The 115343-nt window shown below is 73.3% G+C and carries 96 protein-coding genes, 3 tRNA genes, 3 rRNA genes, 2 pseudogenes and 1 riboswitch (2 of these 105 running past the window's edge); of the genes and pseudogenes, 45 read left to right on the forward strand and 59 right to left on the reverse strand.

Features of this window, described 5'->3' with window-relative positions:
• The 5 genes from ACW14Y_RS19710 to ACW14Y_RS19730 all read left to right on the forward strand — a co-directional run.
• A protein-coding gene (locus ACW14Y_RS19710) for a response regulator transcription factor (protein WP_380305950.1) crosses the window boundary here: on the forward strand, positions 1-606 show its 3' portion. 129 nt of this gene lie to the left of the window's left edge; the window shows 606 of its 735 coding nt (coding positions 130-735); its start codon lies beyond the left edge, outside the window; the stop codon is at positions 604-606.
• Between the two features lie 147 nt (positions 607-753).
• On the forward strand, positions 754-1800 hold the full coding sequence (locus ACW14Y_RS19715) for a LacI family DNA-binding transcriptional regulator (RefSeq protein ID WP_266311815.1): 1047 nt from the start codon (positions 754-756) through the stop codon (positions 1798-1800).
• Positions 1801-1906: 106 nt separating this feature from the next.
• On the forward strand, positions 1907-3106 hold the full coding sequence (locus ACW14Y_RS19720; protein ID WP_456987889.1) for a S1C family serine protease: 1200 nt from the start codon (positions 1907-1909) through the stop codon (positions 3104-3106).
• A 57-nt stretch (positions 3107-3163) separates the two neighbouring features.
• Positions 3164-3940 (forward strand): response regulator transcription factor, encoded by a 777-nt coding sequence (locus tag ACW14Y_RS19725; protein WP_380305946.1) that lies wholly within the window; start codon positions 3164-3166, stop codon positions 3938-3940.
• Positions 3937-5436 (forward strand): sensor histidine kinase, encoded by a 1500-nt coding sequence (locus ACW14Y_RS19730; protein WP_456987891.1) that lies wholly within the window; start codon positions 3937-3939, stop codon positions 5434-5436. The genes ACW14Y_RS19725 and ACW14Y_RS19730 overlap by 4 nt, the downstream gene beginning before the upstream one ends.
• A gap of 96 nt (positions 5437-5532) precedes the next feature.
• Here the strand turns inward: ACW14Y_RS19730 and ACW14Y_RS19735 are convergent, their stop codons facing one another.
• The 6 genes from ACW14Y_RS19735 to ACW14Y_RS19760 form a co-directional block, all read right to left on the reverse strand.
• Positions 5533-7326, reverse strand: a complete 1794-nt coding sequence (locus tag ACW14Y_RS19735) for a bifunctional metallophosphatase/5'-nucleotidase (protein ID WP_456987893.1) — start codon at positions 7324-7326, stop codon at positions 5533-5535.
• A gap of 257 nt (positions 7327-7583) precedes the next feature.
• Complete coding sequence (locus ACW14Y_RS19740; protein WP_266270272.1) at positions 7584-8933, reverse strand: ATP-binding protein; 1350 nt, start codon at positions 8931-8933, stop codon at positions 7584-7586.
• A gap of 37 nt (positions 8934-8970) precedes the next feature.
• Positions 8971-10545: an SCO6880 family protein gene (locus ACW14Y_RS19745; RefSeq protein ID WP_266270273.1), complete on the reverse strand. Its 1575-nt coding sequence runs from the start codon at positions 10543-10545 to the stop codon at positions 8971-8973.
• Positions 10546-10552: 7 nt separating this feature from the next.
• The gene (locus ACW14Y_RS19750; RefSeq protein WP_380389569.1) at positions 10553-11914 is read right to left on the reverse strand and encodes a hypothetical protein; all 1362 of its coding nucleotides are present in this window, start codon (positions 11912-11914) and stop codon (positions 10553-10555) included.
• Positions 11904-12728 (reverse strand): hypothetical protein, encoded by an 825-nt coding sequence (locus tag ACW14Y_RS19755; protein WP_456987896.1) that lies wholly within the window; start codon positions 12726-12728, stop codon positions 11904-11906. Before ACW14Y_RS19755 ends, ACW14Y_RS19750 begins: the two co-directional genes overlap by 11 nt.
• A gap of 280 nt (positions 12729-13008) precedes the next feature.
• The gene (locus tag ACW14Y_RS19760; RefSeq protein WP_045941228.1) at positions 13009-13359 is read right to left on the reverse strand and encodes a hypothetical protein; all 351 of its coding nucleotides are present in this window, start codon (positions 13357-13359) and stop codon (positions 13009-13011) included.
• 248 nt (positions 13360-13607) lie between these two features.
• Between ACW14Y_RS19760 and ACW14Y_RS19765 the strand changes: the two genes are divergently transcribed.
• A complete protein-coding gene (locus ACW14Y_RS19765) occupies positions 13608-14792 on the forward strand; it encodes a C40 family peptidase (RefSeq protein ID WP_380389609.1) in 1185 nt (394 codons plus the stop codon).
• A 196-nt stretch (positions 14793-14988) separates the two neighbouring features.
• Positions 14989-15729 (forward strand): phosphatase PAP2 family protein, encoded by a 741-nt coding sequence (locus tag ACW14Y_RS19770; protein ID WP_456987898.1) that lies wholly within the window; start codon positions 14989-14991, stop codon positions 15727-15729.
• A 17-nt stretch (positions 15730-15746) separates the two neighbouring features.
• On the opposite strand, the gene ACW14Y_RS19775 is transcribed toward ACW14Y_RS19770, so the two are convergent.
• Positions 15747-15938, reverse strand: a complete 192-nt coding sequence (locus tag ACW14Y_RS19775) for a hypothetical protein (RefSeq protein ID WP_380305933.1) — start codon at positions 15936-15938, stop codon at positions 15747-15749.
• A 164-nt stretch (positions 15939-16102) separates the two neighbouring features.
• On the opposite strand from ACW14Y_RS19775, the gene ACW14Y_RS19780 reads away from it, so the two are divergent.
• Together ACW14Y_RS19780 and ACW14Y_RS19785 are read left to right on the forward strand one after the other, a co-directional pair.
• Positions 16103-17014, forward strand: a complete 912-nt coding sequence (locus ACW14Y_RS19780; protein WP_380389565.1) for a LolA-like protein — start codon at positions 16103-16105, stop codon at positions 17012-17014.
• Positions 17015-17183: 169 nt separating this feature from the next.
• On the forward strand, positions 17184-17429 hold the full coding sequence (locus tag ACW14Y_RS19785; RefSeq protein WP_380389563.1) for a hypothetical protein: 246 nt from the start codon (positions 17184-17186) through the stop codon (positions 17427-17429).
• 44 nt (positions 17430-17473) lie between these two features.
• Here the strand turns inward: ACW14Y_RS19785 and ACW14Y_RS19790 are convergent, their stop codons facing one another.
• Positions 17474-17866: a metal-sensitive transcriptional regulator gene (locus ACW14Y_RS19790; protein ID WP_266270285.1), complete on the reverse strand. Its 393-nt coding sequence runs from the start codon at positions 17864-17866 to the stop codon at positions 17474-17476.
• A gap of 442 nt (positions 17867-18308) precedes the next feature.
• On the opposite strand from ACW14Y_RS19790, the gene ACW14Y_RS19795 reads away from it, so the two are divergent.
• Both ACW14Y_RS19795 and ACW14Y_RS19800 read left to right on the forward strand, forming a co-directional pair.
• On the forward strand, positions 18309-18929 hold the full coding sequence (locus ACW14Y_RS19795) for a DUF47 domain-containing protein (RefSeq protein WP_030312623.1): 621 nt from the start codon (positions 18309-18311) through the stop codon (positions 18927-18929).
• Between the two features lie 5 nt (positions 18930-18934).
• The gene (locus ACW14Y_RS19800; protein WP_030397521.1) at positions 18935-19933 is read left to right on the forward strand and encodes an inorganic phosphate transporter; all 999 of its coding nucleotides are present in this window, start codon (positions 18935-18937) and stop codon (positions 19931-19933) included.
• Between the two features lie 176 nt (positions 19934-20109).
• Here the strand turns inward: ACW14Y_RS19800 and pstB are convergent, their stop codons facing one another.
• From pstB to ACW14Y_RS19865, 13 genes and pseudogenes are all read right to left on the reverse strand, one after another.
• Entirely contained in the window at positions 20110-20886 is a 777-nt protein-coding gene (gene pstB, locus ACW14Y_RS19805) for a phosphate ABC transporter ATP-binding protein PstB (protein WP_030397520.1), read from the reverse strand.
• A 48-nt stretch (positions 20887-20934) separates the two neighbouring features.
• A complete protein-coding gene (gene pstA / locus ACW14Y_RS19810; RefSeq protein WP_380389561.1) occupies positions 20935-22011 on the reverse strand; it encodes a phosphate ABC transporter permease PstA in 1077 nt (358 codons plus the stop codon).
• Positions 22008-22985, reverse strand: coding sequence for a phosphate ABC transporter permease subunit PstC (pstC, locus tag ACW14Y_RS19815; protein WP_030397518.1), 978 nt, complete (start codon positions 22983-22985; stop codon positions 22008-22010). Before pstC ends, pstA begins: the two co-directional genes overlap by 4 nt.
• Before the next feature lie 149 nt (positions 22986-23134).
• The gene (gene pstS / locus ACW14Y_RS19820) at positions 23135-24268 is read right to left on the reverse strand and encodes a phosphate ABC transporter substrate-binding protein PstS (protein WP_380305923.1); all 1134 of its coding nucleotides are present in this window, start codon (positions 24266-24268) and stop codon (positions 23135-23137) included.
• 246 nt (positions 24269-24514) lie between these two features.
• Positions 24515-24991 carry an NUDIX hydrolase gene (locus ACW14Y_RS19825; RefSeq protein WP_456987905.1) on the reverse strand — a complete coding sequence of 159 codons (477 nt, stop codon included), beginning with the start codon at positions 24989-24991 and terminating at the stop codon, positions 24515-24517.
• Between the two features lie 16 nt (positions 24992-25007).
• Positions 25008-26093, reverse strand: a complete 1086-nt coding sequence (locus ACW14Y_RS19830; protein WP_380305919.1) for a CHAD domain-containing protein — start codon at positions 26091-26093, stop codon at positions 25008-25010.
• A 240-nt stretch (positions 26094-26333) separates the two neighbouring features.
• Positions 26334-28487, reverse strand: a pseudogene (locus ACW14Y_RS19835) (RNA degradosome polyphosphate kinase); the annotation flags it as partial.
• Positions 28488-28830: 343 nt separating this feature from the next.
• A complete protein-coding gene (mshD, locus tag ACW14Y_RS19840) occupies positions 28831-29883 on the reverse strand; it encodes a mycothiol synthase (RefSeq protein ID WP_380389559.1) in 1053 nt (350 codons plus the stop codon).
• A gap of 73 nt (positions 29884-29956) precedes the next feature.
• A 5S ribosomal RNA gene (gene rrf, locus ACW14Y_RS19845) occupies positions 29957-30073 on the reverse strand.
• Positions 30074-30158: 85 nt separating this feature from the next.
• Positions 30159-33279: ribosomal RNA gene (locus ACW14Y_RS19850) — 23S ribosomal RNA — on the reverse strand.
• A gap of 278 nt (positions 33280-33557) precedes the next feature.
• Positions 33558-35081, reverse strand: a 16S ribosomal RNA gene (locus tag ACW14Y_RS19855).
• Together the 16S, 23S and 5S rRNA genes form the textbook arrangement of a ribosomal RNA operon.
• Before the next feature lie 614 nt (positions 35082-35695).
• Positions 35696-37057, reverse strand: a pseudogene (locus tag ACW14Y_RS19860) (PP2C family protein-serine/threonine phosphatase); the annotation flags it as partial.
• 203 nt (positions 37058-37260) lie between these two features.
• Positions 37261-38655, reverse strand: coding sequence for an NAD(P)/FAD-dependent oxidoreductase (locus ACW14Y_RS19865; RefSeq protein ID WP_380312439.1), 1395 nt, complete (start codon positions 38653-38655; stop codon positions 37261-37263).
• Between the two features lie 532 nt (positions 38656-39187).
• Between ACW14Y_RS19865 and ACW14Y_RS19870 the strand changes: the two genes are divergently transcribed.
• Together ACW14Y_RS19870 and ACW14Y_RS19875 are read left to right on the forward strand one after the other, a co-directional pair.
• Positions 39188-40240: a TetR/AcrR family transcriptional regulator gene (locus ACW14Y_RS19870; protein ID WP_456987908.1), complete on the forward strand. Its 1053-nt coding sequence runs from the start codon at positions 39188-39190 to the stop codon at positions 40238-40240.
• Between the two features lie 336 nt (positions 40241-40576).
• Complete coding sequence (locus tag ACW14Y_RS19875) at positions 40577-42910, forward strand: sigma-70 family RNA polymerase sigma factor (RefSeq protein ID WP_456987910.1); 2334 nt, start codon at positions 40577-40579, stop codon at positions 42908-42910.
• A gap of 49 nt (positions 42911-42959) precedes the next feature.
• Here the strand turns inward: ACW14Y_RS19875 and ACW14Y_RS19880 are convergent, their stop codons facing one another.
• From ACW14Y_RS19880 to ACW14Y_RS19890, 3 genes are all read right to left on the reverse strand, one after another.
• A complete protein-coding gene (locus ACW14Y_RS19880) occupies positions 42960-43664 on the reverse strand; it encodes a DsbA family oxidoreductase (RefSeq protein WP_380393701.1) in 705 nt (234 codons plus the stop codon).
• Between the two features lie 88 nt (positions 43665-43752).
• Positions 43753-44274 carry a universal stress protein gene (locus ACW14Y_RS19885; protein ID WP_380312953.1) on the reverse strand — a complete coding sequence of 174 codons (522 nt, stop codon included), beginning with the start codon at positions 44272-44274 and terminating at the stop codon, positions 43753-43755.
• A 166-nt stretch (positions 44275-44440) separates the two neighbouring features.
• Positions 44441-46756 carry an asparagine synthase-related protein gene (locus ACW14Y_RS19890; protein ID WP_456987913.1) on the reverse strand — a complete coding sequence of 772 codons (2316 nt, stop codon included), beginning with the start codon at positions 46754-46756 and terminating at the stop codon, positions 44441-44443.
• A gap of 726 nt (positions 46757-47482) precedes the next feature.
• Here ACW14Y_RS19890 and ACW14Y_RS19895 point away from each other — a divergent pair.
• The 7 genes from ACW14Y_RS19895 to ACW14Y_RS19925 all read left to right on the forward strand — a co-directional run bounded on the left by ACW14Y_RS19895 (position 47483) and on the right by ACW14Y_RS19925 (position 55569).
• On the forward strand, positions 47483-48910 hold the full coding sequence (locus tag ACW14Y_RS19895) for an MFS transporter (RefSeq protein ID WP_380312737.1): 1428 nt from the start codon (positions 47483-47485) through the stop codon (positions 48908-48910).
• A gap of 150 nt (positions 48911-49060) precedes the next feature.
• Positions 49061-50299 carry an L-2-hydroxyglutarate oxidase gene (gene lhgO / locus ACW14Y_RS19900; RefSeq protein ID WP_380393697.1) on the forward strand — a complete coding sequence of 413 codons (1239 nt, stop codon included), beginning with the start codon at positions 49061-49063 and terminating at the stop codon, positions 50297-50299.
• A gap of 139 nt (positions 50300-50438) precedes the next feature.
• A complete protein-coding gene (gene trmB, locus ACW14Y_RS19905) occupies positions 50439-51269 on the forward strand; it encodes a tRNA (guanosine(46)-N7)-methyltransferase TrmB (RefSeq protein ID WP_380312732.1) in 831 nt (276 codons plus the stop codon).
• A gap of 126 nt (positions 51270-51395) precedes the next feature.
• On the forward strand, positions 51396-52841 hold the full coding sequence (locus ACW14Y_RS19910; RefSeq protein WP_456987916.1) for a PrsW family intramembrane metalloprotease: 1446 nt from the start codon (positions 51396-51398) through the stop codon (positions 52839-52841).
• Positions 52842-52891: 50 nt separating this feature from the next.
• Positions 52892-52965, forward strand: a tRNA-Met gene (locus ACW14Y_RS19915).
• Between the two features lie 239 nt (positions 52966-53204).
• Entirely contained in the window at positions 53205-53999 is a 795-nt protein-coding gene (locus ACW14Y_RS19920; RefSeq protein ID WP_456987918.1) for a hypothetical protein, read from the forward strand.
• 430 nt (positions 54000-54429) lie between these two features.
• Positions 54430-55569: a hypothetical protein gene (locus ACW14Y_RS19925; RefSeq protein ID WP_456987920.1), complete on the forward strand. Its 1140-nt coding sequence runs from the start codon at positions 54430-54432 to the stop codon at positions 55567-55569.
• 28 nt (positions 55570-55597) lie between these two features.
• Here the strand turns inward: ACW14Y_RS19925 and ACW14Y_RS19930 are convergent, their stop codons facing one another.
• The 4 genes from ACW14Y_RS19930 to ACW14Y_RS19945 form a co-directional block, all read right to left on the reverse strand.
• Positions 55598-56047 (reverse strand): GNAT family N-acetyltransferase, encoded by a 450-nt coding sequence (locus ACW14Y_RS19930; RefSeq protein WP_380309555.1) that lies wholly within the window; start codon positions 56045-56047, stop codon positions 55598-55600.
• Between the two features lie 30 nt (positions 56048-56077).
• Positions 56078-56818: a hypothetical protein gene (locus ACW14Y_RS19935; RefSeq protein WP_456987922.1), complete on the reverse strand. Its 741-nt coding sequence runs from the start codon at positions 56816-56818 to the stop codon at positions 56078-56080.
• 145 nt (positions 56819-56963) lie between these two features.
• Positions 56964-57716, reverse strand: a complete 753-nt coding sequence (locus ACW14Y_RS19940; RefSeq protein WP_456987924.1) for a sensor domain-containing protein — start codon at positions 57714-57716, stop codon at positions 56964-56966.
• A 125-nt stretch (positions 57717-57841) separates the two neighbouring features.
• On the reverse strand, positions 57842-58441 hold the full coding sequence (locus ACW14Y_RS19945; protein WP_380309561.1) for a GNAT family N-acetyltransferase: 600 nt from the start codon (positions 58439-58441) through the stop codon (positions 57842-57844).
• A gap of 43 nt (positions 58442-58484) precedes the next feature.
• On the opposite strand from ACW14Y_RS19945, the gene ACW14Y_RS19950 reads away from it, so the two are divergent.
• Positions 58485-59477 (forward strand): hypothetical protein, encoded by a 993-nt coding sequence (locus ACW14Y_RS19950; RefSeq protein WP_456987927.1) that lies wholly within the window; start codon positions 58485-58487, stop codon positions 59475-59477.
• 70 nt (positions 59478-59547) lie between these two features.
• Here the strand turns inward: ACW14Y_RS19950 and ACW14Y_RS19955 are convergent, their stop codons facing one another.
• Positions 59548-60417, reverse strand: a complete 870-nt coding sequence (locus tag ACW14Y_RS19955) for a M23 family metallopeptidase (RefSeq protein ID WP_380392211.1) — start codon at positions 60415-60417, stop codon at positions 59548-59550.
• 12 nt (positions 60418-60429) lie between these two features.
• Positions 60430-60600, reverse strand: a riboswitch (cyclic di-AMP (ydaO/yuaA leader).
• 245 nt (positions 60601-60845) lie between these two features.
• Between ACW14Y_RS19955 and ACW14Y_RS19960 the strand changes: the two genes are divergently transcribed.
• From ACW14Y_RS19960 to ACW14Y_RS19970, 3 genes are all read left to right on the forward strand, one after another.
• Complete coding sequence (locus ACW14Y_RS19960) at positions 60846-61136, forward strand: YiaA/YiaB family inner membrane protein (protein ID WP_030397838.1); 291 nt, start codon at positions 60846-60848, stop codon at positions 61134-61136.
• Between the two features lie 107 nt (positions 61137-61243).
• A complete protein-coding gene (locus ACW14Y_RS19965; RefSeq protein ID WP_380437510.1) occupies positions 61244-62071 on the forward strand; it encodes an alpha/beta fold hydrolase in 828 nt (275 codons plus the stop codon).
• A gap of 88 nt (positions 62072-62159) precedes the next feature.
• Entirely contained in the window at positions 62160-62726 is a 567-nt protein-coding gene (locus tag ACW14Y_RS19970; protein ID WP_380309568.1) for a TetR/AcrR family transcriptional regulator, read from the forward strand.
• 84 nt (positions 62727-62810) lie between these two features.
• On the opposite strand, the gene ACW14Y_RS19975 is transcribed toward ACW14Y_RS19970, so the two are convergent.
• Positions 62811-62884: transfer RNA gene (locus ACW14Y_RS19975), tRNA-Ile, on the reverse strand.
• Between the two features lie 191 nt (positions 62885-63075).
• Between ACW14Y_RS19975 and ACW14Y_RS19980 the strand changes: the two genes are divergently transcribed.
• From ACW14Y_RS19980 to ACW14Y_RS20020, 9 genes are all read left to right on the forward strand, one after another.
• On the forward strand, positions 63076-65529 hold the full coding sequence (locus ACW14Y_RS19980; protein ID WP_380392216.1) for a SpoIIE family protein phosphatase: 2454 nt from the start codon (positions 63076-63078) through the stop codon (positions 65527-65529).
• Between the two features lie 153 nt (positions 65530-65682).
• Positions 65683-67278: an ATP-binding protein gene (locus ACW14Y_RS19985; RefSeq protein ID WP_456988212.1), complete on the forward strand. Its 1596-nt coding sequence runs from the start codon at positions 65683-65685 to the stop codon at positions 67276-67278.
• Positions 67262-67675 (forward strand): roadblock/LC7 domain-containing protein, encoded by a 414-nt coding sequence (locus tag ACW14Y_RS19990; RefSeq protein ID WP_030397833.1) that lies wholly within the window; start codon positions 67262-67264, stop codon positions 67673-67675. The genes ACW14Y_RS19985 and ACW14Y_RS19990 overlap by 17 nt, the downstream gene beginning before the upstream one ends.
• On the forward strand, positions 67672-68022 hold the full coding sequence (locus ACW14Y_RS19995; RefSeq protein WP_380309572.1) for a DUF742 domain-containing protein: 351 nt from the start codon (positions 67672-67674) through the stop codon (positions 68020-68022). The genes ACW14Y_RS19990 and ACW14Y_RS19995 overlap by 4 nt, the downstream gene beginning before the upstream one ends.
• On the forward strand, positions 68000-68626 hold the full coding sequence (locus ACW14Y_RS20000) for a GTP-binding protein (RefSeq protein ID WP_456987931.1): 627 nt from the start codon (positions 68000-68002) through the stop codon (positions 68624-68626). The genes ACW14Y_RS19995 and ACW14Y_RS20000 overlap by 23 nt, the downstream gene beginning before the upstream one ends.
• A complete protein-coding gene (locus tag ACW14Y_RS20005; protein WP_456987934.1) occupies positions 68623-70230 on the forward strand; it encodes a cytochrome P450 in 1608 nt (535 codons plus the stop codon). The genes ACW14Y_RS20000 and ACW14Y_RS20005 overlap by 4 nt, the downstream gene beginning before the upstream one ends.
• On the forward strand, positions 70194-71300 hold the full coding sequence (locus ACW14Y_RS20010; protein ID WP_402723035.1) for a cytochrome P450 family protein: 1107 nt from the start codon (positions 70194-70196) through the stop codon (positions 71298-71300). Before ACW14Y_RS20005 ends, ACW14Y_RS20010 begins: the two co-directional genes overlap by 37 nt.
• Positions 71301-71359: 59 nt before the next feature.
• Entirely contained in the window at positions 71360-71626 is a 267-nt protein-coding gene (locus tag ACW14Y_RS20015; protein WP_266270324.1) for a hypothetical protein, read from the forward strand.
• The gene (locus tag ACW14Y_RS20020) at positions 71623-71943 is read left to right on the forward strand and encodes a hypothetical protein (RefSeq protein WP_456987937.1); all 321 of its coding nucleotides are present in this window, start codon (positions 71623-71625) and stop codon (positions 71941-71943) included. Before ACW14Y_RS20015 ends, ACW14Y_RS20020 begins: the two co-directional genes overlap by 4 nt.
• On the opposite strand, the gene ACW14Y_RS20025 is transcribed toward ACW14Y_RS20020, so the two are convergent.
• Positions 71933-72757, reverse strand: coding sequence for an isocitrate lyase/PEP mutase family protein (locus ACW14Y_RS20025; RefSeq protein ID WP_456987939.1), 825 nt, complete (start codon positions 72755-72757; stop codon positions 71933-71935). The genes ACW14Y_RS20020 and ACW14Y_RS20025 overlap by 11 nt on opposite strands.
• Positions 72758-72771: 14 nt before the next feature.
• The gene (locus tag ACW14Y_RS20030; protein WP_380437498.1) at positions 72772-73266 is read right to left on the reverse strand and encodes a carboxymuconolactone decarboxylase family protein; all 495 of its coding nucleotides are present in this window, start codon (positions 73264-73266) and stop codon (positions 72772-72774) included.
• 528 nt (positions 73267-73794) lie between these two features.
• On the opposite strand from ACW14Y_RS20030, the gene ACW14Y_RS20035 reads away from it, so the two are divergent.
• The gene (locus ACW14Y_RS20035) at positions 73795-74592 is read left to right on the forward strand and encodes an NRDE family protein (RefSeq protein WP_456987941.1); all 798 of its coding nucleotides are present in this window, start codon (positions 73795-73797) and stop codon (positions 74590-74592) included.
• A gap of 72 nt (positions 74593-74664) precedes the next feature.
• Here the strand turns inward: ACW14Y_RS20035 and ACW14Y_RS20040 are convergent, their stop codons facing one another.
• Together ACW14Y_RS20040 and ACW14Y_RS20045 are read right to left on the reverse strand one after the other, a co-directional pair.
• Positions 74665-75165, reverse strand: a complete 501-nt coding sequence (locus ACW14Y_RS20040) for a hypothetical protein (protein ID WP_456987943.1) — start codon at positions 75163-75165, stop codon at positions 74665-74667.
• 113 nt (positions 75166-75278) lie between these two features.
• A complete protein-coding gene (locus tag ACW14Y_RS20045) occupies positions 75279-77132 on the reverse strand; it encodes a protein kinase domain-containing protein (RefSeq protein ID WP_456987945.1) in 1854 nt (617 codons plus the stop codon).
• A gap of 143 nt (positions 77133-77275) precedes the next feature.
• On the opposite strand from ACW14Y_RS20045, the gene ACW14Y_RS20050 reads away from it, so the two are divergent.
• On the forward strand, positions 77276-77857 hold the full coding sequence (locus ACW14Y_RS20050; RefSeq protein ID WP_456987947.1) for a GNAT family N-acetyltransferase: 582 nt from the start codon (positions 77276-77278) through the stop codon (positions 77855-77857).
• A gap of 812 nt (positions 77858-78669) precedes the next feature.
• On the opposite strand, the gene ACW14Y_RS20055 is transcribed toward ACW14Y_RS20050, so the two are convergent.
• The 4 genes from ACW14Y_RS20055 to ACW14Y_RS20070 form a co-directional block, all read right to left on the reverse strand.
• The gene (locus ACW14Y_RS20055) at positions 78670-79473 is read right to left on the reverse strand and encodes an alpha/beta fold hydrolase (RefSeq protein WP_456987949.1); all 804 of its coding nucleotides are present in this window, start codon (positions 79471-79473) and stop codon (positions 78670-78672) included.
• Entirely contained in the window at positions 79470-80732 is a 1263-nt protein-coding gene (locus ACW14Y_RS20060) for an RNA polymerase sigma factor (protein WP_456988214.1), read from the reverse strand. The genes ACW14Y_RS20055 and ACW14Y_RS20060 overlap by 4 nt, the downstream gene beginning before the upstream one ends.
• A gap of 38 nt (positions 80733-80770) precedes the next feature.
• Positions 80771-81145 (reverse strand): YciI family protein, encoded by a 375-nt coding sequence (locus ACW14Y_RS20065; RefSeq protein WP_266270335.1) that lies wholly within the window; start codon positions 81143-81145, stop codon positions 80771-80773.
• A 194-nt stretch (positions 81146-81339) separates the two neighbouring features.
• On the reverse strand, positions 81340-82233 hold the full coding sequence (locus tag ACW14Y_RS20070) for a sigma-70 family RNA polymerase sigma factor (RefSeq protein ID WP_380437486.1): 894 nt from the start codon (positions 82231-82233) through the stop codon (positions 81340-81342).
• 104 nt (positions 82234-82337) lie between these two features.
• On the opposite strand from ACW14Y_RS20070, the gene ACW14Y_RS20075 reads away from it, so the two are divergent.
• On the forward strand, positions 82338-82808 hold the full coding sequence (locus ACW14Y_RS20075; protein ID WP_234325997.1) for a carboxymuconolactone decarboxylase family protein: 471 nt from the start codon (positions 82338-82340) through the stop codon (positions 82806-82808).
• 50 nt (positions 82809-82858) lie between these two features.
• Here ACW14Y_RS20075 and ACW14Y_RS20080 read toward each other — a convergent pair whose 3' ends face one another.
• On the reverse strand, positions 82859-83848 hold the full coding sequence (locus tag ACW14Y_RS20080; RefSeq protein WP_456987952.1) for a hypothetical protein: 990 nt from the start codon (positions 83846-83848) through the stop codon (positions 82859-82861).
• 84 nt (positions 83849-83932) lie between these two features.
• Here ACW14Y_RS20080 and pdxR point away from each other — a divergent pair, with 84 nt between their 5' ends.
• Positions 83933-85654, forward strand: a complete 1722-nt coding sequence (gene pdxR / locus ACW14Y_RS20085) for a MocR-like pyridoxine biosynthesis transcription factor PdxR (RefSeq protein ID WP_456987954.1) — start codon at positions 83933-83935, stop codon at positions 85652-85654.
• Positions 85655-85672: 18 nt separating this feature from the next.
• Here pdxR and ACW14Y_RS20090 read toward each other — a convergent pair whose 3' ends face one another.
• From ACW14Y_RS20090 to ACW14Y_RS20125, 8 genes are all read right to left on the reverse strand, one after another.
• Entirely contained in the window at positions 85673-85906 is a 234-nt protein-coding gene (locus ACW14Y_RS20090; RefSeq protein ID WP_380310260.1) for a DUF6126 family protein, read from the reverse strand.
• A 31-nt stretch (positions 85907-85937) separates the two neighbouring features.
• Positions 85938-86645 carry a helix-turn-helix domain-containing protein gene (locus ACW14Y_RS20095; protein WP_380310258.1) on the reverse strand — a complete coding sequence of 236 codons (708 nt, stop codon included), beginning with the start codon at positions 86643-86645 and terminating at the stop codon, positions 85938-85940.
• Between the two features lie 97 nt (positions 86646-86742).
• Positions 86743-88482: a pyruvate dehydrogenase gene (locus ACW14Y_RS20100; protein WP_380310272.1), complete on the reverse strand. Its 1740-nt coding sequence runs from the start codon at positions 88480-88482 to the stop codon at positions 86743-86745.
• A gap of 117 nt (positions 88483-88599) precedes the next feature.
• Entirely contained in the window at positions 88600-91011 is a 2412-nt protein-coding gene (locus tag ACW14Y_RS20105; RefSeq protein ID WP_380310256.1) for a glycoside hydrolase family 65 protein, read from the reverse strand.
• Complete coding sequence (locus ACW14Y_RS20110; protein WP_380310254.1) at positions 91008-91790, reverse strand: HAD family hydrolase; 783 nt, start codon at positions 91788-91790, stop codon at positions 91008-91010. Before ACW14Y_RS20110 ends, ACW14Y_RS20105 begins: the two co-directional genes overlap by 4 nt.
• A gap of 126 nt (positions 91791-91916) precedes the next feature.
• Positions 91917-92702: a VOC family protein gene (locus ACW14Y_RS20115; RefSeq protein WP_266311889.1), complete on the reverse strand. Its 786-nt coding sequence runs from the start codon at positions 92700-92702 to the stop codon at positions 91917-91919.
• Positions 92703-92877: 175 nt separating this feature from the next.
• Positions 92878-94695, reverse strand: a complete 1818-nt coding sequence (locus tag ACW14Y_RS20120) for an LCP family protein (protein ID WP_456987958.1) — start codon at positions 94693-94695, stop codon at positions 92878-92880.
• A 341-nt stretch (positions 94696-95036) separates the two neighbouring features.
• Positions 95037-95109: transfer RNA gene (locus tag ACW14Y_RS20125), tRNA-Lys, on the reverse strand.
• Positions 95110-95539: 430 nt separating this feature from the next.
• Between ACW14Y_RS20125 and ACW14Y_RS20130 the strand changes: the two genes are divergently transcribed.
• The 7 genes from ACW14Y_RS20130 to ACW14Y_RS20160 all read left to right on the forward strand — a co-directional run bounded on the left by ACW14Y_RS20130 (position 95540) and on the right by ACW14Y_RS20160 (position 103202).
• Complete coding sequence (locus ACW14Y_RS20130) at positions 95540-96451, forward strand: aromatic prenyltransferase (protein ID WP_266270349.1); 912 nt, start codon at positions 95540-95542, stop codon at positions 96449-96451.
• 160 nt (positions 96452-96611) lie between these two features.
• Positions 96612-97649: a mevalonate kinase gene (mvk, locus tag ACW14Y_RS20135; RefSeq protein WP_266311891.1), complete on the forward strand. Its 1038-nt coding sequence runs from the start codon at positions 96612-96614 to the stop codon at positions 97647-97649.
• Positions 97639-98700 carry a diphosphomevalonate decarboxylase gene (gene mvaD / locus ACW14Y_RS20140; protein ID WP_380310444.1) on the forward strand — a complete coding sequence of 354 codons (1062 nt, stop codon included), beginning with the start codon at positions 97639-97641 and terminating at the stop codon, positions 98698-98700. The genes mvk and mvaD overlap by 11 nt, the downstream gene beginning before the upstream one ends.
• Positions 98697-99890 carry a phosphomevalonate kinase gene (locus ACW14Y_RS20145; protein ID WP_380437476.1) on the forward strand — a complete coding sequence of 398 codons (1194 nt, stop codon included), beginning with the start codon at positions 98697-98699 and terminating at the stop codon, positions 99888-99890. The genes mvaD and ACW14Y_RS20145 overlap by 4 nt, the downstream gene beginning before the upstream one ends.
• Positions 99887-100969 carry a type 2 isopentenyl-diphosphate Delta-isomerase gene (fni, locus tag ACW14Y_RS20150; protein WP_380310440.1) on the forward strand — a complete coding sequence of 361 codons (1083 nt, stop codon included), beginning with the start codon at positions 99887-99889 and terminating at the stop codon, positions 100967-100969. The genes ACW14Y_RS20145 and fni overlap by 4 nt, the downstream gene beginning before the upstream one ends.
• Positions 100966-102024, forward strand: coding sequence for a hydroxymethylglutaryl-CoA reductase (locus ACW14Y_RS20155; protein WP_380310438.1), 1059 nt, complete (start codon positions 100966-100968; stop codon positions 102022-102024). The genes fni and ACW14Y_RS20155 overlap by 4 nt, the downstream gene beginning before the upstream one ends.
• A gap of 2 nt (positions 102025-102026) precedes the next feature.
• A complete protein-coding gene (locus ACW14Y_RS20160; protein ID WP_380310436.1) occupies positions 102027-103202 on the forward strand; it encodes a hydroxymethylglutaryl-CoA synthase in 1176 nt (391 codons plus the stop codon).
• A gap of 207 nt (positions 103203-103409) precedes the next feature.
• Here ACW14Y_RS20160 and ACW14Y_RS20165 read toward each other — a convergent pair whose 3' ends face one another.
• The 12 genes from ACW14Y_RS20165 to ACW14Y_RS20220 all read right to left on the reverse strand — a co-directional run bounded on the left by ACW14Y_RS20165 (position 103410) and on the right by ACW14Y_RS20220 (position 114139).
• Positions 103410-103565, reverse strand: a complete 156-nt coding sequence (locus tag ACW14Y_RS20165; RefSeq protein ID WP_157855447.1) for a hypothetical protein — start codon at positions 103563-103565, stop codon at positions 103410-103412.
• Between the two features lie 23 nt (positions 103566-103588).
• Positions 103589-104125, reverse strand: a complete 537-nt coding sequence (locus ACW14Y_RS20170) for a hypothetical protein (RefSeq protein ID WP_380437472.1) — start codon at positions 104123-104125, stop codon at positions 103589-103591.
• Between the two features lie 137 nt (positions 104126-104262).
• The gene (locus tag ACW14Y_RS20175) at positions 104263-104745 is read right to left on the reverse strand and encodes a PhzA/PhzB family protein (protein WP_030397798.1); all 483 of its coding nucleotides are present in this window, start codon (positions 104743-104745) and stop codon (positions 104263-104265) included.
• A 55-nt stretch (positions 104746-104800) separates the two neighbouring features.
• On the reverse strand, positions 104801-105532 hold the full coding sequence (gene phzG, locus ACW14Y_RS20180) for a phenazine biosynthesis FMN-dependent oxidase PhzG (RefSeq protein ID WP_456987964.1): 732 nt from the start codon (positions 105530-105532) through the stop codon (positions 104801-104803).
• Entirely contained in the window at positions 105525-106361 is an 837-nt protein-coding gene (locus tag ACW14Y_RS20185; protein ID WP_266270362.1) for a PhzF family phenazine biosynthesis protein, read from the reverse strand. The genes phzG and ACW14Y_RS20185 overlap by 8 nt, the downstream gene beginning before the upstream one ends.
• A gap of 300 nt (positions 106362-106661) precedes the next feature.
• Complete coding sequence (locus ACW14Y_RS20190; RefSeq protein WP_456987966.1) at positions 106662-108638, reverse strand: anthranilate synthase family protein; 1977 nt, start codon at positions 108636-108638, stop codon at positions 106662-106664.
• Positions 108635-109258: an isochorismatase family protein gene (locus ACW14Y_RS20195; RefSeq protein ID WP_266270364.1), complete on the reverse strand. Its 624-nt coding sequence runs from the start codon at positions 109256-109258 to the stop codon at positions 108635-108637. The genes ACW14Y_RS20190 and ACW14Y_RS20195 overlap by 4 nt, the downstream gene beginning before the upstream one ends.
• A gap of 84 nt (positions 109259-109342) precedes the next feature.
• Positions 109343-110518: a 3-deoxy-7-phosphoheptulonate synthase gene (locus ACW14Y_RS20200; RefSeq protein ID WP_380305784.1), complete on the reverse strand. Its 1176-nt coding sequence runs from the start codon at positions 110516-110518 to the stop codon at positions 109343-109345.
• Between the two features lie 36 nt (positions 110519-110554).
• The gene (locus ACW14Y_RS20205; protein ID WP_266270366.1) at positions 110555-111043 is read right to left on the reverse strand and encodes a PhzA/PhzB family protein; all 489 of its coding nucleotides are present in this window, start codon (positions 111041-111043) and stop codon (positions 110555-110557) included.
• A 333-nt stretch (positions 111044-111376) separates the two neighbouring features.
• Complete coding sequence (locus ACW14Y_RS20210) at positions 111377-112642, reverse strand: NAD(P)/FAD-dependent oxidoreductase (protein ID WP_380388103.1); 1266 nt, start codon at positions 112640-112642, stop codon at positions 111377-111379.
• Positions 112642-112965 (reverse strand): 2Fe-2S iron-sulfur cluster-binding protein, encoded by a 324-nt coding sequence (locus ACW14Y_RS20215; protein ID WP_266270368.1) that lies wholly within the window; start codon positions 112963-112965, stop codon positions 112642-112644. The genes ACW14Y_RS20210 and ACW14Y_RS20215 overlap by 1 nt, the downstream gene beginning before the upstream one ends.
• Positions 112966-113215: 250 nt before the next feature.
• Entirely contained in the window at positions 113216-114139 is a 924-nt protein-coding gene (locus ACW14Y_RS20220; RefSeq protein WP_380305789.1) for a LysR family transcriptional regulator, read from the reverse strand.
• Positions 114140-114387: 248 nt separating this feature from the next.
• Between ACW14Y_RS20220 and ACW14Y_RS20225 the strand changes: the two genes are divergently transcribed.
• A protein-coding gene (locus ACW14Y_RS20225) for a cytochrome ubiquinol oxidase subunit I (RefSeq protein WP_456987970.1) crosses the window boundary here: on the forward strand, positions 114388-115343 show its 5' portion. 340 nt of this gene lie beyond the right edge of the window; 956 of the gene's 1296 nt are visible here — the first part of the coding sequence; its start codon is at positions 114388-114390; its stop codon lies beyond the right edge, outside the window.

The following is a 115343-nucleotide window of genomic DNA, read 5'->3' on the forward strand; positions in this document are numbered from 1 at the left end:
GCCGACGTCATCCTGGTGGACGGCAGGCGCGACCTGCCGCAGATCCGCAGCCTCTGCCAGCTGCTGCGCTCCACCGGCATCGGCTGCCCGCTGATCCTGGTGGTGACCGAGGGCGGCCTGGCCGCCGTCACCGCGGAGTGGGGCATCGACGACGTCCTGCTCGACACCTCCGGCCCGGCCGAGGTCGAGGCCCGGCTGCGGCTCGCCCTCGGCCGGCTCCAGGTCACCACCGACGACAGCCCGATGGAGATCCGCAACGGCGACCTCTCGGTCGACGAGGCCACCTACTCGGCCAAGCTCAAGGGCCGGGTGCTCGACCTCACCTTCAAGGAGTTCGAGCTGCTCAAGTACCTCGCCCAGCACCCCGGCCGGGTCTTCACCCGGGCGCAGCTGCTGCAGGAGGTCTGGGGCTACGACTACTTCGGCGGCACCCGCACCGTCGACGTGCACGTCCGGCGGCTGCGGGCCAAGCTCGGCGTCGAGAACGAGGGCCTGATCGGCACCGTCCGCAACGTCGGCTACCGCTTCGTCGTCCCGGAGAAGCCCGACAAGGGCGAGCGCCCCGACCAGGCCGCCCGGCGCCCCGCGACGGTCCTGGACGCCTGACCCGGCGGGCCGGGCGGGCCCACCCCGAACCGCCCGGCCCGGCCTGTCCGGATTCGCCCCACCCCGTCCGGGAGCCGCCCCCGGAACGGCCCCGACCGGGTGCGATCCCCACTGCCCCGCCGCACACCACACGCGTAGACTCCCCCCGTGGCCAAAGTGACGCGCGACGATGTAGCCCGACTGGCTGGTACCTCGACCGCGGTCGTCAGCTACGTGATCAACAACGGGCCGCGGCCGGTCGCGCCCGCCACCCGGGAGAAGGTGCTCGCCGCGATCGAGCAGCTCGGCTACCGGCCGAACAGCGTCGCGCAGGCGATGGCCTCCCGCCGCACCAACCTCATCGGCATGGTCGTCCCGGACGCCCGCCAGCCGTTCTTCGCCGAGATGGCGCACGCCGTGGAACGGGCCGCCTCCGAACGCGGCAAGCTGGTGCTGATCGGCAACTCCGACTACGTCGACGACCGCGAGGTCCACTACGTCCGCGCCTTCCTCGGCATGCGGGTCTCCGGCCTGATCCTGGTCAGCCAGGGCCCCTCCCAGCGGGCCGCCGAGGAGTTCGCCGCCATGGAGGGGGCGAAGGTCGTGCTGCTGCACCGCCGCCCCGAGGCGATCGACGACGTCGCGGTGGTCACCGACGACGTGGGCGGCGCCGAGGCCGTCGTCCGCCACCTGCTGGAGGTGCACGGGCACCCGTACGTGGCCTGCTTCGGCGGCCCGGTCGAGTCCCCCGCCCCCGGCGACCCGGTCATCGACCACGTCGAGGGCTGGCAGCGCGCCATGGACGCGCACGGCCTGCCGACCGAACCGCACCTGATCGACGCGCCCTTCCACCGCTACGGCGCCTACGACGTCGCCCTCGGCGTGCTGCGCTCCGAGAACCGCCCCCCGGCGATCTTCTGCTCCACCGACGACCAGGCCATCGGTGTCCTGCGGGCCGCCCGCGAGGTGGGCCTGCGGGTGCCGGAGGACCTCGCCGTGGCCGGCTTCGACGACGTGCCGGAGGCCGCGCTGGCCGACCCGCCGCTGACCACCGTCGCCTCCGACCGCGACGCGATGGCCCGGGCCGCGGTGGACCTCGTCCTGGACGACTCGCTGATGGTGCCCGGCTCGGACACCGAGCGGGTCCGCAAATTCCCGTCCCGCCTGGTCGTGCGGCGTTCCTGCGGCTGCTCCCCGGACGGTGCCGGGTCGTAGCGCGGGCCCCGGCCTGACCAGGCTTTATGAGAAGTCAACGGGCTTCTCGGACCCTTCTGAGCGCACTCTCACCGGATTCTCATCCACCGGGCGGAGCTTGGTCGCCATGAGCGATCACCAGCAGTGGCAGCACCGCACCGACGGCCCGAACGACGGACCGTCCGAGTACCCGGCCGGGTCCCACGAGGACCGGGTCATCCCGGGCACCGTCCTCGGCGGCAGCCGGTACGAGCGCACCGGTCACGAAAGCACCGGTCACGAGAGCACCGGGTACGAGAGCACCGAGCACGGCAGCACCGGGTACGGCAGCGCCGCCCACCCCGCCGCCGGCACCCCGCCCCCTCCCCCGCTGCCGCCGTTCCCGCCCGAGCCGGCCGGCCCGGCACCGTCCGGCGGCCCCGGCCACCGGGCCCGGCGCGGCCTGCTGCGCGGGCGGCTCGCCCTGGTCACCGCCGTCGCCGCGGTCGCGGCCGTGCTCGGCGGGGTCACCGGCGGCGTCGTCGCCGCCCAGGGCCACGGCTCGGTGAGCCGCACCGGCACCGTCGCCAGCCCGGTCGTCGCCCGTTCCGACGGCAGCGCCGACGTCGCCGCCGTCGCGGCCGCCGTCTCGCCCAGCGTCGTCCAGATCACGGTGCAGACCGCGAACGGCACCGCCACCGGCACCGGCGTGGTGCTCACCGCCGGCGGCCAGATCCTCACCAACTACCACGTGGTCTCCGGCGCGGCCGACGGCGGCCGGATGACGGTCACCTTCCACGACGGCTCCACCGCCACCGCCACTCTCACCGGCACCGACAAGAGCCTGGACGCCGCCGTGATCACCGCGAGCGGCGCCAAGCAGCTCACCCCCGCCGTGCTCGGCGACTCCTCCGCCGTCGCGGTCGGCGACCCGGTCGTCGCCATCGGCAACCCCGAGGGCCTCACCGGCACCGTCACCTCCGGCATCATCAGCGCCGAGCACCGCGAGGTCACCGTCCAGCTCGACGAGGGCACCACCAGCGGCAACGGCGGCTTCGGCCTCCCCAACCTGCCCGGACTGCGCGGCAACGCCCCGCAGAGCAGCGGCAGCACCACCACCTACCAGGCCTTCCAGACCGACGCCGCGCTCAACCCGGGCAACTCCGGCGGCCCGCTGATCAACGCCTCGGGGCAGGTCATCGGCATCAACTCGGCGATGTACTCGCCGAGCGGATCGAGCGCCACCGCCGGCGGCAGCGGGGCCGGCAGCGTCGGCCTCGGCTTCGCCATCCCGATCGACGCCATCAAGCAGGTGCTGCCCGAGCTGCAGTCCGGCCAGAACGTCTGAGCACGTCCGACAATTGACCCGAGCAGGGCCTCCCGCCACCAGAAAGGGCCACCGCCGATGACCCCGTCCGCCGACGACCGCACCCCCGCCGAGCACGGGCAGCAGACCACCGCCCGGCTCCTCGTGGTCGACGACGAACCCGCCCTCCGGGACGCCCTGGAGAGCAGCCTCGTCTTCGAGGGCTACGAGGTCGCCACCGCCACCGACGGCTACGAGGCCCTCGAATCCGTCGAGCGCGACCGGCCGGACCTCGTCCTGCTCGACATCATGATGCCCCGGATGGACGGCCTCACCGCCGTCCGCCGGATGCGCTCGCGCGGCGACACCGTCCCGGTGCTGATGCTCACCGCCCGCGACGCCGTCGGCGACCGGGTCACCGGCCTCGACGTCGGCGCCGACGACTACCTCGCCAAGCCCTTCGAACTCGACGAGCTGCTCGCCCGGGTGCGCGCCCTGCTGCGGCGCAACGCGCTCGCCAACGAGGCCGCCGCCCGGGCGGCCGCCGTCGAGGAGGAGACCGACGTCCTGGCCTTCGCGGACCTGCGGATGAACACCGCCACCCGCGAGGTCACCCGGTCCGGCCAGCCGGTCGAACTGACCCGCACCGAGTTCATGCTGCTGGAGATGTTCCTCGCCCACCCCCGCCAGGTGCTCACCCGGGAGCAGATCCTCAAGGCGGTCTGGGGCTTCGACTTCGAGCCCTCCTCCAACTCGCTGGACGTGTACGTGATGTACCTGCGCCGCAAGACCGAGCAGGGCGGCCTGCCCCGGGTCATCCAGACCGTCCGCGGGGTCGGCTACGCGCTCCGCCCGGCAGCCGGCACCGCGGCGTGAGCCCCACCGTCCCGCCGCCGCCGCTCGCCCCGCCGCGCATCCCGCGCCGCCGCGGCCGGCTGAGCACCTGGTACCGCGCGCGCTCCCTGCGCAGCCGACTCACCTTCCTCACTACGGCGGCGGTCGCGGTGGCGATCGCGGCCTCGGCGCTGGCCTGCTGGTTCATCGTCGAGGAGCGGATGTACGACGTGGTTCGCAGCGACTTGGAGGACGTGCGCGGACCGCTGCCCCGCCTCAACCTCAAGGACTGCGCCACCACGCCGCAAGCAGCCCTGAAGAACGTCCAGGCCTCGCCCCAGCTCCCGCCCGCCAACCTCTCCGCGCCCCGCGACACCCAGTTCGTCGTTGTCGGCCAATCGTCCCTGGTCTGCCTGCCCCTGACGGCCGCCAGAGCGATGGTCCTCGACCCCGGCGACGTCCGGGCACTGCACCTCGCCCCGAATCAGGTCCTGATCCGGGACGGGCGCTACACCAACGGCGATCCCGCCATGATCAGGATCACCGGGGCCACGCTCGAAACCGGCCAGCCCACGCTGGTCATGGTCGCCGCCCCGACCAAGTCCGTCGAGGAATCCCTCCGCCAGCTCGCCTTCCTGCTCGGCGGGGTGGCTCTGGGCGGCATCATCCTCGCCGCCGTCGCCGGACGGCTGGTCGCCCGCTCCGCCCTCAAGCCGGTCGACCAGCTCACCGACGCCGTCGAACACATCGCCCGCACCGACGAGGTCGGCACCACCATCGCCGTCCAGGGTGACGACGAGATCGCCCGGCTCTCCACCTCGTTCAACTCCATGAGCACCGCCCTCGCCAACTCCCGCGAACGGCAGACCCGGCTGATCGCCGACGCGGGCCACGAGCTCCGCACCCCGCTCACCTCGCTGCGCACCAACGTCGACCTGCTGATCCGCAGCGACGACACCGGCCGGCCGCTCCCGCCCGCCACCCGCACCAAGCTGCTCGGCAACATGAAGGCCCAGATGCAGGAGCTCACCCTGCTGATCGGCGACCTGCTCCAGCTCTCCCGCCCGGACTCGCCGAAGCCGGTCCGCACGCTCTCCGTGGTGGCCGTGCACGAGATCGCCGAACGGGCGGTCGAACGGGCCAAGCTGCGCGGCCCGGGACTGGTCTTCGAGACCTCCACCGCGCCCTGGTACGTCCACGCGGACGCCGCCGGACTGGAGCGGGCGGTGATCAACCTGTTGGACAACGCGGTCAAGTACAGCCCGCCCGGCGGCACCATCGCGGTCCGGCTGGACGGGGGCGTGCTGACCGTCCGCGACCACGGTCCCGGCATCCCGCAGGACGAGCTGCCGTACGTCTTCGACCGGTTCTGGCGCTCCCCGTCCTCGCGCCAGCTCCCGGGCTCCGGCCTCGGTCTGTCGATCGTCGCGCAGAGCGTCCGGGAGGCCGGCGGCGAGGTGTCGCTCGGCCCGGCCCAGGACGGCGGCCCGGGCGCACTCGCCACCGTCCGGCTCCCCGGCGGCCCCTCCCCGGACTGAGCACCCGGGAGCAGAGCCTGAACGCGGGCACGAAAAAAGGGCGGGGCGCCCCGACAGCGCCCCGCCCCGGCCGGCTCACGGCCGGCGACCCTCGACTCAGTCGAGGACGCTGCCCGGGCCGATGACCTTGATGCGGTCCTGCGCCGGCGCCTTCAGCGGCGCGGCGGCCGAGCTGTTGGCACCGAGGTAGGTGGCGAAGACGTCCAGGTCGGAGGCGCCGACGAGCTTGTCGGTGCCGGCCGCGAAGGCCGGGAAGCCGTCGCCGCCGCCGGCCAGGAACTCATTGGCCGCGACCCGGTACTTGGCGGCCGGGTCGATCGGCGCGCCGTTCAGGCGGATCGAGTCGACGACGACCCGGTCGGCGCCCTTGTTGCGCATGTCCAGGGTGTAGACCAGGCCCTTGGACGGCTGCAGGATCTTCGGCGAGGCCTCGTTGGAGCCGCTCACCTGCTGCTGCAGCAGCTGGATCAGCTGGGCCCCGGTCAGCGTCTTGACCTGCATCATGTTGGTGAACGGCTGGACGGTGAACGCCTCGCCGTAGGTCACCACGCCGTCGCCCTCGGCGCCGCTCTGCTTGTAGACGAGGTCGGAGCGGATGCCGCCGGGGTTCATGAAGGCGAGCTGCGCGCCGCCCTTGTCGGCGGCCGCGAGACCGGCCTGCTGGGCGTCGGCGATGACGTCACCGAGCGGCTTCTCCGGGTCGTTGTTGCCACGGCCGTTGATGTCCGCGGCGATGTAGCCCAGCGGACGGTTGGCGATCGGGGCGGCGAGCTTGGAGTAGTGCGCGATCAGCTCCGTCATGTCCGGAGCCTTCTCGACGGTCCGGCGCACGATGTGGTTCTCGGCCTTGACCGACGGCCGGACGATCGCACCGGTGGTCTTGTCGAGCTTCAGGTCGATCTCGGTGTACAGCCGGCCGAAGGAGGCGGCGCTGGTCACCGAACGCGGCACACCCTGCGGGTCGGGGATGGTGCAGGCGTACGCGTTGTGGGTGTGGCCGGTGACGATGGCGCCGACCGCCGGGTCGATCCGCTTGGCGATGTCGACGATCGGGCCGGAGATGCCCTCGCCGGCCGCGCCGCAGTCGTAGTTGTAGGTGCTGCTGGCCGGCAGGCCGCCCTCGTGGATCAGCGCGACGATCGAGTTGACGCCCTTGGCCTTCAGCTCGGCGGCGTACTTGTTGATCGTGGTGACCTCGTTGGCGAACTTGAGGCCCTTGACACCCTCGGCGGTGACGATGTTCGGCGTGCCCTCCAGGGTGACGCCGATGAAGCCGACCTTCACGCCCTGCGACTTGGTCACCCAGTACGGGGCCAGCAGCGGCTTGCCGGTCTTCTCGTTGGTGACGTTGGCCGAGAGGTAGTTGAAGTTGGCGCCCTTGAACGTGCGCCCCTCCTCGTAGCAGCCGTCGGTCGGGTGGCAGCCGCCGTCCTGGAGCCGGAGCAGCTCGGCGGAGCCCTCGTCGAACTCGTGGTTGCCGACCGAGGTGACGTCCAGGCCGAGCTTGTCCAGCGCCTCGATGGTGGGCTCGTCGTGGAACAGCGCGGAGGTCAGCGGCGAGGCGCCGACCAGGTCGCCGGCGGCGACGGTGATCGAGTCGTCCGCGGGGATCCGGGCCTGGCGCAGCGCGGTGGCCAGGTACTCGATGCCGCCGGCCGGGGTGCTGACCGGCTGGCCGGTGGCCGGGTCGATCTCCCGGATGGTGCCGGAGGATCCGGCCGGGGGCTCCAGGTTGCCGTGCAGGTCGTTGATCGCCAGCAACTGGAGGTTGACGGTCTTGGGCTTCTTGGCGGTCGCGGCCTGGGCCGCGGACGGCATGGCCACCGTGCCGACGAGGCCGGCGGCGGCGACGACGGCCAACGCAGACCGTCGGGTTCTGACGGAGAGCATGTAGGGGGTCCCCTGCACCTGTGAGAGCGCCCAGCTGTGGACAGGCCCGGGCGCGCGAGACGAGTGTCGTTGCGCGAGTGCAGCCTAGGGTCAACGCGCGTAGCTGTCAGGCCCCTGGACGTAACGACAGGGTTACCTACTGACGAATCGTCGTCGGACTCCAGCCCCCGCGACGTCCCCCGCACCGCACCCGAACCGGCGCCCCACGGCGCGGGCCCGGGGCCCGGAACCGCGCCCCGGGCCCGCCGGCTCCGGCCTCAGATCCCCGGCTCGGCCGCCAACTGGTGGTCGGCGCGCACCCGTTCGGCCACCGCGTCCTCGGTCATCGCCCGGTCGGTGTAGACCAGTGGGCGCTCGGCGTCGGTGATGATGTGCTTCACCACCTGGACGTTGCCGTTGACGTCCCAGACCGCGATGCCCGGCGAAAGTGTGGGGATGATCTCCACCGCCCAGCGGGGCAGGCCGAGCACCCGCCCGGTGGCCCGCGCCTCCTCGGCCTTCTGCATGTAGATCGTCCGGGTGGAGGCCATCTTGAGGATCGCCGAGGCCTCCTTGGCCGCCGCCCCGTCCACCACGTCCGACAGGTGGTGCACCACGGCCACGAAGGACAGGCCGAGCCGGCGGCCGAACTTCAGCAGCCGCTGGAACAGCTGCGCCACGAAGGGGCTGTTGATGATGTGCCACGCCTCCTCGACCAGGAAGATCCGCTTCTTGCGGTCCGGCCTGATCCAGGTGTGCTCCAGCCAGACGCCGACGATCGCCATCAGGATCGGCATCGCGATCGAGTTGCGGTCGATGTGCGACAGGTCGAAGACGATCAGCGGCGCGTCCAGGTCGATGCCGTCGGTGGTCGACCCGTCGAACATGCCCCGCAGGTCACCGTCGACCAGCCGGTCCAGCACCAGCGCCACGTCCAGGCCCCAGGACTGCACCTCGTCCACGGCCACCCCCAGCGACTCCACCGAGGACAGGTCGGGGCTGCGCAGGGTGTCGATGATGTCGTCCAGCACCGGCTGGCGGTCCCGGACCGTCGCCACCACGTGCCCGTGCGCGGCCTTCAGCGCGAAGCCGGCCCGCTCCTCCAGACCCCGCCCCATCGCCACCTCGACGATGGTCCGCAGCAGCGACAGCTGCCCGGTCTGGGTGATCGCCGGGTCCAGCGGGTTGAGCTTCACCCCGCCGTCCCTGGCCGCCATCGGGTCCAGCCGGATCGACTTTATGCCCAGCGCGTTCGCGATCAGGTTCCACTCGCCGACCCCGTCCTCGCCCTGCGCGTCCAGGACCACCACCTGCCGGTCCCGGAACCGCAGCTGGCGCAGCACGTAGGTCTTCTCCAGCGCCGACTTGCCGTTGCCGGACTCCCCCAGCACCAGCCAGTGCGGGGCGGGCAGCTGCTGGCCGTACAGCTGGAAGGGGTCGTACACGTACCCCTTGCCGCTGTACACCTCCCGTCCGATGATCACCCCGGAGTCGCCCAGCCCGGGCGCGGCGGTCGGCAGGTACACCGCCTGCGCCTGGCCGGTCGAGGTGCGCACCGGCAGCCGGGTGGTCTCCACCTTGCCGAACGCCAGGCTGGTGAACGCGTCGGTGAGGTTGCCGATCGCCATACGGGGCCTCCAGATCAGTCGCTCGGCCGGGACCCGCTCAGCGGCGGATACCGGTGGCGAACGGCAGGGTGTTGACGAACGCGCGGTGGTGCTCGCGGTCGCACCACTCCAGCTTCAGATAGCTCTTGCCGGCCGAGGCCCGGATCGTCCGCTTGTCCCGGGCCAGCGCGTCCGGGTTGCGCGAGGAGACCGTGATGTACCCGACCAGGTTGACGCCGGCCGCGCCGGACGCCAGGTCGTCGCCCCGCTGGTCCACCCGGCCGGTGTGGGCCAGGTCGCGCGGGTCGACCGTGCGGTTCATCTTGGCGGCGCGGCTGGCCTCCGCCTCGTCGTTGGTCTTCTCGGTCAGCATCCGCTCGATGGCGACATCGGTCGGTTCCAGGTCCATCGTCACCGCCACCGTCCGGATCACGTCCGGGGTGTGCACCAGCAGCGGCGCCAGGAAGTTGACGCCGACCGGGGTCAGCGGCCACTCCTTGATCCACGCGGTGGCGTGGCACCACGGCTCCCGGGTCGCCGACTCCCGGGTCTTCGCCTGGAGCAGCTGCGGGTGCGTGGCGTCCAGCTCGGCCGGCCAGGCGTTGCGCCTCGACATCGCCTGGATGTGGTCGATCGGATGGTCCGGGTCGTACATCGAGTGCAGCAGCGAGGAGAGCCGGGCCTGGCCCAGCGGCTGCCGCACCCGGATGTCCGCCTCCGCCAGCCGGGCGCAGATGTCGGTCAGCTCGCGGGCCATCACCGAGGCGAGGCCCTCGTCGTCCCGGGCCCGCCGGCCGGTGGCCGTCCGCCCCATCGCGTGCGCCTCGGCGGCGAGGTCCCGGGTGTAGTGCATGCACGCCACCAGGTACGCCCGGTGCTGCTCGGACGAGGTCGACACCATCGACTGCAACTGGTCGTACGAGTCCTGCAGCCAGTGCGGCGCGCCCGGGTCTCCGCGCCGCTCCACGTCCTTGGCGTGCGCGTCCGGGTCGGCCGGCAGGGTCCGGGCCAGGATCTGCAGCCGGGTCACGAAGCCGTCCCCGTTGGCGACGTGCTTCAGCAGCGTCCCGAACCGGTCGACCAGCGCCTCCTGGTCCTCCGAGTCGCGCAGCCCGACACCCGGGCCCTCGATCTCGATCGCCGCCGTCACCGTGCGCCGCTCCAGGTGCATCAGCACCGCGACCTCGTCCGGCCCGAACGGCGCCGACAGCCAGCGCAGCCGCCCGACCCCGGGCGGCGGGCCGATCTCCACCTCACGGCCGTCCAGCCGCGTCCCGGCGTCGACCGCGTCCGACTTCCACACCGCCCGCCCGCTGCGGACCGTCCGCCGGTAGGTGCGGTTGATCTCCACCCACTTGTAGAACGTCCGACGCCGGTACGGCACGTACACGGCCGCGATCGCCAGCGCCGGCAGACCCACCAGACCCGCGATGCGCAACGGCAGGACCGGCATCAGCAGACCCCAGAGCATGCCGAGGAACGCGCCGAAGATGATCAGCACGATCTCGCCGGACTCCCGGTTCCGGCCGATCGGCGCGTTCGGGCGGGCCTTGCCGATCAGGTAGGTGCGGCGCTGGTGCACGTACGGCTGGGCGTACTGGGCCCCGTACTGGCCGAGCGGTTCGCTGCTCACTTACCCGTCACCCTCCCTTCGCTGGATTGCTGTCGCGGACCGGACCCGTGGCCTGGGCCGGCGGCCCGGCCTGCGGCGGCGTCGAGGGCGCCCTGGACGCGTGGGCGGCGATGCCCGGCGCGACCGAACCGCCGCCGGCACCCCCACCGCCCCCGCCGCCCGGCGCGCCGCGGTCGCCGTGCGTGCTGATGCCCTGCCGCATGAAGTTCGCGGTCCCGTTGATCATCGCCGACCCGGCGGACACCGCGCTCGCCCGGGCATGGCGCATGTTCATGATCTCGTCGCCGAAGCCCGGCACGAAGCGGTAGACGGCGGCGCTCGCGAAGATCGACAGGAAGAGGATCGCCAGCCCCGACAGCACCCGGGCGAAGTCGTCGCTCGCCCCCGCCCCCGCCGACACCGCACCGGCCAGCCCGAGGATGATCACGATGATCGGCTTCGCCAGGTCCACCGCCAGCATCACCCCCGCCCAGCGGCGCACGTGCTTCCACAACTGCTTGTCCACCAGCCCCGCGTACACCGCCGTCCCCAGCAGCGCGCCCACGTACAGCATCGCCGCCCGGATCAGCAGCTCGATCCAGAGCACCGCCGCGGCCAGCACGGCCACCAGCGAGGTGATGATCAGAATCAGCGGCCCGCCGCCGATGTCACCCTTCTCCAGGGTGTCCGCGAACCCGCCCAGATACGTCCCGGTGTCCGACTTCGTCCCCACCGCGATCGCCTTGGTCAGCCCGTCGGTCGCGCTCACCACCGTGTACAGGATCAACGGCGTGAACGCCGACGCGACCACCGTCAGCCAGAGGAACCCGATCGCCTCCGAGATCGCCGTCGTCAACGGCGCCCCGCGCACCGCCCGCTTGGTCACCGCGAGCAGCCACAGCACCAGCGTGACGACCGTCGACGCGGCGAACACCACCGCGTACTGCTGCAGGAACGACGCGTTGGTGAAGTCCACCTCCGTCGTCCCGTCGATCGCCCCCGACAACTTCCGCACCACCCACACCGCCGCCTGCGCACACCCCTTCGCCAACGCCCCCAGCGGATCCGTCACCGTCCCGACCGTCCCGCTCCCGGGCAGCGACGCCCCGCCGCCCGGCTTGTCGACACACAGAATGCCGTTGCCGGAGATGGGGAGATCGGGACAGCTCGCGTTGGGTGTGGCCGACGGGGAGGGCGTCGCCGTCCCCGTCGGGGACGGCTCGGCGAACACACGCTGCGCCGCGAGCAGCGCCGCGAGCTGCACGGTCGCCAGCGCTCCCGCCAGCGTCCCCGCGCGGCGGACGGCGGGCCGGACGGCACCGCCGGCGGCGGTCCCCCCGCGCCCCGCTCGGCGGCCGGCCGACTGGTCGGCGGTCAGGTCAACGGGCATAGCGGAAACCCCCGAACTGCTGGACGGCGCCGGTGATCTCCTCGGCGGTGGCGGCCTGTTCGTCGCCCGGCATGGGCGCGGGCCCCTGCCGGCTTGCGTAGTCCGTGAGCTTCCAGTCGCCACCCGTCCAGCGCAGATCGAGGGTGAGCGTGAACCAGCTCGCCAGCACCGGCTGCACCGAGCGCTCGCCGGCCAGGCCGGTCAGACCGGCGCACCAGACCTCGACCTTGGTCTCGGTGTCGGTGTATCCGACCGCCTTGGCGCCGACCGGGACGGTGCGGCTGACGAAGGTGAGGCCCTTGGGCGCGCGGCCCTGGGCGTCCAGCCCGTAGCGGGCCACCGTGTCGGCGCCGAACCCCTGGTCCAGCCGGGACTGGAGGGTCTGCGCGGCCGCCGGGTCGGCGATGGTGGTGACGATGGTGTGGCGGCTGTCGGTGCGGAACATGTCGGCGGAGCCGATGGCCACGGCGTAGTTGGCCGCGGCGGACTGGGCACCCTGGTCGGTGTGCGGGAAGCCGGCGGCGATGCCGTTGACGGTGGCGGTCACCGGCTGGTCCCCGCTGGGCGCGGGGCCCGCGCCGGAGGTGGCGGTGGCCGCGGCGGCCCGGTCGGCGGAGCGTCCGGTGGCGGTGGTGCCGGGGTCGGGCTTGCCCCGGTTGGCGATGGAGATCGCCAGGACGAGCAGCGTGACGACCACCAGGACGGTCAGCAGGGTCCGCAGCGGGCGCGCCTGACGGGCGCTCATCTGCGACGAGGGCTGTTCGCCGACCGGCAGCCGCGTTCGGGTGTGCGGCTGGTCGTCGGACAACGGCACGGCGGCCCTCCTGGTGCGGGGAGCCGGGGGCGGCTCCGGGGGCCCCTCCGACCGTGGGCGGGCGGGAGGGAAGGGGTGGTGGATGGATTCCCGGCGTGGCGCCGGGCATGCACGGATGCCCGGTCGGACGGTCCGGCAGTCGGACGGTCAGACGATCGGACAGGTCGACCGGCAAGGATGCCGCGCCGTCCGCCGGCGCGTCATGACGGTCCGCCCCATGGGCGCCGTCGGCTCCGCCCCGACTGTCCGTTCCGTCCGTCCGGCCCGCGCTGCCCGATCGTCAGATCGCCATGCCGTACACAATGGTGAACAGAGTGCCAAGTGATCCAATGATGAACACGCCGGTCAGGCCGGCGATGATCAGTCCCTTGCCCTGTTCGGCACCGAAACTGTCACGCATCGCGGTGGCGCCGATCCGCTGCTTGGCCGCACCCCAGACGGCGAGCCCGAGGCAGGCCAGGATCGCCACGGCCATGACGACCTCGACCATCACCCGGGCCTCCGAGCCGAGGCTCGCGAACGGACCCCAGTCCGGGGCGATCCCGCCGATGATGGTGTCGATATTCGGCTTCTTTGGAGGGTCCTCGGCCAGGTGGCCGATCGCGATGCTGTGCACGCTGCTCTGGTTCATTTCCATCTCACCGCCCGATCAGGCAAATTCAAGGGCCCAGACCCCGCCCGCGCGAAGGGTCGGTACCTATTCTTGGCCAGATCTGATGTCGACTTGGCTGCTTCTCGCGGATTGGTCGTGAGGCATCGGACACGTACGCGAGGATGTCCACCGTACGAAGGATAGCGCTCACTCTTTGTATCTCTGATGATTGCGGTGAGCAACGCCTTCCGGGACACTTCGACTGACGATTCGTCGGGATGGTGCTGATGGTACTCCGGAAGGGCGCTACGGCCGCCGCTGCCGCAGGAGTTGTCGCGGTCGGCTTCATCGGGCTGGTGACGTTCGGGACGTATGCGGCGAGCGGGACTCCGCAGGGCCGCGGCAATGCCGCCGGACTCTCCCCGGGAACCGTTCCGGCCGCGTACCAAGGGCCGATCGAACAGTGGGGGCAACTCTGCCCCGATCTCTCCCCCCCGTTGCTCGCGGCGCAGTTGTACCAGGAAAGCGGCTTCGACCCGCGGGCCCGTTCCGGGGTCGGGGCGGAGGGACTGGCGCAGTTCATGCCGGGCACCTGGGCGGCGTACGGCACGGACGGCAACAACGACGGCCGGAAGGACCCCTGGGAGCCGTTGGACGCGATCGCCTCGGCGGCCACCTTCGACTGCGCGCTCGCCGCCTACGTCGCCAAGGTCCCGGGCGACCGCCAGTCGAACATGCTGGCGGCCTACAACGCCGGGCCGGGCGCGGTGACGAAGTACCAGGGCGTGCCGCCGTACCGCGAGACCCAGGGGTACGTACGGAACATCCTGGCCACCTCCCGCAGCTTCGCCGCGCCGGCCGCACCGGGCGCGCCCGTGGAGGTCTCCGCACAGTCCGCCGGGGCGATCTACTTCGCCCAGGGCAAGCTGGGCACCCCGTACCTGTGGGGCGGTGACGGGCTGGAATCGCAGAACGGGCGGTTCGACTGCTCCGGGCTCACCCGGGCGGCGTTCGAGAGCGTGGGCATCATCCTGCCCCGGGTCGCCAACGACCAGTGGTACGCGGGCCCGCACCCGTCCCGCGACCAGCTGCGTCCGGGCGACCTGGTGTTCTGGGCGACCGATCTGACCGACCCGCGCTCCATCCACCACGTGGGCATCTACGTCGGCGGCGGGTACATGATCAACGCTCCGCACACCGGTGCGGTGATCCGCTACGACAAGATCGACACCAAGGAGTACATCGGCGCCACCCGGGTGACCTCGGACGCCGCCCAGGCCCTGCCGAACCGCAACGCCGACGGCGGGGTGATCGCCCCGAGCCGCCCCGGCGACCCGGCCCCCACCCCCTCGTCCCCGGCGACCCCCTCCGCCCCGGCGGCCCAGGTGGCACAGGCGGCCCCGGCCGCCCGACCCACCGCGGTCGCCACCGGCGCACCGGCCCGTTCCGGTCAAACCCCCGCAAAGAACTGATCCCCGACCGCCCGGCCGGTGTGCGCGCGGCGTGGACGCTGAGTCAAGTTTCCATAACCGCGCGTTTCCGTGGAACGCTGTCCGTCGGTTATGACGTTGTGTCCGTTGGCCTTCCGTCAGCCGCCCTGACCTGGGCGACGGCGGACGGGCCACGGCCGGAACGATCCAGGTGCAGCGGACCAGAAGGAGGTGCGGCGTGTCGACGCCGCTTGCCGACACGACCAACCCCGACCTCGGCCTGCTCTACGCCGTCAACGGCCTGGCCAAACACGCCCCGGCCCGGCTGGACCACCTGGTCTCCTGGGTCGGCGAGTACGGCATCCTGATCGGCCTCGCGCTGCTGGGCCTGGTCGGCTGGCTGCAGGCCCGACGGCGTCCGGACGCCCCGGTGGCGGTCGCCGGGCTGCTCTGGGCCCCGCTGTCGGTCGCCATCGCCGAGCTCGCCAACCTGCCGATCGCGGCGATCGTGGACCGCCCCCGGCCCTTCGTGGACCACCCCGACCTGGAGGTGCTGGTCGAGGGCAAGGCCGGCACCTACTCCTTCGTCAGCGACCACTCCACGATGTCGATGGGCATCGCGGTGGCGCTCTTCCTGGTGAACCGCCGGCTCGGCTGGATCGCCGGCGGCCTGGCCCTGCTGCAGGGCTTCTGCCGGATGTACATGGGCGTCCACTACCCCACCGACGTGATCGGCGGCTTCGCGCTGGCGGTCGCCGTGGTGCTGCTGCTGGCGCCGATCGCGATGGCCGTGCTCGTCCCGCTCTGCCACGCCCTGACCCGCACCCCGCTCGCCCCGCTGATCCGCGCCGGACGGCGCGGCGGGCTCGGCGGCGGCGGACGGGGCCCCGGGCGCGGCGGACGCGGGCGGCGCGGCGGCGGGAGCCGCGGCGCGGTCCGCGCCGAGGAACCCCGGCCCGAGTCCGACCTGGCCGCGTAGGGCCCGAGGGACGGCGGCTACCCCGGGGCGCCGTCGCCGCCGGTCAGATGGTCGTCGGCCTCGCGGCGGGTGAGATCGCGGGAGCGCCGGGCCGGGGAGAACCAGCCGCAGCTGCAGGTCGCGAAGCAGAAGGAACCGCGCTCGCTGATCGCGACGCGGTGCTCGGGCATCCGGACGGTGCCGGGAACGTCCGGCAGCTCACTGTGCACGTGGTTCACGGTAACGCGCCGGACCACCGGCGCGCGAGGTCCGGAACGCGCCGGGTCCCGCGTAACCCCTCGCGCCCCAACTCGTTTGCCCGGAAAGAGCTCTGCCCGCCCCTGGTGGTGGCCGGCGGGGCAGTCGGGCCCGAGGGGGTTTCGCGAGGATGAACATGACCGACCAGCAGCGCACCGGCCGAACGGTCGGCCGGGCCGAGCGGCGGCCGCGGCCGGCGGCGGGGGCCGTGCTGCTCGCCGCCGTCCTCACCGGCGCGGCCGGACTGGCCGGCTGCTCGCCGGACGGCGCCGGGGGCGCCTCGGCCGACCAGCAGGCCAGCAGCACCCCGGACCAGCTCTCCGCCGACCCGCTGACGGCGGTCCGCGGCACCGCGGACATCACCGGCCGGGCCGGCTCGGCGCACGCCGCGACCGAGCTGGTGACCGAGTCCGCCGACAAGAAGGCCGTCTTCACCGGCACCGGCGGCTACGACTACGTGAAGCGGATCGGCCGGCTGGAGGTGCAGGTGCCGCCCGGCGCCGCGACCACCGGCAAGATCGTCGAGGTGCTGCTGCCCGGCACCGTCTACCTCCAGAACAGCGGCGCCAAGGTGCCCGAGGGCAAGTGGGTCAAGCTGGACGTGCGCCAGCTTCCGGACGGCAACCTGGTCAGCGGCGGGGCCACCGACCCGGCCTCCGCCGCGGGCGCGCTGCGCGGGGCGCAGAAGGCCGAGGCGGTGGGCACCGAGACGGTCGACGGGGTGCCCCTGAAGCACTTCCGCGGCACCCTGGACCTCGCCAAGGCGGCCGACGCCACCGGCGGCCGGGGCGGGGACGGCCTGCGGATGGGGGCGCAGACCTTCACCGTGAAGGACGTCCCCTACGACGCCTGGCTGGACGACCAGGGCCGGCTGCACAAGGTGGTCGAGGTCTTCACCTTCGCCGGGGTGGCCGGCTCCAAGGAGCCGAAGGACCAGGTGAAGGTGGTCTCGACCACCACCCTGACCGACTTCGGCAAGCCGGTGGAGGCCGCCGAACCCGCCGCCGCGGACATCTTCACCATGAAGCCCGGTGAGAACCCGAAGTAGCTCGGCGTGGGAGGCCGCCGGTCCGGGTGGGCCCGGGAGTCCCGGAGCCCACCCGTTTCGGCGGCGCCGAGATGGCCCGTCCGTGCCATGTGGACGGGCTCCGAAGTGCCTAGGCTGGACGTCGGGTGGCTGCCGCCCGGGCTGGTGAGGCGCTGAAGGGGTGGTGCAGGTGATGGCGTCCACGGGCGACCGCAGCGGCGGCCACGACGACGCGGCCCTCGACGAGATCGAGCTGGCCGGTGAGCTGATGATCGCCGCCACGGCCAGCAGCGGTGACCGGCTGCCGACCGAGCGGATCGACGAGGTCCTGCTCGACCGGCCCGACGCCGGCCCGGCCGCCGAGGCCGCGCGGGAACTGCCGGACCCGCGCGAGCTGCCGGACCGGCAGGCGTCGCCGGACCCGCGGGACCCGTAGGCCCCGCGGCACCCGGGCCGTCCCCGCCGCCGGCCGCGCCGGGCTCAGCTGCGCAGCAGTCGGGCGATCGCCGCGGTGGCCTCGGCGACCTTGGCGTCCAGCTCGGCCCCGCCCTCCTCGGCGGCGGCGGCGACGCAGTGCCGCAGGTGCTCCTCCAGCAGGGAGAGCGCGAAGGACTGCAGGGCCTTGGTGCCGGCCGAGACCTGGGTGAGCACGTCGATGCAGTAGACGTCCTCGTCGACCATCCGCTGGAGGCCGCGGATCTGGCCCTCGATCCGGCGCAGCCGCTTGAGGTGCGCGTCCTTCTGGGCGCTGTACCCGTGCGGCCCGTGACCGGCGTGGGCACCCCCCGCGGCGTCCGGGGAGACCTCGTGCTCGCCCTGCGGTTCCGCCCCGGGCGTCTGCTCCGGCCCGGTACGCGCTTGCGTGGTGGTCATCGGCCCGCCTTCGTCTGGGTGCCTGGGTGGCTGCGTCGGCCTCCAGTGTCCAACACCCGGGCCCGTCGTGGTGTTCCTCCGCCGCCGTCGGCCCGGGACGGGGCGACGGCGGGCCGACAACAGGTCGACGGCGGGCCGGGAGCGGGCCGACAAGGGGCCGGGAGCGGCACCGGGCCGGGAGAGACCGGGTCGGGTCACGGTCGGCCCGGGGTTCCCCCGTCCGGGGAACACCCCGCCGTTCCGGCCGCACGGCAGGGGCAATCCGGGCGAGGTTCCGTCAGACTGGGGGCGCACGCCCGTACCTGTGGTGCATCGGACCCACCGCTGCGGCAGCCGAACGGAAGGGGAGGTTCCGGCTCCTTTTCGGCCACCCCGTTTGCGTTCCCACGCGCGGTTGCACCTAGCATCGTTCAGTCCCCTACCCCGCACATCGGAGATTTCCGTGCGTTTTAGCCTGACCCCGAAGGAGACGAGTTTCTACGACATGTTCGCCGCCGCCGCGGAGAACCTGGTCGTGGGCTCGAAGCTCCTGCTGGAACTGCTGGGATCAGACGTGTCGGCCCGCGCGGAGATCGTCGAGCGCATGCGCGCCGCCGAGCACGCCGGAGACGACACCACCCATGCGATCTTCCACCAGCTGAACTCGTCCTTCATCACGCCCTTCGACCGCGAGGACATCTACAACCTCGCCTCGTCGCTGGACGACATCATGGACTTCATGGAGGAGGCCGTCGACCTGGTCGTCCTCTATGACATCCAGACCCTGCCGAAGGGCATCGAGCAGCAGATCGAGGTCCTGGCCCGCGCCGCCGAGCTGACCGCCGAGGCGATGCCGAACCTGCGGAGCATGTCCAACCTGACCGAGTACTGGATCGAGGTCAACCGGCTGGAGAACCAGGCCGACCAGATCCACCGCAAGCTGCTCGCCCACCTCTTCTCCGGCCAGTACGAGGCGATCGAGGTGCTCAAGCTCAAGCAGGTCGTGGACGTCCTCGAACAGGCCGCGGACGCCTTCGAGCACGTCGCCAACACGGTGGAGACCATCGCGGTCAAGGAGTCCTGACCCCCGTGGACATGGCAGCACTCATCGCCGTCGTCGGCGTTGCGTTCTTCTTCACCTACACCAACGGCTTCCACGACTCGGCCAACGCGATCGCGACCTCGGTCTCCACCCGGGCCCTGACGCCCAGGGCGGCGCTGGCGATGGCCGCGGTGATGAACCTGGCCGGCGCCTTCCTGGGCAGCGGGGTGGCGCACACCGTCTCCCAGGGCATCATCGAGACCCCGACCGGCAACCAGGGGATGGCGATCCTGTTCGCCGCGCTGGTCGGAGCGATCGCCTGGAACCTGGTCACCTGGTACTTCGGCCTGCCCTCCTCCTCCTCGCACGCGCTGTTCGGCGGCATGGTCGGCGCGGCCCTGGCCGGCGGCACCGAGGTGATCTGGAGCGGCGTCATCGACAAGATCATCATCCCGATGATCGTCTCCCCGGTGGTCGGCCTGGTCGGCGGCTTCCTGGTGATGCTGGCGATCCTCTGGCTGTTCCGCCGGGCCAACCCGCACCGGGCCAAGCGCAACTTCCGGGTCGCGCAGACCGCCTCGGCCGCTGCCATGGCGCTCGCGCACGGTCTGCAGGACGCCCAGAAGACCATGGGCATCGTGGTGATGGCCCTGGTGATCTCGGGCCACGAGAGCCCGGACGACCCGATCCCGGTGTGGGTGAAGATCTCCTGCGCGACCATGCTCTCGCTCGGCACCTACGCCGGCGGCTGGCGGATCATGCGGACCCTCGGCCGGAAGATCATCGAGCTCGACCCGCCGCAGGGCTTCGCCGCCGAGGCCACCGCCTCGACGGTCATGTACATCACCTCGTTCGTCTTCAAGGCGCCGATCTCCACCACCCACGTGATCACCTCGGCGATCATGGGCGCGGGTGCCACCAAGCGGATCCGCGCGGTGCGCTGGGGCGTCGCCAAGAACATCGTGCTCGGCTGGTTCATCACCATGCCGGCCGCCGCCCTGGTCGCGGCGCTGGTGTACTGGTTCGTCCACCTGTTCTGGGGCTGACCCGCCGGCCGTCCGGACCCGGAACCCCGGGCACGCACGCACACGGACACGCGCACGGACGCGACAGGGCCCGCCCCCCAGATCTCGGGGGGCGGGCCCTTTTCATGCTTCGCGGCGGCACCGCCATGCAGCACCGCGAAGCAGCCTGTGACGCGCTGCCCGCGCGGTCCGGCGGTTTAGCCGAAGCGGCCGGAGATGTAGTCCTCGGTCGCCTGCACGGACGGGTTGGAGAAGATCCGCTGGGTGTCGTCGAGCTCGATCAGCTTGCCCGGCTGGCCGACGCCGGCCAGGTTGAAGAAGGCGGTGCGGTCGCTGACGCGGGCCGCCTGCTGCATGTTGTGGGTCACGATGACGATGGTGAACTGGGTCTTCAGCTCGCCGATCAGGTCCTCGATGGCGAGGGTCGAGATCGGGTCGAGGGCCGAGCACGGCTCGTCCATCAGCAGGACCTGCGGCTCGACCGCGATGGCGCGGGCGATGCAGAGGCGCTGCTGCTGACCGCCGGAGAGGCCGGCGCCCGGCTTGTTCAGCCGGTCCTTGACCTCGTTCCAGAGGTTGGCGCCCTGGAGGGACTTCTCGACCTTGTCGTCCAGCACGGACTTCTTGCGGACACCCGAGAGCTTGAGACCGGCGATCACGTTGTCGTAGATCGACATGGTCGGGAACGGGTTCGGGCGCTGGAAGACCATGCCGACCGAACGGCGGACGGCGACCGGGTCGACGCTGGTGCCGTACAGGTTCTCGTCGTCCAGGAGCACCTTGCCCTCGACCCGGGCGCCCGGGATCACCTCGTGCATCCGGTTGAGGGTCCGCAGGAAGGTGGACTTGCCGCAGCCGGAGGGGCCGATGAAGGCCGTCACCGAGCGGGGTTCGATCGCCATCGAGATGTCCTCGATGGCCTTGGTGGAGCCGTAGTAGGCGGACAGTCCGCTGACGTCGATGCGCTTGGCCATGATCGTTCGTCTTCTCTCAGTCTTCGTCGTCGTACGTCAGTCGGTCGCTCAGTGCCCGGCCTTGGGCGAACGCCAGCGGGCGATGCCCCGGGCGATGAGGTTGAGCCCCATCACGAAGGCGATCAGCACGAGCGCGGCTCCCCAGGCACGGGCGTAGCCGTACTGGTTGTTCACCTGGGAGTACTGCATCCAGATGTACATCGGCAGTGACTGCTGCGGCCCGTCGAACGGGTTGTTGTTGATGTAGTCCGCGCCGAAGACCAGCAGCATCACCGGTGCGGTCTCACCCGTGATGCGGGCGACCGCGAGCATCACACCGGTGGTGATGCCGCCGATGGCGGTGGGGATGACGATCCGGAGAATCGTCTTCCACTTCGGCACGCCGAGCGCGTACGACGCCTCGCGCAGCTCGTTCGGGACGAGCTTGAGCATCTCCTCGGTGGAACGGACCACGACCGGCAGCATCAGGATGGCCAGCGCGAGGCTGCCCGAGAAGCCGGAGTAGTTGAAGCCGAGGGCGAGGTTCCAGACGGACAGGATGAACAGACCGGCGACGATCGACGGGACACCCGTCATGACGTCGACGAAGAAGGTGACCGCCTTGGCCAGCTTGCCCCGGCCGTACTCGACCAGGTAGACGGCGGTCAGCAGGCCGATGGGCGCGGCCATCAGGCTGGCGAGGAAGACCTGCTGCAGGGTGCCGATCAGCGCGTGGTAGATACCACCGCCGGGGCCGGAGGCCCGGACGCCGCGCATGGAGTGGGACAGGAAGTTCCCGTCCACCACCTTGGCACCCTGCTGGACGGTGTAGAAGGTCAGGGCCAGCAGCGGGATCACGGCCAGGATGAAGGCGACCCAGACCACCGAGGTGGCGAGCCGGTCCTTGGCCTGGCGGCGGCCCTCGACCTGCGCCGAGAGCACGTAGCTGACGACCACGAAGAGGATCGCGGAGATCAGGCCCCACTGGAGCTTGCTCTCCAGGCCGCCGACCGCGCCGATGCCGCAGCCGAGGGCGATCGAGCCGGCCGCCACGGCGGCCGGGGTCCACTTGGGCAGCCGGTTGGCGGTCAGCGGCCGGCCCAGCGGGCGGGCGTCCGCCGGGACCGAGGTCGTTGCCGTGCTCATGCGTTGGCCCCCGAGTACTCCTTGCGGCGGGCGACGATCAGCCGCGCGGCACCGTTCACCAGCAAGGTGATGACGAACAGGACGAGACCGGAAGCCATCAGCGCGTCCCGGCCGAAGGGCTGGGCCTCGCTGAACTTCAGCGCGATGTTCTGCGCGAAGGTGCCGCCGCCCGGGTCGAGCACGTGCAGCGAGAGGACGCTGCTGGAGGAGAGCACGATGGCGACCGCGATGGTCTCGCCGAGCGCGCGGCCGAGGCCGAGCATCGAGGCCGAGATGATGCCGGGGCGGCCGAACGGCAGCACCGCGGTGCGGATCATCTCCCAGCGGGTCGCGCCGAGCGCGAGCGCGGCCTCCTCGTGCATCCGCGGCACCTGCCGGAAGATCTCACGGCTGACCGCGGTGATGATCGGGAGGACCATGATCGCCAGCAGGATGCCGACGGTGAAGAGGTTGCGCGGGGTGGTCGCCCGGGACTGGTCGAAGATGTACGTCCAGCCGAGGTAGTCGTCCATCCAGCTGGTCAGGCCCTCCAGGTGCGGCACCAGGAAGAGCGCGCCCCACAGGCCGTAGATGATGCTGGGCACGGCCGCCAGCAGGTCCACCAGGTAGGCGAACGGCTGGGCGATCCGGCGCGGCGCGTAGTGGGAGATGAACAGCGCGATCCCGATCGCCACCGGCACCGCGATCACCATCGCGATCGTCGCGCTGACGATGGTGCCGAACACCAGGACGGCGATGCCGAAGACCGGCTTCGGGGCGTCCGGCGTCCACTCGAAGGTGGTGAAGAAGTTGCCCTCGTTCTTGCTCAGGGCGATGCCCGAGCGCCAGGTCAGGAAGCCCGCGATGGCGGCCATGACCACCAGCAGCAGGATGCCCGACCCGCGGGACAGGTTCATGAAGATCTTGTCGCCGACCCGGCTGTCGCGCCGGCGGCGCTCCCCGCCGGGCGGGGCGGCAGGGGTGTTTGAAGTCATTGGTCTACTCCGGTCTGGTGGTGCGGCCCCGAGGGGGCGGCACCATGGCGGCGGTGCCCCGGACGTGGTGCGTCGGTCGGTACGTTCCGCTGGGGACGGCCCCGGCCCCCCTCGTTCACGGGGCCGCCCCAGCGGAGGGTGCTACGGGATCAGGCGAGGGCCTTGACCGCGGCGGTGACCTTGCCGGTCAGCTCCTTCGGCAGCGGGACGTAGCCCGCGTCGCCGATCGCCTTCTGGCCCGCGTCGCTGATGGAGTAGGTCAGGAAGGCCTTGAGGGCGTCCAGCGTGTCGGCCTTGTTGCCCTTGTCGCAGACGATCTCGTAGGTGACCAGGACCAGCGGGTAGGAACCCTCGTCCTTGGTCGCGTAGTCGAGGGTCAGCGCCAGGTCGCTGCCGGTGCCGGCGATCTGCGCCTTGGCGAAGGTGTTGGCGGCGTTGACCGCGGTGGCCTCGACCGGCTTGGCGGCACCGGTGTTGATCGAGGCGCTCTTCAGGTTGTTGGTCTGGGCGAACGACAGCTCGGCGTAGCTGACCGAGTTCTTGACCTGCTTCACCTGGGCCGAGACACCGGCCGAGCCGCTGGCGCCCTGGCCGCCCTTGCCCGCCCACGCCTTGCTGGCCGGGTAGGACCAGGCACCGGCCGAGGTCTTGGCGAAGTACTTGGTCAGGTTCTCGGTGGTGCCCGAGTCGTCGGTGCGGTGGAAGGCCTGGATGTCGGCGTCCGGCAGCTTGGCGCTCGGGTTCAGCGCGACGATGGCCGGGTCGTTCCACTTGGTGATCTGCGAGTCGAAGATCTTCGCGATCGTCGGACCGTCCAGGACGAGGTTGTCGACACCCTCGACGTTGTAGACGATCGAGATCAGGCCCGCGACGACCGGCAGGTTGATGCCCTGGCCACCGGTGCAGACGGCCTTGCTGGCGTCGACCTCGGCCGGCTTCAGCGCCGAGTCCGAGCCGGCGAACTGGATCTTGCCCTGGTTGAACTGCTGAACACCGGCACCCGAGCCGCCGCCACCGTAGTTGATGGTGGTGTCCTTGCAGGCCGCGCCGAAGTTGTTCTTCAGGATGTCGATCGCGTTGCCCTGGGCGGTGGAGCCGGCAGACACCAGGGGGGCCTGCTTCGGGCCGCAGTCGATCGCCGGGGCAGCGGCCGAGGAGCCGCCGGAGCCGGTCGCGGTGGTGTTGTTATCGTCCGAGCCGCAGGCCGCGAGCGACAGCGAGCTGACGAGCGCCATGGCACCGATCGCGAGGGCCTTGGAGCGGCCGTTCCGCTGGAGCTTCACAGGTGTCCCTTTCTGTGGCATTGCCCGACGCGCGGGTCGTGGCAAGCACGACGCAGCACGGGTTTTGCTGAGGTCCGGGGCCCCTTCGGCCCGCCGGTGATACCGAAAGTAAGCCGGGCAGGTGACGCGTCAGCCGGTCGTAAGTGAACGCAGAGTGAACCTCGGACGGATGACAGGAAACTACGTCAGGTAGTAACGGTTGCGTCACGGCAAGAGCGCGGGAAGATCACTTCCACGCTTCCTTCACTACTCCCGGCCCCGCGCCCGCACCGGCTTCGCGCCCAGCAGCGCCAGCAGCGCGTCCACCAACCGCCGGTCCCGCTCATGGGTCAGCCGCGCCCGCGCCTTCCCGGCCGGCAGCCACTCCAGCAGGTCGACCTCCCGGTTCGGCCGGAAGGCCCCTTCCGTCGGCACCGCCGCCCAGTACCGGACCTCCTTCGGCCGGCCCTGCGCCAGATAGTGCTGGGTCGGCAGCTCCGCCCCCAGCACACAGGAGAAGCCGGTCTCCTCCCGCACCTCGCGCAGCGCCGCCTCGACCACGCTCTCCCCGGGGTCCAGCTTCCCCTTCGGCAGGCTCCAGTCGTCGTACTTCGGCCGGTGGATCACCGCCAGCCGCGGCCGGCCCAGCCGACCGCTCCGCTTCGGACGCCCCGGCAGCCAGAGCACCGCCCCCGCCGCCAGCACCACCGGCCCGCGGCCGACCGGCCAGCGGTCCGCCGGCACCGGCCTCCCGCCCACCTCAGGCCGTCCGCGATTCCGGCGCCGACCCCCAGCCCTCGGCCGGCGGCAGCTCCAACCACGCCTCCGCCCCCGGCGGCAGCTCCGGCCAGCGCCGGCCGAAGGCGTACCGCGCCGCCTCCACCTCCAGCCGCTGGTCCGCGTGCACCACGCCCAGCACGTACGCCGTCGCCGGGGTGATCCGCGGCGTGCGCGCCGCGGTCGCCGCCGTCACCGCCGCCTCCGAGGCCTCCTGGTGCCGCAGCAGCACCTGGTCCAGGTCGTCCAGCACCGCCGACGGCCGCCCGCACACCTCCAGCGCGTACCGGGCCCGCTTCACCAGCACCCGGGTCCGGTGCCACGGCGCGTCGTCCGCGGCCAGCGCCGCGTCCGCGTCCAGCGCCCCCCGCGCACTGGGCACCGTCCCCAGCCGACGCAGCCCGTCCCCGCCGTACGGCGTCGCCGCCCGCTGCAACGGCAGCAGCTGGGTGCTCGCCGCCAGCGCCCCGAACGCCGCCGCCGCCTGCGGCATCAGCACCGCCCCGGCCCGGCCCTCGGCCTGCTTCGCCAGCGGCGCGTCCGCCACCAGCAGCGTCATCCGGTCCGCCAGGGCGTGCAGCCGCGCCGACCGCAGCTCCTGCAGCACCGTCGAGTGCGCCCTGGTCCGGGCCAGGGTGAGCTGCCGGTCCAGCAGCGCCCGCGCCTTGGGCGCCCCCGCGTGACCGGCCAGCATGCCCGGCCCCTCCGCCTCGCTGCCGCTCAGCCCGTCCAGCGCGCCCAGCAGCCGGGCCGCCCGCCGCACCAGACCCGGCTCCAGCGCCAGCAGGTTCAGCAGCCAGGACAGCTCCGCACGCGACTCCTGCACCCAGCCCGGCTCGAAGGACCCGCCGAAGGTGTGCAGCAGCCCGCCGATCCGCCGCACCGCCCGCAGCAGGTCCCCCGTGCCCGCGGCCGGGACGGCCGCCGCACCCGGTCTCGCGCCGACCTCGCCCACCGCCAGCGGCAGGGCGCGCAGGAACGCACCCGCCAGGCCGGTGAGATGGCTGGAGAGGATGTCCCCGGCGGTCGCGGTGGAGGCCGCCCGGTCCGTCATCGGCGCTTCGGTCATGGCTAGGTAGATCCCCGTTCCCCCGGGGCCGTCCCCGGGGCTGGTGGCCGACCGCTCAGCGGGTCCCCGCCGCTCAGCGGCTCGCGTCGGTGGGTCGCGCGGTCGCGTCGTCGAATCTCGTGCCGTCGTGTCCCCCGGCGGCGTGGCCCGCACCGTTCGGTCCGGTGCGGGCACGCCGCGCGGTGTCGCGGCTCACGTCGTCACGTCCGGCGTCACCGGGGTCGTGGCGGTGACCGGCGCTCATCTGGCCGCGACGGCCCGACGGCGCTGACGCGAGTCGATGAGGAGGTCCTGGACGTGCCGCAGCTGCTTGCCGTCGGCGTCCTGGGCGTGCCGGGTCCAGGACCCGTCCGCCCCGAGGTGCCAGGACTCCGTCTCGTCCGACATCCCGAGGTCGAGCAGCCCGGACAGCTCGGCCCGGTGCGCCGGGTCGGTGATCCGCAGCAGCGCCTCGATCCGGCGGTCCAGATTGCGGTGCATCATGTCGGCGCTGCCGATCCACACCTCCGGATCGCCGTTGTTGCCGAACACGAAGACCCGCGAGTGCTCCAGGAACCGCCCCAGGATGCTGCGCACCCGGACGTTCTCGCTCAGCCCCGGCACCCCGGGCCGGATCGCGCAGATGCCGCGCACCCACACGTCCACCGGCACGCCGGCCTGCGAGGCCCGGTACAGCGCGTCGATCACGGCCTCGTCGACGATCGAGTTGACCTTGAGCTTCACGTGTGCCGGACGCCCGGCCCGGTGGTTGGCGATCTCGTTGTGGATCCGCCCCACCAGACCGTCCCGCAGCCCCCGCGGCGCGGTCAGCAGCCGACGGTAGGACTCGCGGCGCGAATAGCCCGACAGCCGGTTGAAGAGGTCCGAGAGGTCCGCGCCGACCTGCGGGTCCGAGGTCAGCAGACCCAGGTCCTCGTAGAGCCGGGCGGTCTTCGGGTGGTAGTTGCCGGTGCCGACGTGCGAGTAGCGGCGCAGGGTGTCACCCTCCTGCCGGACCACCAGCGACAGCTTGCAGTGCGTCTTCAGCCCGACCAGGCCGTAGACCACGTGGCAGCCTGCCTCCTCCAGCTTGCGGGCCCACTTGATGTTGGCCTGCTCGTCGAAGCGCGCCTTGATCTCGACCAGGACCAGCACCTGCTTGCCGGACTCCGCCGCGTCGATCAGCGCGTCCACGATCGGCGAGTCCCCGGAGGTCCGGTACAGCGTCTGCTTGATCGCCAGCACGTCCGGGTCGCCGGCGGCCTGCTCCAGGAACGCCTGCACCGAGGTGGAGAAGCTGTCGAACGGGTGGTGCAGCAGCACGTCCCGCTCGCGCATCGCGGCGAAGATGTCCGGCTGCGAGGCCGACTCGACATCGCTCAGGCCGCGCGCGGTGCCCGCCACGAACTTCGGGTAGCTCAGCTCCGGCCGGTCCAGCCCGGCGATGCCGAACAGCCCGGTCAGGTCGAGCGGGCCGGGCAGCGGGAAGACCTCCGCCTCGGTGATGTTCAGCTCCCGCACCAGCAGGTCCAGGATGTAGGGGTCGATCGACTCCTCGACCTCCAGCCGCACCGGCGGGCCGAAGCGCCGCCGCATCAGCTCCTTCTCCAGGGCCTTGAGGATGTTCTCGGTGTCGTCCTCCTCCACCTCCAGGTCCTCGTTGCGAGTGACCCGGAAGGCGTGGTGGGCGAGCACCTCCATCCCCGGGAAGAGCTCCTCCAGATGCGCCCCCATGACGTCCTCCAGCGGCACGTACCGCTGCGGGGAGGCCTCCAGGAAGCGCGCGAGCGACTGCGGCACCTTCACCCGGGCGAAGTGCTTGTGCCCGGACACCGGGTTGCGCACGACGACGGCCAGGTTGAGCGAGAGCCCCGATATGTAGGGGAAGGGGTGTGCCGGGTCCACCGCCAGCGGGGTGAGGACCGGGAAGATCTTCTGCCGGAACAGCGAGTGCAGCCGCGCCTGCTCCTTCTCCGCCAGCTCCGACCAGCGGACCACCTCGATGCCCTGCGCCGCGAGGTCCGGCAGCACCTCCTGCTGGAACGCGGCGGCGTGGCGGGCCATCAGCTCGCGCGACCGGGTCCAGATGAGGTCCAGCACCTCGCGCGGCTGGAGGCCCGAGGCACTGCGCTGGGCCACGCCGGTGGCGATCCTGCGCTTGAGGCCGGCCACCCGGACCATGAAGAACTCGTCGAGGTTGCTCGCGAAGATCGCCAGGAACTTGGTGCGTTCCAGCAGCGGGATCCCCGGGTCCTCGGCCAGCTCCAGGACCCGCTCGTTGAACGCGAGCCAGCTGCGCTCACGGTCCAGGAAGCGGCCCTGGGGCAGTTCCTCGGCGTCCTGCTCGTCGGTGACGGTCGGCTCCGGCGGTATCCCCAGGGCGCTGGACATCCGCGCGGGTGGGGAGGGCGGGGCAGGGACGGGGCGGGGGATGCTCATGGGCTCCAGCTCCTCCAGCAGGACGGCGTCCGGACACGAAATGCTCTTCGAGCCGTCGCCCTCGCCCGTCGCCCACGCCCACCCACCCGGCGCGGCTGCCACAGCACCGGCCACGTGTCGGCCGACGCTGCACGAGCGAGACACTACGGACTTCATCCTGTGATCTTCGCGGCATTAATTGAATCCACGGTAAACACCGCATGGCCAGGAGGAAAGCTGAGGCGGTCGGTGCCGCGGCAGCGGGTGCACAACCGTTGCCGCGGCCTCCGTCTCTCCGCTAGGAGCCGCCGGGGCGCCCTTTTCCGACCGTCACTCTCCGTTACGCGGAAAAGGGCGGCGGAACAGCCCCGGCCGAGCCGACTCCGGCGCGGTACATCAGGTCGATTTCGTGCACGGTGAACCCGAGCCTTTCGTACACCCGCACCGCCGCCGGATTGTCCGCGTCGACGTACAGCAGCACGGTGTCCAGCCCCCGCTCGCCGGCGGCGCGACCCGTCAGATGGCGCAGGCCCGCCGCGGTCAGCGCCCGGCCCAGCCCGCTGCCCTGCTCCGCCGGATCGACGCCGACCACGTACACCTCGCCGAGCTCGGGCTCGGTCGCGGTGGCCGGGTGCACCTTCGTCCAGTGGAAGCCGACCGGCCTGCCGTCCCGGGTGGCGAGGAAGAAGCCGGCCGGGTCGAACCAGGGCTCGGCCAGCCGGTCGGCGAGGTCTGCCTCGGTCCAGGCGCCCTGCTCCGGGTGGTGGGCGAAGGCGAGCGCGTTCAGCCGGAGCCAGTCGGCGTCGTCCTCGCCGGGGCGGAAGGTCCGCAGCTCGATGCCGGCCGGGAGCGGGGCCACCTCGGTCTGCGGCCCGGTCCGGCGCATCTGCCGCAGTTCGCGGACCAGCTCGGCGCCGTACGCGTCGGCCAGGTGCCGGGCCGCCGGATGGCCGCCGTGCACCCAGAAGTCGACATGGTCCCGGCCGGCCTTCCCGGCCTCGGCCAGCACGGCGTCCACCAGCGGGCGGCCGAAGCCCTTGCCCCGGTCGGCCGGGGCGACGAGGAGCTCGGCGGCCGGGTTGGCCCCGCCGCCGTCGGGTACCTCCAGTTGGCCGTATCCGACGACGCCGGCCGCGGTGGCGTCCGGGTCGGCGGCCCGGTCGGCCGGGGGGTCAGCCGGCTGGTCGGCCAGCGCGAGGAAGTGGGTCACTCCGGGCCGGGCCGTCTCCGGGGAGCGCAGGCGGAGCCGCCCCTGCTCCGACACGGCCGCCCGGCCGTCCACCGTCCGGGCCTCCGCCAGGATCCGAAGGGCCGCGTCCCTCTGCGCCGGCCGCAGTACGTCGGAGGCGAGGACCGTGGCCGCGTCGCCCGTTGTTGCCGTTCCATCGTCCATGCCCTGACGATACGTCAACGGTCAACGCAAAGAACCCCCGTCGGTTTCCCGACGGGGGTTCTTCACAATGATTGTTCGGCGGCGTCCTACTCTCCCACAGGGTCCCCCCTGCAGTACCATCGGCGCTGTGAGGCTTAGCTTCCGGGTTCGGAATGTAACCGGGCGTTTCCCTCACGCTATGACCACCGAAACACTATGAAACTGTCAACCGCACCCACACCGTGACCAGGTATGGGGGTCGTTGTTTCAGAACAACACAGTGGACGCGAGCAACTGAGGACAAGCCCTCGGCCTATTAGTACCGGTCAACTCCACCCCTCACAGGGCTTCCATATCCGGCCTATCAACCCAGTCGTCTACTGGGAGCCTTACCCTCTCAAGGAGGTGGGAGTGCTCATCTCGAAGCAGGCTTCCCGCTTAGATGCTTTCAGCGGTTATCCCTCCCGAACGTAGCCAACCAGCCATGCCCTTGGCAGGACAACTGGCACACCAGAGGTTCGTCCGTCCCGGTCCTCTCGTACTAGGGACAGCCCTTCTCAACACTCCTACGCGCACAGCGGATAGGGACCGAACTGTCTCACGACGTTCTAAACCCAGCTCGCGTACCGCTTTAATGGGCGAACAGCCCAACCCTTGGGACCTACTCCAGCCCCAGGATGCGACGAGCCGACATCGAGGTGCCAAACCATCCCGTCGATATGGACTCTTGGGGAAGATCAGCCTGTTATCCCCGGGGTACCTTTTATCCGTTGAGCGACGGCGCTTCCACAAGCCACCGCCGGATCACTAGTCCCGACTTTCGTCCCTGCTCGACCCGTCAGTCTCACAGTCAAGCTCCCTTGTGCACTTACACTCAACACCTGATTGCCAACCAGGCTGAGGGAACCTTTGGGCGCCTCCGTTACTCTTTAGGAGGCAACCGCCCCAGTTAAACTACCCACCAGACACTGTCCCTGATCCGGATCACGGACCCAGGTTAGACATCCAGCACGACCAGAGTGGTATTTCAACGACGACTCCACCATGACTGGCGTCACGGCTTCAAAGTCTCCCACCTATCCTACACAAGCCGAACCGAACACCAATATCAAGCTATAGTAAAGGTCCCGGGGTCTTTCCGTCCTGCTGCGCGAAACGAGCATCTTTACTCGTAATGCAATTTCACCGGGCCTATGGTTGAGACAGTCGAGAAGTCGTTACGCCATTCGTGCAGGTCGGAACTTACCCGACAAGGAATTTCGCTACCTTAGGATGGTTATAGTTACCACCGCCGTTTACTGGCGCTTAAGTTCTCAGCTTCGCCCCGACGAATCAGAGCTAACCGGTCCCCTTAACGTTCCAGCACCGGGCAGGCGTCAGTCCGTATACATCGCCTTACGGCTTCGCACGGACCTGTGTTTTTAGTAAACAGTCGCTTCTCGCTGGTCTCTGCGGCCACCCCCAGCTCTGGCAGCAAGTGCCGTCACCAGGAATGGCCCCCCTTCTCCCGAAGTTACGGGGGCATTTTGCCGAGTTCCTTAACCATAGTTCACCCGAACGCCTCGGTATTCTCTACCTGACCACCTGAGTCGGTTTGGGGTACGGGCCGCCATGAAACTCGCTAGAGGCTTTTCTCGACAGCATAGGATCATCCACTTCACCACAATCGGCTCGGCATCAGGTCTCAGGCTATTGTTGTGCGGATTTGCCTACACAACGCCCTACACCCTTACCCCGGGACAACCACCGCCCGGGCTGGACTACCTTCCTGCGTCACCCCATCGCTCACCTAGTACAGACTTGGATCAGCGGCTCCACCACGTCCCTTTGTCCGAAGACTCCGGGTGGCTTCACGGCTTTAGCATCACCTGGTTCAGCGTTGGCGCTTCAAAGCGGGTACGGGAATATCAACCCGTTGTCCATCGACTACGCCTGTCGGCCTCGCCTTAGGTCCCGACTTACCCTGGGCAGATCAGCTTGACCCAGGAACCCTTGGTCAATCGGCGCAAGAGTTTCCCACTCTTGTATCGCTACTCATGCCTGCATTCTCACTCGTGTACCGTCCACGACTGGTTTCCACCGCCGCTTCACCCGGCACACGACGCTCCCCTACCCATCACAGCAGGCGTTGGCCCTTCATGCTGCAATGACACGACTTCGGTGATGTGCTTGAGCCCCGCTACATTGTCGGCGCGGAATCACTTGACCAGTGAGCTATTACGCACTCTTTCAAGGGTGGCTGCTTCTAAGCCAACCTCCTGGTTGTCTCTGCGACTCCACATCCTTTCCCACTTAGCACACGCTTAGGGACCTTAGTCGGTGTTCTGGGCTGTTTCCCTCTCGACCATGGAGCTTATCCCCCACAGTCTCACTGCCACGCTCTCACTTACCGGCATTCGGAGTTTGGCTAAGGTCAGTAACCCGGTGAGGCCCATCGCCTATCCAGTGCTCTACCTCCGGCAAGAAACACGTGACGCTGCACCTAAATGCATTTCGGGGAGAACCAGCTATCACGGAGTTTGATTGGCCTTTCACCCCTAACCACAGGTCATCCCCCAGGTTTTCAACCCTGGTGGGTTCGGTCCTCCACGAAGTCTTACCTCCGCTTCAACCTGCCCATGGCTAGATCACTCCGCTTCGGGTCTTGGGCATGCAACTGTATCGCCCTGTTCGGACTCGCTTTCGCTACGGCTACCCCACACGGGTTAACCTCGCTACACACCGCAAACTCGCAGGCTCATTCTTCAAAAGGCACGCAGTCACGAGACACACAGCAAGCTGCATGTCCGACGCTCCCACGGCTTGTAGGCACACGGTTTCAGGTACTATTTCACTCCGCTCCCGCGGTACTTTTCACCATTCCCTCACGGTACTATCCGCTATCGGTCACCAGGGAATATTTAGGCTTAGCGGGTGGTCCCGCCAGATTCACACGGGATTTCTCGGGCCCCGTGCTACTTGGGAGTTCTTCAAACGAGCCGTACAGATTTCGCCTACGGGGGTCTTACCCTCTACGCCGGACCTTTCGCATGTCCTTCGACTACCTGTACGGTTTCTGACTCGCCGACCGGTAGGCAGACCGGTCAAGAAAAATCCCACGACCCCGTATCGGCAACCCCTGCCGGGTCTCACACCAATACGGTTTAGCCTCATCCGGTTTCGCTCGCCACTACTCCCGGAATCACGGTTGTTTTCTCTTCCTGCGGGTACTGAGATGTTTCACTTCCCCGCGTTCCCTCCACATACCCTATGTGTTCAGGTATGGGTGACAGCCCATGACGACTGCCGGGTTTCCCCATTCGGAAACCCCCGGATCAAAGCCTGGTTGACGGCTCCCCGGGGACTATCGTGGCCTCCCACGTCCTTCATCGGTTCCTGGTGCCAAGGCATCCACCGTGCGCCCTTAAAAACTTGGCCACAGATGCTCGCGTCCACTGTGCAGTTCTCAAACAACGACCAGACACCCACACTCAGCAGCCCGAAGACCACCTCGCATGAGACCGGCATCTCTGAAGCAACAGCCATACGGCCGTTCCCTCAGGACCCAACAACGTGCCCGACACCCAGGACCCATCAACCACGTTCCACGCCGAAGCAGTACTTGCAGCAGTTGATCCTGTGTGCCGAATAGTCAACGTTCCACCCATGAGCAACCGTGCAGGACATTCGCCTGCAAGCGGCATATTGCTCCTTAGAAAGGAGGTGATCCAGCCGCACCTTCCGGTACGGCTACCTTGTTACGACTTCGTCCCAATCGCTGGTCCCACCTTCGACGGCTCCTCCCCTTACGGGTTAGGCCACCGGCTTCGGGTGTTACCGACTTTCGTGACGTGACGGGCGGTGTGTACAAGGCCCGGGAACGTATTCACCGCAGCATGCTGATCTGCGATTACTAGCAACTCCAACTTCATGGGGTCGAGTTGCAGACCCCAATCCGAACTGAGGCCGGCTTTTTGGGATTCGCTCCGCCTCGCGGCATCGCAGCCCTTTGTACCGACCATTGTAGCACGTGTGCAGCCCAAGACATAAGGGGCATGATGATTTGACGTCGTCCCCACCTTCCTCCGAGTTGACCCCGGCAGTCTCCTGTGAGTCCCCATCACCCCGAAAGGCATGCTGGCAACACAGAACAAGGGTTGCGCTCGTTGCGGGACTTAACCCAACATCTCACGACACGAGCTGACGACAACCATGCACCACCTGTATACCGACCACAAGGGGGCGACTATCTCTAGCCGTTTCCGGTATATGTCAAGCCTTGGTAAGGTTCTTCGCGTTGCGTCGAATTAAGCCACATGCTCCGCTGCTTGTGCGGGCCCCCGTCAATTCCTTTGAGTTTTAGCCTTGCGGCCGTACTCCCCAGGCGGGGAACTTAATGCGTTAGCTGCGGCACCGACGACGTGGAATGTCGCCAACACCTAGTTCCCAACGTTTACGGCGTGGACTACCAGGGTATCTAATCCTGTTCGCTCCCCACGCTTTCGCTCCTCAGCGTCAGTAATGGCCCAGAGATCCGCCTTCGCCACCGGTGTTCCTCCTGATATCTGCGCATTTCACCGCTACACCAGGAATTCCGATCTCCCCTACCACACTCTAGCCTGCCCGTATCGAATGCAGACCCGGGGTTGAGCCCCGGGCTTTCACATCCGACGCGACAGGCCGCCTACGAGCTCTTTACGCCCAATAATTCCGGACAACGCTCGCACCCTACGTATTACCGCGGCTGCTGGCACGTAGTTAGCCGGTGCTTCTTCTGCAGGTACCGTCACTTGCGCTTCTTCCCTGCTGAAAGAGGTTTACAACCCGAAGGCCGTCATCCCTCACGCGGCGTCGCTGCATCAGGCTTTCGCCCATTGTGCAATATTCCCCACTGCTGCCTCCCGTAGGAGTCTGGGCCGTGTCTCAGTCCCAGTGTGGCCGGTCGCCCTCTCAGGCCGGCTACCCGTCGTCGCCTTGGTAGGCCATTACCCCACCAACAAGCTGATAGGCCGCGGGCTCATCCTGCACCGCCGGAGCTTTACACCCGGGACCATGCGGTCCCGGGTCATATCCGGTATTAGACCCCGTTTCCAGGGCTTGTCCCAGAGTGCAGGGCAGATTGCCCACGTGTTACTCACCCGTTCGCCACTGATCCACCCCGAAGGGCTTCACCGTTCGACTTGCATGTGTTAAGCACGCCGCCAGCGTTCGTCCTGAGCCAGGATCAAACTCTCCGTGAATGATTACCCGTAATCGGGTCAGCACTCGCGTCGAGCGGCACGGCAACCACCGGAATAGGGCGGTCCCGCGCACTGCGTCCTCGCTAGTGTTTTACTTCAAAAGGAATCTCCAACCCCGGAACAAGTCCGAGGCCGGGGATGTCAACATATCTGGCGTTGACTTTTGGCACGCTGTTGAGTTCTCAAGGAACGGACACTTCCTTCAGGCGGCTTTCACACCGGCCCTCCGGGCGCTTCGTTCTTTCGTGTTCCCAGCTTATCAGATGTTTTCCGTGCCGTTCCCGGCGCTTCCTTCATCCAACTCGCTGGTGTCTTCTGCGGCTTGACGCCCCGTCCGACGTTTCAAACTCTAGCCGATCCCCGCTCCGAAAAGCGAATCCGGCCGCAATCCCTGAAAGCAGGCACACCTAATAGACCCTGAGCCGGAACGTATCGAAAGAAATAACGACACGCCTCGGCCCGTACCGGGAAAAGGTGGTGTTTCAGAGGATTGGCTGCCGCGGGACCGTCCGCGCCGATGCGTGTCCGGTGCTCCCAGCCAGGCAGCTCGAAGAACACTAGACCTCTTGGGAGACCACGTCAACCGCGGGTGTCCGTTCGGGGGACTCCTCCTCGGCCGGCAGCTGGAAGGCGAGGACCGCGACGTCGTCGTCGTGCTCGGAGGTGACGCCCATGGCGCGCAGCAGACGGGCGCAGACCACGTCGGGGGCGCCGACCGCTCCGGTGAGGGTGCGGGCGAGCAGGTCGAGGCCCTGGTCGATGTCCTCGTCCCGGCGTTCGACCAGTCCGTCCGTATAGAGGACGCCGGTGGTGCCGGGCAGCAGGCGGAGGGTGTGCGAGAGGTGGACGCCGCCACCGGTGCCCAGGGGCGGGCCGTTCTGCTCCTCGCTGCGCAGGACGGTGCCGTCGGGGCAGCGCAGCAGCATCGGGAGGTGGCCGGCGGAGGCGTAGCCGAGCGTCCGGCGCTGCGGGTCCCAGACGGCGTAGGTGCAGGTGGCGATCTGGTTGGCGTCGATCTCCATGGCGAGACCGTCGAGCAGGCTCATCACCTTGTGCGGCGGGAGGTCGAGGCGGGCGTAGGCGCGGACGGCGGTGCGCAGCTGCCCCATGACGGCGGCGGCCCGCAGGCCGCGGCCCATGACGTCGCCGATGACGAGCGCGGTGCGGCCGCCGTCGATGGCGATGACGTCGTACCAGTCGCCGCCGACCGCGGCCTCGGCGCCGCCCGGTTGGTAGGTGGCGGCGACCCGGAGGTCCGCGGGCTGGTCGAGCTTCTGCGGGAGGAGGCTGCGCTGGAGGGTGACGGCGGCCTCGCGCTGGCGGCGTTCGGACTCCCGCAGCCGGGCTGCGGCGAGGACCTGGTCGGTGACCTCGGCGGCGAAGATGAGGACGCCGGAGGTGGGGTCGTCACCCGTGGGAGTGGCGTCGACGGCGGTGGGGGCCGTGCCGGGGGCACTCGTCGGGGTGGATCCGGCCGGGTCGCCGGAGTCGCGGGTGAGCGGCACGCAGGACACGTTGTAGTAGCGGTTGCCGGTGAGGCCGAGGATGCAGCGGGCCTTGACGCTGCGCGGGCTGCCGCCGCGGATCACCTGGTCCATCAGGGGCAGGACGCCGAGGGTGCCGAGTTCCGGCAGCGCGTCGCAGGCGGGCAGGCCGGTGGGGCGGTCGCCGAAGAGTTCGCGGTAGGCGCGGTTGGCGTAGCCGAGCTGGTGCAGCGGCCCGTAGGTGACGGCGACGGGGGCGGGGATGCGGTTGAGGACCTCGCGCAGGTCCTGGGGCCGGTGGGGGTCGAGCACGCCGGTGGGGTCGAGGGCGTCCGGGATGTCGACCGGGCCGGTGGGGCTGGTGGGGTCGCGGGGGCCGGGCACCACGACGGCGTCGCCGGACGGCGTGCCGCGGTCGGTGCCGGCCCCGGACGGCGGGGTGGCACGCCACGGGACTCCGGTGAGCCGGGCGCTCCAGCGCATGAGGTTCAAACGACGGCCGCTTCCTCGGGTTCCAGGCATATCATCACTTTTTGTGCACTCGTCAGCACACGGGGTAATGACTCGGTCGGGCAGATCCTGTCAGGCGGAGGCCCGATTCCGGAAGTCGCCCGCGCCGGGCGCGGTCCTCGGGTCGACTCCGGGGCCGGGCCGGTACTCCGAGCGGGCGGCGGCGACGGGGCCGCCGGACCGGCTCACAGCGGCCGCCCGTCGGCCGGCTCCGGCCGGTCCGGCTGCTCGGGCCGGCCGATCGGGACGACCTCGCGGGAGAACAGCCCGGCCAGCGCCCAGTCCACGAGGATCCGGACCCGGCGCTCGCCGCTCGGCAGCCGCCGCAGGTGGCGGGCCCGGTGCAGCCACCAGGCCCGGCGGCCGGTGAGCCGCCCGCCGCCCCGGGTGTGGGCGACCGCGCGGCCCAGGCCCAGCGAGGTGGAACAGGCCGGCGGGCCCGGCAGGTAGTCGGCGATGCCGGACGCGTGCGGGCCGCCGTCCAGCGCGACCAGCACATTGGCGGCCAGAAGCTCCGCCTGGGCGAAGGCGTGCTGGGCGTTCGGCGCGCAGGGCGCCCCGTCCGCGTGCGGGTCGGGCACGGCCGCGCCGTCGCCGGCGGCCCACGCGCCGGGCAGCGCGCGGCCGTCCGGGCCCAGCACCTGGAGGGTGGGCAGGCAGCGGACCCGGCCGGCGGTGTCCAGCGGGAGGTCGGTGTCGCGCAGCAGCGGGTTGGGGCGCACCCCCGCCGTCCAGACCAGGGTGCGGGCCGCGAACCGGCTGCCGTCGGAGAGCGCCATCACCCCGTCGGCGGCCGACTCCAGGGTGGTGCGCAGCCGGACGTCCACATTGCGCTCGCGCAGCTGGTCCAGGGTGTGCGCGGCGAGTTCGGGCGACTCCTCGGTGAGGATCCGGTCGGTGGCCTCGACCAGGACCCAGCGCAGGTCCTCCGGGGTGGTGTGCTGGTGGCCCCGGACCGCGTACCTGGCCATGTCCTCCAGTTCGGCCAGCGCGCCGACGCCCGCGTAGCCGGCGCCGACGAAGACGAAGGTGAGCGCGGCCTGGCGGAGCGCCGGGTCGCGGGTGGTGGCGGCGAGGTCGAGCTGTTCCAGGACGTGGTTGCGCAGGCCGACGGCCTCGCCGACGGTGGAGAAGCCCCGGCCGTGCTCGGCCAGTCCGGGCACCGGGGCGGTGCGGGAGACCGATCCGGGGGCCAGCACCAGGACGTCGTAGTCGAGTTCGACGGGCGCCGGCGGTTCGCCCGGGCCGGCCGCGTCGGCCCAGGCCCGGCGGGAGGCGTGCTCGATCCGGGTGATCCGGGCGGTGAGCACCTTGCACTCGGTGAGTTCGCGACGGAGCGGGACGACCACGTGGCGGGGGTCGATGGTGCCGGCCGCGACCTCGGCGAGCAGCGGGTGGTAGGTGAGGTAGGCCTGCGGCTCGACCAGGGTGAGGTGGACCTCGCCGCGGCGGAGCCGCTCGCGCAGGCCGCGCTGGAGGTGCAGGGCGGTCGACATGCCCGCGCACCCGCCGCCGACGATCAGGATCCTGATGGCGCACCTCCTGTCGATGGGCTCCGTGGCCCGCCTTCGACCGGGCATGCCCCCATCACGCCCACCAATAAAGGACCGCCGGAGCCCTCTTGTCCACCGTCCGTGCTGTGGCGGACGGGGCTCTTGGGGCCGGAAGGGGACAGAAGTACTGCCGGGGTGAGTTTCTGACGCACTTTCGGCCTCGAACGGCGGTGAACTATGGTCGGATTGTGTGGCGGCGCGGCCACTGCCATGTCAACTGGTGGCGACGCACCGTGGATCGGTCATTACGGCCAGTTCTAGTGTTGGCGGGAGAACCCGACTGCGGGACCGTGATCCGGGGAAGGGTAGTTCCCGGACAGGGCCCCGAACGGGCGTCGACGCGCCGGCCCGATCGCAGCGATCGGCCCGGCGGCGCCCTCCGGAGCGGGGTCCGGGTGGACCTGCGCGCGGCCGCACCCGCGGCCGGGCGGCACCCGGGCGGCACCAACGGCACGAGCGATGGGTCATCGGTCATTTCTTTCAGGCGTAGCTGCACCGGGGGGTGCAGGGGCGGGCGACGACAGGGTCCGGAACCGGACGCCTGCGGGGGAGAGTTGGGATGATGGAACAGGAGCGACTGTTGGGGCGATCGGGTGCGGCACACCCCGGCCAGGGCGTGGTGCCGGAGCAACGCGGCCCGGCCGAGGCCGCCGGTCCACCGGGGGCGGCGTACGCGGCCGTCCCGTACCGGGGCGGCGAGGCGGCACAGGGCGGCGGGCCGTCCCCGGGCACCCGGCTGCGGGTCGACGCGCGGCGGAACCTGGAGAGCGTGCTGCGCGCGGCGCGCGAGGTGTTCGGCGAGTTCGGCTACGGCGCGCCGATGGAGGAGGTGGCGCGGCGGGCCGGGGTCGGCGTGGGCACGGTGTACCGGCGCTTCCCGAGCAAGGAGGTGCTGGTCCAGCGGATCGCCGCCGAGGAGGTCGCCTGGCTGACCGCCCAGGCCCGCGACTCGCTCTACGGCGGCGCGGGTGCCTGGGAGGCGCTGGCCGGCTACCTGGCGCGCGCGGTGTCCACCGGGGCCGGGCGGCTGCTGCCGCCGGAGGCGTTCCGGTACGCCGAGGAACTGGGGCGGGTGCCCGAGCAGCGTTCGCCGGACCCGGTCGGGTCGGGCAGCGCGTTCGGCTCCGCGCGGTACGAGCCGACGGCGACCGGCCTGCCCGGGGCGGCGTACGGTTCGGCGCCCGGTCCGCTCGGCGGTCCGGTGCCGGGGCAGGTGTCCGGCGAGGCGGCCGGAAGGCCCGTCGCGGCCGGTGCCGGTGTCGGGGCGGCGACCGAGGGCGAGATCGCGGTCCTGGCGGCCGACGCGGACCCGCGGCTGCTGCTGCAACTGCTCGCGGCCCTGGTGGCCCGCGCGGGTGCGGCCGGCGAGCTGCGGCCCGGAGTGACCGTCGCGGACGTGGTGCTGGTGCTGACGGCGTCGGTACCGGTGCACGCCTGGCGCGGCGGGCCGCCGGCCGGCCCGGTCGTGGCGGGCTCGGCGGCCGGTCCGGTGCCCGCGGGCACCGGGGACGCCCCGCAGCCGACGGACGGCCAGCAGGCGGACGGTCAGTCCGCCGAGGGGCCTTCCGACCGGCTGCTGCAGATCCTGCTCGACGGCCTGCGGGCCCGCTGAGCCGGACCGCACCGGGACCCGGAGTCCGGCGCGGGCAAGGAGGTTCGGTGAGCGGGGCGGACGGCTCCGGGCCGTTCGCCCGGGGCGGGCGACGCCGCCCCGGGACGCCGTGCGCGGGGCGAACACATCCGCGACGGCCCCACGGAAGAGTGGGTCACGGCCGGTCCGGCTACCGCCCAACTCTGCGCTATGCCATCCTTTGCCCGTGGTTGGAGCCAATGTCCCGATGCGCGCCGTTCGCGCGCCCTCGGCGCCGTGCGGCGGAGAATCGTGCGCCCACGCACTCCCGCGCGCCCTGCCACACTACGGGGGCTGTCGTGGAGTCTGGGGTCCGTTGTGAGCGCCGAGGAACAGAACGACTACGGCTACGGCCTCGACTTCGGGCGGTCCGCCGGGGGCGGGCCCGACCGCGGCCCTGACGGACCGGCCGCCGGACCGGGGGCACCCGGCGGCGGGCCGGGGACCCCGCCCGGGCCGGTGCCGACCGGCCAGGTGCCGGACCAGGCCGGAATGCCGGGCCGCGAGACCCTCTCCGCTTCCGCCGCGGCGCTCCCCCAGGGCCGGGTCCCCGGGCAGGCCGGCGCCGGGCGCGGCGGTGTCATCCCGGAGGCCTTCGTCGGCCCCGGGGCACCGGTGCGCCCCACCGTGCCCGCGCCGGCCGATCCCGTCGACGGCGAACGCCCGCCCTCCGACGCGGAGTTGACCGCGCTCGTCCGGGCCGGCGACGACACCGCCTACGAGGAGATCTACCGTCGGCACGTGGATTCGGTGCGCCGCTACGCCCGGACCTGCTGCCGGGACAGCTTCACCGCCGAGGACCTCGCGGGCGAGGTGTTCGCCCGCACCCTGCAGGCGCTGCGGGCGGGCAAGGGGCCGGAGTTCGCCGTCCGCGCCTATCTGCTGACCGCGGTCCGGAACGTCGCGGCGGCCTGGACCCGGAGCGAGCGGCGCGAGCAACTCGTGGACGACTTCAGCGTGTTCGCGCAGAGCTCGGCCGCCGTGGTGGACCTCGATCTGGCCGATCCGGGCGCCGACGCCTGGGCGATGGCGCTGGCGGACCAGCGCATGGTGATGCAGGCCTACGCCGAACTCCCCGAGGACGACCGGGTGGTGCTCTGGCACACCGAGGTCGAGCGGGAGTCCCCCAAGACCGTCGCGGTGATGCTCGGCAAGACCGCCAACGCGACCGCCGTCCAGGCCCACCGGGCCCGCGACCGGCTCGCCGCCGGCTTCCTGCAGGCGCACGTCTCGGGCAGTCAGGACCGGGACTGCGAGGCGTACGCCAACCGGCTCGGCGCGTACGCGCGCGGCTCGCTGCGCAAGCGCGCCTCGGCGGAGGTCGGCCGGCACCTCAAGGAGTGCGACCGGTGCACGGCCGCGTGCCTGGAGCTGTCCGAGATCAACCACGGGCTGCGCGCGCTGCTGCCCGGCGGGGTGCTGGTCTGGATCGGCGCGGGCGGCTTCGGTGCCGCCGCGGCCGCCGTCGGCGGAGTGGCGGCGGTGGGCGGCGCGGCCGCCGGGACCGCGGCCGCCACGGCGGGCGGCACGGCCGGAGGGGCCGCCGGAGGAACGGCCGGGGCCGCGACCGGGACGACAGCGGGCGCCGGGGCCGCGGGTGGTGCGGGCGCCGGGGCCTCCGGCGGGGGCGGGGGCGCCGCGAGCGCCGCCGCGGAGGGGCTGGGCACCGCCGCGAAGGCCGGGATCGCCGCCGCCGTCGCGGTGGCGGCGGCCGCCGTCGCCGCGTACGCGCTCACCGGCGCGCCCGAGCCCAGGCCCCCGGTGGCCGCTCCCCCGGTCTCCGCGTCGGCCGTTCCCGCGCCGCCGTCCGCCGAGCCCGAGCCGCCCGCCCCGGAACCGGCCCCGCCGCCCGCGCCGGAGAGCCCGGCTCCGGTACCGGTGGAGCAGCCAGCCACCGCGCCGTCCGCGCCGACGCCCGCCGCCGCGCCCAGGCCGGTGCCGGCGGCGCCGAGCAGCCCGCCGGCGACCACGGCGGCCCCCTCGCCGACGCCCGCGCCCCCGCGGCCCACACCGACACCCACCCCGACCCCGGTCCCGACCCCGCCCGCGACCGTCCCGGCCGTACCGGTGCCGACCCCGCCGGCCGTGCCGGTGCCCGAGGTGCCGCTGCCGCCCGTGCCCGAGGTAGTGGTGCCGACGCCCACCGTGACGCCGAGCCTGCCGACCGCGCCGCCCACGGCCGTCCCGACCCCGCCGGCGCCGACCGACTTCTGGGCCGACGACCTGCCGGTGGTCAGGTCGTCGCAGAACCGGGTGCCGCCGCCGCGCCCGAGCGTCCGGGAGAACGGCAGCGACTGGTTCTGGCAGCGGGAGAGCGTCTCGGTCGCCGGCACCGAGCACCGGCACGGCATCAGCGTGCACGCGCCCGCGACCACGGTGATCGACCTCAACCGGAGCTGCACGTCCTTCGACGCGGTGGCCGGGATGGACGACCTGGCCTTCGCCGTCGGCGGGGTGGTCTTCTCGGTGCGGGGCGGCGACGGGCGGACGCTGTGGAGTTCGCGCCCGCTGCGGTCGGGCGACCCGGCGGTGCCGGTGCACGTGCCGCTCACCGGGCAGACCTCGATCCGGCTGGTGGTGGTTCCGGCGAACGGCGTCTGGTCGGCGCTGAACGTGGCCGACTGGGCCGAGGCCCGCTTCAGGTGCGTCTGAAGCGGGCCCCGGGGGCGGTGGTCCGCCCGGTGGCGTGCGGACCGTCGGGTCAGACGGCGCAGGAGCCGTCCGCGCACGCCTCGCCGGCCGGGGCGACCTGCACCGGGGCCGGCCGGCGCTCGCCGATCTCGGTGGCGACCTGCTCCAGCACCTGGCGGAAGGTCTCGGCCTCCTGGCCGCCCTGGACGGCCCACTTGCCCTCGAAGACGAAGGTCGGCACGGCGGTGATGCCGATCTCGCGGGCCTCGGCCAACTGGGCGCGCACCTCGGCGGCGCCCTCCTCGCCGGCCAGGTAGGCGGTCACCCGGTCGCGGTCCAGGCCCGCGCCGACCGCGACCTCGGTGAGCGCGGTACGGTCGCCGACGTCCACGCCGTCGCTGAAGTGCGCCTTGAGCAGGGCCTCCTTGAGCCGGCCCTGGGCTGCCGCGCCGTACTCGGTCTCGGCGAGGTGCAGCAGCCGGTGCCCGAGGAAGGTGTTGGCGTGCAGGGCGGCGTCGAAGTCGTAGCCGATGCCCTCGGCCCGGCCCAGCTCGGCGACCCGGGCGTCCATCGCGACCGACTGCGGTCCGTAGCGCTCGGCCAGCCACTCCCGGTGCGGGCTCGCCGTGGCCGGGGCGTCCGGCACCAGCTGGTACGGCCGGTAGACCACCTCGACGTCCTCCTTGCCCGCGAAGCCGTCGAGCGCCTGCTCGAAGCGGCGCTTGCCGATGTAGCACCAGGGGCAGGCGATGTCGGAGTAGATCTCGACCTTCATGACAGGGGCTCCAGAGGGGTGGGGACGGGTCCGAGATGGATGAACGATGAACCATCTCGGGACATTCCCGGCGTGCCTCCGGAGCGGCTCAGCCCTCCGGAGGGGCCGGGACGACCAGGACCGGGCAGGCCGCGTGGTGGACCAGGGCGCCGCTGACCGAGCCCAGCAGGAGCCGGGCGAAACCGCCGTTGCCCCGGGTGCCGGCCACCACGGTGTGCTGCCGGGCCGAGGAGGCGAGCAGGACCTCGATCACATTGCCGAGCACCACGTGCAGGGACATCTCGGCGGTGCAGGGACGGGCGCGGGCCCGCTGGACGGCGACCACCGCACGGCGCAGGCCGTCCGCCATCGACTCGACCAGGGTCTCCACGCTCTCCTGGACCAGTTCGGCCATCCCCGGCGGGTAGCCGGTGGGCGCCGGGTTGACGACAGCGAGCACGTACAGCGGCAGGTCGTGGGCCTCGGCCTCGGTCATCGCCCGGTCCAGGGCCCAGAGCGAGCCGTCCGAGCCGTCGCAGGCCGCGAGCACCCCGGGCGGGCGGTTGGTCGGGAGCCGCCCGAGCACCGAGAGCACGACGGGGACGGACGGGTCGGGACCGGCACTGGTCACCACGGCCTCCGGGCGGGGGAAGGGGGACGGGACGCTCGCCATGATCGCCGCCCGGTGCCGCCCCGTGCCCGAGCCGCGCCGGGAGCCGCAGGAGCGCCGGGAGCGGGGCGGGGCCGGTGCGCGGGGTCGGCGGAGTCGGGGCGCGGGCCAGGGCCGGTGCGCGGGGTCAGGAGAGGCGGGGCGGGGACAGGGCGGGACGGACGGGGCCCGGCAGGCCGGTCCAGCAGGCACCGTGGCGGCGGGCGCGGACCCGGCGGAGCCAGAGCTCGGTGGCGACCAGGTCGGCGAGACCCGCCAGGGCGGCGGGCGGCAGCGGGGCCGCCGGGTCGGCGGCGCGGTCGAGCGCGGCCCGGACGGCGGGGAGGTCGATCAGCCCGGCCTCGGCGAGCAGCGGCGCGTCGAAGAGCTCGGCCAGGCCGTCGGCGGCGCGCCGCAGGCCCGCCCGGACGGTGGTGACGCGGTCGGGCCGCGGGCCGCGGCCCCAGTCGGGCGGCAGGTCGGTACGGCCGGCACCGGCCAGGACGGCGTGCAGCAGCGCGGGCCGGGCACCGGGCTGGAGCCGGACCTCGTCCGGGAGCAGCCGGGCGGCCCGGACCACCTGGTTGTCGAGGAAGGGCGCGTGCAGCCGCTGGCCCGGCTGCTCGGTGGCGTGCACCAGCGTGCGGAAGCCGCGCGCGTGCCGGTGCAGGGCGTTCCGGGCCCGGTACGCGCCGGGATTGTCCCCGGGCGCCGGTTCGCGCGCCGCCAGGCGCAGCCGCAGCGCGACCGCGGAGAGCGCCTCGTCGGACAGCCAGCGGGCGGCGGGACCGGGGACCACCCAGGCGAGGTCGTCCGCCGAGCGCGCCCCGGCCGTGCCGGAGCCGTCGGGCGTCCGGCGGAGGGTCAGCCGCACGGCGGCGTCGTCGAGCGCGTCCGGGTAGCGGATCCGGGCCAGCCGGTGGGCGGCGCGCAGCACCGTGAGCGGGGTCCGCAGCGCGCCGGTCAGGACGCCGGCGGCCGCCCGGTCGGCGCCCGCCAGCGCGGCCACCGGGGAGAGGAGTTCGCGGGAGCGGCCGGCCCGGACCAGGTCGGCCAGCCGGGCCGGGTGCCCGTCCAGGACCTGCCGGGCGCCGTGGCCGGTGAGGTGGTCGGTGCCGCCCGCCCCGAACCGGGCCTCGGCCCAGGCCGCGGTGACCAGTTCGGGGCCGGGTTCGTCGGTGAGCGGCCCGGCGGTCGGGTCGGCGCGCAGGTCCGCGTACGGGAGGGTGTCGGGGCCGGGGGCGAGCACCGTGCGGCGCAGTCGCGGGACGTCCGGGGCCAGCACCGGGGCGGCGGGGACGGTCCCGGTCCCGGTGGCCTCGCCGAAGGTGACGGCGGCGACGGGTTCGGTGCCGGTGCTCGGGCGGGCCGCGGAGCGGGCCCAGGAGCCCTTCACCGCCCCGGTCCGGGCCGGGCCGGCGGACCGGGGAGCGGGCACCGCGCCGGACGCGGGTCCGGATCCGGCTCCGGCTCCGGCTCCGGCTCCGGGCCCGGACTCCTCGGGCGGCGGTCCGGTCCGCGCCGGGACGGCCCGGTAGGGCCCGGACGGGTAGGACGCCACCGCTCCGGCCGGTCCGGCGGCGGCCGGAGCCGTCGCGGGCGGGACCGCGGCGGCGAGCAGCGCGACGGTGGCGGAGGCCGTCCCGTAGGAGAGGTCGACCCCGAGCCTGGCCCGCCCGGACGGACCGGCCGGCAGCGGGGCCGGACCGGCCGGACTGGTGCGGACCCGGAACCGGACCGACTCCAGCAGCGCCCGGGTCAGCTCCCGGACCGCCGCCGCCTCCCCGCGCCCGGACACCCCCTCGGCGCCCGGCCCGTCGTACCCGGTGAGGTACGGCCGCCCGCCGCGGACCGCGAGCGCGTGCCCGGGCGGCACCCGCCGCACCCCGAGGTAGGGGGTGCCGGCGCCGAGCGCCTCGGGCGCCTCGGGGCAGGCGAGCCGGGCGGCCAGGTGGCCGGTGTCCAGCGGTGCCCCGACCAGGTCGGCGAGCGGCAGCGCCGCCGTGGCGTACGCGGTGCCGTCGCCCCACGGGGTGTGGAAGACGGGCCGGGCCCCGGCCAGGTCGGTGAGCAGCACGGTGGACCGGGTGCCGCTGCGCAGCACCACGGTGTAGCTGCCGGGCCAGCCGGTGAGGTGGCGGACGGCGCCGCCGCGGGCGGCGGCCAGGCCGGCGGCGAGTTCGGCGTCGGTGGCGCCGCAGTGGCCGAGCACGGCGAGCCGGAGGGTGGCGGGGTTCGCCTCGAAGGGGTCGGGCGCGGTGGGACCGGTGGTGACCGAGGCGCCGGCCCCGGGCCGCAGGGTGGCCAGCCGGATCTCCTCGGGCCGCCAGTCGCCGACCGCCCAGAGCGGGTCGGGACCGGTCCACAGGGTGCGCGCGGCGATCGGGGCCACGGCGCCGGGCGGCTCGTGTGCCGGTGCGCCCGGCCGGGGCGCGCCCGTGCACCAGCCGGTCAGCCACCGCATCGCGCCTCCACCGGACGAGGACCTGCACCGCTCGGCGGGTCCGGATCCCGCGGCCCGCGTCCGGCGCGCCGTCAGAGGACATCGTGCCACCGGTTGTGCGTCCGGTGACCGGAGTTGTCGTTTCCGGTGCGCGGGCGGGGCCGTTGCCGTAGGGGCTGCGGCCCTCGGACGACACCGGACGGACGGCGGTGACGGTGCGGGGTTTCGAACACCCGGACGAGCCGTCCCACCGGAGCGGCCCGGGCCTTCCCCTCCCCGGCCCGGACCGCCCCGTGGGGCGCCCTGTCATGGCCATCGCGAGATGGCCGAAAGGCGTCGCTCGGCCCGGGAGGGCATCCGCATGCCCTCCCGGACGTCGCCGCCGCCCGCGGGGATGAAGGCGGCGGCATCCCCCGGCCCGCCGGGTCCTCGACGGCGGGCCGACCCACGACCACCAGCGAATCGCCGACCAGCCGGTCGGGCCAGGGGGCACGGCCGGGCGCACATCGACACGGGACCGGAGCACGGCACTCCGGCGCGCCGCCGGGAGACCGCCGGACGGCCGGATCCCGGCGGTCCTGACCAACTTCGCGGCCCGCCCGACGCCCGGCGCCGGGCGCGCGATCCCGCCATCCGGAATGCGGCCTCTTAACCCTCGGAACGCGTCCGACTACTCTAGGTACAGCAGCTTCGGCCCGGTGCCGCCCGGGCCCCGCGCACAAGGCCGCAGGAGGTGCCGCCGCCACCATGACCGTCAGCCCACGAGGACCGAACGAACGGCTCGGCACGCTCCTGACCCTGGCGCAGATCAGCAACGCGGGTCTGGCCCGCCGGGTCAACGACCTCGGCGCGCAGCGCGGGTTGACGCTCCGCTACGACAAGACCTCGGTGGCCCGCTGGGTCAGCAAGGGCATGGTGCCGCAGGGCCCCGTGCCGCACCTGATCGCCACCGCGATCGGCGGCAAGCTCGGCCGGCCCGTGCCGCTGGAGGAGATCGGCCTCGGCGACACCGACCCGGCGCCCGAACTCGGCCTGGCCTTCCCGCGCGAGGTGCCCGACGCGGTCCGGTCCGCCACCGACCTCTGGCGGGTCGACCTCGACCTGCGCCGGGGCCCGGGCGGCGGCCGCTGGAGCGACAGCCTGGCCGGCACCTTCTCGGTCGCCGCCTACGCGACCCCGGTCTCGCGCTGGCTGATCAACCCCGCCGACGGCTCGGTGGCGCGCGAACTGCCGCGCGCCCCGGCCGAGTCCGGCTCCTACCGGGTCGGGCACTCGGACGCCGCCAAACTCCGCGAGGCCGCCCAGGAGGCCCGCCGCTGGGACTCCAAGTACGGCGGCGGGGACTGGCGTTCGTCGATGGTGCCGGAGTGCCTGCGGGTCGAGGCGGCGCCGCTGCTGCTCGCCTCGTACAGCGACGCGGTGGGCCGGGCGCTGTTCGGCGCGACGGCCGAACTCACCCGGCTGGCCGGCTGGATGGCCTTCGACACCGGCCAGCACGAGGCCGCCCAGCGCTACTACATCCAGGCCCTGCGGCTGGCCCGGGCCGCCGCGGACGTCCCGCTCGGGGGCTATGTGCTGGCCTCGATGAGCCTGCAGGCCGGCTACCGGGGCTTCGCCGAGGAGGCCGTGGACCTCGCCCAGGCCGCGCTGGAGCGCAACCGGGGCCTGGCCACCGCCCGGACCATGAGCTTCTTCCACCTGGTCGAGGCCCGGGCCCAGGCCAAGGCCCGGAACGCGGCGGCGTGCGCGACCGCGCTCGGCGCCGCGGAGAACGCGCTGGAGCGGGCCCGCGCCGGGGATCCCGATCCGGCGTGGATCGACTTCTACGCCTACGACCGGCTCGCCGCGGACGCCGCCGAGTGCTTCCGCGACCTCGGGGTGCCCGCCAAGGTCCGGCAGTTCACCCGGGAGGCGCTGGCCCGCCCCACCGAGGGGTTCGTGCGCTCGCACGGCCTGCGGCTGGTGGTCTCCGCGATGGCCGAGGCCGAGGCGGGCAACCTGGACGCGGCGGTCGCGGCCGGCGAGCGCGCCGTCGACGTGGCCGGGCGGATCTCCTCCCAGCGCAGCCGCGAGTACGTGGTGGAGATGCTGCGCCGGCTGGAGCCCTTCCAGGGCGAGCGCCGGGTCCGCGACCTGACCGAACGCGCCCGCGCGGTGATCGTCGCCCCGGCCTGACCGACGGCGGCACCGCGGGCCCCGGGACGGACTCCGGACGGGTGCCCCGCGCGCCCGGCCGAAACGCCCCCGGGCCCACTCGACCGGCCCCCGCCGCCGTGGCAGCATCGCGGACGGACGGGGGCGGTCGGACGAGACGAGGAGCGGGCCGTGCGGTACGACGTCGACGTGCTGGTGGTGGGGGGCGGGATCGTCGGGCTGGCCACGGCCCACGCCCTGACCGGGGCCCGCCCCGGACTCCGGCTCACCCTGCTGGAGAAGGAACCCGGCCTGGCCGCCCACCAGACCGGCCGCAACAGCGGGGTGATCCACAGCGGCGTCTACTACCGGCCGGGCTCGCTCAAGGCCCGGTACGCGGTGGCCGGGGCCGCCGAGATGGTGGAGTTCTGCCGCGCCCACGGCATCCCGCACGAGGTCACCGGCAAGCTGATCGTCGCCACCGGACCGGCCGAACTCGACCGGCTGCGCGCGCTGGCCGAGCGCGGCCGGGCCAACGGCATCCCGGTCACCGAACTGGACCGCCGGGGCATCGCCGAGTACGAGCCGCAGGTCACCGGCGTCGCCGGCCTGCACATCGGGAGCACCGGCATCTGCGACTTCCCCGCCGTCGCCGCCGCGTACGCGCGCCTCGCCCGCGAGGCCGGGGCGGAGATCCGCACCGGCACCGAGCTGCGCGCGATCGCCCGCCGGGCCGACGGCGTCACCGTGCAGACCTCGGCCGGGGAGCTCCGCTGCCAGGTCCTGGTGAACTGCGCGGGCCTGCACAGCGACCGGATCGCCCGGCTGGCGGGCGACGACCCCGGCCTGCGGATCGTGCCCTTCCGCGGCGAGTACTACGAACTGGTCAAGGAGCGGCGGGAGCTGGTCCGCGGACTGGTCTACCCCGTGCCCGACCCGGCGTTCCCGTTCCTGGGCGTCCACCTGACCCGGGGCGTGCACGGCGACGTGCACGTCGGCCCGAACGCGGTGCCCGCGCTGGCCCGCGAGGGCTACGACTGGCGCACCGTCCGCGCCCGCGACCTGGCCGGCACCGCGGCCTTCCCCGGCACCTGGCGGATCGCCCGCCGGCACTGGCGCTACGAGGTGGGCGAGCTGCACCGCTCGCTGTCCAAGCGGGCGTTCACCTCGGCCGTCCAACGGCTGCTGCCCGCCGTCGTCCCGGCCGACCTGGTCCGGGCCGGCGCCGGGGTCCGCGCCCAGGCCGTCGCCAGGGACGGCTCGCTGCTGGACGACTTCGCCTTCGCCGGCTTCGACCCCGACGACCCGCGCTCCACCCGCCGCCTGGTGCACGTGCTGAACGCGCCCTCCCCGGCCGCGACGGCCTCGCTGCCGATCGGCCGGGAAGTGGCCCGCCGGGCGCTCGCCGCACTGGACGCGGGCGGACGGTGAGGGCGCGCGGCGAGGACGGCCGGGAGGACGACTGCGAGGACAGCCGCGAAGGTCGGCCCGGACCGGCCCCGGCGGCGGACGTGGGGCCCGTCACAGCCCCCTCGGCCCCCGCCCGGCGGCCCCGTAGACTCGGTTGATTGTGACTGCCACCGCCCCGATCCCCCAGCCCTCGCCCTCCGCCCGGCTCTCCGCGGCCCCCGCCGCCTACCCGGCGCCGATGTACCCGCACAAGGCCACCGAGGCCCAGCACAGCGAGCGGCGCATCCGCAGCTTCCAGCCGCGCCGGGGCCGGATGACCAACGCCCAGGCGGGCGCGCTGGACCGGAGCTGGGAGACCTACGGCCTCGCGATCGACGGCACCCCGCTCGACCTGCCCGCGCTCTTCGACGGCCTGCCGGTCACCCTGGAGATCGGCTTCGGCATGGGCGAGACCACCGCCGCGATGGCCGCCGCCGACCCCGCCATGGGCATCCTGGCCGCCGACGTCCACACCCCCGGCCACGGCAACCTGCTCGGCCTGCTGGAGCGCGACGGCAGCACCAACGTCCGCCCCGCCGCCGGCGACGCCGTGATCCTGCTGCGCGACATGCTCCAGGACGCCTCGCTGGCCGGTCTGCGGGTCTACTTCGCCGACCCGTGGCCCAAGCCGAAGCACCACAAGCGGCGGCTGGTCCAGCCGTCCTTCCTGGAACTGGTCCTCCCCCGGCTGGCCCCCGGCGCGCTGGTGCACTGCGCCACCGACTGGGAGCCCTACGCCGAGCAGATGCTCGCCGTGCTGTCCGCCTCCCCGGAGCTGGAGAACCTCCACCCCGAGGGTGACGGCACCGGCTGGACCGAACCGGCGGACCACCCGGACGGCTCCGTCCCGGGTTACGCGCCGCGACCGGACTGGCGCCCGGTCACCAAGTTCGAACGGGCCGGCATCGCCAAGGGCCACGTGGTGCACGACCTGCTGTTCCGCCGCCGCTGACGCCGCGCCGGGCGTTCGACCCGGCGCGCCCGCGCGGGCCCCGGCGCCGCCGGCGGGCGCGTCCGGCGCGGACGGTTCCCCCCGACTCCGCCCGGCCGCCCGGCGGCTTGGCCTACCCTGTGCCGGGTGAGCACCCCGTCCGGCGATGGGTACCACCTCACCGTGCGGGCCGCCGACGACCGAGAGATGCCCACGCCCACCGCCGACACCCGGACCATCCCGGGGCCGCGGAGGCGCCGGGCCCAGCGGTTCGTGCCCCGGCCGGGCCGCGCCGACCCCCAGGACCCCGGCACGCGCCGGGACGGCCCGACCCCGCCCGGACCGGCCCCCGGCCGCCGCCGGCCGCTGCGCCCGGCCGCCTTCTCCGCCGTCACCGCGACGGCCGTCCTGACCCTGGCCGGCTGCGGGGTGCTGATCCTCCACCTGGTCCGCCGCCAGACCGGCACCGCCGGACTGCTGGTCGGCCTCGGGCTCGCGATGGTCCCGCTGCCCTTCGTGCTCGGCGGGATCGCCTGGCTCAACCAGACCGCCCGGGTGCCGCTGCGGCACACCGTGTTCTGCCTCGGCTGGGGCGCCTGCGCCGCCACCACCGTGGCCATCCTCGCCAACGGCTGGACCAGCACCTATCTGAGCACCCACCAGGGCAGCCTCGGCGAGGCGCTGGGCGCCGACCTGGTCACCCCGGTGATCGAGGAGAGCGCCAAGGGCGCCGCCCTGCTCGTCCTGCTGCTGCCGATCGGCCGGCGGCTGCGCTGCGCGGCCGGACCCGGCGGCCGCCCCTGCGCCGACGTGCTGCGCCGGCTGCCGGGCCCCCGGCAGCCGCGCGGGTACGAGCGCCGGCTCGCCGGGCCGCACGCCCGCGGCCGACTGCGGCTGCGCCCCTACCCGCGCCCGCTGCCGCACCCGTCGGCCGGGTCCGCCGCGGGCCCCGGCGGACGGCCGCCGACGGCCGCCCACCGGCGGGCCCGGTCGCGGCCGCGCACCCTGGCCGCCGGGGTGGTCCTCGGCGGGATCACCGCCTGCGGCTTCGCCTTCACCGAGAACGCGCTCTACCTGGGGCGGGCGTTCACCGACGACCAGCAGCAGCGGCTGGACAGCATCGGCCTGGGTGAGCCGCCCAGCCTGCGGGACTTCGACAGCACCGTGCAGACCTTCGTCCTGCGCGGCCTGCTCTCGCCGTTCGCCCATCCGCTGTTCACCGCGCTGACCGGGCTCGGCCTGGCGGTCACCCTCACCACCGGGCGCCGCCGGCTGGCCCGGCTGGCCGCGCCGACCGGGCTGGTCCTGTCGATGGCCCTGCACGGGACCTGGAACGCCGCCGCCGACCTCGGCACCCACGGCTTCCTGCTGGTCTACGCGGTGCTGATGGTGCCCTGCTTCGCCGCGCTGGTCTGCTTCTCCGCCTGGGCCCGGTCGCGGGCCGCCCGCCACCCGGGGCGGGCCGGGCCGCCGGGGCGGGACGGGCCGCCGACGCCGCGGGCCCGGACCGGCGTGCGGACCGCCGCCCACCTCGGCCGGCGGTTCGCCGCCCGGCTCACCGGGTGGCTCGGGGGACCGGCCGGGGGCCCCTGAGGAACGGATTTCCCATCCGGGCGATCTCCCCGTATCGTTGTGTTCACCGACGCGGGGTGGAGCAGCTCGGTAGCTCGCTGGGCTCATAACCCAGAGGTCGCAGGTTCAAATCCTGTCCCCGCTACTCAGTAGCACCGAAGGCCCGGAGGACTCGTCCTCCGGGCCTTCGTCGTTCCCCGGGGCACGTGCGTTCCGGAGCCCGGAGCCCGGGGTCGCGGGCGTCCGCTCCGCGCCACAGTCCTGCCACCGCGCGGTAACAGAGCACCCCGGGGCAAGATCGACCCGTCGGGGCCGACGATCATACTGAGTGCAAAAACGACTCCTCCGGACGCGGACCGCCGCGCCTAGTTAGGACACACACTCATGCTGTCGAAGCGCCTTGCCAGCACCACCGCGATCGGCCTGCTGCTCGTGGCCGGGGCGACCGCCTGCGGCGTCAACGACAAGCCCGCCGCGGCCGACAAGGGCGCCGCCGGCAAGGCCGCCGCCGCGCCGGGCCTGGACACCGAGAAGCTCACCGCCGAGGAGATCCAGAAGCAGGCCAAGGAAGCCCTGGCCGGCGCCACCTCGGTCAAGGTCGTGGGCACCGTCAACAAGGACGCCGACGCGGTCTCCGTCGACCTGGCGGTGGACGCCAAGGGCCAGTGCAAGGGCACCCTGAGCCTGCCCGGGACGGGCAAGTTCGAGCTCCTCGGCGACGGCAAGCAGGTCTACCTGAAGCCCGACGCGGCGTTCCTCACCAGCGCCACCGAGGGCAAGAACCCCCAGGCCGTCGAGCTCCTCAAGGGCCGCTGGATCGGCGGCGCGCAGGACGACCCGGAGATGAAGGAGCTCACCACCGCCTGCAACCTGAAGGAGCTCACCAAGACCTTCGGCGCCGGCGACGACAGCAAGGCCACCAACATCACCAAGGGCTCGGCCGGCACCGTCAACGGCGCGAAGACCTTCAGCGTCAAGTCGAAGAACAGCGCCGGCGGCGACGTCACCCTGCACGTCGCCACCGAGGGCAAGCCGTACCCGCTGCGGATCGAGAAGACCGGCAAGGGCGGCGGCCAGATGGACTTCACCGACATCGACAAGGCGCTCACCGTCCAGGCCCCGCCGGCCGACCAGGTGATCGACTACTCGCTGTTCAAGGACAAGGTGCAGGCCGCCTGATCCGGCTCCGATAAATCCGTTGCCCTCCCTCCGGGGCGCTGCCTACAGTGGCGGCACACTGAAAGGAGGTGATCCTGAGTTGAGTTCCATCAGGATGTGTGAGGTGGCTGCTCGCTAGAGCCGCCCTTGCCTGCGCAAGGTGGGGCCATTGGTCCCCGGCCAGGCGAAATTCCCAGCAGTCACCCGGCCCGCGGGCTCACCGGTACATCCACGGTGCCTCGGCGCCCGGCCCCTTGTGGGTCCGGCACCGAGGAGCAGCCCGCGGGCCGTCTGCGTTCCCGGACGGGTTTCCGCGACCGCTCGGAGGGCATCCCGGCTAGGAGTCGGCCGGCCCCGGCAAGGAGCCGGCGCGTGGGCCCTCTCCTCGGAGAGGGTCTAGAGTCGGCGCGCGCTCCGCAGGGGCGGGGTGCGGGCACTGGGGGTGTGGGCGATGGCGACACGGCGGACCGGCGGTACGGCGGCGGTGCGGACGGCTCGACGGGCCGCGGCGGGAACGCTGCCGGGCGTGGGCCTGCTGGGGCTGGCGCTGTTCTCGCTGGGGCGGCCGCACCCGTGGCAGGCCCTGGGCGGCGGGCTGGTGGTGGCCTGCGCGGCGACCCTGGTCGGCGGGGCGCTGGGGTTCCTGTTCGGGGTGCCCCGGGTGCGCGCCAACGCGGCGGACGCCGAACCGCACGGCTCCTACGTGCCCAACACCAACCTCGAACAGGTCTCGGACTGGCTCACCAAGGTGCTGCTGGGCGTGGGCCTGACCCAGCTCGGCTCGATCGGCGAGCGGCTCGACCAGCTCGGCTCGACCCTGGCCCCGGTCCTGGGCGGGGGCGCGGACGCCTCGCCGTTCGCCGCCGCGCTCGTCCTCTACTTCGTGCTGCTCGGCTTCCTGGCCGGCTGGCTGCTGACCCGGCTGGCGCTGCCCCGGGTGCTCTCGGACGCGGACCGGGCGCTGGACCTCTTCCTGGCCGGGCAGGACCGGGACCGCAAGGGCGACCGGGTCGGCGCGGACGACCTGCGGATGCGGGCGATGCAGCACCTGGGCCTGGTGGGCACCAGTACCGGCAAGCCCGACGACCTGCCCGGGTCGATGCTGCCGACGGACCCCTCCGGCGGGTCGGAGGGACTGGTCGCCGAGGTCCGGTCGACGGCCCGGCGTTCGGCGCTGACGGCCGCGCAGGTGCGGGACCTGTTCACGGACGGCTCGGAGGGGCGGCGGGTCCAGGCGCTGGCGCTGATGCAGGGCGATCCGGCGCTGGGCGACCTGCCGAGCGTGCTGGAGGCGATCGAGCACCCGCGCTCCGGGTTCGAGCAGTACCACGCGCTGCTGGCGGCGCGCGGTCTGCTGTCCCGGTTGCCGGCCGAGGAGACCGAGCGACTGCGGGAGGCGGTGGCGGGCCGGCTGATGGCGCCGGACGGGATCCCCTACGGCTCGGACCGCAGCTGGCTGGCGGAGAAGATCCTCTCCCGGCTGGAGCCGGTGGTGTTCCTGCCGCAGCAGCAGAGCGGTCCGACGGCGGGCGGGGCCGCGGCGGGCGGGGCGGACAGCCCTGCCGCAGGCGCCTCGGAGCCCCGGGGCTGACAGGGCCCGGGGCCGACGGGGTCGGGCCTCAGAGCGCGAAGCGGAGTTCGGGCCGGTCCCAGCCGATCGGGGGCCGGGCCGGGAAGGTACCGACCCGCTCGGCGCCCATCCGCAGGTAGAAGGCCTCGGCGGGCGGGTGCGAGACGACCTTGACGCCGCCGGTGAGACCGAGGGCGCGGGCCCGGTCGAGCATGTGGGTGATCAGCAGGCGACCTGTGCCCAGGCCCTGCGCCTCGTCGGCGACGAACATCAGGTCGAGGTCGGCCGGCTCGGTGACCAGCGCGTAGAAGCCGAGCAGGTGGTCGTCGTCGGCGCGCACGGCGAGGTGGACCTCGTGCCGGGCGAGGTACTCGGGCGTCACCCGGTACCCGGCGATCATCGGCGCGTACACCCCGCGGTAGGCGGAGCAGTGCTGGATCAGGGCGGTGAGCCGGTCGGCGTCCGTGGCCGCGGCCGGCATGATCAGGATCTCGGTCACGAGCCACGAGTATAGGGATGAAAGTGCCTTTCAACCATTACCTGGCCGCCGGGCCGACCGGCCGGCCCGGCGCAGTACGAGCATCCGGCGGGGGCGGGCGCCCTCGGTGACCGGCGGGAGGATCCGGACCTCGCTGGCGATCCGGCGCTCGCCGAGCAGGTGCCGGACGGTGTCGAGGTCGCCGGCCCGGCGGCCCGTGCCGTCGAACAGCGGATGGACCCGGACCTCGCCGGCGGGCGCGGTGACCCGGACCAGCTCGGTCAGCGCGGCCAGCTGCCGCTCGGGCCCGAAGAGCGCGGGATAGGCGAAGACCAGGTAGCCGCTGAGGGTGAGGGCGAAGGTGCCGTCCGCGAACGGGAGCCGGGGCAGCGCGGCGGCGACGTACTGCCCCGGGTGGGCCGCGCGGTCGGCCGCGAAGAGCCGGCGGGCCCGGTCCCAGCTGCGCAGGTAGCGCTCGGGCGGGCGGTGACGGCGGGGCGGGTAGAGCTCGGGGCTGGCGTCCATCGCGGCGGCCATGGCCGCCCGGGCGGCCAGCGCACGGGCGGCGATCTCGTCGGCGGGCCGGGCGTACACCGGGTCGGTGGCGATGACCCGGCAGCCGAGCGGACGGGCCTCGGCGGCCAGGGCGGCGGCGCCGCCGGGGCAGTCGAGCAGCGGGCCCCGGAGGTCGGCGAGCGCGGCCCGGGTGAGGCCGAAGAGGCCGCAGTACTCGTCCAGCGGACGGGAGGTCACCAGGGCGGCGGCCGGGGCGGGGGAGGTTCGGTCGGCCATCGCGGCCATCCGAACACGGCCCGCCGGGGGCCGCATCCGCAGACGGCCGGCCGAAGGATCGGCCGGCCGGGGACGGAACGGGACGGGGAGGAGACGGGGAAGAACCGGGGGAGGCGGGGACGGGCGGTGCGAGCGGCCCGGCGGTTCAGCGGCCGAGCAGGCCCCGGGCGGCGAGGCGGCTGACGTTGGTCAGACCGCGCACCAGCTGCGGGGTGACGAAGACGAACAGCAGGCCGACCAGACAGACGCCCGCGATCTGCAGCGGCGACTCGATGTAGTAGACGTGGCGGCCCGAGCCGTTGGTGAAGTCGAAGAGCCGGTAGCCGGGCCAGTCCGTCCAGCGCGCGAACACCCAGTGGTAGGCGGGGTAGAGCGCGAGCGTCCAGCCGACGCAGAGGAAGACCAGCGACAGCGTCATGCTGAGGATCGCCCACGGGAACATCACCACCTGGTACAGCACGGCCTTCCAGCCGGCCGCGTCCGCCAGCCGGGCGGTGACGGCACCCCAGAAGCCGGGCCGGGGCCGCACCGGGGCCGGACCGGGGACGTCCAGGGCCAGCAGGCCGCGGACCCGGGCCCGCTCCAGCCGCCCGAAGCCCCGGGCCGCGGTGGTCAGACCGGCCAGGATCGGCAGACCCAGCACCGTCACGAAGGTGCCGACGCCCAGGGCGAACAGCGCGACGGCGGTGACGAAGCCCAGGATCGCCACCGGCAGACCGGTCAGCGTGTAGCCGACCTCCCGGTAGAAGTAGGAGCTGAACGGCGCCCGCCAGGCGTACGGCGGCTCCTCGGTGCGGTGCGCGGCGCCGGGGCGGTGGTCTCCGGCGTCGTCCTTGGCGTACCCGGTCTGGCCGTCGTACGCCTCGTACTCGCTGCGCTGCATGGTGTGGGTGCTCATGGCCGGGTCACGGTCCCTCGGGTCGGTCGCGGTTCGGGCTCGTCGGGCGTCTCCCGCCGACCCCTGAAGCCTGTCAAAACGCGCGCCCGCCGGACATCCGGTTCCCCGGCGAACCGGGGGTGGGGCTATCCCCCCTGCAGCGGTCCCCCCTGCACCGCGTCCCCGGTCGGCGGGTCGTCGGCGAGCAGGGCGTACTGCCGGGCGTCGCGCCAGCCGTCCGGGCCCCGGTAGTCGTGCCGGACCCGGCCCTCCAGCCGGAAACCGGCCCGCTCCAGCACCCGGATCGAGGCGGTGTTGTCGACGTCCACCCGGGCCTCCAGCCGGTGCACGCCGAGCGGGCCGAAGGCGAAGTCGCGCAGCAGGGCGACCAGCTCGCCCGCGTAGCCGGAGCCCCAGACGTCGCGGCGCAGCGCGTAGCCGATGGTGGCGGCGCGGTACGGGACGAGGCCGAGCGCGGCGTTGCCGATCGGGACGGCGCGGGCCGGGTCCTCGGCGTCGGCGCGGCGGGTGACGGCGAGCCGGTAGACCTCCCGGTGCTCCTTCTCGGCCTCCTCGACGAACTGGGCGACCTGGTCGTCGCAGGTCTCCAGGTCGCGCGGGGCGAACGGGAGGTAGCGGGTGGCCTCCGGGTCGCCGAACACGGCGTGCAGCGCGGCCACGTCCTCGGGGGTGTGGTGGAACTCGCGAACGGCAAGCCGGGGGCCGGTGAGTCGAACGGGGACCATGGCTCCCGACCCTACCCGCGACCAGCGGTTACGGTTCGTGGTTATGGAAGACGAAGACCTGCGGCTCGCCCCGCGCACCAAGGCCGCCGAGCTGCTCGTTTGGGCGGAGGCGGAGGGCCGCGAGCCGGTCGCCGAGGGCCCGCTGCGAGCGGTGCTGGCGTTGTTGGAGCTGGGCGAGGGCAGGATGCACGACGGCTGGCCCGAACTCACCTCCGCCGCGGTGGAGCACCTGCTGTACGAGCGGCTGTACCTGTACGTCCAGCCGGAGCCGGGGCAGGACCCGCTCGCGTACGGCGCGGCGGTGCGGCTGCTGATCGACCACCGGCGGGCGGCGAAGCGGCTGAACGCCAAGCGGCAGGAGCGGCTGCACGCGGAGGCCGAGTGGCAGGGCGAGGTGGCGGCCGGACTGCTGCGCCGGGCGGACCTGGTGACCTGGCCCCGGCTGTACACACTGCTGCTGCGCGCGGCCGGGGTGGACACCGCGGACGGGGCGGCGGTGCGGGCCTGGCTGGAGGGGTTCCGGGAGCTGCCGGAGGAGGAGCGGACGGCGGCGTTCACGGCGCTGGAGACGGACGGCACGCTGGACCCGGTGGACGACGGCGGCTGGGAGGCCGGCGGCCGGACGCTGGCGGTCGGGATGGCGACGGACGGCGCGCGGCGGCTGCTGGAGCAGGGGCTGATGCGGCGCAGCTACCGGAACCTGGCCGAGCTGACGGCGCTCGGCCGGCCGATGCCGGAGGAGCTGGCCGGGGACTTCGGGGCGTTCGAGGAGGCGGCGGCGCTGGCGGCGCTGGAGCTGGCCGGCACCTGGACGGTGCCGGGGCTGCCGGAGCTGCTGGTGGCGGAGTTCCCGGAGCTGGCGCCGGAGCCGGGGCCGGCGGAGATCGAGGCCTATCTGGCCGGGCTGGACGCGGCCTGGGCGGAGGAGTCGGCGGACGGGGACTGGCCGGCGGACGGCGAGGAGCCCGCGGACGGGGACTGGCCGGCGGACGGCGAGTGGCCGACCGGGGCCGGGGAGGAACCGGCGCCGGAGTAGGCGCGGAGGACGGCGAGGGGCCCCGGCCGGTGCGGCCGGGGCCCCTCGTCCTGTTCGGGGGGAGGCGGGGTCAGGGGGTGACGCCGCGCTGCTCGAACCAGGTCTCCGGGTCGACCGGGGCGCCGCCGCCGGGGCGGACCTCGACGTGCAGGTGGGCGCCGGTGACGTTGCCGGTCGCGCCGACCTTGCCGATCTGCTGGCCGGGGAGGACCTTGCCGGAGCCCTTGATGATCGAGGAGAGGTGGCAGTACCAGATCTCGGTGCCGTCGGGCAGGGTCTCGACGATCCGGTAGCCGTAGGCGCCGGCCCAGCCGGCCGAGGTGATGGTGCCCTGGCCGACCGCGTAGACGGGTTCGCCCTGGTCGGCGGCGAAGTCGAGGCCGGTGTGCAGGTGCGCCCAGTAGCGCGCGCTCTGGCCGTAGTGGGCGGAGAGCCGGTAGTCGCGCACGGGCAGCTTGATGGCCGCGAGCTTGGCCTTCTCGGCCTCCTCGGCGGTGCGCCTGGCCTGCTCCTGCTGGGCGACCTGGGCGGCGCGCTTGGCCTCGGCCTCCTGGGCGGCCTGGACCCGGGCCGTCTCCTCGGCCGCGGTGCGCTGGCTGTCGGCCTGCTGCTGGATCCGGGCGGCGAGCGCGAGGCCGGGGTCGGCGGAGAGCGCGACCGGGGTCTCGTCGGGGCTCTCCACGGCGGGCGCGGCGGCCGGGGTGGCGGAGGCGAAGCCGGTCGCGCCCAGGGTGGCGGCGACGGCGGTGACGCCGAGCAGCGGCGCGGTGCCGCGGGTCTGACGGGGCATCCGGTGCCGACTGGTGTCGGCGACCGGCGGGGCGCTCTCGTCGGCAGGGCCGCCGAAGGGGCCGTGGCCAGCGAACGGGCCGGGATGGTCGAGCAGCTGGGTGCCGGTGGAGGACCCGGACGGGTGTGCCTGGGTGTGCGTCGACGCCACGGAGGCGCGCTCCTTTCCTTCCTTCGCGCCTACCGGGTTAGCTGACGGGTTCGGAGCAGGAAGGTCTCCTACGGCTGAGCCCGGGCGGTGCCCTGACCCTGCCGATTCACCCCAAGGAACATGGTTCCCCGGCTCCCATGGCCTGCCCGGAGGCCGGCCGGCGGGATTAGGCGACGGCGCACGGTGCCGTCTGGGTACGGCGTTGCGGACCGCGCTGCGTTATCAAACGTTAATCCGAGAGTCCCCCGATTCCAAGCCATCCGTTGGTGACGACCGGACACGGATCGGACGCTACGCGGCCCGATGGGCGATTTGTGACGTTTGATGACACCTGACACTACCGAACGTGAGAGGACGTCAACGAACGGGGTCCCATCTGAGTACGACTACTCATGTGCAGCCGGGAGCGCGCGGCCATTCTGGGCGCCATGAGCGCACCGATGCAGTCACGCACCACGGCCGCCTACTACATCCAGGCCGTCCTGTCCTTCGCCCTCTCCGGCGCCGCCCTCGGCTTCGGGATCGCCTTCCTCCCGGTCGAGCCGTGGACCAGGGCCTTCCTCGCCGTCGGCCTGCTCTGGACGGTCACCTCCGCGTTCACCCTGGCCAAGGTGGTCCGGGACCGGCAGGAGACCACCGATCTCGTCACCAGGGTCGACCAGGCCCGGCTGGACAAGCTGCTGACCGAGCACGACCCGTTCAAGGTGGAGGGAGTCTGACCGGCCCGGGCGCGGACCGCCGCTCGGGAGGGCTTGACGGCTAAGGCTATTAGCCTTAGCTTTATGGCTATCGGCGCTCGCCGACGACCCGCCCCGAGGAGGCTCCCATGAACGGCACCATCGCCCCCGCCACCCGCTACCTCGACCTTCCCGGTGGCCGGATCGCCTTCGACGACACCGGGCACGGCGACGGCGCCCCCGTCGTCCTGCTCCCCGGGATGCTCGACAGCCGGGCCGCGTACCGGCACCTGCGCCCGCTGCTGACCGCCGCCGGCCGCCGGGTGATCACCATGGACCTGCGCGGCTTCGGCGAGTCCTCGATCCTCTGGGAGGACTACTCCCCCGCCGCGATCGCCGGCGACGTGCTCGCCCTGCTGGACCACCTGGGCATCGACCGGGCCGTGCTGGCGGGCAACTCCTACACCGGCGCCAGCGTGGTCAGAGCCGCCGCGGACGCCCCCGGGCGGGTCGCCGGGATCGTCCTGATCGACGCCTTCGTCGAGAACGTGCCGCCGACCGCCCTGCAGCGGGCGATGGTCCGGGCGATGGGCGCGCTGCTGGTGCGCTCGCCCGCGTTCTGGGGGCTCTACCTGCGCAAGGCCGCCTTCCCCGGCCCCAAGCCCGCCGACCACGAGGAGTACGTGGCCGGACTGGTCTCCGCGCTGCGCACCCCGGGCCGGCGGGCCGCCACCCGCGGCTATGTGCACGGCGACTCCTCGCCCGTCGGCTGGACCTCGGCCGTGCGCTGCCCGGCGCTGGTGGTGATGGGTTCCAAGGACCCCGACTTCGGCGACCCGGAGCTGGTCGCCGACCGGCAGGCCGCCGCGCTCGGGGCGCGCAAGGTGATGGTGGAGGGCGCCGGGCACTACCCGATGGCCGACCACCCGGAGGCCACCGCCGGGGCCCTGCTGGGCTTCCTCGCCGAGCTGGCCTGACGCCGTCCGCGCCGTCCCCGCCCGCCGCTGCCCCCGTCCGCCGACCCACCACGCCCGCCGACCCACCACGCCCACCAGGAGACCCACGATGCCCCGAGTCGGACTCACCCCCGAGCAGGTCGTCGACCACGCCCTCGCCATCGTCGACGAGCAGGGCCCCGAGTCCCTCACCCTGGCCGCCGTCGCCGCCCGCGCCAAGGTCGCCACCCCGTCGCTCTACAAGCACGTCAGCGGCGGACTGGCCGAACTGCGCCGGCTGATCGCCGTCCGGGTCACCGAGGAGCTGGCCGACCGGCTCGCCGGGGCCGCGCTCGGCCGGAGCGGGGACGAGGCGGTCGCCGCCGTCCTGCGGGCCTACCACGCGTACGCCACCGAGCGCCCGTACCGGTACGCCGCGCTGCCGCAGGCGCCGCGGCCGGACGAGGACCTGACGGCCGCGGCCGCCCGGCTGGTCGGGGTGATCGTCGCGGTGCTGCGCGGGTACGGGCTGGAGGGCTCCGAGGCGATCCACGCGGCCCGCACCTTCCGCTCGCTGGCCCACGGCTTCGCCGCGCTGTCGACCGCCGGCGCCTTCCAGCTCGCCGAGGACCTCGGGGAGACCCAGGAGCGGATGATCACCGTCATGACCGCCGGGCTGCGCGACTGGCCCCGCTGAGCCCGACCGGCGCAGAGCCGACGGAAGCGGCGCGGGAACGCCGAAGGGCCCGGAGCGTGCTGCTCCGGGCCCTTCGGACTGGTGTGGGGCTAACAGGACTTGAACCTGTGGCCTCTTCCTTATCAGGGAAGCGCTCTAACCGTCTGAGCTATAGCCCCGCGCCGACACGACCCGCCACCGCGGGGGCGGCACGTCGTACGGAGAAGGGTACCGGACCCGGCGGGGACCCACGCACACCAGGCGGCCGGGGCACCCCGGCGCACACCGTTCGACTCTCCCCTCACCCGATTAAGAAATAAGGTATTAAGAATTAACTGCCCCATAAGGCACCGGAGAGGCCGGCCATCCCGTGGACCCGCGCAGCAGCCCCACCGCGCGCAGTGCCATGCGCTGCGTCCGCTTATTGCTGGGCTGCGCCGGCGCCGCCGAACTGCTCGGTACCGTCCTGGCCGAGGGCCCGAGCTGGATCACCGGTGAGGGCTCGGCGCTCTACCTGCTGGACTCCGCCGGAATGCTCCGGCTCACCGCCTCCCACGGCCTGCCCGACTGGGCCCACGAGCGCTACAGCGTGGTCGATCCGGCCGGCGACCTGCCCGCCGCGATGGCCCTGCGGCTGCGCCGCCCCTATCTGCTGAGCCCCGAACGCACCAGCGCCGACTATCCGAACCGGAACGCCGGGATGGGCACCGGGATGGTCGCCGTCGCCACCCTGCCGATGGTCGTCGACACCCGGCCGCTGGGCGTCCTCGCCCTCGCGCTCGCCCACCGGGGAACGGTCCCCCGGCGCGACCTCGACGTGCTGGAGACCCTCGCGGACGCCTGCGGGCACCGGCTCGGTTACCTGCTGGAGCACGCCAGGGCCGGCACCGGGGCACTCGGCGGAGCGGACGGAACCGGGGGACACGCCGGGCCCGGGGGGCACCCGGGGCCCGAGGGGCGCTCGGACCGGGGTGCGGCCGACGGGGTGCGCCCCGGCCTGTGCGCCGGCGTCGGCGACCCGGCCGCCGCGACCGCCCACTCGATGCTCTCGCTCGCCGTCCGGGCCTCCGGGCACGGGGCCTTCGAGCGCGACCTGGTCACCGGCGAGACCCACTGGGACGCCCAGGCGCTGCGGCTGGTCGGCCGGCCGGCGCCGGAGGGCGGCGGCACCTCCCCCGCGCCCTCCCTGGACCTCGTGGTCCACCCCGAGGACCTCCCCGACGTCCAGGCCGCCATGGCCGAGGCGCTGGCCACCGGCGGCCCGTACCGGCTGCGCTACCGGGTGCCGCGCCGGGGCGGCGGGGTGATCCGGATCGAGGAGACCGGCGAGGTGATGCGGGACGTGCACCGCCGTCCGGTGCGGATCGCCGGCCTGATCGCCGATCTCGACCACGGCCGGGCCCCCGGCGAACGCCCGCCCGGGGACGGGCGGGCCGGCGGACGGTCCCCGGCCCCGTCCGCCGAGGGCGCCCCGGGCACCCCGTCCGCCCCGGGCCAGGAGGCCGCCGGCGCCACCGAGGGCACCTCCGCCGCCGGAGCCCGGTCGGCGCTGCTGCTGGCGCTCACCCGGGCGCTGTCCCGGGCGGTCACCGTCCACGACGTCACCACGGCCGTCACCGACATCTGCCGACCGGCCTTCGGGGCGGCCGGCATCGTGCTGGACCTGGTCGACGAGGGCCGGCTGCTGCCCGTCTCGCACACCGTCTACGGGGGCGAGCGGCGCACCGAGCTGACCCGGCTGGCCGACCTCTCGGAGGGCGTGATGCAGCGCGCCCTGGCCCGGTCGGCCCCGCTGTTCAGCGAGCCGGCCCGGCGCGGACGCGGGCGCGGGCGCGGGCCGGAGCAGCCGGCCGGTCCCGCCGGGGAGGGCGACGGGACCGGCAGTCCGCTCGCCCCGGCCGCGTGGGCGGTGCTGCCGCTGATCGCCTCCGGACGGCAGGTCGGCTCCTGCCTGATCACCTTCGCCACCGAGCGCGCGTTCGGCCGCGAGGACCGCACCCTCTACTCCTCGTTCGCGGGCATCCTGGCCCAGTCCCTGGAACGGGCCCGGCTCTACGACACCCACCACCACCGGGCGACCGAGCTGCAGCGCGCGATGCTGCCGCGCACCCTGCCCCGGTTGCCCGGGATCGCCAGCGCCGCCCGCTACCTGCCGAGCACCGAGGGCATGCAGATCGGCGGCGACTGGTACGACCTGCTGCGGCTGCCGGACGGCCGGATCGGGCTGGTGATCGGGGACGTCCAGGGCCACAACGCCGAGGCCACGGCGGTGATGGGGCAGTTGCGCAGCGGACTGCGGGCCTACGCGACCGACGGGCACGATCCGGCCGCCACGCTCGCCCGGACCAGCCGGCTGCTGACCGAACTGGACACCGAGCTGTTCGCCACCTGCCTGTACCTGACCCTCGACCCGGCCGACGGCACCCTGCGGGCCGCCCGGGCCGGGCACCCGGCGCCGGTCCGGGTCACCGCGGACGCCCGGGCGGTGGAGCTGGACCTGCCCGGCGGCCCGCCGCTGGGCGTCGCCCCCGAGCGGCCCTACCCGCTGGTGGTCGAGTACCTGCCGCCCGGCGAGACCCTGCTCGCCTACACCGACGGCCTCGTGGAGGACCGCGAGGAGGACTACGACGAGTCGGTGCACCGGATGCTCGGCGGACTGGAGCTGTGGGCGCGCAACGCCGGTCCGGTCCGGTCCGAGCCGGGGCCGGACCTGGAAAAGCTGGCCGATCTGCTCACCCTGAACGTGACCGAGCGGCGTTCGCGCCCGGACGACGTCGCGTTGCTGCTGTTGCACCGCTTGTCGGCTGTGCACCAGCGGGGCTGACGGGACACCGGTCGACTGCCCACGGACAGTCCGATCGCGTCCGAACCAGTGCGGACCGACGCGGTATTGACGGGATATCGATGAGATCCGGTCACCTGGCGAGATCCGGTCGCACCTTCATAGGATCATCGCCCTAGAATTCGCCGCGTGACGATGACTCAGTGGTGCGCAACGGCAACAGGCGTGCTCGCCGCTCTCGCCCTGGTGGCCGCCGCCCGCTACCGCGCGGTCTCCACCACCCAGCGCCGTCGGGTCACCCAGCAGGAACACGAGATCAACCGCCTCCGGGAACAGCTCGCGGCCGAACTCTCCCGCCGCGGGACCGAACTGGCCGCCGCCCAGCAGGACCACGAACTCAACGCCTCCACCCAGCGGGCCTTCCTCAGCGTGGCCCGCCGGATCCTCGTCATGGCCCACGACCAGCAGGCCCTGCTGGACGAGATGGAGCGCACCCACGACGACCCGACCCTGCTGGAGGGCCTGCTCAAGGCCGACCACGCGGCCGCCCAACAGGCCCGGCTGGCCCAGACCCTGGCCGTGCTCTGCGGAGCCCGGGCCGGCCGCCACTGGCCCGAGCCGGTCTCGCTGGAGGACGTCGTGCGCGGCGCCCAGTCGCGCATCCTGCCGTTCCAGCGGGTGATGATCCGCAGCCGGATCGAGACCGCCGTGGTCGGCGCGGCCGCCGAGGCGCTGATCCACGCCGTGGCCGAACTGCTCGACAACGCCACCCGCTACTCCCCGCCCAGCACCCAGGTGTACGTCACCCTGATGCCGGTGCACAACGGGGCCGTGATCGAGATCGACGACGGCGGTGTCGGGATGCCCGAACTCGCCGTCGAGAAGGCCTCCGACGCCCTGGCCGGCGGCTCCACGCTGGAGGTCTCCCGCCTCGGCGAGGTGCCCCAGCTCGGCCTGGCGGCGGTCGGCCGGCTCGCCGAGCAGTACGGGTTCCGGGTCACCATCGGCTCCGCGCCCTCGCCGTACGGCGGGGTGCGGGTGGTGGTGCTGCTGCCGAACGCGCTGCTCACCGAGCCGCTGCCGCCGACCGTGCCGGGCCTGGGCCGGGGCGACGCGGTGTTCGGGGGATCGGCCGCGCCCGCGCGGTCCGGGCCCCGGGGGCGGGGCGTCCCCCAGGCCCGGCCCGACCTGCCCGATCCGGCGGCGTACCCGGACAGCGCGACGGCGTACCCGGACACCGCGGCGGACCGTCCGCACGCGCCCTACGAGCCGCACGCACCGTACGACCCGTACGCGCCGCAGGACCCGCACGCGCCGCACGACCCGTACCAGCCCTACCAGCCGTACACGCCGCACTCTCCGCAGGGCGTCCCGTACGACCTGGACGACCCGGCGCCGTACGACCCCGCCACGGCCACCGGCTACCCGCCCGTGTACCCGCCCGTCGCCGGCTACCCGACGACCGGCTCACCGTTGACCGGCTCACCGTCGGTCGGCTCGTCGTCGGCCAACGACGCACCGGACGCCGTCCCGCCGCCGCTGCCCCGCCGCAGCCACCGCCGGGGCCGCGCCGCCACCCGGCACGCCGCCAACGCCGCCCCCACTCCGCCGCCGGCCCCGCCGTACCGCTCGGCGCAGCAGGCCCAGGCGTTCATGTCGATGTTCCAGGCCGGCACCGCCGGCGGCCGCTCGGCCGCCCGGGCCGGCTCCCCGGACCCGTACGACCCTTCCCTTCCCCCTTCCCCCCAGCTTCCCCAGCGCCCCGGAGAGTTCCATGACCACCACCCCTGACCTCGGCTGGCTGCTCGCCGACATCGTCAACGTCCCGCAGGTCCAGCACGCCGTCGTGGTGTCCAACGACGGCCTGGAGATCGGGCGCAGCGAGGGCATCGTGCGCGAGGACGCGGAGCGGCTCGCCGCGGCCTGCTCCGGCCTCCAGTCGCTGGCCCGGGGTGTCGCCCAGGGCTTCGGCGGCCGGGGCAGCGCGACCCGGCAGATCGTCATCGAGTACGGCGGCGGCTACCTCTTCATCGTCGCCGCCGGGGCCGGGGCCCACCTGGCGGTGGTGACCGGCGACGACGTCGACGCCGGCCTGGTGGCCTACCAGATGCAGGTCCTGGTCGAGCGGATCGGCACCCACCTCACCAGTCCTCCGCGCGCCGATCTCGCGGCGGGGGGCCAGCGGTGAGCGGCGGCCCGGTCCGCCCCTACGTCATCACCGGCGGCCGCAGCCGGCCCACCCGCGCCGAGCTGGCGTTCGAGAGCCTGGTCGTCGCGTTACCGGACCGGCCCGAACTCCCCGAGCACGTCCTGCTCAACCGGGAGCACCGGCGGATCCTCGACCTCTGCCACAGCCTGCTGTCGATCGCCGAGGTGTCGGCCCACCTGGGGCTGCCGCTCGGCGTCGTCAAGGTCCTGGTCGGCGACCTCTGGGACCTCGGCGCCGTCCAGGTGCTCCCGCCCGTTCCGCAGGCCGAACGCCTGCCCACCACCCTTCTGGAAGAGGTACTCGTTGGCCTCCGCCAACTCCGCTGACCCGGTCGCCGGCGATCCCGCCGCACCGCAGTACCTGCCGCCGTCCGTCCAGGGCGCGGTGAAGATCCTCGTCACCGGCCCGTTCGGCGTCGGCAAGACCACCCTGGTCGGCTCGCTGAGCGAGATCTCCCCGCTGCGCACCGAGGAGACCATGACCGCCGCCAGCACCGGCGTGGACGACCTCACCGGGCGCGGCGGCAAGACCACCACCACGGTGGCGCTGGACTTCGGCCGGATCACGCTCAACCCCCGGCTCGCCCTGTACCTGTTCGGCACGCCCGGCCAGCAGCGGTTCTGGCCGCTCTGGGACGACCTGTCGCGCGGCGCGCTCGGCGCGATCGCCATGGTCGACCTGCGGCGCCCGGACGAGAGCTTCGACGTGCTCGGGCGGCTGGAGGAGCAGCAGATCCCGTTCGCGGTCGCCGTCAACACCTTCCCGGACACCCCGAGTTACCCGGAGGAGGAGTTGCGGTCGGCGCTGGACCTGCTGCCCGGGGCGCCGATCCTGTACTGCGACGCCCGGGACCGGCGGGCCTCGTACGACCTGCTGATCGACTTCGTCGACCACCTGTACCGCACCGCCGTCCTGGAGCCGCAGCGATGACCGTTCCCGAGCCCGGCACGACGGCCGTCCCGCCGCCCGGGTGCCCCGCGCACGTGGCCGGCGGCGTCCCTCCGGCCACGGCCCACGGCGGCGTCCCTCCGGCCGAGGCCCACGGCGGCACCCTGCCCGGCGGGCTGCCGGTCGGGGTACCGCTCACCCCGCTGCACGGCTCCGCCGTCGCCGACGACCCGCACGGCCTGTACGCCAGGCTGCGCGCCCAGTACGGGCCGGTGGCACCGATCGAACTGGAACCCGGGGTCGAGTCCTGGCTCGTCCTCGGCTACCCCGAACTGCTCGAACTCACCCGCAACGAGGCGCTGTTCTCCAAGGACTCGCGCCGCTGGCGGGTCCCCGCCGAAGGCCGGCTGGCCGCCGACTCGCGGCTCCAGCCGATGACCTCCTGGCGCCCCACCCTGCTCAACCTGGACGGCGCCGAGCACCAGCGGCTGCGCGCCGCCGTCGCCGACACCCTCGCCCGGGTCGACCACCGGCAGCTGCGCGAGACCACCGAGGCCGCCGCCGACGCGCTGATCGACAGCTGGGGCCCCGACGGCACCGCCGACCTGGTCGCCCAGTACGCGCGCCGGCTGCCGCTGCTGGTCTTCACCCAACTGCTCGGCCTGCCCGACGAGGCGGGCGCGCACCTGATCCGGCTGATCAGCCACATCGCCGACAGCGGCCCCGAATCGGTGCGCGCCAACCAGGAGTTCCAGACCCTCCTGGTCGACCTGGTGCGGCAGCGCCGGACCACGCCCGGCGCCGACCTCACCTCCTGGCTGCTCGCCCACCCGGCCGCGCTGACCGACGAGGAGGCGGTGCACCACCTGGTGGTGCTGATGATCGCCGGCAACGAGACCACCATCTGCTGGACCGGCAACACCCTGCGGCTGCTGCTCACCGACCGGCGCTTCCGGGCCACCCTCACCGGCGGCCGGCTGACCGTCGCCGACGCGCTGGAGGAGGTGCTCTGGCGCGACCCGCCGACGCAGAACTTCCCCGGCCGGTGGGCGACTTCGGACACCGTGCTCGGCGGCCAGTTCATCGCCCGCGGCGACATGCTGGTGCTCGGCCTGGCCGCGGCCAACGCCGACCCGGCCGCCCAGGGCCCCGGCGCCCACGGGCACGCCTCGATGGGGCACGCGTCGATCGGCGGCAACCGGGCCCACCTGGCCTGGGGGGCGGGCAAGCACGTCTGCCCGGCCCAGCACCCGGCCCGGATCATCGTCGAGACCGCCGTCGAGACCCTGCTGCACCGCCTGCCGGACCTCCAACTCGCCGTCCCCCCGCACGAGCTGGCCTGGCGCCCGTCCCCCTGGTCGCGCGCCCTGATCAGCCTCCCGGTGCTCTACAGCGCCTTCACCCCGCCCCGCCCGCCAGCTCCCGAGAGGCCCTCCGCATGGACACCGCCGCACACGTCGCAGACCCCGCAGACACCGGGGACGGCTTCGGGGACGGCCTCGGGGACGGCCTCGTCGACGGAAGACCCGGGCCCGTCGTCCTCGACGCCTTCGGACGCGACCAGCACAGCGAGAACGCCCGGCTCCGCGGAGCCGGCCCGGCGGTCCTGGTGGAACTCCCTGGCGGGGTGGTGGTCTGGGCGATAGCCCACCACGACACCCTCCAGGAGCTCCTCGCCGACCCCCGTGTCGGCAAGGACCCCCAGCTGTGGACGGTGTTCCGGGAGGGCCGGCTGCCCGAGGGCTGGCCGCTGATCAACTTCGTCACCGTCCCCGGCATGATCACCGTCGACGGCGAGGACCACCGGCGGCTGCGCGGACTCGTCACCCAGGCCTTCACCCCGCGCCGGGTGGCCGCCCTGCAGCCCGCCGTCGAGAGCAGGACCACCGCCCTGCTCGACCGGATCGCCGAGCTGGACGGCGCGTTCGACCTGCGCGAGCACTTCGCCTACCCGCTGCCGATGCAGGTGATCGGCGAACTGCTCGGCCTGCCGCCCAAGCAGCAGGACGAGCTGCACGAACTGTCCGACACCCTGGTCTCCAGCTCCGCGACCCCCGGGGCCGCCGCCGCCGCGCAGCGGTCGCTGTTCGCCCTGCTGGCCTCGGTGGTCGCCGCCAAGCGGGCCGAACCCGGGGACGACCTCACCACCGACCTCATCGCCGCCCGCGCGGAGGACGACCGGCTCAGCGAGGCGGAACTCGTCGGCACCCTGCTGCTGATGCTGGTGGCCGGGCACGAGACCACGCTCAACCTGATCACCAACGCGGTGCGCGCCCTGCTCGCCCACCCCGAGCAGCTGCGGACGGTGCTGGACGGCACGGTGCCGTGGTCGGCCGTGGTCGAGGAGACGCTGCGGTACGACTCTCCGGTCGGGCAGTTCCCGCTCCGCTACGCCACCGAGGACATCCGGGTCGGCGACGTGGTGATCCGGCGCGGCGAGGCGCTGCTCGCCTCCTACGCGGCCGCCGGGCGGGACGAGGCCCACTACCCCGACGCCGACCGCTTCGACCTCGGCCGGCAGCCGAACCGGCACCTGTCCTTCGGGCACGGCCCGCACTTCTGCCTGGGGTCGGGGCTGGCCCGGCTGGAGGCGGAGACGGCGCTGCGGTTCCTGTTCGAGCGCTACCCGAGGCTCGCGCTCGCGGACGGGCCGGAGCCGGAGCCGATCGCCTCGTTCGTCAGCAACAGCGTGCGCACGCTGCGGGTCACGGTCTGACCCGCCGGTCGCCGCGCGCGCCGCGGTGACCTCGGGGCGGCCGGGTCGTTGGGGGGTTCATGAAGAAACTCGCCGCCCTGGCCGCCCTCACCGTGGCCGGTCTCGCCGCCGCCGTGCCGTCCGCGTCCGCCGCCACCTCCACCGCGGCCTCCCCGGACGCGCTCGGCGGCCTGTCCAACGGGATGACCCTCTCCCCCGCCGACCTCCTGCTGCACGAGGCGAAGGACCTGCCGGTGGTCGGCGGTACGGCGAGCGAGATCGAGGCCATCGGCACCAACCAGATGACCCACCCGGGACTCAGCGGCGAGATCGGGCACGGCCTGTGAGCGGCGTGCGGCGGCCGGGCGCGCTCCTGCTGGCCGCGCTGGCGCTGGCCGCCGCACCTACCGCCGCGTTCGCGGCGGGCTCGGCCCCCGGTCCGGACTCCGGCGCCGGTGCCGGCTCCGATGGTGGCGCGGGCGCCGGCTCCGGTGGTGGCGCGGCGACCGGGCCGGACTTCGCGTCCGCCGCGGCCTGCCTCCAGGAGTTCGCGGCCGTCCCCGCCCTCGGCAGCCACGGCGCCGGGCCCACCACCTGCTCCAACGGCACCCTCGTCAACCACGCCGTGGGCACGCTCGGCACCCTCGGCGCGCTCACCGGGTGACGAACAGCCCCTGCAACTCCCCGTAGTCGAGCCCGCCGCCGAGCGCGGAGTACGTTCCGTCCCCGTACACCTCCTCGGCGGCGCGGCGCACCGCCGCGTACGCCGCCTTCGCCAGACCCGGCCCCAGGCTGATCCTGGCCACGCCCAGCGCCGCCAGCTCCGGCACGGACGGCGAGCCCGGTCCGGCCAGCACATTGAGCGGCGCCGGAACGGCCGCGACCAGTGCGGCGATCACCGCCGGATCGGACACCCCCGGGGCGAACACCCCGTCGGCGCCCGCCTCCGCGTAGGCCCGCAGCCTGGCCACCGCCTCGTCCAGCAGCTCCGCCGGGTCCGCGTCGCCCCCGGCGTGCAGGAACACGTCGGTGCGGCCGTTGACGAACAGCGGCACCCCGGCCGCGTCCGCCGCCGCCCGGGCCGCCGCGATCCGCTCGGCCGCCTCGGCGACCGGCCGACCCCCGTCCTCCAGGTTGACGCCGGCCGCGCCGGTGGCGAGCAGTGCCTCGACCGTCCCGCCGACCCCCGCGGCGGTCCCGGCGAACCCGCTCTCCAGATCCGCCGAGACCGGCAGCGGGCCGGCCGCGCGGACGATCAGCTCCGTCTGCGCCAGCACCAGCGAGCGGTCGGCGCCCTCGCCGTCGGCGCTGCCGAGCGCCCAGCTGACGCTCGCGCTGGCCGTGGCGAGGGCCCGCGCCCCGGCCGCCGCGACCAGCCGGGCGCTGGTCGCGTCCCAGACGTTGGCGAGCACCAACGGCTCGCCCGGGCGGTGGAGTTCACGCAGGGCGCGGGCCTTCTCCCGCTGCTCGACCGTCATCGTCCGCCGCCCCGCTACTTCGCGGCCGGGCTGAGCCGGGTGCCGACGCCGATCCGGTTCCAGGCGTTGATGGTGATGATCAGCGCGATCAGCTGCGCCAGCTCGGCCTCCTCGAAGTGCGCGGCCGCCTCGTTGTAGACGGCGTCCGGCACATGGCCCTGGGTGAGCAGGGTGAAGGACTCGGTCAGCGCCAGGGCGGCGCGCTCCTTGGCGGTGAACCACGGGGTCTCGCGCCAGGCCGGGAGGGAGAGCAGGCGGTGGTTCTGCTCGCCGTTCCCGAGGGCGTCGGTGCTGTGCATGTCGATGCAGAAGGCACAGCCGTTGATCATCGAGGCGTGCACCTTGACCAGCTCGGCGAGGACCGGGTCCACGCCCTGGCGGGCCCGGCGGTCCAGGCCGATCATCGCCTTGTAGAAATCGGGGGCGAGGTCCGGGAGCGAGATGCGCTGGGCGGGCGCGGGGACCGGGGTGTCGGCGGGGGTGACGGGGGTGTTGTTCGTGGTCGTCATAGCGTTCAGCCTAGGGGCGTGGCGGCCTGGCGCTTCGGTACGTTCGGGCACGGAAATCATGGGCCACTCCAGTGGCGGGCAGCCGCTGCCGCAGCCGCTGGCGCCCGCTTTCCCGTGCTCTCCCCTGCTCTCCCCCGGTCTCTCCTACTCTCCCCCCTCGCCCCTGCTGTGCGCTCCGCACTTTGCAAAGTGTGACTTTGCAAAGTGCGGAGGAGGGCGGAGGAGGGCGGGGAAGGGCCGGGAAGGGCTGGGAAGGCCCGAATCAGGGCGGAGCAAGGAGCCGGGCTCGGGCTCCGTGCACTTTGCAAAGTCGCACTTTGCAAAGTGCACGGAGTACACGGAGCGCGGTGCAACCGGGGGGTCGGACGAGCATCTTCGGCGCCCGAGCGTCCTGCGGGCGTCCGGGGTGTCCCGGACGTCCGGGACACCCCGGACGCCCGCAGGACCTGCCCCTCCCGATCGGCGAACAGGCGTGCGAGGATCGCGGGGAGGGCGAGGTCAGGGGGACAGGACGTGTGTACGGCGTTCGTGAGCATCGAGCCGTCCGCAGCGGTGCCGGTACTGCTGCTGTCGGTGCGGGACGAGTACGTCGGACGGCGCTGGTCTCCGCCCGGCCACCACTGGCCCGCGCAGCCCACGGTGGTCGGCGGACTCGACCTGGTCGCCGGCGGGACGTGGCTCGCGGTGGAGCCGGGCAGCACGGGCTCCGGAGGCTCCGAACCGGTGGCGGCCTGCCTGCTGAACGGCTTCGGCACCTCGGCACCGGAAGCCGCCCGGCTCTCGCGCGGTGAACTGCCGCTGCTCGCCGTCCGGGGCGGCCGGATCGACACCCTGGAGCTCGACCGGTACGACCCGTTCCACCTGGTCGTCGTCCGGCCCGACGGCGCCCGGGTGCTCAGCTGGGGCGGCGGGACCGGCGGCCGGCTCGTCGCACTGGACCTGCCGACCGGGCTGAGCGTGGTCCTGAACGACGGACCGGAGGGCCTGGCCGAGAGCCGCACCGCCTCCGAGCGGATCCGCTCGCTGATGGCCGCCCGCGCCGACCACTTCCGGGCCCGGTTCGAGGCCGAGCCCCGCCCACTGCCGCCGCTCGACGACCCGAACACCGAGCGGGCCTGGGGCGCCTGGCTGCCGATCGTCACCGGGGACGGGCTGCCCCTCGACGCCCCCGCCGCCCTGGTCCAGCGGCGCAACTTCGGGAACGGCCGGATCTGGGGCTCCTCCTCGATCTCCCTGCTCGCCCTCGGGCCGCAGGGCGTCCGCTACGACTTCTCGCCTGCTCCGGTGGGAGCGGGCGGCGACGGCTGGCGGCAGGTGGAGCTGTGAGCGGCACCCAGTGACGGCCGGACGGCGGGTGCCGAGTGGCGTTGACCGCCACTCGGCACCTTTCACCGCCGCTCAGGCCTCGGCGCGAGCCTCGCGCCAGCGCTTCGCGACGACCTCGCTGACGTAGTACACGAACTCGCTGCCCCGCCCCTCGCCCGCCGGCACCTCGGTCCACCACATCGGCCAGAACTCCCGCTCGTAGTGGGCCTTCAGGACGCGGGTGAAGCCGGACAGCGCGCCGCGCAGCCGGGTGCGGTCGAGCTTCAGCGCCCCGGCGAGGTCGCCGTAGCCGACCCGGGTGCCGGGCTGCTCGGCGAGGATGTCGAGAATGGCCACGACCACCTGGACGGAGTCGCGGCGGTCACTGATCAGCGTGCGGAGGTCCTCGACGGTCCACTCGTCGCGGCGGCGCTGCTGCTCGCCCTGCGGGGACCTGATCGCGAGGTCCCCGGCGGTGGGCGCGGCGACGACACCTGCGGTGACACCGCTGCGCTCGGCGATGAAGGCGTACACGGCCGGGACGAGGTGGGCCGGCACCGGCACCGACACGTACTCCGGGTTCTCCTGGGACATGACTGGTCCTCCCCTTCTGCGGCCGCCCCCTGCGGTCGGCCGCAGGACGATCCTGGCACATCGTCAGCGCCGACGTCCAGCCCTTAACAGCCACTAATAGCTGCTAACACCTACTAGGGGATGCGGAACTCCTGGGTCTTGTTGCCGGGGGTGCAGGCGGTCATGGTGAGCTGGGCGCCGACGCCGTTGTCGGTCAGGCAGTTCTGGCCCATGTAGTCCTTCAGGTAGAAGGCCCCCGGGGTGGTCGCGGCCGTGACCGTCCAGTTGGTGAGGAAGCTGAAGCCGTTGGACAGCGCCACCCGGCCGTCCATCTCCTGCACCAGGACGGGGGCGCTCAGCTTGCAGGGGTTGAACTGGTGCCAGCTGCTGGGAACGGTGTGCACCCAGCCGTAGCCGGTCGCGCCACCCATGACCACGGCCTGGCCGCCGGCGAGGCCGTCCTGGGAGAGGCCCATCCGGAGGCCGTCGGCGACATTGGTGATGTAGCCCCAGTTGGTGCCGCCGCAGCCGCTCGCCGGGGCACCTCCGGGGGCGGTGGTCGCCGGGGGCACCGCGGCCGGAGGCGCGCCGGTCACCGCGGAGGACGGGGCGGTGGACGGGCCCGCCGGGGTGGACTGTTGGGCCTGGGCGGGTGACTGCTGGGGCGGCTGCGGAGCGCTCGGGGCCGCGGACGGGGACCCGCCCGGCCTGGACGCGGAGGGCGGCGGCGGAGTCGTGGACGAAGGCGTGGGCTTCCCGCCCGGGGTGGCCGGGGAGGCCAGGGAGGACGGGGAGGACGAACCCGACGGAGCACCCGGCACGGTCGGGACGGCGGACAGGGACGGGGTCGGGGCCCCGGTCGGCGACGCACCCGCAGGCCAGGCGGTCATGGTCACCGTGACCGCGGGCGGCGAACCCGGTTCCTGCGCCCGCGAGGTGAACGGCGCCCGCTCGACGAGCAGCACGGTGGCCGTACCGACCGAGATCACGATCGGCAGGACCACCGGCACCAGGAAGCCGCGCCTGCGCAGCCGTCCGGACCGCTCCGTGCTCGCCGAAGGAACCACCTCGGCGACGGATTCCGCGGGGGCTTCCTTCGCGGCGGAAGGCTTGGCCACCGCGGGCGCGGGCGCCGCGAGCGCCGACGGCCCTTCGCCGCCCGCCGCCGCCCGGGCCGCCGCCGCCATCGCGGCCGCGTCGGCGAACCGGTCCCCCGGGTCCTTCGCCAGCGCCGTCGCGACGAACGCGCGCACCGCCGGCGGGATGTCCCCCGGCAGCTCCGGCGCGGGCTCGCGCAGGTGCTTGAGCGCCACCTCCAGCATGCCCCCGCCGGTGAACGGCGGCCTGCCGACGAGCAGTTCGTAGCAGACCACGCCGATCGCGTAGAGATCGACGGCCGGGGTGACGGCCTTGCCCTCGGCCTGTTCCGGCGCCATGTAGAGCGCGGTGCCGATCACCGCGTGCGAGGCCGTGAGCCTGGTCCCGGCCATGGACCGGGCGATGCCGAAGTCCGTGACCGTCACCCGGCCGTCGGCCCGGAGCATCAGGTTGGACGGCTTGACGTCGCGATGCACGATCCCGCGCCGGTGGGCGGCGTGCAGGGCGTCCAGCGCCTCGGCGAGCAGTCCGAGCGCCCGCGCGGGCGGGAAGGCCCCGTCCGCGGCGAGGACCCGGTCCAGCGGCCGGCCGTCGACCAGCTCCATCACCAGATACGCGAGGCGGTCGCCGTCCGCGTCCGGCGGCTCCTCCTCGCCGTAGTCGTGCACGTCGACGATGCCGGCGTGGTCGAGCAGGGCGAGCATGCGCGCCTCGCGGCGGAAGCGTTCGGCGAAGGTCACGTCCGCCAGCAGCGCCGGGTGGAGGATCTTCACCGCCACCGGCCGCCCGAGCACCGAGTCCTCGGCCCGCCAGACGGCGCCCATCCCGCCGCCGCCGATGCGCCCGGTCAGGGTGTAGCGCCCGCCGAGCACCGTCCCCCGACCGCTCATGCCCGCCCCCGTGTCCTACTCGAACGAACTGTCTGTCGGCCGCCCAGTCTGCCACGCACCCCTCGGACGACGGCACCCCCATCGGCCTGCGGTGTCACGGCTGTTGACCAGGCGTCGGACGATCGCCCGGATACGATCCTCCGATGAACGACACCGTGGTCCTGTACGCCGACGCCACCCCGTCCGCCCCCGCTCTGCTGCTCCGGCCCTGGCGGAGCGAGGACGCGCCGGCACTCGTCGAGGTGTACCGGGACCCGGTGTTGCGCCGCTGGACGACCTCGGTCCTCGACGACGAGGCGGACGCGCTCCGTTGGGTGGACACCCAACAGGAGGCCTGGGCGGCGGGACACCGGTTCGCCTTCGCCGTCCTGGAGGAGCGGCCGGACGCGGAGCCGGGGCCGGCGCTGGGCAACCTCGTGCTCAAGCGGGTCTCGCCCGGCGGGTCCACCGCCGAGGTCGGCTACTGGACGGCCGCCCCCGCCCGCGGCCGGGGCGTCGCGCCGCGCGCCCTGGAGGCGCTCACCGACTGGGCCTTCGACACCCTGGGCCCGGGCGGGCTCCAACGGCTCGAACTGCTGCACCAGGTGGACAACACCGCCTCCTGCCGGGTCGCGGAGAAGAGCGGGTACGCCTTCGAGCGTGTCCTCACCGCGACCCCGCCCGCCTTCCCCCTCGACGGCCACCTGCACACCCGGCTGCGCACGGCACCGCAACAACTCCGTTAGGGGCACGGCGGGCTGGCCTCCGCTGCGCAGGAAATCGGCGCCGTCGACTTCCTGCGCAGCCCAACCGCACCGCAGGCCGACCGCCCGAGGCGCAACAACGGGGGCCGGCCGCACAGGAAGTCGGAGAGGCCGACTTCCCACGCCACCTCACCGGAACCCCAGACCGAAGAAACCTTTCTGCACCCCTCGGTGGCGGCCCGAGGGGTGCAGCGGTCGAGCGGGCAAGCCGCGCAGGAAGTCGGGCCGGTCGACTTCCTGCGCGGCGGGTCGCGGAGTGTCGATGTCGCCCGCGGAGGAATCGTTCCTGCTCCGCGCTTCCCCAGGCCTTCCCGAAGGCCTGGGCGTTGGCCCCCGCTGCGCAGGAAGTCGGCGCCGTCGACTTCCTGCGCAGCCCAACCACACCACAGGCCGACCGCCCGAGGCGCAACAACGGGGGCCGGCCGCACAGGAAGTCGGAGAGGCCGACTTCCCACGCCACCTCACCGGAACCCCAGACCGAAGAAACCTTTCTGCACCCCTCGGTGGCGGCCCGAGGGGTGCAGCGGTCGAGGGCAAGCCGCGCAGGAAGTCGGGCCGGTCGACTTCCTGCGCGGCGGGTCGCGGAGTGTCGATGTCGCCCGCGGAGGAATCGTTCCTGCTCCGCGCTTCCCCAGGCCTTCCCGAGGGCCGGGGCGTTAGCCCCCGCTGCGCGGGAAGTCGGCCCCGTCGACTTCCTGCGCAGCGGGCACGGCGCGCAGCGGACGCGGCGCGCAGCGAGCGCGGCAGGCGGCGGACGCGGCGGGCGGCGGGCGGCGGGCCGGGGCCTTGCCGGGTTACCCGCGAGCGGGGCCGGTGGTGCAGAAGGCTTCGAGCAACTCCACCAGGGCCTCCGGGCGTTCGAGGTGGAGGTCGTGGGTGGTGCCGGGGATGCTCGCGAGGACGATGTCGGGGCGGTCGCGGTGCATGCGGTCGAGCTGCTCGGCGTCGATGATGGTGGACTGCGCGAGGACGACCAGGGCGGGGCAGGCGATCCGGGCCCACTCCGGCCACCAGGAGCGGTGGGTGTTGTCGGTGAGGGACGCCACCATGACGTCCGGGTCGAAGCGCGGGTACCGGCCGTCGGCGCGTTCCTCGAGCCCGGCCGCCCAGGCCTCGCCGACGGCGCCGCCGCCCAGGAATTCGACGGCGGCCGAGGCCGTGGCGAACGGGGTCGGCCAGGAGGCGAACCAGGCACCGATGTCGGCGACGGTCTCGGCCGAGCCGGCGGCCGGGCCGGCCTCGACCATCACCAGGCGCTCGACGAGTTCCGGGTGCGCGGCGGCGGCCAGCATCGCGGCGTGCCCGCCGTAGGACTGGCCGAGCAGGGTCACCGGGCCGAGGTCCAGTTGCTCGATCACGGCGACCACATCGGCGACGTGGGCGGCCCGGGAGACGTCCGCCGGGCGGCGGGTACTGGCGCCGTGGCCGCGCTGGTCGACGGTGACCACCCGGTACCTCGGCCCGAGGTGCCGGGCGAGCGTGTCCCACTCGCCCCCGTACCCGGCCAGGCCGTGCAGCAGGAGCAGCGGTGGGCCGTCGCCGCCCCGGTCGTGGCAGACGAGGGTGACGTCGTCGCGGATCACGGTGCGTTCGGTCATGGCTGCGAGCTCTCCGGTCGGTGGTCGGTCTCCAGTCGGCGGGCCCGCTCGGTGAGGTGGCGGCGTTCGGGGGCGCTGGTGGTGCGGCGGGCGGCGTCGCGGTAGACGGTGGCGGCCGTCGGGTCGCCGAGCAGTTCCAGCAGGTGGGCCCGGGTGGCGAGGAGGCGGTGGTGCCGGGCGAACCTGCGGTCCTGCTCCAGCGGGGCGAGCGCGGCCAGGCCGGCCGCCGGGCCGTCGACCAGGGCGAGGGCGACGGCGCGGTTGAGGGTGACGAAGGGGTTGGCGCCAAAGCCTTCGAGCACGTCGTAGAGGGCCAGGATCTGCGGCCAGTCCGTGGACTCCGCGTCCGGCGCCTCGTCGTGGACGGCGGCGATCGCGGCCTGGACCTGGTACGGGCCGACCGGGCCGCGCGGCAGGGTCCGGCCGATCAGGGCCACGCCCTCCTCCAGCAGGGGCCGGTTCCAGCGCGAGCGGTCCTGCTCCGCCAGTGGCACCAGGACCCCGTCCGGGCCGGTGCGGGCGGGCCGGCGGGCGTCGGTGAGCAGCATGAGGGCGAGCAGTCCGGCGGTCTCGGGGTCGTCCGGGACCAGCCGGAGCAGGAGCCGGGTCAGCCGGATCGCCTCGGTGGACAGTTCGGGGGCGGTCAGGTCCTCGCCGCCGCTGGTGGTGTAGCCCTCGTTGAAGACCAGGTAGAGGACCTGGCGGACCTCGGCGAGGCGTTCGGCCCGCTGCCGGGCGGGCAGGCCGGAGGAGCGGACGGTCTGCTTCGCCCGGCTGATCCGCTGGGCCATCGTGGCCTCCGGCACCAGGAACGCGGCCGCGATCTGCGCGGTCGTCAGACCGCCGACGGCGCGCAGGGTGAGGGCGATCCGGCTGGGGGCGGACAGATCGGGGTGGCAGCAGAGGAACAGCAGGTGCAGGGAGTCGTCCCGGTCGGCGTCGGCGGCCGCGTCGGGGGCGGGGCCGAGCAGGGCGGACTGCGGGGTGGCGAGGGCGAGGGCGTCCTCGCGGCGGCGCCGGGCCGCCTCGCTGCGGACGCTGTCGACCAGCCGCCGGGTGGCGACCGTCACCAGCCAGCCGCGCGGGTTCTCCGGCAGGCCGTCGGCCGGCCACTGGGTGGCGGCGGCCAGCAGCGCCTCCTGCACGGCGTCCTCGCAGGCGTCGAACAGGCCCCGGCCGTGGCGGCGCACCAGCGCCCCGAGGGCCTGCGGCGCGAGTTCGCGCAGCAGGCCCTCGGGGACGCCCGGTCCCGGCGTCAGGCCCTCGGCGACGCCCGGTCCGGGCAGTGGGCCGCCGCTCACACGTCCGCCGCGTCGGGGGACGGGGACTCGTGCAGGATCGGCCACAGTTCGACCGGGTCGACGTCCGCGTACGGCATGTCGGCGGCGATCCGCTGGGCGCGCTCCAGGCTCTCGCAGTCGAGGACGTAGAAGCTGGCCAGGTACTCCTTGGTCTCCAGGTACGGGCCGTCGGTGACGACGGGCAGGCCGTCGGCGCGGCGGACCAGCTGGGCGGCGGCGGCGTCGGCGAGGCCGTAGGCGCCGAGGAGTTCGCCGCTCTCGCGGTACTTGGTGTTGAAGGCCTCCTGCTTGGCGATCGCCTCCGGCCACTCCTCGGCCGGGAACGCGTCCCACTTCGCCTGGTTGCCGTAGATCATGGCGAGGTACTTCATCTCGGGTGTCCTCCCGGTCGTGCGCTCCGTCCGGCGCGCTCTCACCCTTCGGTCGGAGCGGGCCGCGGGGTCTCGACATCCCTGGACAAGATCTTTTCGACATCCTGCCGCACGGGGGCGACGAGGGGTAGGGGGTGCCGCCGGCCGGGCCGTGGAGGTGTCCCACGACCCGGCCGACGGCGCCCGGCACGGCGTCAGACGGCCGACAGGCCGAGCCGCTCCAGCCGCTCCGGGTCGGTGAAGATGTCCAGCGCGACGACCCTGCCGCCGCGCACGGTGAACACCGCGAGCGAGAGCGGACGTCCGTCGAGGAAGCTGGCCACCGCCGGCTCCCCGTTGACCAGCACCATCCGGGACTCGCCGGTGAACTGCGACCCGAACAGGCTCGCCCCGGTCGCCACCTCGGTCGCGCCGCGCCGGAGCGTGGCGGGGCGCAGGGTGCCGCCGTCGGAGCGGGCCACCACATCGGGGTCGAGGACGGCGAGCAGCGCCTCGAAGTCCCCGCCGCGGGCGGCGGCCAGGAACGCCCGCACCACCTCGCGGCGCAGCGCCAGGTCGGCGTCCGGCGCGGGGGCGGCGCCCTGGACCCGTCGCCGGGCGCGGCTGGCGAGCTGACGGGTGGAGGCGGCGGTGCGGTCGAGGATCGGGGCGATCTCGTCGAACGGCACCGAGAACATGTCGTGCAGGACGAAGGCGAGCCGCTCCGCCGGTCCCAGCGTCTCCAGGACGATCATCAGGGCGATGCCGACCGAGTCGGCGGTGAGTATCTCCTGTTCGGGGTCGAGGGCCCGGATGCCGCCGATGATCGGATCGGGCAGCCGGACCTCCTGGCCGTCCTGGTGCTCCAGCGGGTCCTCGCGCCGGGACGCCCGCGAGCGCAGCAGGTCCAGGCAGACCCGTCCGACCACGGTGGTCAGCCAGCCCGCCAGGTTGGCCACCTCGCTCACGTCGGAGCGGCTCAGCTTGAACCAGGCCTCCTGCACCGCGTCCTCGGCCTCGCTCAGCGAGCCGAGCATCCGGTAGGCCACCGCCCGGAGATGGGGCCGTTGCTCCTCGAAGCGGGCCGCCAGAAAGTCTTCCCCGTCCACCTGTCACATCCTCGCGTCGGGATCCGTCAGTTCTTCGACGGACGTTAACCGCTCCGCGTGACGCCGAGGCCGACGCGGACCACCCAGACCCGGAGGATCCACCGATGACCAGCCACACCGCCCGCATGAAGAACCCCGCCATGGTCCTGCCGGACGCGATGAAGGGCATCCAGAGCATCTACAAGGCGATGTACCAGGGCGGGGTCCCGCACCGGATCCTGGAGCTGGTGCACCTGCGGGCCAGTCAGATCAACGGGTGCAGCGCCTGTGTGTTCGCCGGTGTCACCGGGGCCAAGAAGGCCGGGGAGACGGACGAGCGGCTGCACGCCGTCGCCGCCTGGCGGGAGGCGCCGTTCTTCGACGAGGAGGAGCGGGCCGCGCTCGAACTCACCGAGGCGGCGACCCGGATCGCCGACCGTTCCGGCCAGGCGGTGCCGGACGCGGTCTGGGACGCGGCGGCGGACCACTTCAACGAGGAGCAGCTCTCGGCGATCATCCTGATGATCGGGCTGACGAACTTCTTCAACCGGATCAACGCGACGGTCCAGGAGCCGGCCGGCGCGACCTGGAGCTGATCCGGGTCCGGGTCCGGGTCCGGGTCCGGACCCGACGGCCGCCGAAGGGGTCAGGGCTGCCGGCCGCGGGCGGAGCTCGGGGGGCGGCGCGGGCCGCGGGCGGACGGGGCCGGGCCGCCGACCGGACGCGGACGCGGGGCCGGGGAGGGGGCCGGAGCGGGGGACGGGGACGGGGCGGCGCCGAGAGCGGCCTGGCGGCGCTGGATCTCCCGCCAGATCCGCGGCGGGCACGGGCCCTGCGGGTGGTCGGCGAGGAAGCTCGCGTACGGCACCCGGCGCGGGGTCATCCCGATCTCGACCCAGGACGCCTTTCCGGTGCGGTCCCAGCCCTCGTTCTCCATCCGGATGTAGTCGTCCCGGTGGCCCTTGTCCTTGCTGGTGATCTGCAGCACCTCGGCGTGGCCGGGCCGGGTGCCGACCACGACGCAGTAGTGCCGGGCGGCCTCCGCCCGGTCCCGGAACGGCACCATCGCCACCCACACCTCCCCCGCCGACGGCCGTGAGACGGTCGTGGTGCGCGTGGCGGAACGCCCGGCGCCGGTGCGGGCCGGACGGACCGGGGGCCGCTCCAGCAGGTCGCCGGACCAGCCGCGGACCGAGGTCCGCCACCCCCAGGCGAAGGCGCCGACCGCGAGGCACTGCAGGGCGTAGCCGTTCGCCGAGGCCGGGTCCTGGGTGCCGAGGAGCTCCGGCACCGCGTACGCGCCGACCAGGTGGGCGAGCAGCGAGCAGGCGCCGGCCAGGACGGCCGCCCGGGCGGGCACCACCCAGGGCGCGACCCGGCGGCGGCGCCGGGCGGCCTGCCCGTCCAGGAGCAGGGCGACCGCGTACGCGATCGCGACCAGGACGGCGACCTGCCCGGGGGTGGTGTGCTGGGGCGGGGACTGGGCGCTCATCAGGGCGGGCAGCAGGACCGGCAGGGCCAGCGGGTAGCCCAGCGCCGCGCAGCAGAGCAGCGTCAGGAAGGCCCCGAGGCAGCCCCCGCCGCCGGGGCGCCTTCTTCGCCGCGGAACCGCCGAACTCCCGTACCGGTAAGCCATGTTCGCCACCCCCACCGCGGTCGTGCGTCCGGCGCAATGTACCGGAGATCCGCAGGCCGCGGGGAGTGCGGCGATAATCCCGCCATGAGCCGCGCCCGAACGACCCCCGGCCCCGGGCCGAGCGCCCCCCGGAACGCTCCCGACACCCCCCGGAGCGCCCCCCGGGACACCCCCGCCGCCCCTCCCGCCGCCACTCCCGGGGCCTCCCCCGCCGCGCCCCGCGGCGGCCGGGCCCGCGACCACGCCCCGTGGACGGCGTTCGGCGGCGATCTGCACCTCGACCTCACCGAGCGCCGGGCCGCCGGGGCCGGGCTGCGCGCCGCCCTGGAGGACGCGCTGCGCGAGGCCGTCCAGGACGGCCGGCTCGCCCCGGGCACCCGGCTGCCGTCCTCCCGGGCGCTCGGCGAGGACCTCGGCATCGCCCGCAACACCGTCGTCGAGGCGTACGGGCAGCTGACCGCCGAGGGCTGGCTCGGCGCGCGGCCGGGCTCCGGCACCACCGTCGCCGACCGCGCCGCGCCCCGGACCGCCGGGCGCCCCGCCGCCGTCCGCGCCGACCGCCGCCCCACCGGGCGGCACGACCTGCTCGCCGGACGGCCCGACCTCTCCCTGTTCCCGCGCAGCGCCTGGCTGGCCAGCGCGCGCCGGGCACTGGCCGTCGCCCCGCACGACGCCTTCGACTACGGCTCGCCGCTCGGCCGGATCGAGCTGCGGCGGGCGCTCTGCGACTACCTGGCCCGGGTCCGGGGCGTGCGCACCGATCCGGACCGGCTGCTGGTGTGCGCCGGCTTCGGCCAGGGCCTCGGCCTGCTGGCCGCCGCGCTGCGCGGGCGCGGGGCGGGCCGGATCGCGGTCGAGGGCTACGGGCTGCCGCCGCAGCGCGAGGTGCTGCGGGCGGCCGGGCTCGGCCTCGCCCCGCTGCCGCTGGACTGCGACGGGGCCCGGACCGACCTGCTGGACGACCTGGGCGGGGCGGGCGGGGCGGGCGGGACCGCGGACCGCCTGGGGGCGGTGCTGCTCACCCCGGCCCACCAGTTCCCGAGCGGTGCCGCGCTGGCCGCCGACCGCCGGGCGGCGGCGGTGCGCTGGGCCCGCGAGCGGGACGGGTACGTGATCGAGGACGACTACGACGGCGAGTTCCGCTACGACCGGCAGCCGCTCGGGGCGATGCAGGCGCTCGACCCGGACCGCGTGGTCTACGGCGGCACCGCCGCCAAGAGCCTGGCCCCGGGCCTGCGGCTGGCCTGGCTGGCCCTCCCGGACGAGCTGGTCGAACCGGTCGCCCGGCTCAAGGCCCTGGCGGACACCATGAGCCCGGTGACCGATCAGCTCACCTTCGCCGAGCTGATCACCTCGGGCCGCTACGACCGGCATGTGCGGCGCTGCCGGCTGCACTACCGGCGCCGCCGGGACCTGCTGGTCGCGGCGCTCGCCGAGCGGGCCCCGGAGGTCCGGGTCACCGGGATCGCCGCCGGACTGCACGCCGTGCTGCAGCTGCCGCCGGGCTCCCGTCCGGAGGCGGAGGTGCTGGGGCGGGCCCGCGCGGCCGGCCTGGTCCTGACCGGGCTCGACTGGTACCGGGCCGGGCCGGACGCCGAACGGCCCCTGGACCTGCCCGCTCCCGGCACCCGGCCGGACGCCGCGCCGGACACCCGGCCGCAGGACGGACCGGACGCCGCTCCCGACACCCGGCCGCAGGACGGGCCGGACGCCGCGCCGGCCCTGGTGGTCGGCTACGCGACCCCGTCCGACCGCGCCTTCCCGGCCGCCCTGGACGCCCTCTGCGCGGTGCTCCGCGAGAGCTGAACCACCCTCGGCGGCTGGCTACTTGTTGCGGTTGCCCAGCTCGAAGAGGAGCAGGATGAAGCCGGCGAAGGCATGGGTGGCGACCGTGTAGATCACCAGGCGGACGCCGATCCGGCGGTTGGCCTGCTTGCCCGCGTCGATGGTCTTGGCCGGCTTCGCGCGCACGGCCGCGGGCGCCGGAACGACGGCGGGGGCGGGGGAAGCGGCGGGGGCGGACACGGCCCCGGTCTCGGTGGTGGTGGGATCGGCCATGGGGATCTCCTCCGGATGTCCTGACGTCGGGTCAGTGGTGCGGGGCGGCGGGGCCGCCGCCGAGACAGAGTTCGCCGCCGGGGCTCTGCAGCAGGGTGTGCATGAAGAGCAGCTCGACCCCGGACGAGGAGTCGGCGGCGATGCAGTGCGGGGTGAGCGAGTCGAAGTGCGCCGAGTCGCCCTCGTCGAGCAGGTGGACCCGCTCGCCCAGGGTCAGCCTGAGCCGGCCGCGGAGCACGTACAGCCACTCCTCGCCCGGGTGGACCCGGACCACCGCGTCCTGCACGCCCGGGGGGACGTGCACGCGCAGGGCCTGCATCGCCCGGCCGGGCGCGCCGGCCCGCCGGTAGCCCCAGCCGCCGGCCCGGCCCGGTTCGATCGCGCCGCCGCGCACCACCGGGTCGGGCTCGGTGAACGCCTCGCCGAGCAGACCGGAGACGGAGGTGCCGTAGGCGCGGGCGAGGCCGAGCAGGACGGGCAGGGAGGGCTGCCGGCGCCCCGTCTCCAGCCGGGACAAGTAGGCTGGGGAGAGACCGACCCGGGCGGCGGCGACCTCCAGGGTGAGGCGGCTGCCGAGCCGGTGCTCGCGGAGCCTCGCGGCGAGGCCGGCCACCTCCGGCGTCCCGTGGTCCTCCGCGGGAGCGTCCGGGACGGCGGCGGGAGTGCCGGGGTCGGAGAGACTGCCGAGGTCGGCGGGGGCGCCGGGTCCGGCGGGCGGACCGGCTGGGCTGGTGGTCATGTGCCCAGTGGACACCTCTTGTGCCGCCCGGGCAAACTTTTTGCCCAAGAGGCAAATCATTCCGGGGTCGGAGTCCGAACCGCCCCGGGACCGGGGGTCACGGCCGGGGGATGTTCCGCAGGTTGGACCGGGCCAGGTCGATCATGCGCCCGACCCCGCCCGACAGCACCGTCCGGCCGGCGGCCAGCGCGAAGCCCTTCAGCTGGGCCGCGGTGATGTGCGGCGGCACGGAGAGCGCGTTCGGGTCGGTGACCACGTCCACCAGGGCCGGGCCGGGCCGTTCCAGCGCCTCCGCCAGGACCTCCCGCACCCGCGCCGGCTCGGTGACCCGCTTGGCCGGGATGCCCATCGCCCGGGCGATCCCGGCGTAGTCGACGTCCCCGTTGTCGACCTCCGACTCCGGGTAGCCGGAGACCAGCATCTCCAGCTTGATCATGCCGAGCGCGCCGTTGTTGAAGACCACGGTCTTCACCGGCAGCCGGTGCCTGGCCACCGTGAGCAGCTCGCCGAGCAGCATCGACAGCCCGCCGTCGCCCGACATCGCCACCACCTGCCGCCCGGGGAACGCCAGTTGGGCGCCGATCGCGTGCGGGAGCGCGTTGGCCATCGACCCGTGCAGGAAGGAGCCGATCACCCGGCGGCGCCCGTTGGGCCGCAGGTAGCGGGCGGCCCAGACGTTGTTCATGCCGGTGTCGACGGTGAAGACGGCGTCCTCGGCGGCCACCTCGTCCAGCACCGAGGCCACGTACTCGGGGTGGATCGGCAGGTGCTTGTCGATGTCCCGGGTGTAGGCGCCGACCACGTCCTCCAGCGCCCGGCAGTGGCGGCGCAGCATGTCGTCGAGGAAGGACCGGTCGGTCCTGCGCTCCAGCAGCGGCAGGACCGCCCGCAGGGTGGCCGCGACGTCGCCGTGCACCGCGAGGTCCAGCGCCGTCCGGCGGCCGAGCCGGGTGGCGTCGTGGTCCACCTGGACGGTGCGGGCCTGGGGCAGGAAGGAGTCGTAGGGGAAGTCGGTGCCGAGCAGCAGCACGAGGTCGGCGGAGTGCAGGGCCTCGTGGCAGGCGCCGTAGCCGAGCAGGCCGCTCATCCCGACGTCGTACGGGTTGTCGTACTGGATCCACTCCTTGCCGCGCAGGGAGTGCCCGACCGGCGCGCACAGGGCGGCCGCGAGCTCCATCACCTCGGCGTGCGCCTCGCGGACGCCCGCGCCGCAGAACAGCGCCACCTTGGGCGCGGCGTCGAGCAGCCGGGCCAGCTCCTGCACCTGGGACCAGGGCGGGGCGGCGACGGCCCGTTCGGTGAGGAAGTGGCTGCTGCCGGTCGGCGCGGCGGCGGACAGCGCCGCGACGTCGCCGGGGAAGGCCAGCACCGAGACGTCCCGGGCGCCGAGGGCGTGCTGGATCGCGATCCGCAGCAGCCGGGGCATCTGGGCGGCGGTGGAGAGCATCTCGCACCAGCCGCTGCAGTCGGTGAACACCCGCTCGGGGTGGGTCTCCTGGAAGAAGCCGGTGCCGATCTGGCCGGAGGGGATGTGCGAGGCCAGGGCGAGTACCGGGACGCCGCTGCGCTGCGCGTCGTAGAGGCCCTGGACGAGGTGGGTGTTGCCGGGGCCGCAGGAGCCGGCGCAGACCGCGAGGCGGCCGGTCAGCTCGGCCTCGGCGGCGGCCGCGAAGGCGCCGGCCTCCTCGTTGCGGACGTGCACCCAGGCGATGCCGTCCGTGCGGCGGATGGCGTCCACCACGGGGTTGAGGCTGTCGCCGACCACCCCGTAGACCCGCTCCACGCCGGCCTGCCGGAGCACCGCCACCATCTGCTCGGCCACACTCACCACGGGGATCTCCTGCCGTCGGGGACTGCCGGGGACGCACGACACCAGCACCCTCCGCCGCCCCGCCGTCCCCCGCACCCCGGGGCGGCCGTCGGAGTGAGGGAGGCGGCGGAGAAGGTGCCGCGCCTACTCGGCGGCGAGGTGGTCCGGGCCGGAGGAGATGCGGCCGCCGGGCACGCCCGCCTGGGGCTGGCGGCGGGCCGGTTCCCGGCCGGGGGGCTGGGCACAGCGCTCCTGGGCGGGCGGCGCGGTGGTCGGCAGCGAGACCGGCTCGCCGGCCTTCACCTGCACCGGCTCCCCGTCGTGCCGCAGCTGGATCATGTCGCCCCGGCGCAGGGTGTACGTGGTCTCGTCGTGGTCGATCCGCACCTGCAGCAGCTTGCCGCGGATCAGCAGCGAGAAGCCGATCCGGGTCAGTCCGGCCGGCAGCCTGGGCCGGAACCACAGCGCCTCGCCGTGGTCCCGCAGTCCGCCGAAGCCCGCCACCAGCGCGATGCAGGCCCCGGCGAGCGAGGCCATGTGCAGGCCGTCCCGGGTGTTGCCGCCGAGGTCGTGGAGGTCCATCAGGGCGGCCTCGGCGGTGTAGTCGTACGCGAGGTCGAGCTGCCCCACCTCGGCGGCGATCACCGCCTGGGTGCACGCGGAGAGCGAGGAGTCGCGGACGGTCAGCCGCTCGTAGTAGGCGAAGTTGCGGGCCTTCTGCTCGTCGGTGAACGCGTCGCCGCGGACCTGCATGGCGAGCACCAGGTCGGCCTGCTTGACCACCTGCTTCCGGTACAGGTCGAAGTACGGGTAGTGCAGCAGCAGCGGGTAGTTCTCCGCCGGGGTGTTCTCGAAGTCCCAGACCTGGTGGTCGGTGAAGCCGTCGGCCTGCGGGTGGACGCCGAGGTCGGCGTCGTAGGGGACGAACATCGCCGTGGCGGCGTCCCGCCAGGCCGCCGTCTCCTCGGTGTCGACGCCGAGCGCGGCGGCCTCGCGCGGGTGCCGGGCGGCGGACTCGGCGGCGGCGAGCAGGTTCGTCTGCGCCATCAGGTTGGTGTAGACGTTGTTGTCGGCGACGGCGCTGTACTCGTCGGGGCCGGTCACGCCCTCGATCCGGAACCGGCCGGCGGCGTCGTGGTGGCCGAGCGAGCGCCACATCCGGGCCGTCTCCACCAGGAGTTCGAGCCCGTACTCGCGCTCGAACTCGACGTCCCCGCTGGTCCGGACGTAGCGGGCGACGGCGACCGCGATGTCCGCGCCGATGTGGAACGCCGCGGTGCCGGCCGGCCAGTAGCCGGAGCACTCCTCGCCGCGGATCGTCCGCCAGGGGAACACCGCCCCGGCCAGGCCGAGCTGGACGGCGCGCTCGCGGGCCATCGGCAGGGTGGTGTGCCGCCAGCGCAGGGCCTGGGTGACGGCGGACGGCAGGCAGTAGGTGAGCACCGGCAGGACGAAGGCCTCGGTGTCCCAGAAGCTGTGCCCGTCGTAGCCGGGGCCGGTCAGCCCCTTGGCCGGGATGGCGCGCTCCTCGCTCCGGGCCCCGGCCTGGAGGACGTGGAAGAGGGCGAACCTGACGGCCTGCTGGAGTTCGACGTCGCCGTCGATCTCGACATCGCTGGTCTCCCAGAACTCCCTGAGGTAGTCGGCCTGTTCGGCGACCAGGTCGTCCCAGCCGGTGTACCGGGCGGCGGTCAGCGCGGCCTCCACCTGGTCCCGGACGGCGGGCAGCGAGCGGGTCGCGGACCAGCCGTAGGCCATGAACTTCACCAGCCGCAGCCGCTCGCCGGGGCGCAGCACGGTGGTGACGCTGATCCGGCAGTGGTCGTCCTCCGCCTCGGCGACGGTGTCCAGCCGGTCCGGCCCCTCGATCACGTGGTCCATGCCGGCGGCGACCCGGATGCCGCTGTAGCGGGTGCGGTGCACCAGCACCGCCTTCGTCCCGCCGGCGTGGTTGGCCTCGGCGATCAGCGGGGCCTCCAGGACGGCGGCGGCCCTCGGGTCGCCGTCGGCGCCGCCGGGCAGTTGCTCGTTGGCCACGAGTTCGCTCTGCAGCACGATCCGCACCGGGGCGTCCACCGCCTCCACGGTGTACTCGACCGCGGCGACCGCCCGCTGGGTGAGCGAGACCAGTCGGGTGGAGTCCACCCGGACGGTCCGCCCGGCCGGGGAGGTCCACTCGGCGGACCGCCGCAGCAGGCCGTCGCGGAAGTCCAACCACCGGCGGTGGCTGACCAGTTCGCCGTAGCGGAGGTCGAAGGGCTCGTCGTCGACCAGCAGTCGGACGATCTTGCCGTTGGTGACGTTGATGACGCTCTGGCTGGACTCCGGGTAGCCGTAGCCGCCCTCGCCGTACGGCATCGGTCGCAGCTCGAAGACACCGTTGAGGTAGGTACCGGGCAGGCCGTGCGGCTCGCCCTCGTCGAGGTTGGCGCGCAGGCCGATGTGGCCGTTGGAGAGCGCGAAGACGGATTCGGCGCGGGCCATCGAGGTGAGGTCGAGGCCCGGTTCGACGACCTGCCACGGGTCGACGACGAAGGGCTGCTCCTGGCCGGTCATGCCGGTGTCTCCTCGGGCTTGTCGGGGGCCTGCGGCCCGGGGTCGGGGATCAGTTCGGCGAGGTCCCGGACCACCACGGTGGCGCCGTCGCGGCGCAGTTCGGCGGCCTGGCCGACCCGGTCCACCCCGACCACCGCGCCGAAGCCGCCGGCCCGGCCGGAGGCGACCCCGGCCAGCGCGTCCTCGAACACGGCGGCGTGCGCGGGCTCGACGCCCAGGGCCCGGGCGGCGGCCAGGTAGGTGTCCGGCGCGGGCTTGCCCGGCAGTCCGTCCCGGGCGGCGACGAGGCCGTCCACGATCACGTCGAAGTAGCCCTCGATGCCCGCGGCGCGCAGCACGTCGCGGCAGTTGGCGCTGGACGAGACCACGGCGGTGGGCAGGCCGAGCGCGCGCAGCCGGCGCACGTAGTCGACCGACCCCTGGTAGGGGGCGACGCCCTGCTCGCGGATCATCCGCAGCACGGTGTCGTTCTTGGCCCGGCTGACGCCCTGCACGGTGCGGGCGCCGGGCGGGTCGGCGTCGGTGCCCTCGGGCAGCTCGATGTCCCGGCTGGCGAGGAAGGCGCGGGTGCCGTCGAGTCTGGGCCGCCCGTCCACGTACGCGTCGTAGTCGGCGACGGCGTCGAAGGGGGTGAACGGCCCGCCGGTGCGCGCGGCTTCGGCGCGCAGGAAGTCGTCGAAGGTGTCCTTCCAGGCCGCGGCGTGCACCGTGGCGGTCTGGGTGAGCACCCCGTCGAGGTCGAACAGGAAAGCGCGGATGTCGTCCGGTAGCCCCAGCATGGGTGCAGTCTTACCCGCTGCGGCGCGTTCGACCGCCCATTCCCGGCGGCGCGTCGCGGGAACGGGCGCCCGGGGTGGTGCGGGCGGGGCCCGGGAGGAGTCCGGGCCCCGTGGGGAGCGCGGGGCTCAGGGGGAGTCCGGGGTGGAGGTGAGCGCGAAGACCGCGCCCTGCGGGTCGGTGACCACCGCCATCCGCCCGGCCTGCATGTCGAACGGCGGCTGGACCACCGAGCCGCCGGCCTTCACCAGGGCGTCCACCGTGGAGTCGGTGTCGTCCACCGAGAAGTAGGTCATCCAGTGCGAGGGGGTGCCCGGCGGCAGGTACCCGGCGACCGGCTGCATGCCGCCCACCGTGTGGTCGCCGACGTTGAGCGAGTAGAAGCCGTCCATGCCCTGGACGGTGGCGGGGCGCAGGCCGAGCGCCTGCTGGTAGAACCGGCCGGCCGCCGCGGTGTCGGTGGTGTTGAGCTCGTTCCAGACCAGCGCGCCGGGCTCGTTGACGACGCCCGCGCCGATGAACTCCAGCTTCTGCCAGACGCCGAAGACCGCGCCGGTCGGGTCCGCCGCGACCAGCATCCGGCCGGTGTCGCCCACGTCCATCACCGGGTACAGGATGGTGCCGCCGGCGCCGGAGATGGCCTGCCCGGCCGCGTCGGCGTCGTCGGCGGCGAGGTAGGTGGTCCAGGAGACCGGGGGCAGCGGCTGCCCCTCCGGGCCGGAGCGGGCCATGATCCCGGCGACCGGCCTGCCGTTGAGCGAGCACACGGCGTAGCCGCCGAACTCGGGCGGGCCGACCTCGCCCTGCCAGCCGAACAGGTCGCGGTAGAAGTCGAGCGCGGCCTGCTGGTCGCTCGCCATCAGGTCCACCCAGCACGGGGTGCCGGGCTTGTACGGTGCGGTGACTACGGGCATTCCTGGGCCTCCAAGCGATGGTCCTCCGCCGGACGGGCCACCGGGCGCAGGCCCGCTCGGGCCGCGCGGCCGGACGGCCGTACACCGCCCACGATCGCCGGGCCTCCGCGATCCCGCCACCGGACGGCGTCCCACCGCCGGCTCCGGCCCCGTCGCGGGGCCGGGGCCGGACCGGTCAGCCGCCGGAGCCGTAGGTGGTGTTGTCGCAGATGTTGTCGTCCGCCGAGCGGGCGTCGGCGACGAGGCTGCTGGGCAGCGGCTGCGGCGCGGCGGGGGCGGACGGGGTCGCCGGGGCGGTGCCGGAGGCGCCCGGGGCGGTGGCGCCGTTGGCCGCCGCGAAGTCCTTGCCGACGATCACGGTGATCCCGGCCGTGGTGCCGGGCTCGACCACCGCGCCGGGGAACACCGCGGCGACCTTCTCCGCGTTCGCCTTCTGCCCGGAGCCGTACTGGACCATCGTGGTCGTGTACTTGAGGTTGTCGGCCCGGCCGACGGCGGTGGCGGTGAACTTGGCCGCCGTCAGCTGCTCGGCGGCCTTGCCGGCCATGCCGGTGGCGCTGGTGCCGGTGTAGACCGCCACCTTGATGTTCTTGGTGTCGGCGAGCGGGGAGCCGGCCGCGGCGGCGTGGGCCGCGGCCGCCGGGGTGGTCGCGGTGGTCGCCGCCACGGCCGGCGGGGCGGTCGGGGAGGGGGCCTCCGCGGGCTGCTCGCCGGTGGCGTTCTGGCCGTCGATGGTCCGGTCGGCCTTGAGGGTGTCCCAGAGCTTCTTGGCGACGGTGGCGTCGATGTCGATGTTCTTGTCCACGGTGCGGAAGCGCCAGGGCAGGGTGACGAACTTGAGGTCGTGCAGGTCGATGTTGCGCAGCGAGAGGCCGAAGGACATCAGCTTGTCGGCGCTGTCGAGGCCGGGGTCGACGGTGAGCGAGCTGGTGGCGGCGTTGGCGAGCGGCAGCAGGGTGGTCGGGTTGAGCCCCTGCTTCTTGATCTTGGCCGCCAGCGAGCTGATGAACGCCTGCTGGCGCTTCATCCGGCCGATGTCGGAGCCGTCGCCGATGCCGTGCCGCAGTCGCACGTAGTCGAGCGCCTGCTGGCCCTCCACCTTCTGCGGGCCCTTCTTCAGGACCACGGCGCCCTTGGCGGGCAGCTTGTCGTTGAGGTCCTTCTCGTGGATGTCCTCGGGCAGGCAGATGTCCACACCGTCGACGGCCTTGGTCATCGCCGCGAAACCCTGGAAGTCCACCACCATGGTGTGGTCGACCCGGATCCCGGTGAGCTTCTCCACGGTGTTCTGGGTGCAGGCGGGGTTGCCGTCGTCGGTGCCGCCGACGGAGAAGGCCGCGTTGAACAGCTCGCTGTTCGACCCCTTGCTCCACTTGCCGTTGGGCAGCTTGCAGGACGGGATGGCCACCATCGCGTTGCGCGGTATGGAGATGCCCACGGCGTGCTTGTGGTCGGCGTAGACGTGCAGCAGGATCGTGGTGTCCGAGCGGGCGCCGCCGTCCTCGCCACCGCCGAGGTCGGAGTTGTTCTTGCCCCGGCTGTCGGAGCCGATCAGCAGCAGGTTGACGGGCTTGTTGCCGTCCGCGTCGGCCTGCGCCTCCGGCGGGCGGTCCTTGGCTATCGCGTCCGCGTCGAAGGACTTGATGTTGCCGTTCAGCTGGTAGTAGATCAGCCCGCCGGTGCCCGCCAGCAGCACCAGCACGCCGGCGGCGGACCAGGCGACGATCTTCTTGATGTCCCGCTTCGGCCTGCGGGCGGCGGCCCTGGCCGCGGCCCGTCCGCCACCGGCCGGGGGCGACCCGGCCTGGGCCTGGGACGCGCCGGCCCGGCCCGGGGCCGGCTTGCCCTGGGCGGCCCGTCGGGCCTCGGCGCGGCCGCCGGTCCTGGGCCCGGGCACCGGGGCACCGGGTGCGCCGCCGGTGGCACCGTCGGCCGTGAGCGCACCGGGCGCGTCGTCACCGCGAGCCGGACCCTCGCCCCTTTGACCTGACATGCCTGAACCTTTCACCGGCGGACGCTGCGTCCACTACGCCGGACGCACTGCACACAGAGAGACGGTCGGGACCGCTCCCGGGTTGCACGTACGACGGTCGCAATAACCGACGAACACCCCCGGTCGCACCGTCCGCGGCCCTCCGTGCGGGTCCGATGTCCCCCAACGGACCCGGCTTGGATCATACAAACCGATCGTCAGAACGCATCGTTCGCATGCTCTGCGTCACCGGCCGCGCCCCGCGGCCTTCGGCGGCCGGACTCCTCGACGGGCGCCGTTCGGCACCGGTGGAACGACGGAGGCCCGGGTCGGAGGTCTCCGGCCCGGGCCTTTCGCGTCGGTGGGGCGCCAGGGGCTCGAACCCTGAACCTACGGATTAAAAGTCCGCTGCTCTACCCATTGAGCTAGCACCCCGACACCGTGGACATCATGCCAGACCGGGCCGCCCCGTGCCGCCGAATACCGCCCCGCGTCCGGGCGCCCGGGGCCGGCCCCGGAGGGCGTGACCCAGGTCACTTTCCGGGGGGCTTGGCCCCGGGCGGAGCGCGTGTCACTATTTCTGCACGCCCACCCTGCCCAAAACCCGTTCCGGGGGCGGGTGTTGAGTGCCAGAACCGCCGGTCCCAGCAGGTCGGACCAGGTCTTCGGTCGGCACGGTGAGATTCCCTCGGTCCGTCCGTCACCCACGTGTGCCTCGGCGTACGCACCCGCCCGGTCCCCGGCGCGGGTGCCCGGCCCGTGGCCGACGGCTGCGCGACGTCGCGGCGTGCACGATCCCGCGGCGAACCCCCCAGATCCAACTCCCGATCCACACACACGCCACGATTGGACAGGTGGAAGAAGAATGTCGGAAAGCGCCTTCCTGGAGAACTTCTACGCGGCCGTCGAGGGAACCGCCCGCGTGGTGGACGTGCCCTTCGAGCGCGAGACGGTGTGGCCGATCCTGACCGCGTACCAGGACGTGCTGCCGGAGTCGGTGATCTCCTTCCGGGTGCAGAACAGCCCGCTCGGTGCCGATGACCTCGACTGCCGGTTCACCATGCTCCCCCGGGGCCTGGACCCCTACGCCGTCGCGCTGGCGAACGGCCTCGCCGAGAAGACCGACCACCCCGTCGGCAAGCTGCTGGCCGAGGTCCACGGCGAGCTCCCGATCGACAGCTGCGGCGTCGACTTCGGCGTCCGGGCCGGGTTCACCAAGACCTGGTCCTTCCCCACCATCGAGCGACTGCTGACGGTCCGTGAGGTCGCCGCGCTGCCGTCGGCCCCGGAGGGCATCACCGCCAACCTGGAGCTCTTCGACCGCTACGGCCTGTCGGACATCGTCAGCACCGTCGGCATCGACTACGGCAGCCGGACCGTCAACCTCTACTTCGGCGGCGGCGCCTCCGGCCGGGTGCCGCGGACGACCTTCGAGCCCGAGGGCGTCCGCTCGCTGCTCGCCGAACTGGGCCTGCCGGCCCCGAGCGAGGAGCTGCTGACGTTCAACGAGAAGGCGTTCGTCATGTACGCCACGCTGAGCTGGGACTCCCCGAAGATCTCGCGGATCACCTACTCGGTCATGACGCCCGAGCCGCTGGCGCTGCCGGTGACCGTGGCCCCGCAGATCGTCCGGCTGGTCCAGGACGCCCCGTACAGCACCGAGGGCCGCAACTTCGTCTACGGCGTGACGGTCACGCCCAAGGGCGAGTACCACAAGATCCAGTCGTACTACCAGTGGCGGCGACCGGTCGAGAAGATGCTCGTCGCCGAGTCGTAACCCACGACACCCGCACCACCGGCACGACCTGCGGCACCCGCACCACCCGCGACACCCGCACCACCCGGGCCTGCCGGGGACCTCGCACGGTCCCCGGCGGGCCCTTTTCCGTGCCGCCACCGGATTCCTTCCTTCCGAGAACTCTGGATGAGCGATCTCCATGCAGAAACGAAACGGGGAGCTGAGTTCGTTGTCCCTACCCGCCGCACCCGAGGGGTTGTCGGAGAACCGCGGCGCCCGGCCGGTCGGCACCGGCCGGGCCCGGGCCAAGGCGATCGTGCTGGGTGAGCACGCGGTCGTCTACGGAGCCCCGGCGCTCGCCCTCCCGCTCCCGCAACTGGGCGTCACCGCCACAGCCGGCTACTCCGCGCAGTCCCCGGCCGACCCGGACGACTTCTCCCTCACCATGACCGGCTCCGAGTCCCGGCCCAAGCCCGCCCAGGCCTCCGACGGACTGCACCGGCTGACCGCCGAGTTCCGGGCCGCCATGGGCGTGCCCGACAGCCTGCACCTCGATGTGATCATCGACTGCGCGATCCCGGTCGGCCGGGGCCTCGGCTCCAGCGCCGCCTGCGCGCGGGCCGTGGTGCACGCGCTGGCCGACCTGTTCGAGCGCGAGGTCACCCCGCAGCTGGCGTTCGACCTGGTGCAGACCGCCGAGAACGTGGCGCACGGCCGGGCCAGCGGCGTCGACGCGATGGCCGTCGGCGCGACCGCCCCGCTGCTGTTCCGGGCCGGCCGGGCGGAGGAGCTGCCGATCGGCTGCGACGGCCTGTTCATCGTCGCCGACAGCGGCGTGGCGGGCCGGACCAAGGACGCCGTCGAGCTGCTGCGCGAGGGCTTCCGGCAGCGGCCCGGCACCCAGGAGGCCTTCCTGCGCCGGGCCTCCGAACTGACCGGGACCGCCCGGACGGCACTCGCCGAGGGCCGGCCCGAGCAGCTCGGCGCCCAGCTCACCGACTACCACGAGCTGCTCCGCGCGGGCGGCCTGAGCACCGACCGGATCGACGGCATGGTCTCGGCCGCGCTGGCCGCCGGCGGCCTCGGCGCCAAGATCACCGGCGGCGGCATGGGCGGCTGCGTGATCGCGCTGGCCTCCGAGGAGTCGGCCGCGGACGTCACCCGCGCGCTGCTCGCCGCCGGCGCCGTCCAGACCTGGTCCGTACCGCTGAGGGAGTACCCCGGCCATGGCCGCTGAGCAGCCGACCGCCACCACCCGTCCGCGCCCCGGCACCGGGAGCGCCGCCGGGGACGCCACCGCCGTCGCCCATCCGAACATCGCGCTGGTCAAGTACTGGGGCAAGCGGGACGAGCGGCTCGTCCTGCCCTGGACCGACAGCCTCTCGCTGACCCTGGACGTGTTCCCGACCACCACCCGGGTCCGGCTCGACCCCGGGGCCGGCGAGGACACCGTGACCCTCGACGGGGAGCCCCTGGCGGGCGAGCCGCGCCGCCGGGTGACGGCCTTCCTCGACCTGGTCAGGGAACGCGCCGGGAGCCCGCTGCGGGCCGTCGTGGACACCCGCAACACCGTCCCCACCGGCGCCGGACTGGCCTCCTCCGCGAGCGGCTTCGCCGCGCTGGCCACCGCCGCCGGGGCGGCGTACGGACTCGGCCTGGACGCCACCGGGCTGTCCCGGCTGGCCCGGCGCGGCTCCGGCTCGGCCTCGCGCTCCGTCTTCGGCGGCTTCGCGATCTGGCACGCCGGACAGCCGGACCACGGGGGCGACCCCGACCTCGGCTCCTACGCCGAGCCGGTCCCGGTGCCGGTGGCCGCGCTGGACCCGGCGCTGGTGGTCGCGGTGGTCGACGCCGGGCCGAAGGCCGTGTCCAGCCGCGAGGCGATGCGGCGCACCGTCGCCACCTCGCCGCTGTACCGGCCGTGGGCCGCCTCCAGCCAGGCCGACCTGGCCGAGATGCGGGAGGCGCTGCAGCGGGCCGACCTGGACGCGGTGGGCGAGGTCGCCGAGCGCAACGCGCTCGGGATGCACGCCACCATGCTGGCCGCCCGCCCGGCCGTGCGCTACCTCTCGGCGGCCACCGTGACCGTGCTGGACGCGGTGCTGGAGCTGCGCCGCGCCGGGGTGTCGGCCTGGGCCACCATGGACGCCGGACCCAACGTCAAGGTGCTCTGCCGGCGGTCCGAGGCGGACCGGGTGGCCGGGGCGGTCCGCGAGGCCGTCCGCGGCGGTTCGGTGCACATCGCCGGCCCCGGACCGGGCGCCCGGCTGCTGGACGCGGACGCGTGACCACCGGCCGCCCGCCGGTGGTCCGGCGCGCGCCGGGCAAGCTGTTCGTCGCGGGCGAGTACGCGGTGGTGGAGCCGGGAAACCCGGCGGTCCTGGTGGCGGTCGACCGCGTGGTCACCGCCACCGTCACCGAGCCCGCCGGGCCCGGGACGCTGGTCTCCTCCGACCTCCTCGCGGCGCCGGTGCGCTGGATCCGCCGGGGCGAGGAGCTCGACCCGGTCGGGGTCGAGGACGCCGACCGGGCCCGCCGGGAGCTCGCCCACGTCCTCGCCGCGCTCCGCACCGTCACCCGGCTGCTGGCCGAACACGGCCGTCCGGCACCGGAGCTGGACATCGCGATCAGCAGCGAACTGCACCGGGACGGGGTCAAGTTCGGCCTCGGGTCCAGCGGTGCGGTGACCGTGGCGACCGTCGCCGCGGTGGCCGCCCACTGCGGTCTGGCGCTGTCGGCCGAGGAGCGGTACCGGCTGGCGCTGCTGGCCTCGGCCGAGCTCGACCCCAAGGGCTCCGGCGGCGACCTGGCCGCCAGCACCTGGGGCGGCTGGATCGCCTACCGGGCGCCCGACCGGGCCGCCGTGCTCGACCTGGTCCGCCGGCGGGGAGTGGCCGGGGCGCTGGCGGAGCCCTGGCCGGGCTTCGAGGTGCGTCGGCTGCCGCCGCCCCGGGGGGTGGCGCTGGAGGTCGGCTGGACCGGCACCCCCGCCTCCACCACGGAGCTGGTGTCCGGGCTGCACCGCAGGGCCTGGCGCGGCACCCCGCCGCACCGCCGGTTCGTGGCCGCCAGCGCCGAGCTGGTGCGGGCCGCCGCCGACGCGATCGAGCACGGCGACCGGACCGCGCTGCTGGACAGCGTCCGGCGCGCCCGACGGGAGCTGGCCCGGCTCGACGAGGAGGCCGGGCTCGGCGTCTTCACGCCCGCCCTGACGGCGCTGTGCGACGCCGCGGAGGCCGTCGGCGGCGCGGCCAAGCCCTCCGGCGCGGGCGGCGGCGACTGCGGCATCGCCCTGCTGGAGGTGCCGGACCCCCGGGCCGCCCCGGGCACCGCCGGCTCCCCCGCCTCCCACCACTCCGACTCCGACGCCGGGGCCACCGGAGCCTCGCCGGACATCGACCACCTACGCGAACGCTGGACCGCGGCCGGGGTGCGACCCCTGGACCTGCGTCCCGCCACGGAAGGGAACGAGGAATGATCTCTCAACGCAAGGACGACCACGTCCGGCTCGCGGTCGAGCAGCAGCACGGCCACGTCGGGCGCAACCAGTTCGACGAGGTGACGTTCGTCCACCACGCCCTGGCCGGGATCGACCGCCCGGACGTGTCGCTGGCCACGGACTTCGCCGGCTTCTCCTGGCCGGTCCCGCTGTACATCAACGCGATGACCGGCGGCAGCGAGATGACCGGCAGGATCAACCGCGACCTCGCGATCGCCGCCCGGGAGACCGGGGTGCCGATCGCCTCCGGTTCGATGAGCGCCTACTTCAAGGACGAGTCCTGCGCCGGCACCTTCAGCGTGCTGCGCGAGGAGAACCCGGACGGCTTCGTCCTGGCCAACGTCAACGCCACCGCCTCGGTCGACAAGGCGCGCCGCGCCGTCGACCTGCTGAAGGCCGACGCGCTGCAGATCCACATCAACACCGTCCAGGAGACGGTGATGCCGGAGGGCGACCGCTCCTTCTCCGCCTGGGTGCCGCAGATCGGCCGGATCGTGGAGGGCGTGGGTGTCCCGGTCATCGTCAAGGAGGTCGGCTTCGGCCTCAGCGGGGACACCGTCCGGGTCCTGCGCGACCTGGGCGTGCGGGTGGCCGACCTCGGCGGCCGGGGCGGCACCGACTTCGCCCGGATCGAGAACGGCCGGCGCGACCTGCGCGACTACACCTTCCTGGAGGGCTGGGGCCTCTCCACGGCCGCCTGTCTGCTGGACAGCCGGGACGTGGGCCTGCCGGTGCTGGCCTCCGGCGGTGTGCGCCACCCGCTGGACGTGGCCCGCGCCCTGGCGCTCGGCGCCCACGGCGTCGGGGCGTCCGGCACCTTCCTGCGCACCCTGATGGACGAGGGCGTGGAGGCGCTGGTCACCCAGCTGTCCAGCTGGCTGGACCAGTTGGCGGCCCTGATGACCATGCTCGGCGCGGCCACCCCGGCCGCGCTGACCGGACGGGACCTGCTGATCCAGGGCACCCTGCGCGAGTTCTGCGCCGACCGCGGCATCGACACCGCGCAGTTCGCCCGGCGTTCCGCCGCCGGGACCACCACCACCGGAGGCCTCCGATGACCGAGGACCACGCCATCGCCGGCGTCCCGATGCGCTGGGTGGGTCCGGTGCGCATCTCGGGCAACGTCGCCACCACCGAGACCCATGTCCCGCTGGCCACCTACGAGTCGCCGCTGTGGCCCTCGGTGGGCCGGGGCGCCAAGGTCTCGATGCTCGCCGAGAACGGCATCGTCGCGACCCTGGTCGACGAGCGGATGACCCGCTCGGTGCTGGTCGAGGCGACCGACGCGGGGACGGCGCTGGCCGCCGCCCGCAGCATCCGGGACCGCTTCGCGGAGCTGCAGGAGGTCGTGCGCGGCTGCAGCCGGTTCGCCGAACTCGTCGGCGTCCGGCACGAGATCAACGCCAACCTGCTGTTCGTCCGGTTCGAGTTCACCACCGGCGACGCCTCCGGGCACAACATGGCCACCCTCGCCTCGGACGTGCTGCTGCAGCACCTGCTGCAGACCGTCCCCGGCATCTCCTACGGGTCGATCTCGGGCAACTACTGCACCGACAAGAAGGCCACCGCGGTCAACGGCATCCTCGGCCGGGGCAAGAACGTGGTGACCGAGCTTCTGGTGCCGCGGGAGGTCGTCTCCGGGGTGCTGCACACCACCGCGGCGAAGATCGTCCAGCTGAACATCCGCAAGAACATGCTCGGCACCCTGCTGGCCGGCGGCATCCGCTCGGCCAACGCCCACTTCGCGAACATGCTGCTCGGCTTCTACCTGGCCACCGGCCAGGACGCGGCCAACATCGTCGAGGGCTCGCAGGGCGTCGTGATGGCCGAGGACCGCGACGGCGACCTGTACTTCGCCTGCACCCTGCCGAACCTGATCGTCGGCACGGTCGGCAACGGCAAGGGGCTCGCCTTCGTGGAGACCAACCTGGCCCGGCTGGGCTGCCGGGCCGACCGCGAGACCGGCGAGAACGCGCGCCGGCTCGCCGTGATCGCGGCGGCGACCGTGCTCTGCGGAGAGCTGTCGCTGCTCGCGGCGCAGACCAACCCGGGCGAGCTGATGCGCGCCCACGTCCACCTGGAACGCGGCAACACGGAGAAGGTCGGGGTTTAGGAATGTCCAACGGGGCCACTGTCGGAATTCACGATCTGTCGTTCGCCACCACCGAGTTCGTGCTGCCGCACACCGCGCTCGCGGAGTACAACGGCACGCCGGTCGGCAAGTACCACACGGGCATCGGCCAGCGCTCGATGAGCGTGCCGGCCGCCGACGAGGACATCGTCACCCTGGGCGCGGCGGCCGCCGCGCCCATCGTCGCCCGGCACGGCACGGACGGGATCCGGACCCTGGTGTTCGCCACCGAGTCCTCGATCGACCAGGCGAAGGCCGCGGGCGTGTACGTGCACTCGCTGCTCGGCCTGCCGTCGGCGACCCGGGTGGTCGAGCTCAAGCAGGCCTGCTACGGGGCCACCGCCGCCCTGCAGTTCGCGCTCGGCCTGATCCACCGCGACCCGTCCCAGAAGGTCCTGGTGGTGGCGAGCGACGTCTCCAAGTACGAGCTGGACAGCCCCGGCGAGGCGACCCAGGGCGCGGCCGCCGTGGCGATGCTGGTCACCGCGGACCCGGCGCTGGTGCGGATCGAGGACCCCTCGGGCCTGTTCACCGCGGACGTGATGGACTTCTGGCGGCCGAACTACCGCGACGCGGCACTGGTCGACGGCCAGGAGTCCATCGGCGCCTACCTCCAGGCGGTGCAGGGCACCTGGAAGGACTACGCCGAGCAGGGCGGCCGGCCGCTGGAGGACTTCGGCGCCTTCTGCTACCACCAGCCGTTCACGAAGATGGCCTACAAGGCGCACCGGCACCTGCTGAACTCCGCCGGGCACGACACCGACGAGGCCGCCGTCGAGCGGGCCCTCGGGCGCACCACCGGGTACAACGCGGTGATCGGCAACAGCTACACCGCGTCGGTGTACCTGGGGCTGGCCGCGCTGCTCGACGACGCGGAGGACCTCGACGGGCAGGCGGTGGGCTTCCTCAGCTACGGCTCGGGCAGCGTCGCGGAGTTCTTCGCCGGGACGGTGGTGCCCGGCTACCGGGAGCACCTGCGGACGGAGGCGCACCGGGCGGCGGTCGAGCGGCGGCAGCCGATCGGCCACGACCGCTACCGCGAGCTGCACGAGTGGGGCTTCCCGACCGACGGCGGCGACCACCCGACCCCGGCCGGGACCACCGGGCCGTTCCGGCTGGCGGGCATCGCCGGGCACAAGCGGATCTACGAGAAGCGCTGACGACGAAGGGGCCGGGGGCTCTCCCGAGCGGAGAGCCCCCGGCCCCTCGTCCGGCGCCCCGGCCGCCGTGCGCGGCCGGTTCCGGAGCTCCCGCGGGTCCGTTGACGGGCGGTGTTCCCGCCCGCCCGGCAATGGATCCGCGGGGTTGTGCCGCGCCGGGTCGGTGTCCGGCGGCCGGTCAGGACCGGGTCGGTGCCCGGCGGCCGGTCAGGACCGGCGGCGAAGGGCGATCTCGGTGAGTTCCTGGATGTCGAACTCCGAGCGGCCCGGTGTGCCGTAGCGGGTGATCTTGCCGCGGCTGACCCACTTGCGGATGGTCGCCTCCGAGACGCCCGCGGCGAGCGCGGCCACGTTGGTCGGCACGAGCCGGTGTCTGGGCGGCCGGCTCAGACGGCCGCCGTTCGCGGTTGTTCCAAGAGGTGCCGTAGCGTGAGCCATTCGCGTATCCCCCATGAATGTCCGGACGAGCAGCCGACGCTGGTCCGTCCCCCGTTGTGGTGCTGCGGTGAGGCGTCGATCGTCCCGGGGCAGCCGTCCACCACGCAGGCCCGGGTGGGCACCGCGCGGTCGCCGGCCTCGGGGTCGATCGCGTTGAGCAGTTCGAGCCGCAGGTCCTCGATCTCGTCGGCGAAGTCGGCGGCCGGCGGCTGTGCGGTGAGCCAGTCCAGGTGGCGGTCGAGGAACCGGGTCAGGTGCGGCACCGAGCGGATCACCGCGGTGGTGCCGAGCCGCTCGGCGGCGAAGCGCGACCAGGACTCCAGGATCGCCACGATGTTGTTGCGGGCGTCGATCGCGGACAGGTTCAGCCGGTCCCGGCGGCGGCTCCCGGAGACCCGGGTCGGGTTGCGCCGCCGGGGCTCGGTCTGGATGTGGTGCAGGCACTCCCGGTGCAGCTCCGGGAGGGCCCGCAGGGTGTGTTCCAACTGCCTGATGCACGGGCCGCAGAGGACGGACCCCGCGGCCGCGGGGACCTCCCGTCCGTGCTTCCTGGGACACGAGTGGATCTCCATCGAATCTCCTTCGCGCGCGCGTCCGGCACCCGGACTCCCTGCCCGACGGGTCAGTCGGTGGGAATCCAGTCCCGCCTGATGTGCGGGGTCTCGATGCCGAGCGACTTCATGTGCTCGATCGGGTTGGTGTACTCGCGGCTGGCGGCGATGAGGCCGTCCCGGAGCGTGAATCCGTGGATGAAGTGGTTGCGGTAGTGGCCCTCGGGATAGCCGGGGAAGCGGATGGTGCCCTCGCCGTCGCACTCGACCATGACCTGGCCCGGGTCCTGGGTCTCGTACACGTGGACGTCGAACCACCGCCAGTCGGGCAGGACTTCGAGCGAGAGCTCGTTGTGCCGCTTGAGCTTCTCCCGGCCGGTGACGACGATCGGCCGGCCGATGTCGGTGTAGAAGAGCGCGGCGGTGCCGTCCTCGGTGTAGAGGGTGTAGCGGCGCAGCCGGGCCTCCGGGCCGGTCTCCAGGTACTGCTCGACGGCCCGGCGGTTGCGGGCGCGCAGGTCGTGGTGGTCGGTGAAGATCTGTGGCGAGGTCATGACATCTCCTCGGGAGGTAGGGCCGGTCGGGGTGCGCGGCGGGCCGCGCCGGGGGTCAGGGCTGGAGCCGGCTCACCCCCCAGCCGTCGGCGGTGCGGTCGTAGCGCAGCCGCTCGTGCAGCCGGTCGGTGCCGTCGGCCCAGAACTCCAGCACGTCGGGGACGAGTTCGAAACCCACGTAGGACGCGGGGCGGGGCAGCGGCTGCCCCGGCCGGCCCAGCTCCAGGGCCTTCGCCCGCAGCTCCTCGAAGTGGTCGAGGTCCTCCACCGGCCGGCTCTGCCGGGACACCGTGGTCATCGGGTGGGTGAACACCGCCCTGGCCGCCCACAGCTCCTCGGCCGTGGCGTCGGGCAGCTGCCGCACCGGACCGGCCAGCACGACCTGCTGGCTGGTCTCGCGCCAGTACAGGACGCCGGAGGCCCACGGGTTCTCCACCAGCTCCCGGCCCTTCTGGCTGTCGGCGTGGGTGGCGAAGACGATCCCGGCCTCGGTGATCCGGTTGATCACCAGGATCCGGGACGAACTGCGGCCCCGGGCGTCGGCGGTGGCCAGCGCGAGCGCGCGGGGCTCCCGCACGCCGTGCTCGGCCGCGGCCGCCAGCCAGGAGTTCAGCAGGCCCATCGGCTCGGCCGGCGGGTCGCGGAACTCCGGGAAGTCGAGCGCGACGGTCCCGGTCAGCGACTCGGACCGCTTCCGGTCGGCCGGTGCGGGCCGGTCGGGCTGTACGGGCTGTGCGGGCTGTGCGGGCCGTGCGGGCCGTGCGAGCTGGTCGGACTGGTCAGACATGCAGCACTCCTTCGATGGTGACGACACCGTGGCCCGAGACCTCGACGCTGTCGACGCGGTCGCCCTCGCCGTGCACCAGCGCGCCCATCGGCGAGGGGCGGCCGATCTCGACGCCCTGGGTGATCTCGATCCGGCGCCCGTAGACGCCCAGGCCGTGCCGGGCCAGGTGGATGGCGATGGGGCCGGCGGCGGAGCCGGTCGCGGCGTCCTCCACGACCCCGTAGGCGGGCGAGAACATGCGGTTGCGCCAGGTGGTCCCGGAACCGGCGATGCAGTTGGTCGCCATGTCCGGGAACCGGGCCAGCGCGCGGTGGTCCGGGTCCACCTTGGACAGCGCCTCGACGCTCTCGAAGCCGACCAGGACGTGCCGCGGGCCGTTGCGGTAGATCTCCACCGGCAGCGTCGAGGAGCTCACCCCGAGCGCCCACAGCAGCTCCTCGGCCCGCTCGAACGGCTCCCAGACCGGCACCGGCTGGCGCATGCTGGTGGCGACGGTCCGGCCGTCCACCCGCTCCAGGTCGAACGGGATGACGCCCATCGCGGTCTCGATCCGCAGGCTGTCGGCCTCGGTGTGCCCGCCCAGCGCGATCGCCGTGCCGAGCAACGGGTGCCCCGCGAAGGGGAGTTCGTTCACCGGAGTGAAGATCCGCACATGGTGGTCCCCGCCCTGCTTGGGGGTGAGGACGAAGGTGCTCTCGGAGAGGTTCATCTCCCGGGCGATGCGCTGCATCTGCTCGCCGGACAGGTCGTCGGCCCCGAAGAAGACCGCCACCGGATTGCCGGTGAGGGGCCGGCGCGCGAACGCGTCGACGACGACGTACTTGTGCATGGGTCCTCCCGCTCTCGTCGTTATCGTCATGGGGACTGCTGGCCGCGGCTCCGCGGCGGGGGCGGTCCGCGCCCCGGGCGCCGGGCGCGCGGGTGCGCCCCGGCCGGAGCACGCGGCCGCGCGCCTCGTTCGGACGGCGCGGGTGTGCTCGTTCGGACAGCGCGGTGCGCCGGGCCGCGCGCCGGATCGCGACGCGGCCACGGGCAGGGGGAGCCGGACCGGCACTCACGGGGGGGGAGGGCCGGTCCGGCGGTCCTGGGGGGCGGCCCGGCCGCCCGGCGGTGCCGGGCGGCGGGCGGCTCAGGCGGGGTCGGGGACCCGCGCCGGACCGAGCAGCCCGGACAGGGCGGTCGCCACGATCCGCGGCCCCTCCCTGGTGAGGACGGACTCGGGGTGGAACTGGAGCGAGGCGAAGCCGGGACCGCGCAGCGCGTGGACCTCTCCGCTCTCCGGGTCCCGGCTCACCAGGACCCGGCCCACGCCCTCGGCGTCGAACTCCTCCGCCTCGGCGACCAGGGCGAAGGTGTTGTAGAACCCGACCCGCTCGGCGCCGCCGAACAGGTCGATCGCCTTCTGCACGCCCTGGTTGGGCACGGTGCGGCGGCGGATCGGCAGCCCGAGCCGCAGCCCGAGCAGCTGGTGGCTGAGGCACACCGCGAGGAACGGCCGGCGCTCGGCCAGCAGGGTGTCGAGCGCCGCCCGCAGGTGGAGCATCTTGGGATGCGCGGCCTCCTGCGGATCGCCCGGCCCCGGCCCCATCACGACCAGGTCGTGGCCCTCGAAGGCGTACTCCTCGTCGAACCGGCGGACCGTGACCCGCAGCCCCAGGGAGCGCAGCTCCTGGTCGATCATCGAGGTGAAGGTGTCCTCCGCGTCGATCACCAGCACGCTGCGCCCGGCCAGTTCGGGCCGGGCGGAGACCCGGGACGCGGTGTCGGCGAGCCAGAAGTCGGCGATGGAGTCGTTGCGCGACTCCAGCGCCCTGAGCACGCTCGGGTGGCCGGCGAAACGCTGCTGCTCCCCGCCGTCGAGCGCGGCGACCAGCCCGGCCGCCTTGGCCCGGGTCTCGGCCGCCTCCGACGCCGGGTCGGAGTGCCGGACGATGGTGGAGCCCACGGCGATGCCGATCCGCCCCTGCTCCGAGATGTCCGCGGTGCGGATCAGGATCGCGGTGTCCATGACCCGCTCCCCCGCCGCGTCCCGGCCGATCAGCGCGGCCACCCCGCTGTAGTAGCCGCGGCCGCCGGGCTCGTACCGGTGGATGATCCGGCAGGCGCTCTCCACCGGGCTGCCCGTCACGGTGGGCGCGAACATCGTCTCGCGCAGGATGTCCCGCACATCGCGATCGGTCCGGCCCTCGATCAGGTACTCGGTGTGCGCGAGCCGGGCCATCTCCTTGAGGTAGGGACCCACCGCCCGGCCGCCGTCCGGGCAGATCCGGGCCATCATCTTGAGTTCCTCGTCGAGCACCATGTAGAGCTCGTCGGTCTCCTTGCGGTCCGCCAGGAACTCCAGCACGCCGGAGAGGGTCGGCCCGGACGGCGGGTAGCGGTAGGTGCCGCTGATCGGGTTCATCACCGCGGTGCCGTCGCGGAGGCTGACGTGCCGCTCGGGCGAGGCGCCGACCAGGGTCCGTTCCCCGGTGTGCACCAGGAAGGTCCAGTAGGCGCCGCTCTCGCGCTCCAGCAGCCGGCGGAACAGCGCCGGCGCGCTCAGCGGCCCGAAGTCGGTGATGTCGGCGACGAAGGTGCGCTTGATGACGAAGTTCGCGCCCTCGCCGGTGCCGATCATCTCCTTGACGATGCGGCCCACGACCTCGCCGTAGGCCTCGTCGTCGACGTCGAAGGCACCGCCGGCCAACGGCGTCGGCACGTCCGGGATGCGGGCCAGCGCCCGCTCCAGCGGCAGCCGCTGCTGGCCGGTGACGGTCATCGCCACCAGCGGGGTCCCGTCGTCGGCGGCCTCGAAGCCGCGCTCGGCGAGCTGCCGGTAGGGGACCACCACGAGCACCTCGTGCCGGTCCCCGACGACGGGGGCCGCCGCGGCGGCCGCCTCCGCACCGGGCAGCGGGATCCCGGCCAGCGTGGCGGGCAGCGCGACCGAGCCGGTCAGCACCTCCACCACCGGACCGGTGCCCCCGGCCGCACCGGGCCGGTGCAGCAGCGCGAAGGCCTCCGGGCGGCCCGCCAGCACCTCGGCGAGCAGGTCGGGGCCGTTGACGGGGCCGAGGTCGGAACCGCTGTCGGGCCCGGGGGTCCCGGGCAGGTCGCGGGTCATCCGAACAGTCCCTTGACGGTGGTGACCCGGGCACACCGCTCGGCGGCGTACTTCAGCGCGGACCGGTGGTACTCGGCGGAGAAGTCCGCCGTGGCGTCGGCGACGAAGAACACCTGGATGTCGTTGGTGAAGGCCTCGATCGCGGTGGCCAGCACGCCCACGTGGGCGTAGACGCCGCAGAGCACCAGCTGGTCCCGGCGGGTGTCGCGCATCCGCTCCAGCAGGTCGGTGCGGAAGAAGGCGCTGTAGCGCCACTTGGTGAGCAGCCAGTCCTGCGGGGCCGGCGCCAGCGCGTCGACCACCTGGCGGTCCTCCGGGGCGGGGCGCATGCCCGGGCCCCAGAAGTCCTTGAGCAGGCCGCGCTGCTCGTCGGTCATGCCGCCCGGCTGGGCGGTGTAGGCGACCGGGACGCCCAGGCCGGCACAGCGGTCGCGCAACCGCGCCGCGTTGCCGACGAGTTCGTTCCTGGTGCTCTCGGGGATGGACTCGAGGAAGTACCGCTGCATGTCGTGGACGAGGAGGACCGCGCGGTCCGCCTCGGCGGTCCAGGACACGGTGGCCGGCGGCAGCTCGCCCTCGGCCGGTAACGGGTACGACTGGATCGGGGGTATGCCGGTCATGGCTCCGGTTCTTTGCTTGATGCGCGGGCGTGAGTGGGGCGCGCAGAGCGGGGCGGAGGATGTGGCGCGGTGCGGGCCGACCGGTCAGACGGTCCAGGCCGACACCACGGCGACGGCCTGGGCCGGGTTGAGCCGGGGGTCGCAGCACGAGGTGTACCGGTCGCCGACGGAGCCGAGGTCGGCCTCGGTCGAGGCGCACTCGGTCACGTCGTCCGGGGTGGTCTCCAGGTGCAGCCCGCCGGCCACGCCGCCCGCGCCGCGCACGGCCTCGACGAACCGCGACACCTCCAGCGACACCGTCTCCACCAGGCGCGTCTTGTACCCGCCGGGCGCCGTGACGGTGTTGCCGTGCACCGGGTCGCTGAGCCAGACCACGGGGTGGCCCGCGCCGCGGACCGCGTCGACGAGCTTCGGCAGCCGGTCCGCCACGTTCTCGGCGCCCATCCGCGCGATGAGCGTGAGCCGGCCCGGATCGCGCCACGGGTCGAGCTTCTCGCACAGCGCGAGCAGTTCGTCGGGCTCCATGCCGGGGCCGACCTTGCACGCCACCGGATTGGCCACCTGCGACAGCAGCGCGACGTGGGCGCCCTCGACCTGCCGGGTGCGCTCGCCGATCCACGGCCAGTGGGTGGAGCCGAGGAACAGCCGGCCCTTGTCGTCGACGCGCAGCATCGGCGCCTCGTAGTCGAGCAGCAGGGCCTCGTGGCTGGTCCACACGAGGGGTTCGACCACGTCGCGGCCGGCCGCGCGGTCGCGCCAGCCGAGGTGCTCGACGATGTCACCGGCCGCCATGTAGCCGGTGAGGATGCGCAGCGGGTCGGGCCGGCGGATCTCCGGGTCCGCCTCCGGTCCATTCACCATGTGCCCGCGGAAAACCGGAAGTTCGACCCCGTCGATGACTTCGGTGGGCTTGGAACGGGGCTTGGCGAACTGCCCCGCGATACGGCCCGCGCGCAGGACCGGCTTTCCGGTCCGCAGACCGAGGGTCCCTGCGAGCAGGTCGAGCAGCGCGGACTTCCGCGCCACATGTTGACGTGTGCACTCCTGCGGATCCTCGGCGCAGTCCCCGGACTGCAGCACGAGCGCTTCTCCGAGCGCGACTTTTCCCAGCAGGGTTCGCAAGGTCGCAAGGTCGTCCGGCTGGACCAGGGCAGGGCGAGAGGCCAGTGCCTCGCCCACCCGATTGACCTGGGGTAGGTCGCTCCATTCGGGTTGTTGCAACGCCCCGCGGATACGAATCTCCCGTATAACGTCTTCCACGACGTACTCCGATCCGGCGGTCTATTTATTGATTTCTCAGGTGGGTATTCCGGTCCGCTTGATCTCGGGGACCGGAATGCCCAGGGCACGCAGCTGCTGGAACGGATTCATGAACTCCCGCTGCAGCTTTATCCGCCCGTTCTCCAGTTCGAACGAGTGGATGAAGTGGTTCTCGTACCAGCCCTCGGGGTAATCGCCGAAGAGGATCTTCCCGCGGCCGTCGCACTCGACCCAGAAGCGGTTCGGGTCCTGGGTCTCGAAGATCTCGACGTTGTACCACTCCCAGTCCGGGAAGCACTTGAGCGACCAGACGGCGTGCTCGCCGAGGCGGTCCCGGCCGTGCGTGGCCACCGGGGAACCGGTGTCGGTGGTCCACAGGCCGCCCACGCCGTCCTCGGTGAAGAGCTCGTGCCGGCTCAGCCGGTCCTGGCCGAGGGTCTTCATGTACCGCTCCACGACGGCCCGGTTGAGGCGGCGCAGCTCGGCCTCGTCGGTGAATCCCTGCGGGCTGACGGATTCAGGCACGGTGGTATCCCCTGTTTGTTATTCGGACGAGTGAATGAGCAAGCAAGCGATCTTGTTTGAATCCTGCCTCACTGGCAGATGTTTCCGCAACAGCGGCTTATGAACTAACTGTGAAGGTTCGGGCCCGGCGGGCCCGCCCCGGGCATGGCCGAAAACCGTCCGGGGATAAAAAAACGGTTGTTCTTCGACCGCACTTTTGAAAGCGGTGGGGCCAATGTTTTTCGGAATCCTTTGTTCCGTTGCCGGGCACCCGCGCCGCGGTGCGGCGGCGCGGACGCGGCAGGGACGCGATCCGGGCGCGGCCCGGCGAGTATCGGCCAACCGGACGTCCGGTCAGCCCACGGGCACGGCGGGCTCCCCCCGGTGGCTCGCGAGGTGGCCCCGGAGCGTGAAGCCGGGCGCGGCGGCCTCGACCGGGTTCAGCGGAATCCCCCGGTCCAGCAGCTGCCGGGACGCCAGGTGGTCGGTGGGCCGGTTGACCGACTCCACCGCCTGCAGCTCGCCGCCCCGGAACAGCAGCACCGAGAACGCGTCCGGGTCCTCGCCGAGCACCACCTGCGTGTCGTGGCCCTCGTCCAGGCCGGCGATCTGCACGGTCGTCGCGAACTGGTCGCTCCAGAACCACGGCAGCTCGCGGTAGCCCCGGCTCTCGCCGGTCAGCCGCGCGGCCACCAGTTCGGCGTGCCCCACCGCGTTCTGCACGGACTCCAGCCGCAGCCGGTTGCCCGAGCGCACCTGCGGGAAGGCCGCGCAGTCGCCGATCGCCGAGATGTGCGGATCACTGGTCAGCAGGTGGGCGTCGACGACGATGCCGCCGCTCACCCGCAGTCCGGCCGCGGCCGCAAGACCGGTGCGCGGGATCACCCCGATCCCCGCCAGCACCAGGTCGGCCGGCAGCCGGGCGCCGTCGGCCAGCTCCACCGCCGCGACCGCGCCCCGCTCGTCGCCGTGCAGGGCGGCGACCCCCTGGCCGAAGACCATCCGGGAACCCTCCCGCCGGTGCAGCCGGGTGAAGTGCTCGGCCGTACGGGCCGAGACCGCCCGGGCCAGCGGGCGGTCGAGGGCCTCGACCACCGTCACCTCGCAGCCCGCCCGGCGGGCGGCCGCGGCGAACTCCAGGCCGATGAAGCCGGCCCCGACCACCACCGCGTGCCGGGCCGCCCGGAGCGAGGTGCGCAGCGCGGCGGCGTCCTGCGCGGTGCGCAGGGTGTGCACGCCGCGCAGTCCGGCCCCCGGCACGCCGAGCGTCCGCGGGGTCGCCCCGGTGGCCAGCACCAGGTGGCCGTACTCGTACACCGAGCCGTCGGCCAGCCGGACCGTGCGGGCGGCCGGGTCGACCGCCGTCACCGAGCCTGCGACCAGTTCGATCGACTGCCGCGCGTAGTAGCTCACCGGCCGCAGCCAGAGCTGTGCCTCGTCCGCCTCCCCCTGGAGGTAGGCCTTGGACAGGGGCGGTTTTTCGTAGGGGAGTTCGTCCTCGGCGTCGATGAGGACGAGCCGTCCGCGGTAGCCGTGCTCACGCAGCGAGGCCGCCGTCTGGTAGCCGCCCTGGCCGGCGCCGACGACGACGACCGGATCGGGGTGGGATCCCTCGGCCATCACTTCTGCCGCTCGGGAAGGTGCACGATCAGGCCGTCCAGCGCCTCGGTCACCGTGAGCTGGCAGCTGAGGCGGCTGTTGGGACGGCGCGGGCAGGCGGTGAAGTCCAGCATCTCGTTCTCGTTCGGCTGGATCGGCTCCGGCTTGTCGGCCGTCGACTCGTCGACGTAGACGTGGCAGGTGGCGCACTGCAGATTGCCGCCGCACTGGGCGACGATGCCGTCGATGTCGTTGAAGACGGCCCCGCGCATGACGCTGGTGCCGGCCGGGACGTCGATCGTGCGCTCGGCCGCGTCCACGGCGACATACGTGATCTTGGGCATGACGGAACTCCTCGATGGTGCCCGGGCGCGCGCTCATGGGCACGCCGACACACGGCACCGGTCAAGTGGGTGAATGGAGGAAGGACGGCGCCGCCGGTGGTTGCCGCAGGAGACGTCGCCCCTGCCAACCCGCCATCTCATACCGGCCATTCGGACACGCGAAGCCCTCGGCCAGGACACGGCAGCGCTTTGGAGCGTAGCAAAGGAGTCCGGAGCACGCCAGGATCGATCTTCGGGGCGCCGGCGCGGCTCAGACCGACTCCCGACCCAGCCTCGGATCCGGCCGACGGTGCGTCATGAGCGGCCTGCTGACCGTGAATTCACGGAACCGGCGGGCAGCCTCGGACAGGTAGGCGTCCCGGTTCCAGACCAGGTTGAGCACCCGGTAGCAGTTCGGCGCGGCCACGTGCACCCAGGCCACCGGGACGTGCGAGTCGGTGCCCGCCAGCCGGGACATCGCCGGGATCAGGCCGATGCCCAGCCCGGTGCTGATCATGTCCTGACTGGCTCCCGGCTCGTCGCCCTCGCAGGACAGCCTCGGCGTGAGCCCCTCGGTGGCGAACAGCCGCTCCAGCAGGGCGCGCTGCCAGTTGCCCCGGCGGGTGGTGACGAACGGCTCGTCGGCGATCTCGGCGATCGTCACGCTCTCCCGGCCGTCCAGCCAGTGCCCGCGCGGGACGGCCAGCAGCACCTCCTCCCGCAGCAGCTCCACCGAGTCCAGGTTGGCGGCGGTCAGCGGCTGCGAGGCGACGCAGAAGTCCACCTCGCCGGCCCGCAGCTGACGGTCCATCTCCTCGACGTTCGACTGGAAGAGCCGCACCTCGGCGCCGGGGAAGGCGGCCCGGAAGCTGCCCATCAGATGGGCGACGGTCAGCAGGGTCTCGGAGGCGACGCCGACCCGGCCGAGCCCGGTCTCCCTGGCCTCGCGCAGCGCCCGGCGCCCGTCGTCGAGCTCGCTCAGCGCCCGGTCGACGTGCCGCAGGAACACCGCGCCGTACTGGTTGAGCCGGATCCGCCGGCCCTGCCGGTCGAAGAGCGGCGAGCCCAGCTCGGCCTCCAGCCGGGCGATGGTGCGGCTGAGCGAGGGCTGGGCGACGTTCAGCTCCTCGGCGGCCCGGCTGATGTGCTCGAAACGGGCGACGGCCTGGAAGTAGCGGAGTTGCAGCAAATCCACGGTTCACCTCTGCTCATGTCCTGCGGGTTATGCATACATAGCAAAACCGGTCTTGGAAGGCATAAGCACTCCTCCCCTAACGTCATCGGCGGGGTTCGTCGCGCAGGTGGCGGGCAGCGATGTCCGCCACCTGCACACGCGAGCGAGGAGCCCTCACCTTCCCAGCGTCCGCTCCCCGCGTCCGCTTCCCCGACACCCTCATCCGTCCGCCGACCCGGAGGCCAACCGCCCCCCAGGAAGGTCGCATCATGAGCGCTGCGGATCTGGCCCGACTCCAGTTCGCGGCCACCACCAGCGTGCACTGGCTGTTCGTCATCCTCACCATGGGGCTGGTCCCCATCGTGGCGATCATGCACACCCGGGCCGCGTACACCCGCGACCTCGCCACCCGCGCGGTCCGGGAGCGCATGACTCGCTTCTGGGGCCAGCTCTACGTCATCAACTACGCGGTCGGCATCGTGACCGGCCTCGTCATGGAGTTCCAGTTCGGACTCAGCTGGAGCGGACTGAGCAAGTTCGCGGGCAATGTCTTCGGCGCGCCACTGGCCCTGGAGACCCTGATCGCCTTCTTCGCCGAGTCCACCTTCCTCGGCATGTGGATCTTCGGCTGGGGCCGGATGCGGCGCGGCATCCATGTCGCGCTGATCTGGCTGGTCGCGCTGACCGCCTACCTCTCGGCGTTCTGGATCCTGGTCGCCAACGGCTTCCTCCAGCACCCGGTGGGCTACGAGGTGCGCGACGGCGTCGCCTACCTGACCGACTTCTGGGCGCTGGTCACCAACGCCAACGCCCAGGTGGCCCTGCTCCACATCGCGCTCGCCGCGCTCACCACCGGCGGCATCTTCGTGGCCGGCATCAGCGCCTGGCACTTCGCCAAGGGCACCAAGGAGACCGAGCTCTTCCGGAGCTCGCTGCGCCTGGGCGTCTGGGTGAGCATGCTCTCCTCCTTCTTCGTCATCATCGTGGGCAACCTCCAGGTCCCGGTCATCGAGAGGACCCAGCCGGTCAAGGCCGCGATCCTGAACGGCACCGACCTCGCCGCGGCGCAGGCCCAGGAGGTCGCCGCGCACGGTCCCGGGGACTACCTGCCCTGGACGGCCTGGGTGAAGAACTCGATGGACCTGATGACCATCCTCGGCAACACGGTCTCGACCATCACCTTCATCGCCGTCTTCCTGCTGCTGAAGGACCTGCTGGTGCGCAA

It is taken from the genome of Kitasatospora sp. cg17-2 (assembly GCF_054031055.1).

Bases quoted from the DNA above. Each gene is read 5' to 3' on its own strand.
- ACW14Y_RS19720 (WP_456987889.1), top strand. From the start codon at position 1,907: ATGAGCGATCACCAGCAGTGGCAGCACCGCACCGACGGCCCGAACGAC.
- ACW14Y_RS19725 (WP_380305946.1), top strand. From the start codon at position 3,164: ATGACCCCGTCCGCCGACGACCGCACCCCCGCCGAGCACGGGCAGCAG.
- ACW14Y_RS19735 (WP_456987893.1), bottom strand. From the start codon at position 7,326: ATGCTCTCCGTCAGAACCCGACGGTCTGCGTTGGCCGTCGTCGCCGCC.
- ACW14Y_RS19740 (WP_266270272.1), bottom strand. From the start codon at position 8,933: ATGGCGATCGGCAACCTCACCGACGCGTTCACCAGCCTGGCGTTCGGC.
- ACW14Y_RS19750 (WP_380389569.1), bottom strand. From the start codon at position 11,914: ATGCCCGTTGACCTGACCGCCGACCAGTCGGCCGGCCGCCGAGCGGGG.
- ACW14Y_RS19760 (WP_045941228.1), bottom strand. From the start codon at position 13,359: ATGAACCAGAGCAGCGTGCACAGCATCGCGATCGGCCACCTGGCCGAG.
- ACW14Y_RS19765 (WP_380389609.1), top strand. From the start codon at position 13,608: ATGGTACTCCGGAAGGGCGCTACGGCCGCCGCTGCCGCAGGAGTTGTC.
- ACW14Y_RS19780 (WP_380389565.1), top strand. From the start codon at position 16,103: ATGACCGACCAGCAGCGCACCGGCCGAACGGTCGGCCGGGCCGAGCGG.
- ACW14Y_RS19790 (WP_266270285.1), bottom strand. From the start codon at position 17,866: ATGACCACCACGCAAGCGCGTACCGGGCCGGAGCAGACGCCCGGGGCG.
- pstB (WP_030397520.1), bottom strand. From the start codon at position 20,886: ATGGCCAAGCGCATCGACGTCAGCGGACTGTCCGCCTACTACGGCTCC.
- pstA (WP_380389561.1), bottom strand. From the start codon at position 22,011: ATGAGCACGGCAACGACCTCGGTCCCGGCGGACGCCCGCCCGCTGGGC.
- pstC (WP_030397518.1), bottom strand. From the start codon at position 22,985: ATGACTTCAAACACCCCTGCCGCCCCGCCCGGCGGGGAGCGCCGCCGG.
- ACW14Y_RS19830 (WP_380305919.1), bottom strand. From the start codon at position 26,093: ATGACCGAAGCGCCGATGACGGACCGGGCGGCCTCCACCGCGACCGCC.
- mshD (WP_380389559.1), bottom strand. From the start codon at position 29,883: ATGGACGATGGAACGGCAACAACGGGCGACGCGGCCACGGTCCTCGCC.
- ACW14Y_RS19865 (WP_380312439.1), bottom strand. From the start codon at position 38,655: ATGCCCGGTCGAAGGCGGGCCACGGAGCCCATCGACAGGAGGTGCGCC.
- ACW14Y_RS19870 (WP_456987908.1), top strand. From the start codon at position 39,188: ATGATGGAACAGGAGCGACTGTTGGGGCGATCGGGTGCGGCACACCCC.
- ACW14Y_RS19880 (WP_380393701.1), bottom strand. From the start codon at position 43,664: ATGAAGGTCGAGATCTACTCCGACATCGCCTGCCCCTGGTGCTACATC.
- ACW14Y_RS19890 (WP_456987913.1), bottom strand. From the start codon at position 46,756: ATGCGGTGGCTGACCGGCTGGTGCACGGGCGCGCCCCGGCCGGGCGCA.
- ACW14Y_RS19895 (WP_380312737.1), top strand. From the start codon at position 47,483: ATGACCGTCAGCCCACGAGGACCGAACGAACGGCTCGGCACGCTCCTG.
- ACW14Y_RS19920 (WP_456987918.1), top strand. From the start codon at position 53,205: ATGCTGTCGAAGCGCCTTGCCAGCACCACCGCGATCGGCCTGCTGCTC.
- ACW14Y_RS19925 (WP_456987920.1), top strand. From the start codon at position 54,430: ATGGCGACACGGCGGACCGGCGGTACGGCGGCGGTGCGGACGGCTCGA.
- ACW14Y_RS19935 (WP_456987922.1), bottom strand. From the start codon at position 56,818: ATGGCCGACCGAACCTCCCCCGCCCCGGCCGCCGCCCTGGTGACCTCC.
- ACW14Y_RS19940 (WP_456987924.1), bottom strand. From the start codon at position 57,716: ATGAGCACCCACACCATGCAGCGCAGCGAGTACGAGGCGTACGACGGC.
- ACW14Y_RS19945 (WP_380309561.1), bottom strand. From the start codon at position 58,441: ATGGTCCCCGTTCGACTCACCGGCCCCCGGCTTGCCGTTCGCGAGTTC.
- ACW14Y_RS19950 (WP_456987927.1), top strand. From the start codon at position 58,485: ATGGAAGACGAAGACCTGCGGCTCGCCCCGCGCACCAAGGCCGCCGAG.
- ACW14Y_RS19960 (WP_030397838.1), top strand. From the start codon at position 60,846: ATGAGCGCACCGATGCAGTCACGCACCACGGCCGCCTACTACATCCAG.
- ACW14Y_RS19965 (WP_380437510.1), top strand. From the start codon at position 61,244: ATGAACGGCACCATCGCCCCCGCCACCCGCTACCTCGACCTTCCCGGT.
- ACW14Y_RS19970 (WP_380309568.1), top strand. From the start codon at position 62,160: ATGCCCCGAGTCGGACTCACCCCCGAGCAGGTCGTCGACCACGCCCTC.
- ACW14Y_RS19985 (WP_456988212.1), top strand. From the start codon at position 65,683: ATGACTCAGTGGTGCGCAACGGCAACAGGCGTGCTCGCCGCTCTCGCC.
- ACW14Y_RS19990 (WP_030397833.1), top strand. From the start codon at position 67,262: ATGACCACCACCCCTGACCTCGGCTGGCTGCTCGCCGACATCGTCAAC.
- ACW14Y_RS20005 (WP_456987934.1), top strand. From the start codon at position 68,623: ATGACCGTTCCCGAGCCCGGCACGACGGCCGTCCCGCCGCCCGGGTGC.
- ACW14Y_RS20015 (WP_266270324.1), top strand. From the start codon at position 71,360: ATGAAGAAACTCGCCGCCCTGGCCGCCCTCACCGTGGCCGGTCTCGCC.
- ACW14Y_RS20025 (WP_456987939.1), bottom strand. From the start codon at position 72,757: ATGACGGTCGAGCAGCGGGAGAAGGCCCGCGCCCTGCGTGAACTCCAC.
- ACW14Y_RS20030 (WP_380437498.1), bottom strand. From the start codon at position 73,266: ATGACGACCACGAACAACACCCCCGTCACCCCCGCCGACACCCCGGTC.
- ACW14Y_RS20040 (WP_456987943.1), bottom strand. From the start codon at position 75,165: ATGTCCCAGGAGAACCCGGAGTACGTGTCGGTGCCGGTGCCGGCCCAC.
- ACW14Y_RS20045 (WP_456987945.1), bottom strand. From the start codon at position 77,132: ATGAGCGGTCGGGGGACGGTGCTCGGCGGGCGCTACACCCTGACCGGG.
- ACW14Y_RS20050 (WP_456987947.1), top strand. From the start codon at position 77,276: ATGAACGACACCGTGGTCCTGTACGCCGACGCCACCCCGTCCGCCCCC.
- ACW14Y_RS20055 (WP_456987949.1), bottom strand. From the start codon at position 79,473: ATGACCGAACGCACCGTGATCCGCGACGACGTCACCCTCGTCTGCCAC.
- ACW14Y_RS20065 (WP_266270335.1), bottom strand. From the start codon at position 81,145: ATGAAGTACCTCGCCATGATCTACGGCAACCAGGCGAAGTGGGACGCG.
- ACW14Y_RS20075 (WP_234325997.1), top strand. From the start codon at position 82,338: ATGACCAGCCACACCGCCCGCATGAAGAACCCCGCCATGGTCCTGCCG.
- ACW14Y_RS20080 (WP_456987952.1), bottom strand. From the start codon at position 83,848: ATGGCTTACCGGTACGGGAGTTCGGCGGTTCCGCGGCGAAGAAGGCGC.
- pdxR (WP_456987954.1), top strand. From the start codon at position 83,933: ATGAGCCGCGCCCGAACGACCCCCGGCCCCGGGCCGAGCGCCCCCCGG.
- ACW14Y_RS20090 (WP_380310260.1), bottom strand. From the start codon at position 85,906: ATGGCCGATCCCACCACCACCGAGACCGGGGCCGTGTCCGCCCCCGCC.
- ACW14Y_RS20095 (WP_380310258.1), bottom strand. From the start codon at position 86,645: ATGACCACCAGCCCAGCCGGTCCGCCCGCCGGACCCGGCGCCCCCGCC.
- ACW14Y_RS20105 (WP_380310256.1), bottom strand. From the start codon at position 91,011: ATGACCGGCCAGGAGCAGCCCTTCGTCGTCGACCCGTGGCAGGTCGTC.
- ACW14Y_RS20110 (WP_380310254.1), bottom strand. From the start codon at position 91,790: ATGCTGGGGCTACCGGACGACATCCGCGCTTTCCTGTTCGACCTCGAC.
- ACW14Y_RS20115 (WP_266311889.1), bottom strand. From the start codon at position 92,702: ATGCCCGTAGTCACCGCACCGTACAAGCCCGGCACCCCGTGCTGGGTG.
- ACW14Y_RS20120 (WP_456987958.1), bottom strand. From the start codon at position 94,695: ATGTCAGGTCAAAGGGGCGAGGGTCCGGCTCGCGGTGACGACGCGCCC.
- ACW14Y_RS20130 (WP_266270349.1), top strand. From the start codon at position 95,540: ATGTCGGAAAGCGCCTTCCTGGAGAACTTCTACGCGGCCGTCGAGGGA.
- mvk (WP_266311891.1), top strand. From the start codon at position 96,612: ATGCAGAAACGAAACGGGGAGCTGAGTTCGTTGTCCCTACCCGCCGCA.
- mvaD (WP_380310444.1), top strand. From the start codon at position 97,639: ATGGCCGCTGAGCAGCCGACCGCCACCACCCGTCCGCGCCCCGGCACC.
- fni (WP_380310440.1), top strand. From the start codon at position 99,887: ATGATCTCTCAACGCAAGGACGACCACGTCCGGCTCGCGGTCGAGCAG.
- ACW14Y_RS20155 (WP_380310438.1), top strand. From the start codon at position 100,966: ATGACCGAGGACCACGCCATCGCCGGCGTCCCGATGCGCTGGGTGGGT.
- ACW14Y_RS20160 (WP_380310436.1), top strand. From the start codon at position 102,027: ATGTCCAACGGGGCCACTGTCGGAATTCACGATCTGTCGTTCGCCACC.
- ACW14Y_RS20175 (WP_030397798.1), bottom strand. From the start codon at position 104,745: ATGACCTCGCCACAGATCTTCACCGACCACCACGACCTGCGCGCCCGC.
- phzG (WP_456987964.1), bottom strand. From the start codon at position 105,532: ATGTCTGACCAGTCCGACCAGCTCGCACGGCCCGCACGGCCCGCACAG.
- ACW14Y_RS20185 (WP_266270362.1), bottom strand. From the start codon at position 106,361: ATGCACAAGTACGTCGTCGTCGACGCGTTCGCGCGCCGGCCCCTCACC.
- ACW14Y_RS20190 (WP_456987966.1), bottom strand. From the start codon at position 108,638: ATGACCCGCGACCTGCCCGGGACCCCCGGGCCCGACAGCGGTTCCGAC.
- ACW14Y_RS20195 (WP_266270364.1), bottom strand. From the start codon at position 109,258: ATGACCGGCATACCCCCGATCCAGTCGTACCCGTTACCGGCCGAGGGC.
- ACW14Y_RS20210 (WP_380388103.1), bottom strand. From the start codon at position 112,642: ATGGCCGAGGGATCCCACCCCGATCCGGTCGTCGTCGTCGGCGCCGGC.
- ACW14Y_RS20215 (WP_266270368.1), bottom strand. From the start codon at position 112,965: ATGCCCAAGATCACGTATGTCGCCGTGGACGCGGCCGAGCGCACGATC.